Here is a 115,343-nt window from a genome sequence, read left to right as displayed (position 1 = left end):
ACCTTCTCTAAAATAAGAAGGTTTCACATCATAATCTGCATTGAGACTGCCTTTGCCTTATTTCTGAAGATTTTATTACATATCTTCTTTGCCTTGACAGCTTGGACACTCATAAACATGCACAAAATAAAGTCCAATATGGTGGAATCGTTTACCTAAGCAATCTGGACATGTTCCTGCTTCGCGCATTTGTTCCCGTCGTTTGTCTCGCTGATTAGCTAAGAAATTTACAAATTTCATAAAAAAACCTCCCTCATGTTTTTGACTATAGGTTTTCCTGATGGTAGGTCTTTTATTCGACTAGGTGTATTTATAACAGCACCTGCTTGATTGTGCTTTTAAACTATACTCACGTTTTCCAATCATACAAAAAGGATAGATAAAGCAGTCTTATGACGCTCATCTATCCTTCATTTTTACCCTATATAATGTTTAATGCTATACAGGCGTATCACTATTTCCTAACAGATATCTAATTTTTGATACAGCTATCATATACAAATTATTCTTCTACTTTGTGTTTTTCTTTTTTCCGAAGAAACGGCCACCAGTTTCCTTCTCCAAGCGTTACGACAATCGCTGGCATAAGAAGCGGAAGAATGACAAGGCCATAAAGTAAAAGACCAATAATAACAACCGTTGCTACATGAACAAGTGTTAATACACCCGATGGCATCATAGCCCCAAACGTTCCAGCTAAGATAATAGCAGCAGTAATAATAACCGATCCCATCTTACTCATGGACGTAACCATCCCTTCTGCTACGCCGCTTTTTACTTCTTCGTTAAAACGGTCTAACAAGAAAATAGAATAGTCAATTCCAAGGGCAACTAAAATAACAAAACTAAAGAATGGCACAGCCCAGCTGATTCCGTCATTCCCCATTATATCCACGAATAGAAGCTCTGAGATCCCCATTGCTGTATAATACGTAAGCAGCAGTGAAGCAATCATGTATACAGGCATGATCATTGAACGGAATAAAATGGTCAGCACAATAAACAATCCAATCATCATAATAATCATTGTGCGTGAAAGATCCGTTGTAGATAAATCTTTTAAATCCGCATTTGAGCTCGATACCCCTCCGTACACAATTTCTGTATCCTCAAACGGCGTATCAACGACTTCGCTTGCCACCGCTTTTTCAATATTTTTTACGGTTGAAATGGCTTCTTCAGAATATGGATTTTGATCGAGCACTACACTGAGCTTAACTCCTTTTCCATCTGCAAAAGAATAGTTATCGATGGATTGTTTAAACCCTTTATCTTTCATCACTTCTGCTGGAAGGTAAATACCCGTATCTCTAACTGTTGAGCTGTCACTCATGTTATCAAGCATATCTGTTGCTTTTGTTAAGCCATCTGAGATCTTCGTCAGTCCGTCATTCGCACTGTTAACGCCTTTTGCTAACTGGTTGATACTGTCTGATAACGTTCCAACTTGACCTTGCTGAGCTGAAAGATTCTCATTTGCTTGTTGGAGACCGGTTTGAATGGTAGTAAGCTGTTTACTGATTGCAACAAGCTGCGGAACCGCTTGCTGCACATTTCCTGTTGTAGAGAGCTGAGTGCTGATGAGCTGCAGCTGTTGATTAATTTGAGCTAATCCATCTGCAGCAGGTGCAAGCGACCCGCCAGATTTCTCTTTAGAAGCAGAACCCGTTTGGTCAGCTATTTGATTTAGCCCTTTTTCAACATCACTTAATCCTTTTTGTACATCTCCGATTCCTTTAACAGCATCTTTGATTCCGTCTGATACAGAGCCTAGCTGTGAATTAACATATAAATCATCAATCTTTTCTCCGGTAGGCTGTGTGATAGTCATAACAGAATCCACGTGATCCACTTTTTCAATTGCTTTGCTTATATTTCCTAAATAAGGAATAACATCCGCCTTTGTTAACTCTTTATCTCCTTTAATAATAACATTGACAGGAAACGCTTTTCCTTCTCCCAGTGCATCACTGATAGCATTTAGTCCTTTTATAGATTTATAATCACTGCTTATTTCAGCAGTAGAATCAAACGATACTTTTGAGTCGTACGTTACAATAAAAGGCACGGTAATAATCGCTGTAATGACTAAAAACACGAACGGTCGCGCCACTGCCTTTTTTCCTAAAAAGCCCCACAGCTTATTATCACTATGAGAAGCCACTTTTTTAGACGGCCAAAATAATTTTTCTCCAAGCGTAACCATAAAAAGTGGAAGCAGAGTAAATAAAATGACTAGCAGTACACCTACGCCCACTGCTACCCCGACAGCCGACTGGAAAATGGCAAACTTGGCAAATCCAATGGCTGCAAACCCAATAAATACGGCAATTCCGCTGATAAATAGCGTTCTTCCTGCTGTACGATAAGCCGTGATCGTGGCCTCTGCTTTATCATGTCCGTTTGCCAACTCTTCACGGAAACGGTTAAGTAAAAGAATGCAGTAATCCGTACCAATTCCAAACAAAATAGCTACTAAGAACGTTTGCGTGAACGTTGAGATTGGAAAATCGACATTTTTAACTAAAATCCCTAGTAACGATTGACTGATTAAGTATGTGATTCCCACAATTAAAATAGGAATAAACGGCGTCACGACTGAACGGAAAACGAGTAAAAGCAAACCTAAAATCAAAAAGATAGTAATAAACTCGGTTTTCTTTAACCCTTCTTCTGAACTGTGTGCAAAATCCTGATTAATAAGAGATGCACCTGTTACATATGCCGTAGTGTCTTTTGGCACGCTACCATAAATCTCATTCGCTATTTTTTCAACTTTTTCATCCGATCCACTGACAGTAACCGGAACTAAAACGGTTTTTTTGTCTTTAGACATTAATTGATTACGAACATCTTGATCATCTGTTAAAGGCGTTGTGACATCTTTTACACCTTTAATTTTCTCTGTCTTATCAATGATTTTCTGTATTTGTTTCTCACTATCTTTATCTAATACGTTATCTAACTTGATAACCATGCTAATGGTATTACTATCTTCTCCAGCATTTTTTAGAATTTGGCTAGCTCTAGATGAAACGGCATCGTCTGGAAGCTGAGACTGTCCTTTTTCACTTGCGAGCTTTGTTAAATTTGGTGACGTTAGCATCAATATAACCGTTAAAGCTAAAATAAAGGCCGCAATCACCCACTTAAATTTCACAATAAATTTCATTTTTTGCTTTCCCCTTTTATAGTTAACTTTTCTTTTGCCATTGTAAGAATTTCAATAAATGTATCTATTTTTTCTTCTTCTACATCATCAAACAAATTCTCAATGATACTAAAACACGCGGCATTTCCGTCATTTATTACCTTTTCTCCTTCAGCCGTAATCTTAATAAGCTTAGAACGTTTATCGCTCTCTAGTTCGTTAGTGTCCCACTCCACAAGCCCTTTTTCGAGCAGTTTTTTAATTCGATTCGAAATGGCACTTTTATGAACACCTTGCAAGACAGCAAGACTGCCTGGTGAAGATGGACCTTTAATCATTAAACTATTTAACAAATCAAACTGCTGCCTAGAGACATGTTCGAAGAGGTTATGGCTAAGCTCTCTGTGAATTACTTCTGTTCCCACAAACAGCACTTCTTCAAAAAGTTCTACAGCTTGATATAACTTGCTTTTCGTCACTTCTTTCCCTCCTTTGCTCATTTAGTTTATAGGTATAAACTATTCAACTTTAAAAATAGTTTATAGGACTAAACTTTATTCTGTCAATAAATTTATGTCTGACTGTCTTCATATATGATAAAGATAAATAGAAATCCCGAAAGATACCGCTTACATCAGCTTTTTTGGTTGTCAAAGCTCCATCACTTAAGTATTATTAGTAATTGACTTCTTTTCAAGGAGATATAAATTTTATACACAGAAAGGGTGATCACACATGAATACAATGCATGCTAATGAGCAGGTCAGTAAGAAAGATTCCTTTCCAATTGCTCTCATCTCATTGACTCTTGGAGCTTTTGCCATTGGAATGACGGAATTTGTTATTATGGGGATACTGCCTAACGTTGCGGAAGACCTTCATGTTAGCATTTCGACTGCTGGACAGCTAATTACAAGCTATGCTTTAGGAGTAGCAATCGGCGCGCCAATTTTAACTATTTTTACTCATCGACTTCCTCAAAAGCTTCTGCTTTGTTTACTTATGCTTTTGTTTATTCTGGGAAATGCAATTGCTATTGTTGCACCCAGCTATGGAATTTTAATGGGAGCTCGTTTAGTTACGGCATTATGTCACGGTACTTTCTTTGGAGTAGGCGCTGTTATTGCTTCACGGCTCGTACAACCTCATAAACGTGCAAGTGCTGTCGCAACGATGATGGCAGGTTTAACCATTGCAAATATCATCGGCGTTCCTGTGGGAACATTCATTGGGCAACACTTAGGCTGGAGAGCTTCGTTTGGAGCTATTACGATCATGGGGATTATTGCATTTATTGGTATTATTCTGTTTATCCCAAAGCTTGGTCAAGACAAATTAACGGGTCTAAAACAGCAGTTTGCTGCTTTTACTCAACCAAAACTTCTTGTGATGCTTCTTTTAAGCGCAATAGGATGCGGCAGTTTATTTACTGTATTTACGTACATTACACCGCTTCTTGAAGACGTTACAGGAGTAAGTGAACATAGCGTTACGTGGATACTTGTATTATATGGATGCGGCGTTACGCTCGGAAACGTTGTTGGAGGCAAGCTAGCAGACTGGAAGTTAATGCCTTCGGTTGTAGGTATATTTGCTTTTCTTTGTATTGTGCTGACTATTTTTACGTTTACTGCCAAAAGCCCAACAGCAGCTATTATCACGCTGTTTTTCTGGGGAGCAGCAGCATTTGCTGTAATGCCTGGTATTCAAGTGAAAATTATGAACTTAGCACAGGAAGCACCTGCTTTAGCTTCTACTTCGAATCACTCGTTTGCTAACTTAGGAAATGCTTTTGGCGCCTTTTTCGGAGGCGTAATTATTAATCATGTGGGACTTACTTCACTTCCTTGGGTTGGCGCCATTTTTGTAGGAACGGCTTTTATTATCAGCACTTGTCTTTTTATTGTGGAGACACGCAAAAAACATAGTGAACAATCGTTCTAACTGTCTAACAACCGAACAATAAGTAAAAAAGAGCCTTTCTTTGCTGAAAGGCTCTTTTTTTACTTTTAACTCACTTTTTTCATTTCTTTACTTGTTAATCGACTGTGTTTACGAGAATAACCGACATATACAACTATACCAAGCACAATCCATATGCTAAAATACAGCCATGTTGTTTTAGGAAGATTAATCATTAAAAATAAACAAGATAATACAGATAAAATTGGTAAAACAGGTACAAACGGCATTGTAAATCCACGTTTTAAAGTTGGGTGCGTTTTACGTAAGATGATAATGCTGACGCCCACCATGCCGAAAGTTAAAAGAGCTCCGATATTTGCTAAATTCGCAAGTTCTTTTAGATCAATAAATCCTGAAATTAACGCTCCGATAATCCCTACTAGCCAAGTAGAAAGAGTCGGAACTCCCGTTTTCTCATTTGTTTTAGCAAATGCTTTTGGCAGCAAGCCGTCGCGGCTCATTGAGAATAAAATGCGTGTTGCTGCATAAATGTAGGCGAAAATAACAGCCATGATTCCAATGACGGCTCCTGCAGCAATAACTCCTGCCACTGCATTTTGTCCTACTGAATGGAGAACATAGGCCATTGCTTCTGGAACATTCAATTCCTTGTACGAAACAACTCCAGTCATAACAAGGCATACTGCTACATAAATAATCGTGCAGATCACAAGTGAACTAATAATTCCAATGGGCAAATTGCGCTGCGGATTCTTTACTTCTTCTGCTGATGTAGATAAGGCATCAAAACCTAAGAAAGCAAAAAATACGGCCGCGCCCCCTGTCACAACACCTTCAATTCCATAAGGCATAAAAGGTGTCCAATTAGACGGTTTTACATAAAAAGCTCCTACAATAATAAAAAGAAGGATAATAAACAATTTAACAAGCACCATAAAGTTATTCACTTTTTTACTTTCTTTTGTTCCTCTTGAAAGCAGCCATGTAATAAGAAGCGTAATACAAATAGCAGGAAGGTTCACTAGACCTCCATTTGCAGGGATCGTAATCAATTCTTTTGGCAGCGAAAAACCAAAGCCTTCTAAAAAGTTGTTAAAATAAGAAGACCATCCGTTTGCTACTGCTGACATTGTTAACAAATAGACAGAAAGCAACGTCCATCCCATTAAGTGCGCTACCACTTCGCCGATGGTTGCATATGTATAGGTGTAAACGCTCCCAGATACAGGTATAGTTGAAGCAAATTCTGCATAGCACAGCGCTGCAAAACCGCATACAATAGAAGCCAATATAAAAGAAAAAATAACGGCTGGTCCAGCATCGTTAGCAGCTACTAAGCCTGTTAATACTAAAACCCCCGTTCCGATTACGGCTCCAATACCAAGAAGAGTCAAATCGAATGCTCCTAATGTTTTGACTAGAGATTTGTTTTGACTTTGTTCTAATAATTGCTCGATTGACTTCTTTTTAAATAGTTTTCCCATTGCACTCTCTCCTCTCTGTTGCCACTCATCCATTAAAAACTTGAAAATAACGTCTTTTCCCATTTGGCTGCGCGTTTTCACTTCAGATACAGAAGTAATTATATAGAAATAATTACTAACTTGTCTATTAGTATACTAATATCATTATATATATTTCAAGAGTTTTTGTAAGCGATTTCTTAGTATCGCTCTATTTTGGATTTATAAACTAAATAAAGAGGTTATCATTGTGCTTATGTATAATAAATTTGAATAAAAATAATATTCTAAAAAATTACTTTATATGTTTTTAGATAACTTTTTTACTAACTATCTTCAGATATAAATTCCTGACATAGAGATTATTTACAGAACGATGAATGTTTTATCTTACCGGGTGTTATAATGATGAAAACTGAAGTGTATGAAGGGCGGAGAAAGATGATTAACTTACTTATTGGCTGTATCTTACTAGCATTAGGAGTATACTTTATGTTTAAATTTCTTTTTTACTCTCCTTCTAAAAAGAAGCGAGATCAGCAAAACATGAACAAACCATCAGGTGAGGCTTCAGCTTCATCCCGTACAAACGATTCGAATGGAATAAGATAAATTTTTTTTATAAAATACCGGCGTTTGTCTAAGGCAAAAGTTATACTGCTGATATATATTATCTTATACCCTTCTAGTTCAATATTCCCTTCATTTTGGTGTGAGACAAAATGAAGGGAATCACTATCTGACTTAAAAAATCAGATTTTTCTATTTAGTAAGGTAAATAGCTTCAACAAACTCTGTTTGAATTCTTTTCTTTATTCAAGTGTACAGCTGCCTCTTCCACACTTACTGTTCCTATATTTTTCTTCCCGTGCTTTCGCATAGCAAGCGATTCATTTTCCACTTCTTTATCTCCTATCACAGCCATATAAGGAACTTTCAGCATTTCTGCTTCTCGAATTTTCAGCCCTATTTTTTCAATGCGATCGTCTACTTCAACACGATACCCTTTTAACTCCAGCTCGTGTTTCACTTTATATGCATATTCCACGTGTGGCGGTGCAATAGGCAATAGTTTGAGTTGAACAGGAGCTAACCAAAGAGGAAATTGGCCTTCGTAATGTTCAATCAAGATGGCCATAAATCGCTCAACGGAACCGTATATAGCGCGGTGAATCATTACGGGGCGATGAGGTTTATTGTCTTCTCCAATATACATACAGTCAAACTTCTCCGGCATTAAGAAATCAAGCTGAACTGTTCCGCACTGCCAGCTTCGACCTAAGGAATCTAAAATATGAAAATCAATTTTCGGCCCATAAAAAGCTCCATCTCCTTCATTCACCTGATAGTCTAAGCCTTTTTCACTTAACACAGATTGAAGCGACTTTTCTGCTTGGTTCCATGTTTCAATATCTCCCATGAATTTTTCAGGTCGTGTGGATAGCTCTACTTTGTAATCGAAGCCAAAATGTGAGTAAAAGTCATGGATAAACGCTAGAATGCGGCTAATCTCAGCTTCAATCTGACTGAGTTCTACGAATAAATGAGCGTCGTCCTGTGTAAATGAACGGACTCTTAGCAATCCGTTTAAAGACCCAGAAAGCTCGTGACGATGAACTAATCCAAGCTCTGCGTATCGAATCGGAAGTTCTCGGTAGCTTCTTCGCTTGCTGTTAAACAATAAAATGGCTCCCGGACAATTCATCGGTTTAATCGCATAGTTTTGTTTGTCAACATTTGAAAAATACATATTCTCATGATAATGCTCCCAGTGCCCTGATTGTTCCCAGAGCTCCTGTTTCATCATGATGGGTGTTTTTATTTCTTGATAGCCTGCTTTATAATGCTTTTGTTTCCAATAATTTTCTAACTCATTTCGAATAATCATTCCGTTAGGTAAGAAAAATGGCATACCAGGAGCTTCTTCCATCGACATAAACAGCTCCAGTTCTTGACCTAACTTTTGATGATTTCGCTTTTCTGCTTCCACTTGTTTTGACATGTTCATTCCTCCAATATATTTTTATTCAACAAAAAAACCGCACTCATCCCTAGTAAAGGGACGAATGCGGCCGTGGTACCACCCTAATTCCGTAAAATACTCATACGTATTTTACGCTTAAAAAGATAACGGTTTTACCGGTTGCGGTTTCAGTGTATACACATTCCCCGCCGCAGCTCCAAGGTGGTAAATTCATTTTGTTTTCTAAGGGCTCTCAGCCAGTGACCCTATTCTCTGTAAAGAAAATCCAAAAATGATTCATGTCCTTTTCATTGCTTGTATATTCATTTTTTCTACATAAAAAGCCGCACTCATCCCTAGTGAAGGGACGAATGCGGCCGTGGTACCACCCTAATTCCGTAAAATACCTATACGTATTTTACGCTCAAAAAAGATAACGGTTTTACCGATTGCAGTTTCAGTTATGCACGTTCCCTGCAATAGCTCTAAGGTGGTAAATCAGATGATTTCTTAAGGGCTCTCAGCCAGTGACCCTATTCTCTGCGAAGAAAACAGCATCTAATTCATGTCCTTTTCATTGCCAAATACTGTTTATTAGTTGTTAAAAGCGATTATAGTGTATAAATTTAACAAAAGTCAAGAAGTAATTTTTTATTTTTTAATGGTATAGAATTACTTTATGCTTGAATTTTTGAAAAGTTACTTAAGAATATACGGACTTAAAAAGTTTTTATTATACTATTAACGACTACATTTCATTCTTATTTTTATAGCAATAAAGGCGAAAAAGAAAGATGCTATAAGTCCTTATTTGGTTTATCTAAGCGGAATTAACGAAGTGAAACCAATACTATCCCAAACCAGAACAAGTAACATATCACAAGCATCATCAGGTTTTTTTATTTATATATTAAAATATTAAATACACCTTTTTATGCTCACGCAAATGTTTGACTTCAATCCGTAGAAACTATTTTTTATCTATCTGTAGACGGAAGCTCATCATGCATGCTTTCACTTTGGGGAAAAATCCGTTTTTTCCTGACTTGTTCTTTAAGAATAACGTCAAGCTGCCGCTGAATTTTCCTTGTTTCATTTGTCGAAAAATACAGGTGAGCCAGATTTACTGTTTCTAACGGATCCTTGGTCAAATTGTACATTTCAATTTGATCAGGAACACGATTTGTTTTAAGGGTAGCAAAACTCACAGGGTAACCTTCATATTGCTCTCCGTGAATAAATTCATCTTTTTCGTCATCTGCTGACCAAAATTGCAGATTATCATGATAGCGAGCGTATTTCCAAATTTCCTTTCCTGCCGCTGACGAAAACTCGACAATGACCGCTTGAATGTGATTAGGCTGAACAACTGACGGGTAGCTTTCTCCTAAAAAATTTGTTTGGTGAAGTCCTTTTGTCGGGTCATCATCTGTCATGAAGAAAATCGCTGTTTCCTCTTGCTCAGCACACGTTTCTCCTCGAAGTATACCTGACAGGTCTCGCCCAACAAATGGATGTACTTCCGTATGACTTTTTTGTAATTGCTTTTGAATAGCAGAAGCATCTATATTAGCTAAACTAAGCATTGTCGGGATCAAGTCAAGGTGGCTAGTCAGTGTGTCTGTACGTTGATAACTAGGAAACAAACGCTTGTTATGAATGAGAAGCGGAACGTGAATAGATTCTTCATACATGTTGTACCATTTTTGATGTAGTCCCCCGTGAGCTCCAAGCAAATCACCGTGATCAGACGTAAAAATAATAATTGTATTTTCATAGAACGAAGATTGTTCCATGGTCCGAAGAACTTTTAAAATTTGTTTATCAACATTTTTTTGCAGCTGATAATACAAGCGCCGGTAGAAGCTAGAATTTGGGGTTGGCTGCAGCGCTTTTGGATAGATATATTTATAGCTGCTTTGAGCGCTAGGCTTTGTTTGTAAAGGTTCTCTAATGGTAGGTGGCGGATCGATGTTTGGAATCGTCTCATCAATAGAAAACTGAAACATAGGAAGGTGTTTGGTAATCGCTCCGAACAGCGCAATGTCATGCGGGTTCACAAATGAAGCTACCATGAGCCAAGGCTGCGCAGGCGCTTGATGTTCTAATCGTTGAATAAGCTCTATGATTTCCTCTGCATATATTTCGTCTCGTCCGCTCACTCCAATGGCCGCAGATGAACCAGAATTGCGCGGATTTCTCCCTTCCGGTTCCGGACCAATCCACCCTGAAAAACCAAACTTTTCAAGCTTATTAGCCCGTTGATAGAGGCATTCTTTCTCTGGATCCGGTATTCCTGTTTGCATCTGATAGCTAGAAAAAACGTTATGTGTTCCTGGAATTAAGATGTTCTCATCAGAAATATGCCATTTTCCTTTATAAAAGGTTTGATACCCAGCCTTCTTAAAATACTCTCCCATCGTCGGGACGGTATTAGGCTGCAGCCAAAACATATCAGGATCTTGTGACTTCTTTGCGATACCTTGCGTTTGCGTAACTCCATGCAAGGAAGGGTATTGTCCTGTAAACAATGTAGCTCGACTTGGTGAACAAGCTGTAGAACCGACGTAATGACGAGTAAACTCCATTCCATGCTGTTTTAAAAATTTATGTGCTTTTAAATGCTTTTTTCTCCACTTTTTTAGTTCTTTACTTTCATATAAGGGTGGAAATCGCTCCTCGTCCACGATAATCAACAAAAAATTAGGCTGTTTCTGCATGTTTACTCCTCCGCGTGTTTATCAAATTTTCTGTATTGATAAACTATGTAAAAAGCACTTTTTTTAGAAGAACGGAGTACAGTTCATGTCTTTTTATACCCAAACAAAAAAAGACTTGGAGGATTTCTCTAAGTCTTTCATAACTCGTTTCAACACGATATTCCTTATTTTTTGTAAGCTTTTAGCTGCTGATTTCGTTTATAGGTGCCAATGATACTAGGTATACCTACAATTATACTTATCATAAAACTCCACATCATGTAGCGCCAATCCCCTGTAAAAAGCGCTATTCCCATAAAAAAACGAGCTGACCAGCAAGAGCTAACCATGAAGCTATCCAAGCAAACATCATATTCTCTTTCACGTTATCACCTCATATTTTTAATTATGAATGACTTTTTATATTTCACCACGAAATTCTAATTTTGAAGGTTGTTCTACTGTTTATTTTATGTACATAACTGAAAAAGCTAATAGCAGCGCGCAGCTATTAGCTTTTTCATTATTTTGCAAATACATGATTTCCTATTTTAATTGTTTCTTGTTTTTGGCGCAGCCATTGATCTCCCGTTTTATCAGGATTAAAGAAGAATAATGAACCTTTTCCTTGACCTTGGAAGTTAATTGCTTCTTCTACAGCTTTTTTTGAATCTTTGTCTGCAGGTTTATTAATTTGACCGTTGCTGACCGGACTATACTGACCTTTTTGATAAATAACACCTTTTACAGTGTCTGGGAATTTGCTGCTGTCGACTCTATTTAATACAACTGTCGCCACGGCTACTTTGCCTGCATAAGGCTCTCCTTTGGCTTCGGCTGATACGAGACGAGCTAATAATTCTTTATCATTTTTATTTACTTGAACGTGCTGTTCATGAGCGGGCGCTGCAGCAAATGCTGAGTAACCTGCACCAAAACTTGGGATAAGCATTGCTATAGCGATTACTAGTTTCTTTATCATAAAAATAAAAAGCCTCCTTGCTATTTCTTGACGTGGTTCATATGCTAGCAGAAAGATAAGAGTCTTTCATTGCAAAAAATTATCCAGTTCCAAAAGAAATTGTATATTATCGTATTTTTTTTAGCATATAAAAATATAACTTTACTGATTAAATATGAGTTGCCTTTCATTCTTTAGTGGTTTATGATGTAATAATACAAATAATAATGATTACGATTTATAAAAAAGATTTTAAGAAAGGATTGATTATTTGGCTAAAAAATCAAAGATCGCAAAGGAAAAGAAGCGACAGGCACTTGTTGAAAAATACGCTGAGTTAAGAAAACAGTTAAAGGAACAAGGAAATTATGATGAACTACAAAAACTCCCGAGAGATTCTTCGCCTACTCGCCTGCATAACCGCTGTGAGGTAACGGGAAGGCCTCGCGGATATTTGCGTAAGTTTAAACTTTCTCGAATTGCTTTTAGAGAGTTAGCTCACAAGGGACAGCTTCCTGGAGTGAAAAAATCAAGCTGGTAAATTTCTAATTAAATAAAGGCAGCCTTTTTGGCTAAAAAAAGAAGGAACATGCTCTGTAAATCGTAATCATTACTTTTAGTAGGAGGAATTAATATGGCAACATGGAACTTAGATACAACGAAACATCACGTTCTCATTTGCAATGGAAGCAGCTGCAATCGGTTTGGAGCCGAAGAAGTTACACAGGCGATTCGAAGTGAGATAGCCAATCAAGAATTAGATCCATACATACACACTACTCGCACTCGATGTAATGGTAGATGCCACGATAAATGCGTCGTCATTTCCTATCCAGACGGTATTTGGTATAAAGATGTGAAACCTCAGGATTCACAAGAGCTTATTAACTCATTAAAGAAGGATCAGCCTTTTGTGGAAAAAATAAGCCATACTTTTTGCGAAGAAGGCTTTCAGCGAACAGAAGGTACTGTGAAAGGTATCTCAAAAGAAAAAGAAACCGTCATCAAAGTGTCTAAAAAACTTTAATTTACAACAGCGAGAACATAGCCCTTGTAAGATTAACCAACGAACAGAGAAACATCATTAAAAATATCTATTTGTTCTCTCTGATTCACCTGTTACTTAATCTAAACACCAAAAGCCGCTTCTGGTGAACAGGGCGGCTCTTGTCATCTTTAAATATTTAAGAAATTATATTTTCCCTGTTTCAAGTATGGTATTTGAACTGTATATTTTCTTAACTACTGATGAAAGAATGTGGATTCCTTTCTTTAACTCCTCATCTGTAGCAGTAAGACTTATACGAATACACTCCCGGTTGTGAGAAGAAGATTGGCTGCCGTGAAAGAATGAGCCGCCTGGTACTACAATCAAGTTTTCTGCTTTTAATTTATTGTATAGATCGCTATCACTGAAAGGCAAACCTTCTAACCAAAGCCAGCCAAATAACGAACCTTCCGCTTTGTGCAAATACCAAGGAATATCATCCGGCATACATGTAGTTAAAAGGTTTTTTAAATAGTCATGTTTTTGTTTATAATGAGTTCTTATATAGTTAGCTGAAACTTCAGGTAACTTCCCGCTTTTTAAGGTGTTAACCACCATTCTTTGCCCTAGCCTAGAGGAGTGAATCAACATATTTGATTGAAATGCTTCCATTACTTTTATGAAGTCACTTTTTCCTATAGCAATTCCTATTCTCTCTCCAGGCAATCCGGCTTTAGAAAGACTCATACAGTGAATGATATTATCATGTATGATTGGATCCATTTTAATAAAATTAATAGCAGGAAAAGGCGGTGCGTAAGCTGAATCAATTAGCAATGGAATGTGATAGTTCTTGCAAACTTGGGATATAAGCTGTACGGCTTCTTCGGAAAGGATGTTGCCGCTTGGATTATTAGGTCTTGATAATACAACAGCTCCGATGTCTGGGTCCTGAGCTATTTTATCTTTAAATGCTTGTTTGTTAAATTCATAACGAAACGTATGATGATCAAGCTTTGAAAGGATAGGAGGAATTCCTTCTATTACACTTTCCTCGAGTGCGACTCCACTATACCCAGCGTAATCTGGCAGCATAGGTATTAATGCTTTTTTTACTCTTCCTTCTTTACTTGTACCGCAAAACGAATTTAAAGCTAAAAAAAAGAGATTTTGACTTCCCGACGTGATCAAGACTTGTTCTCTGTCCAGTTTAATACGATAATTCGTAAAGAAGTATTCTCTTATGCAATCAATTAATTCATGCGTACCGTAGCTAGAACCATATTGGCTAATCAAATTTTTTAATTGTTTGTCGTTCACAATATCTCTTAAAGCTTCTTCCCACATTTCATAAACTTGAGGGAGGATGGCGGGGTTGCCAGCACTTAAATTCACATATTGATTGAGATCGGAATTGAGCACCTCTTGGATGTCATGCATAATAGCGCGAACGCCTACTTTATTAGTCATTTTGTTTCCTATTTTACTCAAATGCAAAGCAGTCACTAGTGCACCTTCTCCTTAAAGATTATGGTCATCGAATAGTAAGTATGGGACTTCAATCTTTTTATTTTGCTGATTAATAAAGTAATTGTCCGGGATAATAAATTTATCATCGTTCTCACTAGGTAATAAGTATTTTCGAACATAATGTTCAGCTTCTTCTTTATAGTCAAGGTCCCTTTGAATCGTTTCAAGTTCTTCAATTTCTTTTACCAAAAGATCCAGTTCTTTTAAGCATAGGTCTAAATCTAAATAAGCATGGTCTCCTTTTCGGGATATTGAACGCCCATTTGCAACTAGCCAGCTAAAAAGAAAAAAACCTGTTCCAGAATCAAAGTTTCGGGGTGCATTATGCTGACTAGGGTATCTTAAAAGTCGTTCAAAGAGAACAAATTCCGTTATCTCTTCCCAAAAAGGATATTTTCTTTTATGAAGAGTCAGCACCGTCTGGCAATCTACTTTAACTTCTTCTAGTATGCCTGCAAAAAAATTCATTTTCGCCTGTATATGTTGGTCAAAAGGTTTATTTCCGCAGTGATGGTAATAATCATGCAGATATCCCCAGATTACCCTTGCCTGATAAGTGTCTTCTCTATTCATAATATGAGATTTAAAGTTGAAATCAGGAAAGATAGAAGACGCTCTTTTTAATGTATCCTCATTGTATATGCTGTGAAATTTATTAAAGAAAAATATCGCGAAGTTTTGACTTGTTACCTTTTCTTTTGTTTTTACATTCTCAGGGAAAAACACAATACACTTTCCTTCCATAAATCCTTGAGTACCAGCCAACAGCTTTAAAGATTCACATCCATTTTTAGGATGAGGAAGGTCTGCTTCGATGGATTTCATGATTTCAGGTTCATCGCGAACAGCGATAAAGGCTTCTAAATAAAATCCTCTTTTTGTAGGGCCATTAGGCGTTACAATCGGTCCTAAAAAGAACGTCGCTTCCCTGTTTGCAGGCGGGCTATAGGCAATTAACGTTTGATCAAAGTAAGGAGACTGATCGAGTCCTCTTTCAATCCACTCACATACGTCATTTTTTAATGCATTCCACACTTCAGGTAAATTTAAAGAGTTATATATTGTTTCAGTTTCAGCAACTACTTTTAATAAGAGCTCTCTAGCTTTTTCGTAATTTCTTTTGACCTCTCCATTTGGGCCCTGATATTTTCTTATCTCATATAGAGCAGGTACTATTTTATCGTTTAATAACTCCACTAAACTTTGGGTATGATTTTTTGTTAACATGATTAAAACCCTCCTTTTTTAGAACAGCTACTTAGCAGAAATATTTTTAGATGATTTAAGAGTAGAGTTATTTGTGTTTTTCTCTATTTGCTTTTTCAAGTTAATAAATATAACCCCTGCTATTACAAACGCTGTACCTATATAGACCTGTTTGTTTAATGTTTCACCTAAAAAGACAAATCCTACATATAAGGCGATAACCGGTGAAATAAATAAATGCGCCGTTGCTTTTGATATATGCCATTTTTTTAATAAATAAATATTAATAGAAAACCCCACGACCGACCCTATAATGGCCAAGTATAATAATGAGATAAGACTAATCCCAGAGAAAGTGCGGTTTCCATTTTCTACAAATAGACTAACAATCAGTAAACAAACGCCTCCACTTAGCATCGAAAAAGAATTAAAGGTCATAATAGGCAAGGATTTTATGCGAGATTGAACTTGAACAGTTATAAAAGCAGAACCTAGCATAGCCATTAAAATGACGATCATGGCTACTATTTGAATCACATTTCCCTGTATAAACAGCTGATTTCCAAATACAACGCTCATACCAATTAAGCACATGACTACACCTAGCTTTTGTCCTTTTGTAGCTGGTGTTCCTTTAAATAAGCGATTAAATAAAAGAGCAAACACTGAAATGCTGGCAGCTAAAACGGAAACAAGCCCGCTTGGCAAATAGACGGATGCCCAATAAACAGAACCAAACGGTAGAGCAAAGTACAAAATTCCGTTTAATACTGAAATGATTACTACTTCTTTTGAAACGGCCATTTTTTTTGTGAGTAAGAGGTAGAGGGCAATTATTAAACTAGCAATTAAAAACCTCATACCTGCTGACCATAGAGGCAAGCTATCCTTTAATCCAGTCTTTTGAAAAGCCCATGTCGTTCCCCCGATGACCGCTAATAGACAGAACAAAAGATGTACATGAATACGGGTTAATTTAGAAATCACTGTTTCACCTTATTTCTTTTTTAAAGTTAAGCCTATTTTCTTCCGTGGAGCGTAAAACACATCGGCACTTCTCCAAAATCTTTTACAACTGTTAACCCCTGCTCGTTAGCGGCTTTACTCGTTGTAATACATGCGTCTACCTTTCCTTCTAAACAATCAATCGCCGCTTGAGCATTACTATTTACTAACTGAACATTGGGACTGATGGAATGAGCTAAATCAACAGGGGCAGGATGTGAAGCAATTAAAAGGTTATTGGTTGTTATCACCTCTTCTTTTGAGGCAAGCACCATGTTATACGTTGGCATAATAAAGCTATCTACTAGCTCTAAACTAGTTAAATTTTTGAACACAATATCATGTAAGTAAGGATATACTGCGCAGCCTAGAAGAGCAGAACTCTCTGTTTCTTTCACATGAACTAAAGCTTCTTCCAACGTTTGATGCAAAAAGACCTGACCTTGTATGCTTTGGCGTTCGAACCACAGATAGCCTGCTTTTTCACAATTTGTTCCTTCAGGCCCTAAGGTATGGATAATGCTAATTTTTTGAAGCTGCTTATTTTTCTTACTAGACGACTCTGCAACTATCATAGCCTTTGATACCCCCTATGCGTTTACTTTATTTTTATAAACGATTTTTACTTTGTTATCTAAATAGCTGTAATACTGCTCACAGTCGGAATAAGATTCATGAGTGGTTAAAATAAATCCAGGGTACCCTGAAAAGTGCGGATATGGTAAAATGTCTGTCCCTTTAGTTATAAATTGAATAACTCTTTTTACTTCAGTATCTCTACGCACGTCTTCTAAGCCTCGAATTTCTTTAAAAATCCCATGGCCTTGCACAGGGATAATGTAGTTGCCCACCACTTTCTTTCGTTTTCTTTCATTTTTTAATACAGGAGGTTTTAACCCTAATACATAGTAAAAAACTAGCTCCATATAGTTAATACCTGTACTTTCTTTTACAATATAATGAGAAATCCCAGATCCTCCAATGCGCGCTCCTATTTCAATTACATAAGGTTTTCCTGCTGGGTCCAGGCGTAATTCAATATGAGCCGGGCCATTATCAATTCCTAAAGCATTTGCTGCTCTAGCTGCTTCTTGTGCAATAGATTGCCAAACGTTTTCTTCTAGCTGAGCTGGAGCTATATAAACACCTTCTTCAAAGAAAGGTCCTTTGGAATTTCCTTTATAACCTATAGAAAGTACATAAACTTCTCCTTCTACAGAAAACGTCTCAATAGCAAACTCTGGTCCGTCTATAAATTGTTCAATTACCATGCCCGTTTTATTTTTTGTGAATTTACTTAGGTCTTCTTCATTTACGCGTCTCACTTTTTCTATGCTGTCAATCAGTTCCTTTTTATTATTCGCTCGTGATACACCTTGACTGGAAAATCCGTTAGAAGGTTTTACTACGACAGGATAAGGCAGTGAAAGATTCTTTAATTCCTCCGTGTTTTCAACCTCTTTAAAATACGGAGTGTTAAGATCATTATCTTTTAAAACCTCTCTCATCTTCTGTTTGTTGCGACAGTTACTAATCACAAATGGCGATAAACCGGGTAAGTTTAATTCTTCTGTCAGCTGAGATACAACCTCTAATGCAGGCTCGTATAATGTCATAATGCCGTCAAAAGGATTTTTGTGATGCTCTGCTTTAATAATCTCAAGAGCTTTGTCTGGGGTGTGAAATAAATCGATGGGTATGAAATTTTGTACGTTTTTAAGATGCTTAGGTTCTACTTCTTCTTGGTTATAAAAAAACGTCACTTTAATTCCGAGAGCTTCTGCTTCTTCAAAAATAAACGGTAAATATGTATTTTGTAACACAACTGCTAGATGCTTATTTTGTAACGGCATTTACTTCCCCCCTACTTTTAAACAGCTCTTCACTGTTCGATGACTAAATTCTAATGACCACTTCATATATTTGTCAATTTAATTTTATATAACATTAGGAATATATAGAATATTTGATATATTAGTAAAAAGTAAAGAAAAGAATGGTTTATAGGATTAATACTAAAGCAAAATTAAAAGCAGGAATTTTGCTATTTGATTATAAAGATATTTTTAGAAAAATTTAATGAGAATTTTTCTAAAAAAAGGAAAGGTCGACATAGATTCAACCTTTCTTTTTTTATTTTTTATTAAAATAGATATTAACCATTTATAAAGTTACATCTTTTTCAGCCATCTCATTTAGTATTCTTTTTTTGACGTAGCATTTATTTCATAGGCTGCAAATGATTATTAGCTTTTTGTTTGGCATCACGCTGAACGAAAAAAATGATGCAAAGCGCCAGAAGATATAAACATGCAAAAGCTGTTATGTACCAAAGTGCTGAGGTGATTCCGCTTACATCCATAGTAAAGCCAATAAGTGCAGGGAAAACAGCTCCTCCAAGCCCTGAAAAACCAGTAATTAAACTTGTTACAATACGAGCAGATCCAGTAAACGTATGGTTAGCATATACCATCGTTATCGAATAGATACCTGACATTGCAAGTCCTAAAAACCCTAATAAAATATAGCCTGCTACTGCTTCTTTTAACAAGATAAACAGCACTAAACTCACAATTGTTCCTCCAATGCTGCCAAAAAGATAACGTTCGTATGTAACAACTCGAATAATCCATCCAGTAGCCACTCGTCCTATTAGCATGGCCACCCAAAAAACGCTTATGCTCAAAGTAGCCTGTGACGGAATTACATCTAGATACGCGATAAAAATAGACGAAAGAAAATTATTCATACTGCTTTCTACTCCGGCATACATAAAAATCATCACACTAAAAAGAGTAAGTATTTTCCATCTTTGATTTTTAGCAAGCACAGGCGCAGGTTCTGAGTTGGCGTCTGAAGCTTCACTTTCTGAAGTTAAAACAGTCTCTTTTTTAAAAGAAATCATTTTACAGACCACAACCATTAGTAAAGCTAGTACACTCGTTATAAAAAATGAAAACCTCCAGCTGTTCTGTGAAATCAATAAGCTAGCTACTAACGGCATCAACAGCGCACCTAGACCAAATGACACTTCTAAATAACTCATAACAATAGCTCTTCTACCGATAAATACTTCCATCATTAAAGTAGCTACAACTACTTCCAATGCGGCTACACCAATACCGTTTAAGAAATTGAATGCAATAATCCACTCAAATGGAGGCAATAAAAGCATACCTATTTGTGATAGCGCTATCATTAGTGCAGAAACTGTAAGTAAATTCATTTCTCTGAAGCGTCCTAATAGAAAAGAAGATAGCGGAACTCCTATCAAAAATCCTAAAGAACCTAATAATACAAGCTGCCCGCCAACTGTATAGGACACATGATAATGTGTTAACAATTGCGGTAAGACGGACCCTACGGCTGTAATGACTAATCCGCCCAGCAAATAAAGCGCATATGAAGCTAGCGCAAACTTTTTCATCTCCCCACTCCCTTAAATTCTCTAAAACTTTCTTTCTGTACTTAATTATAAAGGTTTTTCTTTGGTTGTTAACTGAAATTTGAGAAAAAACCATTCTTCCTGCTCTACTTAATTTCCAGTCATTTATAAGATAAAACAAAAAGAAGAAGACAGATGTCTCCTTCTTTTTGTTTTTCACTTTACAGTGACGCTTTTAAAATAGCTAAAATATCATCTTTATTTAGTTTTTTAAAGTTACCGAAACCTCCGTACTCCATTTCACGAGCAGCAATTCCAGCAATTTCGTCTAGTCGATCTTCTCCGATATCGTAATCTGCTAAACGAGAAGGTGCACCAAGGCTTGACCAAAAAGCGCTTAGTTTATCGATTCCTTCTAATGCGATTTCTTTGTCGCTTTTACCTGCAGTTTCAATATCGAACATGCTTGTCATTACACGCTTCATACGAGTTACATCTTGATCTACAACGTGTCGCATCCAATTTGGGAATAGGATTGCTAAACCGCCTGCATGAGGAATGTCATATACCGCTGATACCGCGTGTTCAATTGTATGTGAAGCCCAATCGCCAAAGTAGCCCATTTGAAGTGTTCCGTTTAATGCGATTGTTCCGGAATATAAAATCGTTTCGCGATGCTCGTAGCTTTGCAGATCTTCTATTAATTTCGGCGCTGTTTCAATTACTGTTTGTAATACGGAATAGCACATACGATCTTGTAAAGGCGTGTTTTTCACGTTATGGAAATATTGTTCGAACACGTGGCTCATCATGTCTACCATGCCGTAGATAGTTTGATCTCTAGGAACAGACATTGTGTTCACAGGATCTAGTATAGAAAATACAGGGTGCGTAACGGCACTTCCCCAAACGTATTTTTCATTTGTTTCCCAATTCGTAATAACAGAATCAGGATTCATTTCAGAACCTGTTGCTGCCAATGTTAATACCGTTCCAAACGGCAGTGCTTTTGTAGCCGTTACTTTTTTGTTAATAATATCCCAAACGTCTCCTTTATACTCAGCTCCGGCAGCGATTGCTTTTGTGCAGTCAATAACGCTTCCTCCGCCGACTGCTAACATGAAGTCAATGTTTTCATTTCGGCAAATTTCAATTCCTTTTCGTACCGTAGATAGTCGAGGATTTGGCTCTACGCCCGCTAACTCATGTATATTTACGTTTAACTCTTTTAACAGCGTAAGAACTTGATCGTATAAACCATTTTTCTTAATGCTTCCTCCGCCGTATACAAGTAAAATATTTTTTCCATATTTCGGGAGTTCTTCTGATAATGCTTGAAGCTGATCTTTTCCGAAGATTAATTTTGTGGGATTATGATAAATGAAATTTTCCATACTATCTGTATACCTCCTAGTTGAATATAAAATAGATTGTCGCATTACGCGAACAAGAATGTAAGTATAAATGTAAAACAAAAATTTTTCAAGAGTTAAGTTCTCATATCGCGTACTTTATTTTATTAAGTAATTAAAACAAAGAAAATGGCTTCTTAGATATAAAAAAGAGAGCAAGTAAATGCTCTCTTTAAAGTTCTTTATAAGCCATTTTTCTATACGTAACAAATCCTTCTTTTTCGTAAAAGCTTTCGGCAATCGTATTATCATTCCAATAATCTAACTCAATTGTATTGATGTCGTTTGTACGAGCAATGCTATAAATTTCTTTCATCAAACTCGAACCAAACCCTCTGTTTTTATAGGGTTCTGCGATGTTTATTTGATGAAGATAAATTGACTTGTAAGTCTTTTTAAACACTGTCTCTGAATACTGCTTTATTTCCAGCCAAGCGAATCCCACATGCTGACCTTCGTCTTCTCCTAAAAGAAAGATAAATCTATCGTCTTTCATCACTTTCTTAAAAAATTCATGTATCTTCTGAAAATCATATGTTTGAAAGCGCTCGGGGTATAATTCTACATGCAGTTGATGAACAGACTGATTAAGCTTGGCAATTTTACCAGTATCGAAAGTACGGCTAATCTTCAATTTTTTCTCTCCTATATATCTCGTATTTAGCAATGATCGTTATGAATTTATTTCGTTTAATATAGCCGGTGCGTTTGAGGTAAATAACAGATAGTTTTTATTGGTCGTTTTTATAAAGATGCGGTCAGTGGTTCCGTACGGAGGGCCAATTCGAATGGCGTTTGCTTCTTTACCCCCGTACGTGTCATCTTCCGTTACTTCAAGAATGTCTTCTAACGGAATCGTAAAGTGTGAAAGCTGCCATTTTATAATGAGATTATCATTTATTTTTCGGACACTGATAGTTGGTGTAAACATTTTATACATCCCCTTTGGTTTCTATTTTCCCTTCCTTCTTCTAGCAAAAAACAAGTTCATTTCCCCTTAACTTTCTAGCTGTGCAATGTGTTCTTTTATCCTTAAAATTGCTTCTTTCGGACAGCCTTGAAAATAGCCTCCATGATAACAAATAACATGCTCAATGTCGTAGTGTAAGAAGTTTTCTAGTGATTGAACTGCTTGGTCGATATTTAAGGTCGTTTGTTTAACAGGCCCCATTAGTTGTCCATTTGCCAACACTAAAGCATCTCCAGCAACCAGCGTTTTTGATTTTTTTAAATAAAAACTAACATGCCCAGGCGTATGTCCGGGAGTGAAAATAACTTCAATGCCTCCACAGTATGGAAGCAGTTGACTTCCTTTTAATACTCTATCCACGTCAACTTTTGGAGGGTTTTTATACAAATATTTTATGTCGTCAGGTATAGCTGCTAGTTCTTCGTTACTCATTCGACTCGCATTCGTTTTAATAAGCGGAAGTTTCCCTTCAATATACGGCTTATCAAATTCATGAGCATATACGATAATATTTTCATTTGATTTTTTTCGTATATCAGTCGCACATCCTATGTGATCTAGATCTTGATGCGTTAGAAGAATTACTTTTAGCTGTTCAATAGATAGATTCAATTCACTTAAGGCCTCTCTCAGTTGATCGGTTTGCCCAGGCATTCCTGTATCAATTAGAATAGCTTCATCGTTATTCCAAACTAACGTAGGATTTAATATTATATTTTGGTCAAAAGCTCTGGCAGTCAACTGTAGCATTTCAACACCTTCTGAAATTCTCATCACAAACCCCTTTTCCTATTAAAGTTACGAAGGTTTTAACCTCCCATAATTGTGCAGATTCCAACGTTATTCTTGAATTTTATCAATAAATAAAATAAAAACCAGACTGGAAAAAAATCACTTTTTATGCTATGATATCTATATAACAAAGCGTAAAATAATCGATTTTTATAAAGAGAAAAGATGAACCCCACTGTCCGAGGTTCACCTTTTCTCTTTGTCGTTAGCCACTTTGGTTTTTTTATTTCTTATCTTCTCTTTGGATACACTCATGCAAAGGTACAACCTTAGTTTTCTTTGCTATTTTATACCCCCACCACGTCGCTAAAAAGAGAGGCAGACCGATGTATGAGACCGTCAAGCCGTACCAATCAATTTTGTCAGAAAGTACCGCTTGATAATTCTGTCCTAGAATAACGATGAGGCACATTCCAAATGCAAGAACAGGACCTAGAGGAAACCATTTTGCTTTATACGCCAGTTCATCTATCTCTCTTCCTGAAGCAACATATGCTTTTCGAAAACGATAGTGGCTGACGGCAATACCAATCCAGGCAATAAATCCGCTCATGCCTGAAGCGTTTAAAAGCCACATATACATTTGATCGCCAAAAATTGATGTTAAAAAGGCAAGACCGCCAATGATAGTGGTTAAAACAAGCGCGTTTACTGGAATTCCTCGACGATTAATTTTTCGAAGCGCTTTAGGCGCTTGCCCTTCATTTGCCATGGACCACAACATTCGCGTAGAAGCATATAAGCCAGAAGTTCCGGCTGATAAAACCGAGGTAAGAATAACAGCATTCATCACTGAAGCAGCTGCAGCAATTCCTGCTTTTTCAAAAACAAGCGTAAATGGACTAACAGCAATGTTATCCACATCTCCTCCTAGAAGAGATGGACTTGTGTAAGGAATGATGAGCCCAATTACAGCAATGGCTGCAATATAAAATAGAAGAATACGCCAAAAGACTTGGCGAATGGCTTTTGGTATATTTTTTTGAGGGTTTTCACTTTCCCCCGCCGCAATGCCGACTAGCTCTGTACCTTGAAAAGAAAATCCCGCGATAAAGAAAATGCTTAGTACGGACAGAAATCCGCCGTTGACCGGCGCTTCTTCTAATGTAAAGTTTTTAAAGCCGATATATTCACCGCCGAAAATGCCAAAGATCGTCAGAAGGCCCACTCCGATAAACACAATGATGGTTACTACTTTTACGAGAGCAAACCAATATTCAGATTCTCCATAGCTTTTTACAGATAGGAAATTAAGTAAAAAAATTAAGCCTAAAAACAAAGCGCTCCAGATAATACTTGGCACATCAGGGAACCAAAACTTCATAATAATAGCAGAAGCAGCTATTTCTACAGCGAGCGTAACAGCCCAGTTAAACCAGTAGTTCCAGCCGAGCGCAAAGCCGAGAGCTGGGTCTACATAATGACTGGCGTACGTTGAAAAAGAACCTGATACCGGCATAAACGTGGCCATTTCTCCAAGACTAGTCATGAGAAAGTAAACCATAATTCCAATGGCCCCGTAAGCAATCAGCGCTCCTCCAGGTCCGGCAGTTTGGATGGATGATCCGGTAGCTAGAAATAAGCCCGTTCCGATTGATCCTCCAATGGCAATCATGGTCATATGACGTGCTTTTAAATGGCGTTTTATATGCTTATCGTCCTGCTTTTTTTCTTCTTCATTACGATTTATATCGACCGCTTCCATACTTATCCCACCTTTATAAATGAACTATGCGCACATGTTTAACGTAAAGCGTATAAGAATATCCATCTCCCACAAAAAGCAGGAGATGGACCCTTCATTGCTTACTTTGAAAAATCAAAATAGTTTCGTTTTAATAGACGAGGCAGGCTCATAAGCTGTTCGTACGTTACACTTTTTTCTAAGGCAGAAGTGTTGATTAAAAACAGTTGATCTTCAATGTGTCCAACCGTTTCATCTGTTTGATACGTAATTCCGCATTCTGAACATGTAATGGAAGGCGTCTCTTTAATTTCTATAGCTTTTGTGCCGTCAGGAAGCTCCCAATAAACCGTTGCATCCGTCTCTTTCGCTTCATAGGATTCGCACCATTGACATTTCAATATTATTCCTCCTTCGCTCCCGCCGTTTCGTATTTTTTCATTTGCGTTTCAAATTTTTTCTCTTTTAATTGATCGCGCTTTTCACGCTTGTCTTTCAAAGAGCTATGCTCTGGATTTTGGTCATACGTTTTCCGGCGGTCAAGACGGTTTAGACCTTCCGGTGTTAAGTTGAACTTTGTATCATCAATAATTGAAAGAACACCGTTGCTTTCAAATTTTTCAAATACTTCAGGATATACTTTTTTATAAAATTCTTCTGCGCTTCCACTTTGGTAATTTTGCGGCTCCGGATAAGATGTAATAACACCTTCAAAGTTTCGAAGCACCACTTTATTGGAGCTTTGAGAAATAATATAGTTTGGCTGCAGCGGAATTTTACCGCCTCCTCCAGGAGCATCCACGATAAACGTAGGAACTGCATAGCCGGACGTATGGCCGCGAAGTCCTTCCATAATTTCTAGCCCTTTACTGATCGGCGCACGGAAATGGCCGATTCCTTCTGATAAATCACATTGATAAATGTAATAAGGACGCACGCGAATTTTTACTAAATCATGCATAAGCTGCTTCATGATTGGCACGCTGTCATTAATTCCGGCTAAAATAACCGCTTGGTTTCCAACTGGAACTCCTGCGTTCGAAAGCATTTCACAAGCACGCTTTGATTCTTCTGTAATTTCAATTGATGTGTTAAAATGCGTATTTAGCCAAACCGGATGATATTTCTTCAAGATATTGCACAGGTTTTCTGTAATGCGCTGCGGGAACACCACCGGTGCTCTTGTACCGATACGAATAATTTCTACGTGCGGAATATCGCGCAAATTTTTCAAAATATATTCTAAAATATTGTCATTGATTAATAGGCCGTCTCCTCCGGAAATTAATACATCACGGATTTGAGGGTTGGCTGCAATGTAATTAATAGCTGTATCCAGCTGTTTTTTTGGAACCCCCATGCCAATTTGCCCTGAAAAACGTCTTCTGGTACAGTAGCGGCAGTACATAGAGCATTGATTTGTAACTAAAAACAGCACGCGGTCGGGATAACGGTGTGTTAACCCAGGAACCGGTGAATCTTCATCTTCATGAAGCGGATCTTCTAAATCATACCTTGTTTTATGCAGTTCTTCTGAAATAGGAACGGACTGCATTCTGATTGGACATTTCGGATCGTTCTCATCCATTAACCATGCGTAGTAAGGAGTGATATTTAACGGAATCGTTTTGGTTGCAATTTTAACACCTTCTTCTTCTTGAGGTGTTAAATTTATCACTTTCTTTAAATCTTCCAATGTTTTAATCGTGTTTGTCAGCTGCCATACCCAGTCGTTCCACTGCTCGTCCGTTACATCTTTCCAAAGCTCGATTTCTTTCCAATGTCTGCTTGCTTTATATAATGTATTTTTCATTTTATATTCCCTCCAAAGTTCATTTTTTGAATAGATTTTCTACTAAGAAATTGACCGCACCATGTAATAGCGGTCTTCTCCTTCGCCAAACTCTCCTGCTCGCGTTTCTTTAATGGTAAAGCCCATTTTTTTATACAGCTTCACAGCCCCTTCATTTTTTACATTCACAGTCAAACAAACGCTTTCGAAATTATCTTTTTTTAGAATCGAAAATATTTCTTCTAAAAACAGCTGTCCAATTCCGCTTCCTTGTTTATCAGATCGGACGTAGAAACCAAAGATATAAGCTTTTGTGACATCTTTGTAATCTCGAAGCAGCTCGCAAATGGCAATTGGCCTTGCGTCATTTTCCTGGAAATATTGAATAAGCTTGCCGTAGCGCGCTAAAGGTACAAGCGTCTGTTCATCAACGGCTCCCATGCCCGGAAACGCATCTTTTTCAAGTTCAATCATCATCTTTTGCTGCTCCGGATTTAACGATTCCGGCACTTCGATATAGTACTGCTCTTTTAATGCATCCATTTTTCTTTCCTCCTTTTTTCACTTTCATATTTGACATCTTGCAGCGGCCAGATTAACTTTGGAATGTGCTGATAATTAAAGGTCGTTAAGCGATTTGATGCTACGCCTGGAGCATCCACATAGATGATAGATCCTACAAGCGGTTCAAAAGCGGCTCTGAAATGATTTTTAGCTTTTAAACCGATGATTTTTTTCGTCGTTGGCTCAATGCCAATATGGCGAAAAAGTTCAGGATCGTTTGCTGATACCGGCCTTCCAATCAGCAAAATATCCAATTCTCCTACTCGAATATGAGCTGCACCTTTTACATTTACTTTCAAATGCTGATTAAACGGTCCCGAATTGTAAAACTCACCTTCTGATAAACCAATGACCTTTGCTTCAGCTTCAACGGGCTTTCCAAACTCAGGAGAAACTTTTCCTCCTAAGGAAAGAGAGACGTAATTCCCAACTCCTGCTTGCACGCATTGTTTAATAGATTCAGGGTCATAAAGACCTCCAAACAGTGTCCCCGACATATTTAGCTTCAGCATGTATTTCAAAAGTTCTGTTGTATCGCCGCTTCCGCAGCTTAAAGGATTATCTGCTATATCAGCGAGCACTGTCGGCTTTGTGTTGGATAGTTTTAACGCTGTTTGCAGACCTTCTTCAACGGTAGGCAAATCGACTATAAATTCTTCTTTTATATTCCAAAACTGAGAAGCTAGTTTATTTGCTGTTTTTTCTGCTTTTTCAGGATTCAAAGCAGCTACGAGCACGCTTGCTCCGGCGATTGGAATATCGGAATATGGAAAGCCTCCAAAAACGGAAACATTATATACGTCTTCTTCTTGCTCAGCTTGCTTAGCAAGGTCAATCATTTTTTTCATAGGGCCTTCTGCTGTTCGCATATTAATTGAGGGCAACAGCATAGGCAATTTTTTTAAAGACGCATAATAGACAGCGCTTTCTTTTATTTGTGTTAAAAGCGCTCGCGCAGCGTTGACTCCTTGTTCGTACATATCAACATGAGGATATGTTTTAAAACCAAAGTGAAGCGGCGTGTACGTAAGCATGTCTTCACTGACATTTGCATGCATATCGAGCGTAGTAGCAATAGGAACGCTATTTCCTATACAGCTTCTTATTTGACCTAACAAATGAGCTTCAGGATCGAAAAGATGCTCTACTACCATTGCACCGTGCAAAGCGATTAACAAGCCATCTAGCGGGCCGGCGTGAGTAAGCGCATGCAGCATTTGCTTTTCAATTGTGTAATAAGCCGCCGAAGATACAACCCCAGACGGAACTGCAGCTGCACAAACAAGGGGAACGATTTCTACTTGCTTCTCTTGCTTTAATACATCCAAAAATCCCCCTACTTCTGTTTTGGTTCCTGAATATGCTTTATATATTTCCGTTCCAACAAAATATCCTTCTTGTACAAACTGTTCTATTTCTGTTTTTAACGGACTAAAGCTGTGAGATTCATGATAAAAAAAGGCAATGCCAATGCGATATGAAGACATGTGCTCCTCCTTTTCGCTAAGGTGCGAGATTAATAGTTGGTGTAGACAGACTTCCATTCTGTCATTACATCAAATGCATGATGAGAAACTTCTCTGTGGCCGTTGCCAGACATTTTCATTCCTCCGAATGCTACTCCCATTTCAGCATTCGATGTTCCGTTATTGATATAGACTAATCCGCTAACAGCGTCTTTCGCCGCTCGGCTGGCATAATGTAAGCTTCTTGTATAAATAGAAGTGGAAAGTCCGTACATCGTTCCATTATTGACGCTCATTGCTTCTTCATAGCCATTTACTTCAATAAAAGCAAGCACGGGGCCAAAAATCTCTTCTTGAGCAATTGTGTGATTCGAATGGACGTTATCGATGATTGTAGGCATGTAATAACAAGCCCCTAATTCTGATAAAGCACGACCTCCAAGCGCAATATTCCCGCCTTCTTCTAACGCTTTTTGTACGTAATCTTCTACTAAACGACACTGCTGTTCATTAACAAGCGGTCCTATCACAACCCCTTCATCAAGACCATTTCCAATCTTCATTTCTTCTGTAAGAGCTATTACTTTTTTCAACAGCTCTTCTTTTACTGAACGATCCACGATGACTCTGCTAGCTGCGGTACAGCGCTGCCCCGTTGTCGTAAATGCTGATTTAACAATTCCTTCTGCTGCTTTATCCAGATCGGCATCCTTTAATACGATAACCGCGTTTTTTCCTCCTAGCTCTAAAGAAATTCGTTTTAAGGTTTTGCTGCTCATTTCTGCTAACTGCTGACCAACTTCCGTAGAACCTGTAAATGAGATGATTTTCACTTCAGAGTGCGTAGCAAGCTTTTGTCCAACGATTCTGCCCGATCCCGTAAGCAAATTAATTGTTCCTTTTGGAAGCCCCGCAGCGTGCAATACTTCCATAAAAATCTTCGCTGAGAGCGCCACTTCTGAAGCCGGCTTCCAGACAACGGTATTGCCAGCGATTAAAGCGGCAAACACTTTATAAGAAGCGAGAGAAACAGGAAAGTTCCAAGGTGTAATACATGCTACAACTCCAAGCGGTTCGCGAACCATTTTTATATCTCGGTCAGGAAAGCCAGCAGGCACTATTTCGCCAAACAAACGTCTTCCTTCTCCCGCCATATACTGAGCTGTTGCAATGACGACACCAACTTCGCCTATTGATTCTGTCAGCGGTTTTCCCATCTCTTTTGTCATCACTTGAGCTAGCTCTTCTTTTCTGTCTTCAAAAAGCGAAGCTGCTTTTGTTAAAAATGCTGCACGTTCAGGAATAGATGTATTTTTCCAGTAGCTGTAGGCTGTACTAGCCGCGTTTACCGCAGCATCGACTTGACTAGCCGTAGCGGCTGCACACGTTCCGACGAGCTCTTGTGTTGCAGGGTTTATACTTTCAAAATAGGTTTGCTCCTCTTCACTTACCCACTCGCCGTTAATATATAAATTTCCTTGCAGCAGTTCGGTTTTAGTTTCACTCATATTGTTACCCTCCTTTTCATTTAAAAAGCTAGTTAATTGAAACTGCTTCTGTGATGACTTCTTCTAATAAAGACAGCCCTTGATTCAGCACGTCTTTATCAATATTTAGGGGCAGCATTAAGCGAATAGTTTGCCCTTTGACTCCACAGTTCATGATAAGCAGTCTTCTTTCCAGCGCTTTTGATTTAATAACAGGGACATAAGCAGCTGCTGTTTCAACATGAAATTCAATGCCGATCATCATACCAATTCCTCTAACCTCTTTAATAGCCGGTAAATGTCCGATAGAATGCTGAAGACGTTTCACAATATCGGCGCCTACTTTTTCACTGCGCTCTACAAGCTTTTCTTCTTCAATGATTGAAATATTAGCTAAAGCAGCTGCGCACGATACTGGATTTCCTCCAAAAGTAGAACCATGTCCAGCTGTTGGCCATTTCTCATGCAGTTCTCGGCTTGCTACAATCGCTCCTAGTGGCATACCACCGGAAAGAGCTTTTGCTAAAACTAAAATATCTGGTGTGACTCCAGCATGTTCTGCGGCAAACATTTTTCCAGTGCGTCCAAATCCCGTTTGCACTTCATCAAAGATAAGCAGAATGCCATAATCATTCGCTATGTCTCTCAGTGCGCGTAAAAAGCTAGAAGGAGCAGGGTAATAGCCTCCTTCGCCCATGACTGGCTCAATTACAATCGCCGCTACGCGTGAAGGATCGACTCGCAGTTCAAACAGCTTTTGCAGTTGATTTAAGCAATATGCTTCTGCTTCTTCCTCGTCAACATTAGGAAGCTGACTTGGATACGGATAAGGCGCGTGATACACTTCTCCTAAAATCGGCTCGTAGTAGCTTCGGTACTTAGAGCTTGAAGCTGTAATAGCTGTAGCTCCTAATGTACGGCCATGAAAAGAACCTTCGAAAGCAATAATCGCTGGTCTGCCAGTGGCCGCTTTTGCTAACTTAAGTGCTCCATCAATGGCTTCTGCGCCTGAGTTTGAAAAGAAAACCGTATCTAAGTTTCCAGGCGTAATTTGCGCAAGTTTTTCTGCCAAATTCACTGCTGTTTCGTAATAACCGTAGTTTAAGCCTAGGTGAAGCAGCTGATCTGCTTGTTTTTTTATCGCTTCTACCATCTTTTCATGCGTATGACCCACTGCATTGACAGCTACTCCTGATACAAAATCAATATATTCCTTGCCATCAGCTGTCCAAAATTTTGCACCGTGCGCTTTTTCAATAACAAGCTCTGTTACTCTTGTCATCACCGGTGATAAATGTTTTTTTCCTTTGATTTGAAGCTCTTCCGTTTTATTTTGCACTTTCATATGACTCATCCTTTCTTATGTGCTGATAAAAAATAGAAAACGCATGATCTAGCAATCTCACTATTTCATCAACTTCTGATTTCGTTATATTTAAAGGAGGACTGATAATGATATGTTCTCCTTTATGTCCATCTATAGATCCGGATCCTGGATAAAAGACGCCTCCAAGCTCCATACAAATTTCATTGAGCTTTTCGCTGGCTGCTTCACGTGGCTCGAAAAATATCTGTTGATTGGCGTCTTTCATTAGTTCTAATCCAATTAAAAGTCCGCGGCCGCGAATATCTGAAATATAAGGATGCTTGCGCTGGAGCGCTACTAAACATTCCATTAAATACGCGCCTTGAGTTTCAACGTTTTGAAGGATATTCATTTCTTCATACATATCCAAAGCAGCAAGGCCTGCCGCTATTGAAACAGGATGTCCACTGTACGTATAGCCATGAAGAAATTTCCCGCTGCTATTTTCTAACAGCCCTTGAATCAGACTGTCATGGACAATCATTCCTCCTAAAGGAGCGTATCCTGCTGAAACTCCTTTACCAAAAGTTAGAATATCCGGCTCGATTCCGAATTGTTCCACTGCAAAATCAGTTCCTGTTCTCCCAAAGCCTGTCATAACTTCATCAATAATTAAAAGAATGTCATAGCGGCTGCAGAGCTCACGTACTTTTTTGAAATAGTCAAGTGGAGGTACGACAGCTCCTTGCTGACTTCCTACAATGGGCTCTGCGATAAAAGCTGAAATATTTTCTGGACCGAGCTCTAAAATGGTTCGTTCAATATCGGTGACACAGCTCCAGTTTTGATTTGCCACGCAGTCTTCTTGATTGCGATTATACGGACAGCGATGACAATACGGCGAATAAACGTGCGCAAAATGTAAAAGATTAGGTGTATACGGATATCGTCTTTTTACGTCTCCTCCAGCTGATAGTGCGCCTATCGTATTTCCGTGATAAGACTGCCACCTTCCGATTACGATGTGTTTTTGCGTCTTTCCGGCATCTCTGTGATATTGCCTTGCTAATTTTAATGCACTTTCATTTGCTTCTGATCCTCCTGATGTAAAATAGACTTTGTTTAAATGAAGCGGCGCCATTTTACCAATGACCCCTGCAAGTTTATGCAAAACATCCGTTTCAAAACGCAATGTATGAACAAACGCCGCTTTTTTTGCCTGCTCAGCCATCGCCTCGGCTATTTGCGCAATGCCGTGCCCTAAGTTTGCCGCCACGGCGCCGGAGCAGCCGTCTAAATACTTTTTTCCTTGTTCATCTATTAAGTAGCTTCCTTCACCATGCGTAATCATTGGATACTTTTTTGTTAAATCTCTATGAAAAACATAATCTCTTTTTATTTCGTCCATCTTTCCACCACCATCGCCATTCCTAATCCTCCTGCAACGCAAATAGTAGCCAGGCCGTATCGTCTTTTTTGCTTGTGAAGCTCATGACACAGAGTTGTTATAATTCTTGCCCCGGAGCACCCTAAAGGATGTCCAAGCGCAATCGCTCCTCCGTTTACATTCACTTTTTCTGATGTGATGTCCCATTCTCTTAAGCAAGCAATACTTTGAGCGGCAAATGCTTCGTTTAATTCAATCAAGTCCATATCACCTAAGCTTAAACCGGCTTTATTTAAAGCAATTTGCGAAGCAGAAACGGGGCCAATTCCCATTTCCTTTGGAGAGACGCCCGCTGCGGCAAACGACACAACCTTTGCCATAGGCGTTAATCCAAGCTGCTCAGCTTTTTCTTCCGACATCAACAGCATCATTGAAGCGCCATCGTTTCTGCCGGATGAATTGCCAGCTGTCACCGTTCCATTCTTTTGAAAAACAGGCTTAAGCGCACCAAGCTTTTCTTTGCTAGTAAGACGAGGAAATTCGTCTGTTGCAAAATGCCTCATACCTTTTTTCCCTTCTTTTACAGGTACCGGGATAATTTCTTCTTCAAACAAATCAAGTTCTATAGCCCGCCTAGCTTTTTCCTGACTATAAAAAGCAAACTCATCTTGTTCCGTGCGGCTAATACTATATTTTTCAGCGAGCCACTCGGCCGTCTGTCCCATCGTAAACGTTCCGTATAACGTTTCAGGCTGTGATTTTGGCTGACTTTCTGTATTAGAGTCATAGAGTGTTAAATCACCAACGTGAAAACCAAAACGAGTGCCTACCGTATAGTGCGGTGCTTGAGACATGCTTTCCACTCCTCCGGCTAATACCACTTCGGCTTGACCTGATAAAATGGACATAGCTCCATTCATTACAGCCTGCATGCCTGAACCGCACTGGCGGTGCACGGTATAAGCTGGAATACGTTCAGAGAATTGAGCTTTCAGCCCGGCTACTCTCGCTATATTAGGAGCATGAGCGCTTTGTTTCGTTTGTCCGACAATGATTTCATCAACAATCTCTGAAGTATATCCCGCTGAAGACAAATTGTTTTTCATCACAAGAGAGACTAGTTCTTCTGGAAGCGTATCTGCAAGCGAACCGCCAAACTTTCCAATAGGCGTTCGAAATGCATTTACAATCACTGCCATTATGCTGTCACCTCATTGTTTTTATTAAATAATTTAGAGACGCGAAAAGAAGCCTGGGTTTTTTGTTGCACTGTCTCTAAAGAAACACCCGGAGCTGTTTCAAGAAGTTCAAGACCAAGGTCTGTTACCGAAAAGACAGCTAATTCCGTAATAATCATATCGACTCGTCGCTCTGAAGTAAGCGGATAAGTTAACTCCCCAACTAGCTTTGACTCTCCTTGGCTGTTCGTATGAAGAGTCGTAACAATAACTTTTTTTGAACCTTCTAATAAATCCATTGCTCCTCCTACGCCAAGAACACTTTTCCCAGGAACAGCCCAGTTTGCAATTCGGCCTGCTTCATCCACTTGAAGCACTCCAAGAATCGATACATTCACATGGCCTCCCCGTATCATGGCAAAGGAATCAGCGCTGTTAAAAAATGAGGCACCTTCCAAAACCGTGACGGGCAGCTTTCCAGCATTCACAAGTTCTGGATCTATATAATCTTCTTCAGGAGTAGGGCCAACGCCAAGAATCCCGTTTTCTGAATGTAAAAACACGTGAACATCGGGTGAAATATAATTAGCAACTAAAGTAGGAATGCCGATTCCTAAGTTCACTACATCTCCGTGACAAAGCTCTTTTGCAGCACGCGCAGCAATATATTGTTTGACGTTCATCTTATTGTTCTCCTTTCACTACGATATAAGTAACGTATAAATGAGGAGTTACAATTTCTTCAGGAGAAATCTGCCCAACTTCCACCACTTCTTCTACTTCAGCAATCACGATATCAGCTGCCGTTGCCATCATTGGATTAAAGTTTCTCGCTGATTTGCTGTAAATAAGATTTCCGAGTCGATCTGCTTTTTTAGCTTTTATTAGAGCTACATCTGCGTGCAGCGATTCTTGCAAAACATATTTCTTTCCTTTTAATACTCGTTCTTCTTTTCCTTCCGCAAGCTGAGTCCCTACGCTCACAGGCGTATAAAATCCTCCGATGCCTGCTCCTCCAGCCCTAATAGCCTCGGACATTGTTCCTTGCGGGATGAGCTCCACTTGGAGTTCTTGTTGTTGATAAGCATGTACAACTTCAGGGTTGGAAGTAAAATAAGAACCTATGGCTTTTTTGACTTGTTTTCTTTGAACCAATACACCTAATCCTTTTCCAGGTTCACCGAGGTTATTACTAATAATCTCTAAGTCTTTAAGGTTTGATTTGGCAATCGCTTCAATCAGACTAAGCGGGCTTCCAACGAGACCAAATCCACCTACCATAATGCGTGCGCCATCTGTTATTTTTTCTATTGCTTCTTCGCGCGTGATGATTTTGTTCATTTTGTTTCCTCCTTTTCTTTTTATATTTCACAGCGCTTTACGCGAAAAAAACCAAGCAGGACACAATGACTCCCCAAAGAAACAGGGATGTCCCCACTCTTTGTAAAGTGTGTGTGTCTGCTTGGTTTTAATAAGACCATGAAAAGAGGTTGTCTTCTCACTTTATTCTAACCAAACGCTATGTAATTTTTTGATTCACATTATCCCAGTAACGTTGGATTGCAGCCTGAAGCGCTACGATAATCGCCTGTTGAGATGGAGCAAAATAATAATTTTGAATACGTTCAATAAGAGGTTCAATTCCATCTGCAAGGCAGTAACCAATAAGCAGCTTCCGGAAAAAATTTTGCGTCAGCTCCGTAATAAACGTAAACTCAGCATTTACAATTTTATGCTCTGTCAGATCCACTTCTAGTACAATTCCCGCATGCTTATACATTTCATACATGGAAGTTCCCTGTGGAGCTTTTGCATATCCTGTCACAATGACTGTATTCAGTATTTGCATGCCCCTTAATCTCCTTTTAAAAACTATTTAATTACTCCGCACTTTTACACTAATAATTCTGAAAGGTCAAATGAGATTAACTCATATGCTTTTAGTTATGTAAGTGCTTTCATTTTTAAAAAGATATATTCTTACATAACTAATATTTCGCCTTTTCTAGACAAAATCCTTCTTTTCTTTTAAAAAAACTTTCTATTTTTTTATTTATTCCGCTTTATTGAAATTTATTCGAGTCTCCATCAAATTTTTCATCCGCTATACGGATGGACTCTGTTGGACAGCCTTCAAACGCATCTATTAAATCGTCTTCCAGCTCTTGGGGCACTTCAGCCGTGCCTTGATTATCATCAAGTATAACGAACGCAATTCCTTCATCATCATAATCATAAATGTCAGGTGCCGCAGCTCCACATGCACCACACGCAATACACGTTTCTTTATCGACTATCGTATATTTCCCCATGATCATTCTCCTAACTAAGTTTAAAAGTTATTACTCATTACCAGCCGCGTTCTTGCATACGATTTTCTGGTAATAATGATGAAATTTCAATTCCTTTCATTGCACTTCCTAATCCTTTTGATAAGCTTGCAATCAGTTCATAGTCTTGATAATGCGTTGTTGCTTCCACGATTGCTCGCGCAAATTTTTCAGGGTTGTCTGATTTGAAGATTCCTGATCCAACGAACACACCGTCTGCTCCAAGCTGCATCATTAACGCTGCATCCGCGGGTGTTGCTACGCCGCCTGCTGCAAAGTTTACAACCGGTAAACGGCCTTCACGTTTAATTTGCAGTAATAGCTCATAAGGCGCACCTAATAGTTTTGCTTCTGTCATTAACTCGTCTTCATCCATGCCTACAACTTTACGTACTTGAGCGTTTACTTGGCGCATATGACGCACTGCTTCGACAATGTTTCCTGTTCCTGGTTCGCCTTTTGTACGAAGCATCGAAGCACCTTCACCAATTCGTCTTGCTGCTTCCCCTAAATCACGGCATCCGCATACAAATGGAACCGTAAATGTACTTTTGTTAAGGTGATATTCCTCATCAGCTGGAGTGAGTACTTCACTTTCGTCAATATAGTCTACACCCATTGCTTCTAGCACGCGTGCTTCAACAATATGGCCAATACGAGCTTTCGCCATAACTGGAATGGATACAGCGTTCATCACTTCTTCAACAATTGTTGGGTCTGCCATACGAGACACGCCGCCTGCTGCACGAATATCAGCTGGAACACGCTCTAACGCCATAACAGCAACAGCGCCTGCTGCCTCTGCAATTTTTGCCTGTTCTGCATTGATCACGTCCATGATAACGCCGCCTTTTTGCATCTCTGCCATTCCCCGCTTCACGCGGTCCGTTCCATTTCTCACCATATTCAATTCCTCCTTTATATGTTCAAACACTTATTATGCAACTTCCATGCCAGTGTTAAAATATAGAAGAAATTAGTAAAAAACATTGATTTTTATGCCAAATTATTAAGCAGTTTTTAAAAACTTGGCAGGTGAAAGCCAATTTTTTAAACCAAAACAGCTCCCGTCCCTATTAGAGACGGAAGCTGTTTTGTTAAGGAACTAATACTAATTTTCCGGTCGTTTTTCTCCCTTGAAGCAGACGATGTACATCTGCCGCTTCATCAAGTGAAAATGTGCCGCCCAGCATTAATTTTAACTGACCGGCATTTACGTAGTTTAATAGCTCATGCAGGCTTTGCTGATAAAGTGTTGGTTTTGCCATCATTTGAGGTAAGAAAAAGCCTAGAACCGATTGATTTTTTTCCATCAGGCGGGCAGGGTTAAATTTTACAGGTTTTCCGCTAGCCATTCCGTAAAAAACGAGGCGCCCAAATGGTGCAAGACATTGAAGAGATTCATAGAATATATGCCCTCCTACCATTTCTAAAATAATATCGGCCCCTTTTCCTTCCGTTACTTCTAAAATTTGTTTTTCCCAGCCTGTTTCTGTATAGTTAATCGCTTCGTCAGCTCCAAGATTTTTTGCAAGCTCAAGCTTTTCTTTGGAGCTCGCTGTAGCAATAACTTTTCCAGCTCCAAAAATTTTGGCAAGCTGAACAGCTAAGGTTCCAACGCCGCCTGCTGCCGCATGAACGATGACGGTTTCTCCTTTTTCAAGGCGACCCATTGTTTTTAAAATATGATAAGCCGTGAGTCCTTGAAGAGGCAAAGCAACCGCTTGTGTTAAATCCACATTCTCCGGCAAAGGAATAAGACCTCTTGAGTCAGCCAGCGTGTACTCAGCGTATCCTGTTGCTCGATTAGATCCCAGCAGCGTCACGACTTTTGTACCTACTTTTATCCCTTTTACATCCTCGCCTACTTCAACCACTTCGCCCGCAACTTCAGAGCCTGGGATAAAAGGCAGCGGTGTTTCGACTACGTATGCTCCTTCACGCCGTGCAGCGTCGGCGTAATTAACGCCGATTGCCGCAACTTTAATGAGCACATCTTTCTTTTTTGGTACAGGGCGTGCAATATCGATAACTTGAAGAACATCAGGTCCTCCGTACTGCGTAAATTGAATGGCTTTCATCTTATATCCCCCTCTTATTTCCCTTGAAATAGTGGCTTTCTTTTTTCTTTAAACGCAGATATTCCTTCTTGATGATCTCTTGTTTCTACCATAAGAACTTGCGTTAGCCTTTCTTGTTCAAGAACTTGTTCTAATGTTAAATGAAAGGAATCGTTGACAATTTTTTTCATTTTCCCATACGCTTTGGTTGGTCCTTGTGATAAGCGACTTGCAAAGGATGTGACCTCATCTTTCAGCTGATTTAACGGTACTACACGGTTTAAAAAACCAGCTTTGTAAGCCGTATCGGCATCCATAGGCTCTCCTAAAAATAATAGTTCCTTCGCTCTATGGGGACCAACGACCTTTGTAAGAAAGTAAAGGCCTCCTCCGTCTGAAATCAATCCAACTTGAGAAAAGCTTAATACGAACCGACTTTCTTCTGACGCAATGATAAAGTCAGAAGCGAGAGCTAAATTAAAAGCCGCTCCTGCTGCAAATCCATGAACTGCTGAAATAATTGGCTTCTCTAGATTTTGCATCGCTAAAATACATTCATTTAAACGACCGATATGTTCATAAACATCAGATCCGGATGCTTGGCCCATCGTTTTTACATCGCCTCCGGCAGAAAACGAGCGCCCTGCTCCATTTAATATAACCACTTTAATAGACTCATCGCTTTGCGCCTGTTTTATTTCAGCTGTTAACTTTTCAATCATTTCCTCACTGAATGCATTTAAACGATCCGGCCGATTTAACGTTAAAGATAAAATAGTCCCGTGCTTTTCTACTACTAAATCACTCATAATCCAGATTCCCTCCTCTTTACTTTGCATTAAACGATAAGCCACCCACCGTCTACTAATAAATCACTTCCTGTCATATAAGATGCCTCTTTAGACGCTGCAAAAGCAATAACGTTTGCAATTTCATCTGGTTTACCTACACGTTTTAAAGCCGTATTTTTTTCGATTGCCTTAGTGAAGCGCTCATTTTCAAGTCCAGGCTGCGTTAAAGGTGTTTCTACGAATCCAGGAGACACAGAGTTTACTCTGACTCCACGGGGAGCTAACTCAAACGCCATTGCTTTTGTAAAGTTAATTAAAGCAGCTTTAGCAGCGCTGTAGTGAGGGATTTGTGCCCCGGCTTTATGTCCTGAAAGAGAAGCGATGTTAACAATAGATCGATTTCCTCCTATTTCTTCAGTTAAAAAAGGAATCAAATGTTTTGTGACAAGAAATACGCTTGTTAAATTGACGTCCTGCACGTGTTTCCACTGTTCAAGCGTTGTTTCTTTGATTGTTGAATTAACTGATCCGCCTGCGTTATTAATTAATAAATGAATTTGTCCGTACTTTTCTTTTATAAACTCAGCCAGCTCTTTGACGTCTTCTTCTTTCGTTACATCAGCGGGGAAAATATCCGTGCACTTTCGTTCACAACGTGTGTCAATAGCCGATGCAGCCTGTACTAGCTTTTCTTTCGTTCGCCCGACAAGAATGACGTGAGCTCCTTCTTTCGCCATTCTCTGAGCGGTCGCTTCTCCAATGCCGCTTCCAGCTCCTGTAATAACAGCTATTTGCCCTTCAAAACGCATAATATCCCTCCTTATACAACATATCGCCCGCTGTCGATAAATTCACGGGCAATGCCTCGATTGCGCGTGAACTCTCCTTCACTTTGCAAATCATTCATCCATTTTCCAAGAATTGTGCGGTACTGTCGGTGTTTTTCACCCGTTAACATCCCGTTTATTAATTGTCGAGCCTGCTTTTCAATTTCAAAGAGCGTTTCACTAACAACCGTTGCTGACAGCTTACTTTTTAACTTTTCTTTTTCTTCTCCATTTTTGTTCACAGCTTTTTCCGCGCGCAGCACAGATGACTCCATAGCGAATAGTCCAATAGCAATTTCTGCGAGCTTCATCAGCATTTCTTGTTCTTGTGCTAGATTGGCGTTAAACGTTTGGAATGCTGTTCCTAACAAAGCAAGAAATAAATGTCTTGTGGTAATAACCGCCTGCTTTTCTCTTGCTAGAAGTTCATTTGAAGATATTTCCCACTGACCGCTCATCAATTCACTAACAGCATGTTCTACTTGTTTGCTCAGCTCTATTTCTCCTTTGTCTGCTTTTTTTAGAAGCTGAGTTGGAAGCAAAAGGCGATTGATTTCATTTGTGCCTTCAAAAATACGATTGATGCGTGAGTCACGATATACTTGTTCTATTTTATATTCTTGAATAAACCCCGCACCGCCATGAAGCTGCAGCGATTCATCGGCAATTAAATCAAGAGTTTCCGATCCGTACACTTTACAAACTGAACATTCCATTGCAAATTCAGCCAGCTGTTTAGCTACTAACTTATGATTTTCACTTTCATATAAGCCACCAAGCGCCTCTTCTAGTAAACCGGATGTACGGTACTGAATAGATTCAGATGCAAAAATACGAGCCGCCATTTTTGCTATTTTTTCTTTTGAAGCATTAAATTCCGCAATAGCTGTTTTAAACTGCTTGCGTTCTTTTGTATAAGCTAAAGCAAGTTCAAACGCATATTTCGCTGCGCCCATACATGCAGAACCTAAGTTAAAACGTCCGAGGTTTAAGACGTTCAACGCAATCAAGTGACCCTTTCCTACTTGTCCAAGTACGTTTTCTACGGGTACTAAACAATTTTCATAAATAACTGGACGAGTAGACGACCCTTTGATTCCCATTTTCTTTTCTTCTGGCCCGAGAGACAGTCCTTCAAAACCTTTTTCTACAATAAAAGCGGTAAAATGTTCACCGTCTACTTTTGCATACGTGATGAACGTATCTGAAAAGGCAGCATTGGTAATGTACTGCTTCGTTCCATTTAATACATAATGCGTTTTTTCAGGATTTAATACGGCTTTTGTTTGGGCTGCAAGAGCATCAGAACCTGCTTCTGGCTCTGTCAAACAGTAGGCCCCAATATATTCGCCGCTTGCCAATTTAGGCAAGTATTTTTCTTTTTGCTCCTTGGTGCCAAAATACGTAATAGGAAGTGTCGCAATGCATGTATGATTAGAATGAGCGACTCCATATCCGCTTGTCCGGCCAATGATTTCACCGACGAGTCCTTTGCTTACTTTATCAAGACCTAGTCCTCCATATGCTTCTGGAATACTGTGAGCAAGAAGTCCAAGCTCGCCTGCTTTATGCATCAATTCTACTACTTTATTAAAATCCTGCTGCTCAATGTCATTATGGTAAGGGTCTACTTCTTTTTCAATAAACTGCTTTGCTGTCTGAGCAATCATACGGTGCTCATCCGTTAAGTCTTCGGGTGTATAAATGTGATGCGTAGATGTTTTTTTTAGTAAAAATGAGCCGCCTTTTGCTTTTGTTTTCATTTCAGACATATCGTTTCCTCCCCGTTTACTAGCTTTTTTTTCACTACCTTAGGAGCTACGGAATAGACGTTTTTCCGGCTTACAAAGCCAATTTCGTTTAGAAAGCCATACTGAGTGAGCATTTCTCCTATAGCTGAGCGCTTCAATATTTCAACAGGTGAATGCTCATAAGCCTCATACAAAAGCAGTGCGGCTTTTGCAGCATCCGTCAAATGAAATGTTTTTAGTTGCAGCAGACAGCTTATAAAATACCCCGCTCCATACAAATCTTCTAGACAGAAGCGATCGGCTGAACCTGAACAAACCAATAAAACAGTTTCCTCTTGACCTTGCTGACAAACAGCACTGGCAACCGCTTCTCCGTTTAAAAGCGAAGCTGTATATACATGGTTTGCTTTTTCAGCGTTATGAATGGCTACGGTTCCGTTAGTCGTGGACAAAATAACCGTTTTATTTTGAACATGCTCCTTTAACGTGCTGGGATTCGGATCAAAAAAACCTTCAATTGTTTTCCCTCTATATTCGCCTACAAGCGCAATATCATCAGGCTTGTACGTTTTTGCTTTTTCACGCGCTTCTTCTTCGTTTTTTACTGGAATAACTTCTATTGCTCCTTGCTGTAAAGCAGCCGCAATTGTTGACGTAGCCAATAAGACGTCAAATATAACAACCGTTTTTCCTTCTAGCTTTTTGGAAAGAAGCTCTTCTTTTTTGAGTATTACGTGAATTTTCCCTTTCATATATGTCCTCGTTCTGTGTGCAGAGCATGAATAATTAGTGTTTTTACATAATCTCCAAATTGTGAAAACCGTTTATCATTTGTTTGGCCTTTTTTATAACGGTAATAAATTTGCTGACAAATGACAGCAAGCTTGAAGTACGCAAATTTTAGGTAAAAGTCAATGTGTGAAACATCCCGTCCGCTTTTTTTAGCGTATGCTTCTACAAAATCTCGACGGGAATAAAAGCTTTTTTGCACAGTAACAGGTGGATTTCCGAGTCCTCTTTTCAAAAGTTCAGGATCGCTGTCTTCCATCCAGTAGCTCAGCGCCACTCCCAAATCAGCAAGCGGGTCTCCAACGGTTGTCATTTCCCAGTCAAATAATCCTACAATTTTATTTCCATCCGGTGAAAATAACGTATTGTTAAGCTTGTAATCATAGTGAATAATGGTCGAATGCTGTGTAGTCGGGATGTGTGTGGTCAACCATTTTTTTAGGGCTTCTATTTCCGGTATGTCACTTGTTTTTGATTTTTCATAACGATGAATCCAGCCGTGTACCTGACGTTCTAAAAATCCTTCGGGCTTGCTGATTTTTTCAAGAAGCGTGCCTTTATAAGGAACATCATGAAGTTGAGCAAGGACATCCACCATTTGTTCTGAAATACAACGGCAAAGTTCGTCAGTTCCTTTCACGTCTTCTGGAAACGCTGTGTCGATGAGAACACCATGCTTTCTCTCCATTAAAAAAAAGGATTTCCCGACCACCGTCTCATCTTCACAAAACACATACGGTCTAGGAGCGAGAGGGAAAGACTTCGATAAAACAGATAAAATCTTGTATTCTCTTTGCATGTCATGCGCTTTTGGCGCAACTGGCCCAAAGGGGGGGCGTCTCAACACCGCCTCCCACTCTCCGACTGAAAGAGCATAGGTTAAATTGGACGCACCTGATCCAAATTGCTTGATTAAAAGAGGCTCTTTAGGTAAATCAGGAATCGAAACACGGAGAAACTGATGCAGTTTTTCCGTGTTTAATTCCTCTCCTTTTCGTACAGGAATGATTTGTGACATTCTTTTACCACCTGCTTTTTTATAGTTAAACAGCTACTTTATAATTCATCAAAAACTGCTTAATGTCCGCTGGAATAGACACGCTTTTTTGTGCATCAAAATCAAAGTACACGATGACAGCTTCTCCTTTAGCAATCAGCGATCCCGTCTTGCTGTCGGTAATTTCATGACCCATTGTAAAGCTTTTATTGCCGACATTAGATACAAAGGTTTTAATCATTAGCACTTGATTAAAATAACCTTGCGCAACAAAATCACATTTAGTAGACGCTAAAATATACTCCCACTTTTTTGTATGCATGGATGCTCCCATTTCTTCAAAAAAAGCAATACGGGCCTCTTCTAAATAAATGAAATAGCTCGTATTGTTAATGTGACCGAGTGCGTCTGTTTCGCAAAAGCGCACTTTGACCTGTGTTTCATACATGATTTTCTCCTCCTTTACTTATGTGAAAAAACAGCGGGACGCTTTTCAATAAATGCTGATACTCCTTCTTTAATATCTTCTGTTTGAAAGACTTCTTCAAACAGCTCTGCCTCAAGTTCAAGACCTTCAGATAATGTACGATTCATTCCTTCGTTTACCGCTGTCTTAATTCGAGAAAGTGACGGAAGAGAGTGACGGTTAAATTTCTTAGCCAGCTCTTTTGCTTTTTCGAGCCCTTTTCCTTTAGGCGTTATATGATTGGCAAAGCCGGCATGAAGCGCTTCTTCTGCAGAAACAGGACTGCCGCCAAACATCCACTCTTTAGCTTTAGAAACGCCGATTACGCGCGGAAGACGCTGAGTTCCGCCGCCTCCAGGAAACAATCCGAGCTTCACTTCCGGAAGACCTATTTGAGCATGTTCTTCAGCAATGCGTATATCAGCGGTTAGTGAAAGTTCGCATCCTCCTCCAAACGTTAAACCGTTTAACACGACAATTGTTGGTTTTTGAATGTTTTCAAGTTTTTGCAAAACACGATGGGTTTTCATAAACTCTTCTTTAATGCCGCTTTTCCCCATTAACTGAGGAAACTCTTTAATATCAGCTCCGGCCATAAACGCCCGGTCGCCCGCTCCTGTTAAAATGATTGTAATGACATCAGGATCTTTACTAAGCTCTTCATACGTTTCTTCAAGCTGCTGCACAACAGTCTGGCTCATTACATTTAAAGGCGGGTTATCAATGGTTACAATTGCCGTTTTCTCCTCTTTTTCAACACGTACAAATTTTTTCATCATTACTTCACTCCTTGTGTGTGGTATGTGTAAAAACCTTTTCCTGTTTTACGTCCAAGCTCGCCTTTTTGAACTTTTTCTTCAATACACGCAGCTGGCTTGTCCTCTGGATCCCCCGTTTCGCTATAGCGCTGCTGCATCACAAAATATCCGACGTCAATTCCCGAGAGATCCATCAATTCAAAAGGACCGATCGGGTGATTGAGCGCTTTTTTACAAATCGTATCAATGTCTTCAAAATCTGCGTATCCATTTTCATAAAGGAAAACGGCTTCTTTTTGCAACGCTCCTAAAATTCGATTAGCAATAAAACCTGAGATTTCTTTTTTCAGAAGGACTGCTGTGCGATTAATTTGCTTGCAAACGTTCATTGTCGTCTGAGCTGTTTTTTTACTTGTCTTTTCACTCATCACAACTTCTACGCAGTCCATTACAAGGGGAGGGAAAAAGAAATGCATGTTAACGATTTGCTCTGGACGGTTTGTTGCACTTGCAATAAGCGAGTTAACAATTGTTGAACTATTCGATGCTAAAATGGTATGACTTGGTGCGTACTCATCTATTTCTTTAAAGACACTTTGTTTTACATCTAACTTTTCTACCACAGCTTCAATTACAAAATCAGCACTTGAAACCGCTTCCTTTAATGTGTTTGTAAAAGACAATCTTCGAAATGCGGCTTCTTTAGCCTCAAAAGAGATTTTTCCTTTCTGAACCCACTTGCCTATAATTGCTTCCAGCTTGTCTTTTGCATTAATGAGTGATTGTTCATTCATATCTTGAATAATTGTTTCATATCCTCCGAGTGCACAAAGCATACCGATTTGATGTCCCATTTGTCCTGCTCCAATAACAGCAATACGGTGTATATCTTTACTATTCATGTTATAGCCTCCTTTTAATATAAAAGGAGAGAAAGAGCTTATACTTTCCCGCCTTTTACGAGCACTGTCTAGCCTAGCAGCTACTATGACTCAATACCTTTCATCAGCATCTTATAAAAAATAGCCGCAACTTCTCGATCTGATTTTTCTCCATCCGGCTGAAACCAAAAATAGCTCCAATTTGTCATTCCTAATATGCCTAGCGTCACGATATCTGAAGGCAAATCTGAACGGAACTGCCCTGCTTCTATTCCCTTTTCAATGATCTCTTGTACATTTTCTTTAAAACGATCGCGCTTTGGAATGATTTGTTCTAAGTGTTCTTCACTCAAATGACGCATCTCTCGAAAAAACACTTTAGCTCGAAGACCTTCTTTCTCAATATCATGAACAAGTTTAAAAATAATACTGTGCAGCTTTTCTGGATAAGATGTTGTCTTATCTGCAAGAATCGCCTCTTGGTTTTCTATTAATCTTTCAATATATTGAAGGTGAATATCCATTAAAAGCTCTTGTTTGCTTTTAAAATAATAATAAAACGTTCCTTTTGTGACGTTTAATTCATTTACAATATCTTGAATCGACGTTTCTTTGAAACCTTTTTGAGCAAAAAGCTGAATGCTTCGTTCCATCATCAAATCTTTCATCGTCAAACCCTCTCTGTCTTTTCTCATTTTCACAAATTATACCATGGCTTAGAGGGAGCTTTTGAAAAAGTTTGTTTATGTTCAGCTTATTTACATCGTTTCTTTCACCACTTCTTCTCGTAGTGCCCGTCGTAAAATTTTCCCTACATTAGTCTTAGGAAGCTCAGCGCGAAACTCAAAGATTCGCGGAATTTTATAAGCTGCAAGGTGCTGTCGACAATAAGAAGTAAGCTCTTCTTCGGAAAGAGATTTCCCTTCTTTCACTACCAAAATCGCTTTAATGGTTTCTCCTCTGTAAGGATGCGGCACACCAATTACAACGGCTTCTTTAATGTGGCTGTGTTCGTATAAAACTTCTTCAATATCTCGAGGGTACACATTAAAACCACTCGCAATAATCATATCTTTTTTGCGATCAACAATGGATAAATACCCGTCTTCATCTATCTGTCCAATATCTCCCGTGTACAGCCAGCCGTTTCTAAGCGCGTGAGCCGTCTCTTCAGGTTGATTCCAATAGCCCTTCATAACTTGAGGCCCTTTAATTACTATTTCTCCAAGCTCTCCTCTTGGCAGTTCTTTTGTTCCGGTAGCCACGTCTACAATTTTATAAGCAGTTTGTGGAACGCCAAGTCCGACAGTACCCGGCTTTCTCTCACAAAACGGCAGGTTGCAATGCGTCACGGGGGACGCTTCTGATAAGCCGTACCCTTCTAACACTTTAGCACCCGTTTTTCGTTCGAACTCTTTCATCAGCTCAACAGGCATCGGTGCACTGCCGCTGTTGCAGATGCGAATACTTTCAATGTTGTATTCTTCTGCCTGAGGATGATTGGTAATCGCGACATACATAGTTGGCACACCAGGAAAAATACTAGGCTGCTCTTTTTTTATTGTATTTAATACTTCTTTCAAATCAAAACGCGGCAATAGCAATATTTCATTTCCGCAAAGAATCGATAAATGCATACAGGAAGTCATACCAAATACATGAAATAATGGAATAACGGTTAAGCATTTTTCTTTTCCTAATTCAATATCATGCTTAAATATTTCGTATGATTGAACTGCGTTTGTGTAAATGTTTGTATGTGTAAGCATCGCACCTTTAGATGGTCCGGTCGTTCCTCCCGTATACTGAAGAACAGCAATATCGTGTGCTGGGTGGATGACCGGCTGATTAAATTCATGTTTTATGGTTAAAAAATCTAGGAAGGAAAGGTCTGGTGATGCAGGAACAAAAGGTTTTTGCAAGCTTACAGTTATCGCTTCTTCTATATCAACGCGGTTTCTTATCTCTTGAAGTCTCGTATAAAAATCATCGAGCAGAATTATTTTTTTTGCCCCGGAATCGTTTAAAATATGCTCTAGCTCTTGTTCGACAAGCATAGGATTGACCTGAGTAACAATGCCGCCCGCTGCTGCAATGCCGAAATAGCTTATTATATATTGCGGACAGTTTGGCAGCATAATTGCTACACGATCTCCTTTTTTAATCCCTTTTTTCTGTAGTGCTCCTGCAAATACGCGAACTGAATGATACAGCTCCTGGTACGTTAGCGTATGCTGATACATGCGTGTTGCCGTATGAGCAGGATAACGTTCGGCTGTTTCTTTCAGCATATCAAATAGTGAAATGTCTTCGATGTGAATGTCGTGAGTATAGGCTTCTGGATAAGGTGTAAACCATTTTTTAACGTCTTCCATCAAGTTACTCCTTTCTTATTCACATAGCATGAACTCCACCGTCTACTGTCAGAATATCTCCCGTAATATAATTGGACGCCGCAGAAGCAAGAAAAACAGATGCTCCTTTTAAATCAGCTTCGGAGCCAAAGCGTTTTAAAGGGGTTTGACTTAGAAAATAATCTTTGCCTTGTTCCATAATCGCACCTGACATTTTAGTAGGGAAAAATCCCGGCGCAATCGCATTAACTTGAATATTATGCTGTCCCCATTTGACAGCTAAATCTTTCGTAAACGTAATGACCGCTCCTTTACTCGTGTTGTACCCGATTGTATCCATGTACTGAGGATCTGTTCCTCCAAGACCGGCAATTGAAGCAATGTTAATAATCTTGCCAGCTTTTTGTTTAATCATTTGTTTTCCAGCTTCTTGGGACATTAAAAACGTTCCTGTAACATTAATATTCATCACTTTTTGCCATGCTTCAAGAGGCATTTCTTCAACCGGAGCACCCCACGTAGCTCCGCTGTTATTAATTAAAATATCAATACGTCCAAATGTTTCAATCGTTTGATGCACGACATTTTTAATATCTTCAGGCTGACTGATGTCGCATGCTAAAGCGAGGGTTTTTACGCCCATGGTGGCCAATCGATCGGCCACTTGCTGACATGCTTCTTTCTTTCTCGAACATAGAACAATATTTGCCCCTGCTTCTGCAAGCCCTTCTGCCATTTGTTCTCCTAATCCTCTGCCTCCTCCGGTAATAATAGCTGTTTTCCCAGTTAAATCAAACAAATCCTTTATGTGCATAGGTTGCCTCCTTTTCTTGATAGAATTTTAACTCAAGTTTTGCAAGCTGTGCTTTGTGCACTTCGTCTGGACCATCAGCGAGGCGAAGAGTTCGAGCATTTGCCCAAAGTGCCGCAAGCGGCGTGTCTTCTGAAACACCTGCTGCTCCAAATGCTTGAATAGCGCGATCAATGACTTTTAAAGCCATAGCAGGAGCCATTACTTTAATCATAGCAATTTCTTTCCGCGCTTTTTTATTTCCAACTGTGTCCATCATATAAGCAGCTTTTAATGTTAATAAGCGAGCTTGCTCAATTTCAATACGCGATTCTGCCACCCATTCTTGAATAACCCCTTGCTGAGAAAGCAACTTATTAAACGTAGAGCGGTTTTGAATGCGCTTACATAGTTCTTCAAGCGCTCTTTCCGCTGCTCCTATTAAACGCATGCAGTGATGAATACGTCCAGGCCCCAATCTGCCTTGAGCAATAGCAAACCCTTTTCCTTCGCCTAAAAGCATATTAGACGCTGGCACACGCACATTGTCATAATGAATTTCAGCATGTCCATGAGGAGCGTGATCGTATCCAAAGACTGGCAGCATTCGTTCAATTTTAACTCCTGGCGTATTTAAAGGAACTAGAATCATAGATTGCTGTTCATATTTAGATGCGGTAAAATCGCTTTTTCCCATGACAATAGCAATTTTGCAGCGAGGATCTCCCGCACCTGAAGACCACCATTTTCTTCCGTTGATCACATATTCATCGCCTTCTCTTACAATACTGCACTGAATGTTTGTGGCATCAGAAGAACCTACATCCGGTTCTGTCATAGAAAAGCAGGAGCGAATGTCTCCATTTAACAGCGGCTTTAGCCATTTTTCTTTTTGTTCGGACGTTCCGTATCGAACCAGTACTTCCATATTGCCGGTGTCAGGAGCTCCGCAGTTAAAAGCTTCTGGTCCAATAATAGAACGGCCCATAATTTCGCAAAGAGGGGCATATTCGACATTTGTTAGACCCGCTCCGTATTCGCTTTCTGGCAAAAATAAGTTCCATAATCCAGCTTGCTTTGCTTTTTCTTTTAACTCTTCCATGATCGGAGGAACAGCTGACCATCTAGATGGCTGTTCATTCAGCTGTTGTTCGTATAGCCGTTCATTTGGGTAAATATGCTCTTCCATAAAAGAGGTCAATTCTTCTTGCAGCTTCACTACTTTGTCAGAGTAAGAAAAATACACGGTAGCCCCTCGCTTTCATTTACTTACTAACCGGTTGGTATGTTACATATTCATCATAAATGAAGGGAAATAATTCAGCAAGATATTTTTTAAAAAATTCTAAATATTATATTATTTAAAAATAAAAAAAGAGAGGTTTTAACCTCTCTTTTTACGCGGATGTCATTTCCTCAAATACGGCTGATACCTTTTCAAATTCATCGTCATCTTCAATTGAAGACCATTCACCATCATCTTCAATTTTCAAAAAGAAAACATCAATTTCTTCTTCTGTTTCTATTAAAACTTCTTCAACAAACGCAACAGCAATATAATCGTGCCCTTCAATCGTCATTTTTCCAAGCACTTCAATATCTTGCTCTTGATCATTTTCGTCTAAAATTGTAAAAATCTCTCCCGTTTCAATGCGTTCCATCTTATTCCCTCCTATTTTAACCTCATTATTCGTTCACTAACATGTATTCCCCTTTAGAAAAGGTTTCATGCTTATAAAAGTAGAATCTACTTTTTAAAAGGCAAAAGAATGTCTACGGTAGTTCCTTTTCCAAGTTCACTTACAAAGTTAATTTCTCCTCTATGTTCTCGAATGATCTTATAACACACCATCAGTCCAAGCCCCGTTCCTTTCTCTTTGGTACTATAAAAAGGTTTTCCTAAATGCTGCATTCTTTCCTGTGTGATGCCTGGCCCCTCGTCGCTAAACCGGACAACAAGGTTCTCCTGATTAAACCTTTTTAGTTGAATCGTTACGGTTCCTCCACTTGGCATAGATTCGACTGCATTTTTAAATATATTGCTAAACACCTGTTTCAACTGATTTTCTTCGCATAATACGAGAGGAAGATGAAAATCAATTTCTTTTTTTACGTGAATTTTCTCTGTAATCCCCTGCACCTCAGCTAGCTTTAACGTATTCTCTAAAATATCTTGGACATGTTTGTCTTTGTAGGTTTTCGCCTGCGGCTTTGCAAGACTCAAGAACTCATCGGTAATCAATTCAATTCTATCTAACTCATGATTTATCATTTCTACATAGTAAGGCTGACCGCTCGTTTCTTTTAATAACTGCATAAATCCTTTTACCGCCGTCAGAGGGTTTCGAATTTCGTGAGCAATACCAGCCGCTAACTGTCCGACTAAGGAAAGCTGAGCGGATTCACGCAGCAATTTTTCAGTTTTTTTACGCTCTGTGATATCACGAAACAAAACTTGAATGGCCTGCTTTTCCATATAGGGAATAGGAAAGGCAATGGTTTCGGCATCAATCGTATGACCGTCTTTATGAATAAACTTTTCTTCCTGCAAATCTACAGATTTATTTTCTGTTTTCATTCGATAAATTCGCTGTTTTACAACATCATAGTAATCAGGGTGAACAAACTGATAAACACAAGCTCCTAATACGTCCTGAGGATTCTTGCATCCTAGCGCTTTGGCTCCTGCAGGGTTGATGTAATCAATTTTCCCTTCACTATGCACGATAATCGCTTCTGGGGATAACTCAATCAAACTTCGGTAGCGTTCTTCGCTTTCTTTTAAAGCCGTTTCAGCCTGCTTGCGTGATGTTATATCTCGATAGACAAAAGCAATGCATAGCGGCCAATCATTCATGTTTTCAACGCGGAATAGTGTGACGCTTACATTAATTAAATGACCGTCTTTATGCTGTCTGACCGTCTCGAATTCCGTTTTCGATTCACCTGATTGAATAGTCTTATGAAGTTCGCACACTGGCTCTTTTAAAAACGAAGGTATAATCGGAAGAGGCTTTTGATGAATTTCTTCAAACGTCCAGCCAAATGTATTCTCAAACGCAGGGTTCACTTGAAGCGTTTTACCCTCTAAGTCAACGACAGCAACAGCATCTGCGTTATGATAAATAAAAGGCTGAATCTGTTCTTTTTTCTCCTGATAACTAATTATATTCACGCAATGTCCCATAATTTCAGACTTTTCTGTGTAAGATAAAGGGGTTAAGTTTACTACATAGCGTTTATCATTTATTTGAAGCTCGTACATAAGCTTTTTCTTTTTGTTTAGTGCTTCGAAAAAATGCTCATACGAGACCCATTCTTCTAGGGGTATTTTTTGCTCAGAAACGCTTTCTCCTTGATACATACTGTAAACAAGATGGTCGCCTTTTTGTTTGTAAGCAAATATGATTCCTAGATCCTCAGCTGAATGATTTTCTGCATGTAATCGGACTATTTTTTTATTTTCGTTCATCGTTTATATTTACCTACCCCTCACTAGCATCTTTCCTACTCGTTCTCATTCTCTTAATTTTACATGAGGTGTTTAAAATTTACTAGATAAAGAAGCGAATATTTTCCATTCATTCACATAAAAAAGCGCCTTTATAGGCGCTTTTTTATGTGAATAGGAATTACTTTGAATGATGCATTTTATGACAGTGACGCTTTGGCACAAAACCATTTTGCTCCATATGCTGATAGCGATTTTCCATATGTGAAGAAATGTTTTGACTCTCGGTTTTGCTTAGCACGCCGTACTCCACATATTTTGAAAGTATTTCTTTCTTTTTTGCTAGCATTTCTTTGTACAGCACGGACAGTTCCTGCTTTTGCTGAGACGTCAGCTGTACGTCTTTTGTTTTTGGCTGAGGATTGTTTTCCGCTAATACAGGTGTCGCGCTCATAAATAAAAAAGCTGCTGCTGCACTTATCATAATCTTTCGCAAACAATCTACTTCCTTTCATCATATAGTAGTTATAGTTTGCGAACTTCTATTTGTTTTCATTCATTCTGTTTGCTTAAGACTCGATAGCTCCTCTTACATCATAGTCGCTAAGATCAATTTCCATTTCCATTTCAAGTGCTAATTTAGCAAGCTCTGAACCAAGATAAGGGCCCGACGTTAAGCCTGAAGCCCCAAGACCATTTGCTACTAGTATTCCTTCATAAGCCGGAAGAGCTCCAATGACTGGCAAGAAGCCTGGAGTAAATGGTCGAAATCCTACCCTTGTTTCTAAGACTGTGCTTTCTGTTAAGCCGGGAGCAATGGATAAGGCCTTTGAAAAAATTTCATGAAGCCCCCCAGCCGTTACTCTCAAGTCATAACCCGTGTCGTTTTCATGTGTTGCTCCAATGACAATTTGACCTTGTTCAAATGAAAGAATATATTGGTCGCTTGGAGGCATCACAACGGGCCAGTCTTTGGTATCTAAATCTGGAAGATGCAAGTGGACAATTTGCGCTTTTTGAAAGCTTGCTAAAAATTTTACTCCAAGAGGCTCTAGTAATTGATTTGCCCACGCTCCTGCCGTTACGATTGTTGTACTTGCTAGAAGGGTTTGTCCATTTACGGAAACGCCCGTTACTTGATTATTTTCATAAAGTAGTTCTGCGTTTCCTTCTATTATTTTTGCACCGTTTTTCTTCGCTGCATTCACAAGTGCGTTTCGAAGAGCTCTTCCGTTAACGCGAGCGGCTCCGCTAATATGAACTGAACTGTATTCTTCCGAAAGAACCGGAAACAAAGCCTGTGTTTCTTTAGCGGATAAACGTGTAATCACGCCTATTTCAGGAGCTTCTTCCCGACGCATGTATGCTCTTTCTTCCATTTTTTTAAGCTTTTGCTCATCAGTATGTAAGCTAATTGCTCCAACTCGCTTATATCCCGTATCCGTTTCTCCATCTTCTTCTAATTGCTGAATTAATGTTTGATAGTACTTAGCGCCGCCTTTTGCTAAGCGGTACCATGCTTTATTTCGACGCTGCGAAAGCCATGGACAAACAATTCCTGCTGCTGCATCAGTAGCTTGACCAGCATCTTTGCGATCTATCAATGTCACATCTGCTTCTGCTTTTGCTAAATGATATGCTGTAGAAGCTCCAAGTATCCCAGCTCCAACTACGATGTATGTTTTCATACCAAAACACCCTTTTCTTTCTTCTAGTATTCTCATGCTATATGTACGCAACTTTAGCATAGCAAAAAAAGAAGTCACATACTAGGTGAAGCTATTTTGAGCTTATTTTTACGTCCTTCGGCCTTTAACATATAGCTCCTTTCATCTCGTGAACAAAAGTGTTAAAAGTTCCTTTACGGAGATTATAGCAGGGTGAAGAAAGCCATAAATAGTGGTAGTACGTCTTTAACGCTGTTTCTTACGGCTTTTCTATTATAGTTTCTGAATAAAAGCGGAGAGAATAAAATTTCTATAATATGTAAATAAAAAGAAATAACCATTATTTTAAGGAGAGCGCATGCAATCTTCATTTGTATTATTTTTCATCATCCTTGGTTTACTATTTGGCAAGTGGCGAAGGTATCAAGAATACTATCCTACTTTGCTGTTTTGGGTCACGGGGAATTTGCTTTATGAAGTGCTGCTGTTTCATCACCGCGTATGGGTATTTTACCCTGTTGGTATTGATCACCTTTTTCTACCCGATCACCTAATGGTTTCCCTTGGAATAACCTTAATTATTTATCCGTTTGTTATACCGGTTTTTTTAGGAAGGCTGCCGCTGCATGTAAGCGGTAGCCTGTGGTGGATTCTTTTGTGGGCGCTTTTATTTACTGTGATTGAGTTCATTGCTTATGTTAATCACAGTATCACTCATCATTATGGATGGTCGCTGCTGTGCTCTTTTCTCTTCAATATTGTCACGTTCTCACTTTTAATCATTCATCAGAAGACAGCACTGGCTGCTTGGATTCTATCTGGAAGCTTCATAGCTTTCTTATTTATTTTTTTTGATATTCCTATGCCTTAACTTTTCATTGACTAGACGGAGAAAAAGGAAATATAATAGGAATTACATTTAAATATAATTTTCCTCTCTGAGAATAGAGGTGCATGAAATCAAGAGTCACTTATTGGAGACTAATGGAGTCTGTGAAGATAAGTAAAAGGGATTTCGTGCCGAAGTATATAAACATCCATTGTGTTCATATACTGGTTCAGTATTGAATAAATGCTGAGCTGTCACAAACCATTTGGTTTGTGGAGAGCTATTGAAGAGATGTTGATGCCTAGAATGTAATAATACTTTATTATTATGAAACCAAGACGCGTGAACATCACTTCACGGGTCTTTTTTGTGTTTTTCTACTGACCATCAAAGTTCAAAGTTATAGTTAAATGATTTAAATGGAGGGATACGAATTATGTACTTACATGGAACGAGTAAAATTAACAGCAACAATCATTTAGAAATTGGGCAGTGCGATACGGTCGAACTGAAAAAACAATACGGCACTCCTCTATACATCTACGATCAAGAATTAATTGAAACGAAATGCAAGGCCTTCCATTCAGCCTTTCGAAGAAGCGGATTTTCATATCAAATCGCCTATGCAGGGAAAGCATTTCTTTGTATGGAAATGGCTAGCCTTTTAACGAAGCTTGATATGTCACTAGATGTGGTCTCAGGAGGCGAATTATTTACAGCGCTTGAAGCTGGATATCCAGCTGAACGCATTCATTTTCACGGAAATAATAAAACGATTGAAGAAATGGAAATGGCTCTTGATGCAAATATTGGCTGTTTTGTTGTTGATAACTTTACCGAACTTGAAGTTTTGCATGCCTTAGCAGCTGAGCGCAAACAGAAAGCATCTATTCTTCTGCGTGTTACTCCAGGGATTGAAGCCCATACACATGAATATATTATGACCGGACAGGAAGATTCCAAGTTTGGATTTGGTCTTTCCAATGACCAAGCCATGAAAGCGGTAAGTTCTGCGTTAGAAAAGCCTTACTACGATCTTTTAGGCATTCATTGTCATATTGGTTCGCAAATTTTTGAAGTAGATGGTTTTTCTCGCGCCATTGATATTTTAACTGATTTCTTATTCAGCATTCGTGATAAAATGGAATTTGAAGTAAAAGTTTTAAACGTAGGTGGTGGTTTTGGTATTCGTTATACCGAAAGCGACTCTCCTCTTCCAGTTGAGTATTATGTAGATGCACTGACAGAAAAGCTAAGCCGCACGTTAACTGAACAGAATTATACTCTTCCAGAAGTCTGGATTGAGCCTGGAAGAAGCATCGTAGGAGAAGCAGGTACAACGCTTTATACAATTGGATCAACGAAGGAGATTCCAGGTGTACGAAAATACGTAGGAGTTGACGGCGGTATGACCGATAATATCCGTCCTGCTCTTTACGATGCAAAACATGAAGCTGTCTTGGCTAATAGAGTGACGGATAAAAAAGATGAAACAGTATCAATTGCGGGTAAATGCTGTGAATCAGGAGATATGCTTATTTGGGATATTGATTTACCGCGCGTTAATCAAGGAGATTTATTAGCAGTGTCCTCTACAGGTGCCTACAACTATTCAATGGCTAGCAATTACAACCGTATTCCGCGCCCTGCTGTTGTATTTGTAAAAAAGGGAGAAGCTCGTCTTGCTGTAGAGCGAGAAACATACGAAGATTTGGTGCGTAAAGATGTAAAGCCAGTCGTTACTACGTATGCAATGAGCAAATAATAGCTGTTCTTGCGTAGTAAAGAAGCTATTGTTGTTTGGAGGAAATCTAACTATGGTTTTAAGTGTATTTAAAACGTACAGATCATCGCTTATTCTGCTTCTCGCTATTTTAATTGGCGGGATAGCAGGATATGCTATTGGACCCGATGTGGCAGTCGTGAAGCCTTTTGGTGATTTGTTTCTCAATTTGATGTTCATGATTATCGTTCCCCTTGTCTTTTTTAGTGTGGCTTCGGCGATTGCAAACATGAACGAAATGAAACGTCTTGGTAAAATTATGCTAGGAATTGCCGTTGTGTTTGTCGCCACTGCTGCTGTTTCAGCCGTTTTAGGCTTTTTAGGCGCATCACTTTACAATCCGCTACATAATGTAGATACTTCTGCCATTAAAGAATTGATGGGTGACAGTGAAAATACAGCTGAAAAAATGACGCTTTTAAATCAGCTTGTTAGCACATTTACTGTACCTGATTTTGTTCAGTTATTTTCGAAAGAGCATATTTTACAATTAATTGTCTTTGCCGTTATTTTCGGTATTGCTACCACAATGGCCGGTGAAAAAGGACAACCTATGGCAAAATTTCTGACTTCGGGTCAAGAAGTATCGATGAAGGTTGTTAAAGTTGTGATGTACTATGCTCCAATTGGTTTAGGATGCTATTTTGCTACTGTAGTAGGAGAACTTGGACCAAAGATCTTACAAGGGTACGCTAGAGCATTTATTCTTTATTTATTAATTGCAATCGTTTACTATTTCGGTTTCTTTACGCTATACGCATGGATTGCTGGCGGTAAAGCAGGAATTAAGCTGTTTTGGAAAAATGCAGCTGCTCCTTCTATCACCGCTATTGCTACGTGTTCTTCTGCTGCATCTATTCCAGTCAATTTAGATGCAACAAAGAAAATGGGTGTGCCGCTGGATATTGCTGAAACAGTGATTCCACTAGGAGCAAACACGCATAAAGATGGTTCTGTTATCGGTGGTATTCTAAAGATTGTTTTCTTATTCAGTTTGTTTGGCAAAGATATGACGTCTGCTACGAGTATTTTGAGCATTTTAGGCGTAGCCTTTTTAGTTGGAGCCGTAATGGGAGCAATCCCTGGAGGCGGTATGATTGGCGAAATGTTAATCATTACAATTTACGGATTTTCGCCAGAAGTTCTGCCCATTATTGCGGTCATTTCCACAATTATTGACGCCCCTGCTACGCTTTTAAACAGTACGGGAAATACAGTAACAGCGATGCTTGTTACAAGGTTTACAGAAGGAAAAGACTGGATTAACAAAATTATCACCACCGATAAAGTCGCCTAGTAAAAAAGCAAAGGGAACAGTCTTAGTGACTCTCCCTTTGCTTTTTTCGTGTGCAGTAATATCTATAGCGGTGTATAAAGTCTGTAAATACGCACATTCTATAGGTATGTTTCATAACCGGACTGGAGGTGTCGTCTAATGAGTAACGCTGCAGGAGGTTCAAAGAAAAATCAACCGAATGATGCGAATCACGTAAGCGCAGAAACAAAAGCTCATCAAAAACGTCTTACTGAGCAAAACAAACAAGAGCATCAAGCTGAAGAACGAAAATAAAATGACGTTAAAGAGCGCAGCGCCTGCGTTCTTTAACGTCATTTTATTTTTAGAGAGAACTTCATAACCCCGCTCGTTATGGGGCTATCGCACAACCTCCTTTCGAACTTTTACATATTCTATTAATAGGTTTGTAAAAGGAGGAATGATATGATGTTTTCTTGGCTAGAGATTACAGCCGCAGCCTTTGGACTTTCAGTTATTTTAATAAGTTTTGCATTTTTGCCCGAACGCACATACAAAAGTCTTTATATTCCTCATCAGCTAGTAGCAAAATCTATTTTTTTCTATAAAAAGATTATTCGTTTTATAAATCAATTTCGACAGAAACTTTAGTTCATTTCCTTTCCCTATTTTTATTCATTGGATATATCCTCCCCCTTTTTAATCAGCGCATTTACAGTAAATAATTTAGTGGTTAAAATAAAGAGTAAAGAAAAAGGATAAGCAGTTTGCAGAAATGGAGTTTCACATGGAAATCAGAGACTTAGAATACTTTATAGAGGTAGCGAATCATAAAAATTTTACAAAGGCAGCGCTGCAAGTTCATTTGTCACAAACGGCTTTAAGTAAAGCCGTCAAAAAAGTAGAAAATGAACTAGGATTTGAGCTTCTTGATCGTTCAACAAGAGAATTAAAGCTAACCGATGCAGGAGAAGTCGTGTATCATCAGGCAACTAAAGCTCTGTCGGTGTTAAAAGACATGCCTCACTTGTTGGGAGATTTAATGAACTTGCAAACAGGGCAAATCAAGATGGGAGTCCCTCCGCTCATCGGGACCTTGTTTTTCCCGAAGATTGCAAAAGCATTTAATGTACAATACCCTAAAGTATCTCTAGAGCTTATTGAATTTGGAGCAAAAAAAATTGAAGCACTTGTGGAAGAGGCTCTTGTAGATATGGGGATTGTTATGCTTCCTCTTACAAGCGGTCATGCTGAGCATTTTCACGTATACCCGTTCGTTAAGGAGAGATTTCTTTTATACGCGCATAGAAACCATCCTTTAGCAAAACGTTCTTCCGTCTGGATGAAAGAATTAGAGCATGAAAAATTCATTATGTTCAGTGAAGAATTTACGTTGCACGACCGGTTAATTCAAGATGCTTTAAAATCAGGCTTTGTGCCTTCTATAGCGTATAAAAGTTCTCAATGGGATTTAATTATTGAATTAACAGCAGCAGAACTAGGTATTGCTATTTTACCCGAATCGCTTTATGCCAAAGTGAAAGATCCCAATATTACTACCGTGCCTATTGCAGATCCTGAAATGATGTGGGAACTTGGAATTATTCTGTTAAAAGAACGCTACAGTTCATTCGCTGTACGAGAATTGATTAATTTTTTAACCGAAAAACAAATGACAGATAAATTGGGGCCCCTTTAAAAAGAGTCTGGAACAAAAGTATGTTAGTTGAAGGACAATCCGAACGAGTTTGGTCGAGAATCCAGCTCGTTCGGATTTTTTTAGGATGATGATGAACGTAGGTTTCATGTATGTATTTGCTTCTAGCTGTTGATTGGATAGATTTAGTTATGTCTCCGTTTCTTTTTAGGTGTAATACAAGTTTTATCATTCAACAACCCCTACAATGAATCCATCATAGCCTTTGCTTCCAACGGTTTGTATAGCCGTGGCGCTGATTCGTTTTTCTTGAGCCAGAGCATTCATAAATTGGCGAATTCCCTTTACATTTTCATCTTCACTTTCTGAGTTCACCACATGCCCTTGACGAACAACATTATCACAAATGATCAGACTTCCTCTTTTCGATAATTCTAGAGCCCACTTTAAGTAGTTTGGGTTATTCGGCTTGTCAGCATCAATAAAGATAAGATCAAACGGATCTGTTCCCTTATCCTTTAATACAGCTAATGTATCAAGCCCGGGGCCGACAATGACTTCTACTAAGTGGCTTACTCCCGCTCTTTTTAAATTAGCTCTTGCAACTTCTGCATGCTGAGCGATTAATTCGAGCGTAATTAGCTGTCCGTCTTTGGGAAGAGCTCTAGCTAGCCAAATCGTGCTGTACCCTCCAAGAGTACCAATTTCTAAAATGCGTTTAGCTCCTTTTAATGAAGCTAACAAATGCAGAAACTTTCCTTGACTAGGCGATACGTCGATGGCAGGTAATTCAGCCTCTTGATTTGCCTTCAATACCTCATCAAGAATAGGGTCAGGTTGTATAAGCTTATCATTCATATAAAGATCCACTTCATTCCAAATTTCATATATAGACATTTCCATACTCCTCCACATAAGTAATAAAAGCTTTATTATTTCAAAGATAAGATTATGTTCTTCTCATATTCAGCTTGTTGCCGTAATTGTTCGTATTATGAATGTGTTCTAGCTCTCTAATAAACTATCCTGCTCGCTCTTAAAAAGAATCGTTATATGTCCATAAAAAAAGACCTTCAGAGAGGTCTTTTTTGCCTTTAAATAATCGTAACTTTACTAAGATCTATCTTGGCACTTTTTAAAAAGTTATATGTCAATTTATCCATTTTTGCACCTTCAAAATCGGATTTCTTTAAATCTGATCCTCGAAACTGTACATTTAGCAAAGTTGCGTGGCGAAATGAGGCTTTTTTTAATGATGTTCCTTCAAAGATTGTTCCGTTAAATGTTTCTTCGTCAAATACAATGTCTGTTAAATTACATTGCTTAAAGTACGTGTTGTCATAGATACAGCCTTTAAAACTGGCCTGTTTAAAATTTGCCCATTTAAATTGTACACCTGTTAAATTAACGTGATGAAATATTGCTTTCGTTAAATTGCTGCTTTTAAACATGCTGTCTGTAAGATCTGCATAGCTAAAATCAGATTCATTCAAATTACTGGCATTAAATTTCCCTTTATACACCGATACAGAACGAAAATCAGATTTTGTAAGCTCGGTCTTTGAAAAATCCATAGGGACGGTTTGCTTTAATTCCTTTGTTTCTACATTCATTGATTGAATCAGTTCTGTGATATCACCGATAGAATTGATTGTCATATAATAAGCCTGTTCTTCATTATGCCCGTCTTTTTTGTAATCTGTAAATTTTTCCTGCAAGTTCTGTGATAGTTCTTCTTCTAGATCTTGAACATTTTCTACATCCTGATAAGGAGTCAAAATGTTATGCACATGATTTTTTATTTTTTCGTTCATTTATAACATCATCCTTTCTCACAACAATAAATCAATAATTTTTTTCGCTTGCTCCCAATTTTCTTTGTTTTGTTTATATACGCTTTTTCCTTGTTCTGTAATTTTATAATATTTTCTGCGGCCGCCTTGTACAGCATCTCCCCAGTAAGAAAGAATATGGCCGTCTTTTTCCAGGCGCTTCAAGCTTGAATACATTGTGGCTTCTTTTAACTCATACTGCTCTTTAGAGTAGGTGTAAATAAGCTTACTAATTTCATAACCATATTTATCGCCGCTGAGAAGTAATTTCAAAATCATTGTATCTGTATGTCCCCGAAGTAAATCTGAAGACATTTTTGCATATACCAAAGTATCACCTCTTTATGTATAATTTAAATCATATTACTATGACAGTCAAGGTATTATATTTAATAAAATACACTGATATATAATTGAACATATGTAAACAGCTTAACAGTAGAAAATAGCCGTTAGAAACGTACCGGCTATTTTCTAGGAGACATCTTATTCTTCGTTATAACTGAGCTTAAATACTATCGGCGTACTTTCCGCTGATATTTTCCAAACCATGTGATGATACCCCTTGCTCCAGTAATCCTTTACTAAATAATCAGGGATTCCAAATATGTTTTTCCATACTTCTTGAGCATTTTTGTATCCGCTGTCCAAACAAATTTTTTTAATTTCTCTGCTTTGAAGCGTAAGCAGCATAGTATGTAAAAGCAGTGTTCCTACACCTTTTCTTTGGTACTTTGGATGAACAAAAACTGTGCCGATTTCAATCCATCCTTGCAGCTCTCCTTTTGTACACGCCGTAATTAATTCACTAGCAGGACCATATTCAATACAGCCAATAATCTTATTGGTGCACGTATCTATTCCGAGCCAAAAGAATCGATGTTTTCCACCGCTATCAAGGTCACTTTTTAAATATTGTTCTTTACTTTCAATTTCTATTTGTATATCGTTCACCATTTCAGATAGACCCTCTTTATGAAAGGTATCTGTGATTACTTCATTAAAAAGCTCGTGGAGTTCTGCGCGGTCTTCTATTTTTGGTCTTCTTATTTCAATATGATGCAATGTTCATTCCTCCTTGTTATTTCACGGCAGAATATGAAGCTTTACCATTATTATTTATTATTTATCAATCTATGTTGATAATCCTTTTCTCTTTCTACTGTTTTTCCAATAAAAAAGCACGAGAAATTTTGAGTTCTCGTACTTTTTTATAATATGGATTCTGCTTTTCTATTGGGAACTGTTAATACTGATTCACAAAGCTCTGGATTTTACATACGAATTCAGAAAGATTCTCCTTTATCTCTTTATCCTCTGTTTTCTCTACTTGCTCCTGTATGGCATCAATCATTAAACGTGCTCTCTTAGGATCTATAGAGGCCGGTTGGCTGCTATTGTTTGATAGACTTTTCAAAATTTGATTAGTCATTTTGTTTTTATCGTGAATATAAAATAATATTTGAGGAACTTGATTAATTAACAAATTTACGTATCTGCGAAACTCCTCTATCTCATATAATTCTCTTGAATTACCTTTAAAGCCATCAACGGAAAGCATAAGACTCTGGTAGCCTTTATCACTGCGTTGATTAAGTGCTTTAATCACTTTCAAAAACCGATCGAACTTTAGATAACGTATTTCGTCTTTCCTTAATTCTAAAAATTCAATTTCTCCTTTTTCCAAAAAGGGATCTTTGATAAGACTATTATCATTCATATATATTCTCTCCCTACTAATTTATTAGTTGCAGAGCTTGTTTTGAATTCATTTGTCTATCGTTTTAGTAATTGTTTACCTCTTTTAGGCCCGTTTTAAAACCTTTATTTGTAAAACGCTTACATAAGTGTTCTCAATTGCCTGACGTGTTGACGGAATTCTGCTTATTATCTGCTAAATGACGAATGAAAAAGAGCTCCTTTACAGAAGCTCTTTTTTAAAAATTATAGAGATGCTGATAACTTTATATCTTATTTGCTTCTTTTAATACCGCTAATAAGTATTCCCATGTCTTAATAGTAGACGGAATGCTCAGGTGCTCATCAGGCGTATGAACGTCGTACATATCGGGACCGAGCGAAATGGCGTCTAATCCAGAGATTTTTTCCAGGAAAATACCGCATTCAATTCCAGCATGGATGGCGATGATCTCCGCCTCTTCCCCATACTTTTCTTTGTAAACCGTTTTACATAATTCGCGAATTTTTGAATCTGCATTGTACGCCCATTCAGGATAATTGCCTTTTGTTTCAACTCTTCCTCCGACTACTTGAGCAAGTATGTGCACTTGACTTACTATTTTTTCTTTTAAGCTTTTTACTGAGCTGCGGATTTCATTTTGAAAAACAATCTCAGACTCTGTCGTCGTAATCACGCCTAAGTTGGTAGAAGATTCTACTAATCCTTCGATATTCATACTCATGCTTTGAACGCCGTTTGGTGTTAGCATAATAGCTTGTACAATTCGTTCTGTCGTTTCTTTTGTAAAACATTTCTCAAAGGAAGAAGATTTGTTTATTTTTACATATACGCTCGGATCAGCCGCTTGTAATTCATTTTTTACTATTTCGTTCCACTCACGAATCTTATTTTCTAGCTTTCCTACCTCAGAAGGCTCAACTGATAGAATTGCTTCTGATTCACGGGGAATCGCATTTGATTTTAATCCTCCACTAATGCTGCTTAAAGAATAGGGAAGTTCATGTTGTAAGTCATATAAAACTCTCCCTAGCAGTTTATTAGCATTTCCTCTTTCTTTATCAATTTCCATTCCAGAATGTCCGCCGCGCAGTCCACCGATGCTTAAGCTATATGTTTCTGAGTTATCGGAAGACGATTCCCAGTCTACGGGAATACGAAGCACGCTTTTTACCCCGCCTGCGCTGCTGACAAGCAGCTTTCCGTCCTCTTCTGTATCAAGGTTAATAAAGATTTTTCCTTCAAAATGAGCTGGATTTACAGCGATGGCTCCGCCCATAGTTGTTTCTTCCTCAGTAGTAATGACTACTTCAAGAGAGGGGTGAGCTATATCATGAGCATCTAGTAAAGCCAGTGCATATGCAACGGCAATCCCGTTGTCAGCTCCTAGCGTAGTACCATTTGCATAAAGCATATCTTCCACAATTCGCAGTTGAAGCGGATCTTTTTCGAAATCATGCACAGTTCCTTTATTTAACTCGCATACCATGTCCATATGTCCTTGCAAAATGATGGCTGGAGCATCTTCATATCCTTTAGCTGCCGGTTTTTTAATAATTACATTTAAAGCCTCGTCTTGTATAACTTCAAGGCTTCTTTCTTTTCCAAAAGAAACTAAATAGTCACTAATTTTCTTTTCATTTCCAGATTCTCTAGGAATAGCTGAAATTTCGTTAAAAAAATAAAAAACCGGATGTTTAATTAATTCATTTACTGTTTGCACCATATGTATCATCCTTTCTGAACTGTAGGCTTTTTTATCATACTATTTATCTTTACAGGAGAAATAGTATAAGGCTTCTTTTATGTATAGCCTAGTTATATTTTAACGTTGATTAGCTCGATAGAATAGATATAACATAAAAAAGCATAAAGGAGCTCATTAGACTCCTTTATGCTTTTAATGACTTATTCTATTTTTTATTGAGCTGTATATCCGCCGTCCATTACTACCGCTTGACCAGTTACACCTTTTGCTTTATCACTCGCTAAGAAAATAGCGTAGTCAGCAATTTCGCTCACGTCTAGTAATCTTTTTTGAGGGACTAAAGGATAAATAACTTCTTCAAGCACGCTCTCTAATGGTACATTTCTTGTTTTAGCTAAACCAGCTAACTGACCTCTCACTAGTGGTGTATCCACATAGCCAGGACAAAGTGCATTCACCGTAATACCGTGTGCTGCGCCTTCAAGAGCAGCTACTTTTGTTAGCCCAATTACACCGTGTTTAGCACTGTTATAAGCTGCTTTGCCCGCAAAACCGATTAAACCGTTGATAGAAGAAACGTTAATAATACGTCCGAACCCTTGTTTTTTCATAATCGGAAACGCGTGCTTAATCGCCATAAATGGAGCTGTTAGCATAATTTTAATCATTAACTCATATTTTTCAGTGGGAAACTCTTCTATTGGAGAAACATGCTGCAAGCCAGCGTTATTAATGAACGTATGAACCGCTCCAAAATGTGCGTTTGCTGTTTCAATTAAATGTTTGATTTCTTCTTCTTTTGTTACATCGGCTTTGACACCAAGCGCTTCAAATCCAGCTTCACGAAGATTTTGTGCTGCAGCTTCTACAGCAGCTTGATCAATGTCGGATAACACAATTTTTCCGCCGTTTTCTGCGAATCGTTTACCTATTTCAAACCCAATTCCTCTTGCTGCTCCTGTGATTACAATTACTTGATTTTCAACCATGTGTATTCTCCTCCTGTTTTTAAATAATACCGGCTGCCGCTAATGCGACTCCTGCAAATAAAGCGATTGTGGGGATGATAAATGCAACAACAAATACGTCTTTATACGTTTCTTTATGCCGAAGACCAGTTACCGCTAATAGCGTTAACAACGCACCGTTATGCGGTAAAATAGATGCACCTGACGCAACGCTTGCAATACGGTGAAGAGCATCGGCACTTAAATTCGTCGTTTGAGACAAGTGATACCACGTATCTCCTAATGCTTGAAGCGCAATGCCCATACCGCCGGATGCTGAACCTGTGATCATCGCTAGCACTTGAACGCTTAACGCTTCTGAAACGAGCGGGTTGCTCGAAATGTTTAGCAACACATGCGTGACATCTTTAAACTCTGGAACTGCCGTAATAACCGAGCCAAAACCTACTGCTGCACTCGTGTTAATAACAGCCATCACGGATCCTTTTGCTCCTTCATTTATAGAAGAAATAAACGTTTTATAGTGTTTAAAATTAATAAGTAAAATAGAAAAAATACCAATTAATAATGAAACGATAGGCTCCCATTTTAAAACGTTTAACGTCACGACAACGACAATCAGCGGTAAAATAGCTAATATTACATTCATCAAGTCCTGCTCTTCACTCGCTGCGACTGATGATTCATTAGGCTCGGTAAACCCTTGATTTTTAGCTTTTAATTTTTTATCACGATAAGCTAACCATAAATATCCTCCCACCGCCATAATAAGACCTGAGACAATTCCAATAATCGAACCGGACATTGCATTCGTTTTAAATGTAGCAGTCGGAATCAGATTTTGAATTTGAGGCGTACCTGGAATCGCTGTCATTGTAAACGTAAATGCTCCGAGTGCAACTGTTGCTGGCAGTAAATTTCGCGATACGTTAGCTTCTCGAAATAGCGCGATTGCTAAAGGATAAATCGCAAAGACAACAACGAATAGACTCACTCCGCCGTATGTCAAAATGGCTGAAGCAATTAGCACCCCTAAAATCGCTCTTTTACTTCCAAATAATTTAGCAATACGCTGCGCCAACGATTTGGCTGCGCCTGTATCTTCCATTAGCTTTCCAAAGACGGCTCCTAATAAAAAGATGGGGAACCATTTTGCGGCGAAATCTACAAACCCTCCCATATACACATCTGTATAAGTAGGCAGTACTTTTAAACCGCTAAAATAAGCAACGGACGTAGCAACAACAGGTGCCACCCAGATAATAGACCATCCTAGATAAGCAAAAAACATCAACAATAACAATCCTACAATAATAACCACACGGTAACCTCCTTTCCTTTTAATACATATACATAATGGATTATTTCACAACACAACAAGTTTACACCCGTTATTTTTATAAGTAAAATGAATAAAAGGAATCAAAACTATGAATAAAAGTCGTAGTTTATTTAAAAATTCACCCTCAATTATTTTTTTTCTATAATTTTACTCGGAGTAGAAGCTATAAAATACACTTCCTTCCTTTTTCCTTGTACAAGCTAATTTTTTTCTGTCATATCCCGCTTTCTTCCTTTATTTTCTTTTCTTTTATAAGTTTTTCCGAACATATAGATGGGTATTTGAATGTTATGACACAGAAAAAGAGGCGATCTTATGCTACATTTCATAACAGACTTACTGAAACAATTTGGAATTTGGGGACTTTTAAGCGGACTGGCCATTGAGGCTTCCTCCCTGCCGTTTCCTGGTTCTCTTCTCACCCTTACCTACGGATACTTATTAAACATGCACATAGTGAAATTATTATTAATCGCTCTTGCAGGAAGCGCCGTTTATACAGCTTTTAGCTTTATACCATATGGGATAGGCTATAAATTAGAGGATAAGGTAAAGAAAAAATTATCTAAAAAGAAAAAAGCATTTGAGAAATCACAAAAATGGTTTAAAAAATGCGGATTATGGAGTATTGCGATTGCTCGTCCTTTAGGGCTCGGAAACTACATTTCCTATCTTTCAGGGCTATCTAAAGTGAAACCTATGCCGTTTGCTCTGCTCACATTTCTTGGTATCTTTCCTTTGAATATTGCCATGCTTTGGTTAGGGCAAATCGGAAACTTTAAGTCCATTCAATCTTTTATTTCAGATGCACAAACCTATATTTTAATTGCAGCGGTAGTGGCTGTATGCGGATTTTTAATTTATAAGTTTTATTTTAAAAAAAGCAGCTGCAGCGAACAGTCTAGTTCAACTTAAGAGTATAAAAAAAGACCCCGAGGGGTCTTTTTTTATTAAATGGAAATAACGCCTAAAATTAATGCAGCTAGTGTCATTACCGCCGTAGTTCCTAGCGCCCACTTAATTAAAAATCGTTGCAAATCACTAAATTCAATTCCTACCATTCCAATTAATAAGTGAGCTGCTGCTACCAAGGGACTTATCACGTGAACAGGTTGTCCTAAGATAGCAGCTCTTCCAATTTCAGCTGCGCTAATCCCATAACTTTCGGCAGCTTGAGCAATAATCGGCAGTACACCAAAATAAAAAGCATTATTAGACATAAAAAATGTAAAAGGAGCACTTAAAAATGCTACTACAACTGGCAAAAAAGGGCCCATTGCATCTGGGATTATCCCTACAAGCGTATTTGCCATAGCATCAATCATCTTTGTTCCAGACATGATTCCTGTAAAAATACCTGCTGCAATAACAATTGAAACGACGGCTACCGCATTATTTGCATGAGATGAAATTCGCTGCTGTTGATCTTTGATGTTTGGATAATTTATTAGTAATGCAATAGCAAACGCTACCATGAACAAAAGCATCAGCGACATAAAGTCCATAATTAAGCACACCATAAGACTAACGGTAAGGAGAAAATTAAACCATACTAACCTAGGTCGTCGATAGTCTAAATGTTGCGCTGTTCCCTCTAATTCATCTGCATGTGCCATTTCATTTGCAGAATGTTTAATATTGATAACTCCTAACCTTTTTCTTTCCCTTCTTCCAAGGACAACAGAAACAAATAGCACCCATAGAAGCCCAAAACCCATTACAGGTATTAAAGGTAAAAACAACTGAGACGAATCTAAATTTAATGAACTCATAGCCATAGCAGAAGCACCTCCCCACGGAGTCATGTTCATAACTCCCATAGATAGCATCGCAATTCCCGCTAGGATAAGCGGATTCATTTCTAGCCGTTTATATAATGGAAGCAAAGAAGAGACCGTTATCATATAGGTAGTAGTTCCATCGCCATCTAAAGCAACCATCATTGAAAGAACAGCAGTTCCGACGACGATTTTTAGAGGATCTCCTTTTACAACCTTTAAAATGAAGGAAACGAGAGGGTCAAACAATCCTGAATCAATCATTAATCCAAAATATAAAATGGCAAATAAAATCATAATAGCTGTAGGAGCAATATCTTTTACACCCTCTAGCATCATAGGTCCCATTCCGCTAGCAAAACCGCCTATTAAACCAAATATAATTGGAATAGTGATAAGAGCAACCATTGGGGTAAGTCGTTTTGACATAATTAAATACATGAATACTGCAACCATTAAAAATCCTAATAAAGAAAGCATGGATATTTTTCCTCCTTTTTTGGTAACGTTTTCATTTTTTGTTTGCTATACGTTACTAAAAAGGTATCACTTCTTAAAGCAGGTTCATAGATAACCAACATAAGTTTAATATCTTTTATAAAAGTAATTTTTTTCATTTTTTTCATGCATCATTTCTACATAAAAACGAGATAGCGGATAAAAAACCGCTATCTCGTTTTTATGTAAAATTAGTTACTCGATATTTCCGCTCAGGCCTTCCTACACTTCCGTACACTATTTCCACCTGCATTTCCTTACACGATACTAAATACTCTAAATACCTTCTCATTGTTGAATAACTGATACCTACTAGTTGAGCAAACTCATCTACATTCAAGCTCTGCTGAACTTCGCGAACTTTATCTCTTACTAAACGAAGAGTATGTTTATCAATCCCCTTAGGAAGTTCTGTTACTGCAGCTGCTGATTGAGTGCGGCGGTTATGACGTGTTCTAAATAAATGGTCTATTTTATCTTGGTTAATCATTTTATTTTCGGTTAATTCTATTCTCGTAGACTGATAATGTTTTAAAGTAGATAAAAATTTATCAATAATTACAGGTTTCACCAAATAACCAAATGCTCCTCCTCTTATTGCTTCCCCTACTGTTTCAACATCATTGGCTGCCGTTATTAAAATAATATCGATTCCTCGATACTTTTTTCTGATTTCCCATAGCAGCTCCACTCCGTTGATATCTGGTAAAAAGACGTCTAATAAAATTAATTGCGGCGTAAATATTGTTAGCAGTTCTAAAGCCTGTTCTCCAGATCCTGCTGTCGCAACAACAGTGAAATGCTCTAGTTTCTTAGTAAACTGTTCATAAATTTGTGCAGCTGTAGAATCATCTTCTATAATCATGACATTAATTTGATTTTCAGTCATATCGATTCTTCCTTTTCATTATTTAATAGCTTTGGGATAACTAATGTAAATCTTGCTCCTTGTAACATACTTTTGCTTATGTATAGTTCACCTTTAAGCAGCTCTACAGATCTCTTAACAATAGTCAATCCAATCCCGTGATTTTCACCTTTTTTCGTTGTGTAACCATCCATAAAAATCATATTTTCTACTTCTTTTGATATCCCTGGTCCATTATCTTCAACTTCAAAAATCAGGTCATTTCCTACATCTGTAAAAGATACCAGCACGTTCCCTTTATGTTCTCGCACAGCCTCGAGCGCATTATCAATTAAATTCCCCAAGATAGAAACAACGTTTTTTGCGTCTTCGATATTTAAAGTACTTGTTAAGTTACTATCTTGGTCAATTTCTAAAGTAACGTCTAATTCTTTCGAACGATTGATCTTTCCAAGTAAGCATGCCGCAATCAAAGGATCCTTTACAGAAGACATTAAAAAAGAAATAATATCTTGGCGTTCCTTTACCTCTGATGAAATCATTTGTATGACATGCTCATACTTCTTTAACTTTAACAATCCATAAATGACGTTCAGCTTATTTAAAAATTCGTGATTTTGAGCACGTAAATTGTCAGAAAACATTTTAATTTTAGAAATCTCTTCTGTCAACTCTTCAATTTGAGATAAAGTTCTTATAGTAAGGACGATACCCTGCACTTCTTTTTTTCTTATAATAGGAGATAAATCTAAAATATACTGCTGACTATCTAGTACAAGGGACTGGTTAGAATACACTCGCTGCTTTTCTATCACTTGATCAATTAGCTGTCCTAAACGGGCGTTCTTTATCTCTCCTCCTATTTGAAGATGACCAAATAGTTCTCTGGCCCTTCTGTTCATCGACGTTACATATTTTTCGACATTTACAGTAATAGTAGCATCTTGAATAGATTCAAGGGTAGCCTCTTTTTCTTTAAAAAGAAAGGAAATCTCCTCCGGTTCCAGTCCAAATATTAGTCTTTTTACCCGCCTTGCAATGAAAAAAGCTCCAAATGCTCCAATAAGAAAAGGAATACAGGACAATTTAATAATTTTTATTCTATAATCATTAATCTGTTTTTCTATATTGCTTACAAGAAACCCTACTGACGAAACGCCTATTACGTTTCCTCGGCTATCCCATATGGGAGTCTTGGCTTTAATTGCAAATCCTGAAATTCCTTTTCCTTTATAAATAATGGATTGATGCTCCTTTAAAGAAGCTTCGTTGCTTGTTTTGGTATGTTTTCCAATATAGCTACTATTGGGATGAGAATAGCGGATTCCTTTATCATTAGCGATGGTGACGTAATCTGCTCCAGTGGTTTTTCTTATTTTTTCTGCAATAGGTTGGATGTGCTCAGAAGGATTTTTATTCCTAAAAGCTTTTACAATCGCTTTGTCTTCAGAAGCTAATTTTGCTACTGTCATAGCTTGCTTACCTACATATTTTTCAACAATTTCATCTATCATTGCAGAAAATAAAACGCATACAAGGACAGTACTCACAAGAATAACTACCGTAATAAGTAATGTAATTTGGGCAAGTAAGCTAGGTCTTCTACTCACATTAAGAAAACGCATACATTCCTCCTTTTAATGAAATGAAATTTCGGCTGTTGTTTCAAGTGTAGCATAAAAGCAAAAAAGTTTAGCACCCAACTTCAAATGTTTATAAACAGACTTCTAAACGGGAAAATAAACCGAATAAACGCTTGACTTAAAGTATACTTTAACAATTATAATCAATTCGAAAACATCGAAAATGGAGGAATCAACATGAAATATACAGTAATCACTGGCGCAAGTTCAGGAATTGGATATGAAACAGCTTTAGCTTTTGCTGGACGTGGAAAAAATCTTATATTGGCTGCACGTAGAGAGGACAAGCTAGAAGAGTTAAAAAGAAAAGTTGAAGAACTGAATCAAGATGTAAAGGTTATTGTCCAGTCGGTTGATTTATCCGTGGCAGAAAATGCTCATACGTTTTATGAGTCACTCAAAGAGTATGAATTAGAAACTTGGATTAACAATGCTGGATTCGGAAACTTTGCTTCTGTCGGTGAACAAAAATTAACTAAAATTGAAACAATGCTTCATTTAAATATAGAAGCCTTAACCATTCTTTCATCTTTATTTGTAAGAGATTATGAAAACGTTGAAGGTACACAGCTTATTAATGTCTCTTCTGGAGGCGGCTACACCATTGTTGCTGATGCAGTCACTTATTGCGCAACAAAATTCTACGTAAGTGCATTTACAGAAGGTCTTTCTCAAGAATTAAAAGGAAGAGGAGCAAAAATGCAGGCTAAAGTTCTAGCTCCGGCGGCTACTGAAACAGAATTTGCACAGCGTTCGATGGATATGAGTGATTTTGAATACGAAGGACGAGTACCTAAGTTTCATACGTCAAAAGAAATGGCTGCTTTTATGCTGGACCTTTATGATAGCAATAAAACGGTAGGACTTGTAGATGGAGCGACTTACGAATTTCAATTAAAAGATCCTATCTATCCATACGCAGACAGAGCGACAAGCTGAGATTCTTAAACAAAAAACACCCTTCCAAGGGTGTTTTTTTATGTCCGTTTAAATGAGTAACTATCTTGTTTATGTAATGAAGATGCTTAAAGATAATCTTTTCCTATTTATCTTTCTACGCTTTACTTCCTAATTTTTGTTTTGCTTTTTGTACATACTAACCGAACGGAGGTGACGAAAATGGGTACAAAAAAATCTGCTAACCGCGGTCAAGTAGCTCCTGGAGTTAACCCTCAAGGACACGGAAAAGATGTTGAATTTTCAACAGAACCGAAAAGTGAACTTGAAAACAAAGCGAAAAAGTCAAATACAAAAATTTAATTAACAAGGAGAAGATCACTCTTCTCCTCTCTTCCTCTTAATTACTTTTTCGAAAACGAAACTCCTCAGATTGTTGACTCCTTTCTGCTTCTTATGAAACTGCATCAATAGTATAAAAAAGTATACTATATAACAAAAATGTGCGTACTTGTTAGAATGTTTTATATGAATTATGATAAATCTGCAAACGGATTTTATGACAAATTGTATGTTAACTGGCTGTTAATTGTAAGCTATACAGGGTATAGATTACTCTGAACAGTTCATCACTAAATATTTTTACAGAAAGGTTGTTTACACATGAACCATACAGATAAAAAACAAGAAATTTTAGACGCATTTAACTTTCGTCATGCTACAAAAGAGTTTGATCCAGCGAAGAAAATTTCCGATGAAGATTTCCAATTCATTTTAGAAACAGGGCGCTTATCTCCAAGCTCAGTAGGTTATGAGCCATGGAAGTTTTTAGTCGTTGAAAATAAAGATTTAAAAGAAAAATTAAAAGCTGTTTCTTGGGGAGCACAAGGTCAAATTCCTACAGCAAGTCATTTTGTTATTATTCTTTCTCGTACAGACGCAAGATATGACTCTGAATATGTGTTGAATCTTCAAAAAAATGTAAAAGAAATGCCGGATGATGTATTAGAGACATTAATGCCTCGTTATAAAGATTTCCAAGAAAATGATTTTCATTTGTTCGAAAGCAAGCGATCCCTATTTGATTGGGCTAGCAAACAATCTTATATTGCACTAGCTAATATGATGACATCAGCTGCTCAAATTGGTATTGATTCTTGTCCGATTGAAGGATTTAACTATGACCAAGTACATGAGATTCTAAAAGAAGAAGGATTACTAGAAGACGGTAAGTTTGATATTTCCGTTATGGTTGCGTTCGGCTATCGAATTCATGAACCTAAACGCGGAAAAACGAGAAGAAGTATGGATCAAGTTGTACAGTGGGTAAAATAAGAAACGAAAAACGAAGGGGTGACGCAATGTCACCCCTTCGTTTTTATATTTTTATATGCTGTTATAAAGGCAGAAGGATCGGTTTGTATGGTATAAGCGAACATCCCTTGATTTGTATGTAAGTATAAAAAGCCGCTGTCTTTTGAAACGCATTTGTAAGAGATGTCAAATACGTCATTAATGTGAAAGCAATCGTTTTGTGTTTCAATACTATCAGCGTATAAGCACATGTCTTTTGAATGCTGAATTGTCACTTTTTGTGTTCGTTTTATTTTTCTTTCAACGTATGTATAAGGAATCATAGAAATAATGCTCATAGCATCGCTCAACCCCTTCCTCATGAATGTTTTTCTTTTAAAAGCCAAAACACCTTGTTAACAAAACTCTATCACTTACCAAAAAACAATTCCAGAAATACTCTTTCTGGAATTGTTTTCAAGATTGCTGCTCTTTATTTTCTTCACCTTTGCAAAAGTCGATATTACTGTTTGTCATAGAGGCAATAGCAGGAGAGCCGTTTCCAAACGAAAAACAAGCTCCTACCGATTTTGTATTTGCCGTGTGACTATTTTGTACAACACAGCCTACGCTTACGTTCGAGTTGTCTTTTAACCCGTTAGTCACGATATTTTCAATGTTAATAATACAGCCCATTTTAACACCTCTTTCGTTTCTATTAACGTATGTCATCTCTGCATATATGTATAGGATGTTCGCCTATTATTGATAAGTTGTTTGTTACAAAATAGAAAAAAAGAATCTTCGTATACCCTTTAAGCAGAGAAGACACTAAAATGATGTCTTCTCCTTAAGTGAATTTAACTTTTTACAGCTTTTTCCCAGTCTGATGCAAATTTTTCAATTCCTTGCTCTGTTAACGGGTGTTTTACTAATTGTTCAATTACGGCATACGGAATTGTAGCAATATGAGCCCCAGCAAGAGCTACTCGTGTGACGTGATCTGGGTGTCTGACTGACGCTGCTATAATTTGTGAGTCAATGTGTTGAATTCGAAATAGCTCTGCAATTCGAGATACCAGATAAACACCGTCTTCTGAAATATCGTCTAAGCGTCCTAAAAATGGCGATACGTATGTGGCACCGGCACGAGCTGCTAGAAGCGCTTGATTCACTGTAAAAATTAACGTTACGTTTGTTTTTACGCCTTTTTTAGCTAGATAACGGGTTGCTTCCAATCCAGCAATGGTCATAGGAAGTTTAATCGTTATATTTTTGTCTCCTCCATTAATTTTTATCAGCTCTTCTGCTTGAGCAATCATGTCATCGGCGGTTACTGTGTCGGGTGTGACTTCTGCTGAAACGGATTCTACTTCAGGAACGGTTTTTAAAATTTCTTCGATGCGATCTTCAAACTTTACGCCTTCTTTAGCTACTAGCGAAGGGTTTGTGGTAACACCTGATAATACCCCAATTTTATATGCTTTTTTAATATCTTCCAGGTTAGCTGTATCAATAAAAAATTTCATCATGTATTCCTCCACTCGTTATGGTAAAAACAGCTTTTCAGGGGCGTTTTTATGACTTTATGTTCAAATGGAATTGCCCTCTTCATATTGTCTTCATAAAATAAAATTTATTTCCTTTCAAATGCTGTATGTTTTTCTCCAAGTTTTCCCTTCCTTAAATTCATCGGAATAATTTTTATTTGCATGTATCATACTAATGGTGTTGAAAAACCCCTCATATACTCCACTAAAAAACCTTCAGCATTTATGCTGAAGGTTGAGATACATTCTATTCTTAATTTTTTAGTCCTCTATAGCGAGCTGTTTTTAATTCTTGAACGTAGGGTTCAAAATCTGGCATCTCTACAGCTCTCGCCAATTCGATAGCCTTTTCAATATCGTATGGAATACGTACAAATTGAATAGAAAATGCTGAAGGACTTTCGTCTTGATCCTTTCCTTCTAAGATAAGATAGGAAGCTTGTGGTAAATCAAGCGGATTTCCTACACTTCCTACATTGCATAGCGTTTTCCCTTTAATATGTTGAATAAATGCATTATGTACATCTCCGTAACAGATAACATCTGGCTCTCTTGATCCTTTTATATTTTCCGTATATTCCGTATTAGCAAATAGACTAAGGCGCTTTTCAAGTGAATCCCAAGGTTGAATTCGGTCATAAAGACTTCTAGGTGAAGCGTGAAACATTCTAATTAATTTTCCGCTCATCATAAACTCAACGGAAAAAGGAAGTTCCTTTAAGTATGCCTCTTGGGCTGAACTTAACTTCTTCTGATGCCATTTCAACGCTTCGAATTCCGCAGGCTTTGTAATGAAGTCATCCCAGTTTCCCATTACTGTTACTTCGCACTTTTCTTTTATGATATCAATCACTTTACTTGAATCCGGTCCTTTTCCTACTAAATCACCTAGACAAATGATGCGATGGATATCTCGCTGTTGTATGTCAGCTAAAACTGCTTCTAATGCAGGAAGATTTCCGTGGATATCTGAAATAACAGCAATTTTGTCCATTGATTCCTCCACTCCTTTTTCATATGTATGTATTCAATTCTTTTCTTTATTATAACATTTTATAATAAGACCGTTTACTAAAACGTGTTCTCTCCATTTAACAAACAACGGTATAATTCGAATGGACATAAAAGGGAGGAATAAGAAGTGGATTTTTATAAATCAAGCAGAAATCCGTTTTCCTTATTTACTAACATAAAATAAAGGAGTACTGTAATATATTTATACGAGTACTCCTTTATTGGTAGTAAGGTAGTATAGAGAGTCGTAAGATACCTCATTTATCTTGCGACTTTTGGTTTATAACTTATTGAACACCAACTGCGTCAAATGACTTACCTACTGAGATTACTTCTTGAGAGCCTGAACCGTATAGATCAGCAGCAGCTTGTACTAAACCTGCACGCGCTTGGCTAAACGTTGTAGACTGAGTGAAGTATAGCGTATTAGCACGGTAATAAATTTTCCCTAGCTTATCGCCGCCGATGCCTGTTACAGTAACCCCGTAATGCGTTCCTCCGTTAGCTAGCAAGTAGGCAGCTTTGTTGATAATACCGCTGTTTGTATGAACTCCGCCGTTGTCACTAGAACCTGTATAGCGCTTTGAATAATGATCTGGATCTCCATATTTCGCTGGGTTGCTCATTGAACGAAGCGCATCACCGCTTGTACCAGGCGTATAAATATCTTCTCCAATTTCCCAATCTGGATTACGGTTGTCATAGTATTCTACCAATGTTCCGAAAATATCGGAAATTGCCTCGTTTAATGCACCTGATTCATATTGATAGATTAAATTAGAACTTCTTTCTGTGACCGCATGCGTCAATTCATGTCCGATAACATCTAATCCTCCTGATAGCGGAACAAAAGTAGTTCCATCTCCATCTCCGTATACCATTTGAGAGCCATTCCAAAACGCATTATTGTAACCGCTGCTATAATGAACAGTCGATTTTAGCGGAGCTCCTGCATTGTCATAGGAGTTGCGGTTAAATTTGTTTTTGTAATAATCATATGTCACGCCTGCATAATAGTGAGCATCTACTGCAGCTGCATCGCGGGTTGCATTGTACGTATTATCCGTGTCTGCCCATAGTGTACCTGGCAGAGATGTACGATTTTTTGCATCATACGTATAGATTGTCGCTCCTCTTGTATTATCTTGTAAGTAGTAAGTGGAACTAGATAACGTTGTCTTTAAAGATTTAGTATCTCCAAGCACTCCTTTACCTGAGCCAATAGTATTTGTTCCTGTTACAGGTTTCGCTGCCGGCTTTGCCGCTTGCTTCACATCGGCTTTTGGACCAGCTACGGAATCAATCGTATTGTACTTATCTAGCACTTTACCGCTAATAGCATCAACAAAGTAATAATAATTACCTGGTTCAGGGCTTAAGAAATTTAAATTTACTACATAAGCATACGTTGTGTCTGAAGCATTTTGATAAACATACAGTTCAGATGAAGGGGATTTTTCATAAGTCGGTTTAAAGCCTAAGTCTTTTTCAGCTGCTTGAATCGCCTTTTTGCTGTCAACTTGCTTCTGTCCTTTTAGCTTTTCCTTTTTATCTAAATCAGGAGCTACTGTACCTGATACAACTTTTAAGGTTCCATCTTTCGCTACGTGTGCTAATTGAGTAGATCCCCAAACAGGAATATTATTATATACCTGCTGCAAGCGTACAACGGTTGCTTGTTCAACGGGATCTTTCACTACTTCTGTCACTTTAAATGAATTTTGAGCACTTTCGTTTCCTAATTTATATTTGTCTTTATTTGTATTCATATAATGAAATACGACGTCTTGAGCTTTCTGTGATGATGGGCCTGAAAGCTTTCCAGAAATAAACTCAGGAGATTTAATTTCTTTGTTATACTTTTCGGTTGAAAGTACATTATTTGGCGCCGCACTGCTCGTATGTGCAAAAGCAAATGATGAAGAAAGGATACCAACTGATAATAATACCTTTAAAGCCTGTTTTTTCTTTTTCATAGTTTTTTCTCCCTATCCCTAGTAAATTTAATTACCGCAATTTTTCTGTTAATTGAGATAATTAGCAACATTATAGCAACTAAAAATTACTACGTCTATATATTATTTTAATATTCCTATTATTATGAAAATTAAGAATAAATCTTTTGCAATAAGTCTTTTTTACCTATTTAAATTATATGAAAATCATTTATGTTGATTTTCATACAAGTAAAATAATTCTTCAAGTCAGCTGATAAAAACTAGCGATCTATGAAGTATTATTCGGTCTTACTATCAGTCCTGAGAAGCATTTTACAAAAATTACTTATAAGGAAAATTATAAATTTCAGACCGTTTTTGAGGCTTGAATCTACTCTTCCTCTTCATTTTTTTATTTTTTTAATCTATTAATTAAATTTTTTGTATGTTTTTTATGTACATGCATAACATTATTTTATTATAGTACTGCCCTTCTTATGAACATAAAAAAGCACGAATCTACTAAAATCTTTGTAAATCCGTGCTTTTTCTGTTTATTTCAAGCATGTACAACCAACGATAACTAATAAAACAAATAGTACAACGATTAATGAAAAACCGCCACCGTAACTACCGTAGCCGCCGTAGCCATAACCACCGCCGTAACCCCAGTTGTAAAATCCCATTTCACTTCACCTCCGTAGCCTGTTTACTTTATAGCATATGTACAGGCTAGAAAAAATGCTCGCCCATTTATCGCCCTTTTATGACGATAAAAAAGAGACTGAGACATAACGAAATCACTCCAATCAACCGCTAGAAGCAACCAGCTAGATTAAACCCATGTTCACCATAACAATAAAAAAATCCGAACGATTCATCGTTCGGATCTTCCTTCAACTAAAATACTTTTGTCCCAGCCTCTTTTAAGATAACAAATATTAACTTATTTACTTTTAGAAGCTTGTTCTTTAAAGCGAAGTATGTAATACGGAACAATACAGATAACCGCCAAAACAAGAGCCGTTAAACTGACTATGCGGGGATTATCAAGCCCAAAAGAATAGTCTCCAAAAGATGCTCCAATCGCAATAATAGCAAAAATAATATACAGAATACGAAATATGTTAATCCACTTTTTCTGTTTAATCGTAACCACTCCTTTGCTTATTTTACTCCAACATAGAATATTATAACTTTACTAAACAACTTGTTGCAAAATTTCTTCTCCCTTTGACTGATTACCTTTTATTCTAACGGTAAACAAATTTCTACACTCGTCCCTTTGTTTACTTCACTGTCAATACTAAGAGTTCCTTGATGCTGTTGGATAATATTAAAGCAGATCATTAATCCTAACCCGATTCCGTCTTCTTTAATACTGTAAAATGGTTCACCTAAATGTTTGATGCGTTCTTTTGAAATTCCTACACCTTCATCAATAATTTGAATATGAATATGATTGTTGTCCTTTTTTCTCAGCTCAACTTTAATTTCTCCTCCGGAAGGCATTGCTTCAATCGCATTCTTAAGAATGTTTATAAACATCTGTTTCATTTGATTGCTTTCACAATATACAAAAGGCATTTCTCCATATGAGTTAAGTTCAATAAAGATGTTTTTCATGGTTGCTTGAGGCTGCAACAATAAAATCACTTGTTGAATTAACAGCTGCAAATCAATCGACTGAAATGTTACGGCCTGTGGTTTTGCCACAGACATGAATTCATTTGTAATCATTTCAATACGCTCAATTTCAGAGGATATAATGTTCATATAGGTTAACTCTTCTTTACTCGCTTTTTCAGTTAATAACTGCATAAACCCTTTGATGGCTGTTAAAGGATTTCTAATTTCATGAGCAATAGCTGTAGCAAGCTGCCCGACCGCTGCTAATTTCTCAGATTTCTGCAGCAGCTCTTCTGTTTTTAAGTACTCTGTTCTGTCTCTTGAAACAATAAGAAGCACTTTTTTGTTTTCTATATTGAACAACTTTCCACTATATTCTAGTTTTTTTATTTCGCCGGACTTAAACGTAAACTGTGATTGCAGCGTAAAAGAAAGATTTCCGTTGCGAATTTCTTCGACTGTTTTTTGAACAATGTCAGAATCTCTAGGTATAATATCGTGGCAAGGCATGGATAAAAGCTCTTCTCTCGTATATCCAAAGCGCTTACATCCAGCTTCATTTACTTCAACAAAACGAGAAGGAAAATGATCCGATCCTATTTCAAGTAAATAAATTGCGTCGTTTGCGTACTCAAATAACGTGCGATATTTCAACTCACTTTCTTTAAGCCTACGATGCAGCAAGTCAAGCTCTTCCTTTGCTTTTTTAGCTTCAGATATATCCACACATACTCCAGACAAACCTACCAACTCATCTTTCCCATTAAAAATTGGAGAAATGGTGATACGAAGGTCTACTAAACTTCCATCTTTACGAGCTCTTACAACTTCTACTCGATTGATTGCCTCTTTTTCAGCAACAGTCTTTTTTATATTCTCATGTACATCCTCACTAAAAGCTCCTGCTATATCGTAATATTTTTCCCCAATGACTTCATGGGATTTCCAGCCATACACTTTTTCATAAGCTTCATTAACTCGCAAGATTCGCCCTTCTAAATCAGTTATAATAACCGCATCCATGTGATGATTAATAAAAGACTCCAGCTGTTCTTTCGTATATTCTAATTCTTTTTTCATTATTCTGACAAAAAAAGAATCTTCTTCATCCTTACATGAATCTGATCCAGCATAAGCAGCTTCTTCTGCTACAGCGTAAAATTTACGATAAAATTCTATCGTCGCTACGGCTACTCCCAGTCCGAGAATTCCGAACACTAAATATTCTATTTCGCTATAAAACGGCGACTGAATAGGTGTATTCCAGAAGTAATTTGTCAGTAAGACATGAACGATAAAATGAATAAAGAAACAAAGAAGAGATTGTTTTAATAAAGAAAACTGCTTTCTATATCGAATAAGAGGAAGGGAAAACAAAAAGGTGAAAATTAAAATTAAGATAGTCAGTAACCAATGACTTTCTAAATAGATACTGCACACGGCCATAGTGATACCTGCAACTGCACCGGCTCTATAACCAAAGTATAGAACGGTCAAAATAAGAGGAAGAAAACGTAAATCATATGTAATCTGTTGATACGTAACGCTATATACCATAAGAATAGCAGAAACAATACTTGCATAAATACCACTCATCCATTTGTATTTATGGGCTAGACGCTGTAACAAAAATATTCTTATCGCAATCATAATACTGACAAAAAACGAAAAAATACATAAGTTAACAAATAATCCGCTACTAATCACTCCTTCTATTCCTCCTTTACTTGTAAATATGCGTAAAATAATTCCCTTATATAGAGAGTGTACCATGAATAAACGCTGCTATTTATAAAATTAATAAAAAAACTAGTCTCGCCCGAGGCAAGACTAGTTTTTTTATTATCTATGCTGATCTTGATACATAGGTCCTTCTGAAATCATATTGCTTTCAGAAACGTACGTAGGATCTGAATGCACATCTTTATTTAGGCTAGCATTTACCTGCTGTTTTTTAGATAAACTTGAAAGTTTTACTTTGGCACTTCGAACAAGTCCTTTTACTTTCCGTCGTTTCGCAGCATCGCTTAATATATAAGACGTAATGCCGACTCCTACCGTTGATAGCGTAATACCTGATATCAATGCTTTTTGTTTTCTTTTTCTCATAATAGCTCCTTCCTTGTACCTTTTTGAATCTTACAGTAACTTTTCCCCCTCAGGTAATCTCTCAAACCAGATTATTCAGATTATTCACTTCTTTAACAAGAATCGGCAGTGTGTCCGCTCCTGCTATTCCATCTGAAAAAAGGCCATACCGATTCTGGAATTTTTTCATTGCAGCGATTAATTCATCTCCATAGAAACCGTCTGTTCCAAACTTCGGAAGAGAAAAACCTAGCGCAAGTAAGTTTTGCTGAATTTGTTTGACTCCTAACCCTCTATCACCTTTGGAATACACAAAGGGTCCTTTTGTATTATTCGTCATAGAGAGATTTGTTGTGACTTCTTTAAAAAATGAGCAGTCCATTTCATTTATATCCACATTTGTAGAAATTCCTTTTACTCTGCCAGAATCCGTATACTGAAACATTGCCCATCGCTGCCACTGACTTAGCTCACCAGGGTGCTGCATACCGCCTTGTCTGTTGGCCGCACTATATCTTGCTACCCACAAAGGATACTTACTTATTTCTTTTGTGAAAAAAGTTTTAGCAAAATGATAATTCGTATATACGATAGGCTTAATTCCTGTTGTTTTGTGAACTTGCTCGAGCCAGCTTACGGCAAAGTGAGAAACAAATTCTTTAGATTTTTTCTTATCTTCTTCTAGATCCAAACACGGCGGAAGGTCTAGTTTCATTTGTCCAAGCTGAGCAATAAAAAAAGCAGCTTCTTTCTCCGGGCTATTTGTACAGTGAGCATAATGATAAAACCCTACTCTCAAGCCCGCATTTTTGGCACCTATATAATTTTCAAAGGATCTAGGGTCTACAAAAGTTCCGCCTTCTGTTAACTTTATATACACCCCTTTTACTGAGGTGTTTTTTATTTCTTTCCAATTAATGATTCCTTGATGATGAGAAACGTCGAGAATAATAGGATTATTTGCATGTCGCCTTTGCATAGTTTTCACCTCTTTTGCTAGCTTCCTTATGTATACGACGAATCTTTCAAAACCCCTGTTTTTTCCGGATCCTGATATTCTTTTATAACGATGTGTAAAACATTGCTCATTTGAATAGCTAAATAAGCTTCATGTTTTTTGTCATAATAACGATACCATCCTTGCGTATGAATAATAGATTCCTCAAGCTCTTTTACATTTTCTGATTCAACCAATGTACTGATTGATTTTTCATTTCCAAAATAAAACTTCACTTCGTACGTCACTTGAATCCCTCCTTTATAAAAATGTAAATACCCTAATCGTATGTACTTGAATCTAATATAAGGAAGTGTAAAATTTCTTTTAATCCGCAAATTCTTTTTAAATGTTTATTTAGAACAATGTTTATTTTGTTAAGATTTATTAAAAAGAAGCCAAGCAGCTCAGAATGCTTGGCTTCTTTTTTTTATTTTGATGGATGAATCATATTAGCGGGATTTACCCATTGCTTAAATTGTTCTTCTGTCAGAAGGCCTGTTTTGACCGCCGCTTCTTTTAATGTCGTTCCTTCTTGATGAGCCAGCTTGGCGATTTTAGCCGCATTTTCATAACCTATGTGCGGATTTAATGCTGTTACAAGCATAAGAGAATTTTCTAGATTATGCTGAATCTTTTCTTTGTTGGGTTCAATTCCTACTGCGCATTTATCGTTAAAAGCTTGCATGGAATCTGTCAGCAATCTGACTGATTGTAAAAAATTATAAATAATAACTGGCTTAAATACATTTAATTCAAAGTTTCCTTGGCTAGCCGCGATGCCAATCGTCACGTCATTCCCAAGTACTTGTGCAGAAACCATTGTTAGAGCTTCACTTTGAGTTGGATTTACTTTTCCAGGCATAATAGAACTTCCTGGTTCGTTAGCAGGAATCGTAATTTCGCCTAATCCGCTTCGAGGACCGCTTGCCAGCCAGCGTACGTCATTAGCGATTTTCATTAAGTCAGCTGCTAATGCTTTGAGTGCACCGTGGGCATAAACCACTTGATCGTGACTTGTTAATGCATGAAATTTATTAGGTGCTGAGATAAATGTTTTTCCAAGCGTGCTGCTGATTTCTTTCGCTACTTCATCGCCGAAGTCAGGATGTGCATTTATCCCCGTCCCAACAGCTGTACCGCCAATAGCTAGCTCCTTCATATACTCTACGCTTTGTTTAATCATTTCTTCATTCTTTTCGAGCATATGATGCCATCCGCTAATTTCTTGTCCTAGTGTTAGCGGTGTAGCATCTTGTAAATGAGTTCTGCCTATTTTAATAATATCTTTAAACTGCTCTTGCTTCGCAGCGAACGTTTCTTTTAATGTTTTTAGAGCAGGCAATAATTGATCTTCCACTTCTAGTACAGCTGCAATATGAAGAGCTGTAGGAAAAGTATCGTTAGAGCTTTGTGACATATTCACATCATCGTTTGGATGAAGCGTTTCGTCGCCATTTATTAGCTGGTTTCCTCGGTGGGAAATCACTTCATTTACATTCATGTTTGATTGTGTTCCGCTTCCTGTCTGCCATACTACTAAAGGAAAATGTTCATTCCATTTTCCTTCAATAATTTCGTTAGCAGCTTGCACGATGGCTTCCGATTTCTCAGCTGATAGTTTGCCTAGTTTATGATTACTAATAGCCGCACTTTTCTTCAAAACCGCAAAAGCGCGTATTACTTCAATCGGCATTTTTTCAATCCCTATTGGAAAATTTTCTTTACTTCTTTGCGTTTGCGCTCCCCATAGTTTATCTTCTGCCACTTTGATTTCTCCAATTGAATCTCTTTCGATACGATAGCTCATAGTTAGAACTCCTTTTCATTATTTTCTTTACCTATTAGTATTGATTATATGGATGAATTTCATGACATAATAACAATTATTCACTGTTGAAAATTCCCTTTATTTTATTTTTTAAACGGTCTTGAATACTTTGATTATTTAGCTCATAGTTTATTTTGATTTTATAATGCAAAAAAAGATCCGAAGAATACGCTCTTCAGATCTTTTTTCGAATACGTCTAATTTCACTTATGAATCCATACAGCACCAGCTGAATTGTCTTTTGCTTCGCCAATTACGTCTAATTTCAATCCGTTTTGAGGAAGCAAGCGGCCTGCATCTTTAATTCTTTCATCTAAATACGATTTTTTGTCGTTGAAGCTTGTAACTCCATTTGATTCTTTAGATGAAATAGTTCCCCACGTTTTATGAGAATATGACCAAGCAGGTGATTTATCAAATGAGAACGTCGCGTCTGCAATTTGATATCGGCTTGAATTTGCTGTCGTGCTAATCCCATTCACATTAAAGTAAAGAACTTTATGAGCATGTGAATCAACTACACCAAGGAATCCTTCACCCGGATGTTGTCCTACCCAGTTATCAAGGTAGCTTTCATCTGCGTACCAAAGCAGCATGCCTGTATTATATTTTGCACCGCGCGCGAATTGAAGTGCTTTATCGCTGCCTGCATAGTTTCTCCACTCAAGGTAATAATAGTTATCTTTATAGCTGATGCCGTTTGTCTTTTCAAATCCATCTAACGTTACTTTTGGCGCTCCTTCAGCATCGTCCGTAAATACCGTTTTTCCATTTACTACTAAACTTGCATTATCAAGTGCAAATCCTTGAAGAGCAAGTCCTCCGTCCGTTACGTATTCAAATTGAAGCTTGATTTTTTCACCTTTAAACTGCGTTAAGTCATAGCTTTTATCTTCCCAGTTTCCGCCGGAAGTTTCAGCAGAACCGTCTGCATTATTCGCTTTATCACCAATTGTATCTAACAGAACTTTTGAACCGTCAGGAAGAATCGCATTTACATATAAATAATCGTATTCTGCCTCCACTTCATAGAACGCTTTATAATTGAACGTCGCTGTTTTGGCCGCTGTTAAATCAAACTCTGGCGTCGTCATTGTCGTATGCAGATCGTCTCCGCGCTTACTGTAGTAGTAGTTGCTTCCAAACTCAGGCTTAATCCCTTGAACAGCTTTTTTAGGTAAATTAATCTTCACAATACCCGGTCGTTTGGATTTTGTCACGCTTTGATCAACCACACTCACAGAGCCCGATTTTGTAATGTTTTTGCTGTCGATTTGTTGAATATTTGCCCAGTTTCCACCCATATTTGCTTGGAAAAACTCTTTATTTTGCGGGGAGAAACTTGTCGGTTCTGTTCCAGCTACTTCACCAGCCCAGCTCCCTCCGCTCATAATTGACCAAACGCCTACCGGCTCACCTTGACCCGTATACTGTGTATCATACTCATCCGGCAAACCTAAATCATGGCCAAATTCATGAGCAAAAACGCCAACTGCTCCGTCTTCTGGTTCAATTGTATAATCATAAGCAGCCATGTTTGTTCCAGGAACTTTATACACTTGTCCCAAAGTAGAGCGATGAGACCAGATAGCATCGTTTCCTAGTTTACCTCCACCTGCTTCTTGCCCAGTTCCAGCATGAATGACCATTAAGTGGTCCACTATGCCGTCAGGCTCATTGCGGTTGCCATCTCCATCGATATCATATTGGTCGAACTGATCATAATCTGAAAGGTTAATGCCGCTTTTTGCTGCTGCAGCAAGCGCTTCTTTTACAAGATTACGAGGCCCTTTAGATCCAGGCGCATTATCGTTTCCTCCCGCTGGATTGTCTGCTCCGTATTCTTTTGCGTTTCCAGGTACAGTTAACCAGTCAGAAACCGTTCCATCTACTGTGTAACTACCTCCAGACTGTTCTTCATAATATTGCTTAAACGTTTTAATTTTTTTACCGTTAAATAGCGTAAAGTCTTTCTTTCCAAACATTAATTGCTGATAGTGATTTCGGTTAAAATCTTTTGCATACATGTAGCCAGGTTCTTGAACGACATTGTTATGCTTAAAGTCTGCATATTCGACTAAAAGAACAAGAACCTTATCTTTTCTCACTTGTCCTTTATAGTTTGCCTGAGCTGCAGGTTTAACATTTACCCCGTTCCCCGACTTGTTTCCTTGAGACTTAATATTAGCAAATTCGCCTCGTTGAAACTTTTCTTTTTGTTTTGTTTGCATTTCTTTCGCTTTCAAATCAATTTTGCTAGCTTTATGTCCCTTCATGCTCTCTTTATGTGCATCTTTTTTGTTTATGTAAGAAGTAACGGCTTTCTTCACTTCTTGCGGTGTTGCACTTTGAGAAATAACTCCTTGGTTTTTCAGTGCGTTAGCCAATCTTTCTTCCGGTACTGTATTCATATCAATTGGTGAACTTGGAAGTTCCTCCGATTGTGCGGTTTTAGCTGAAGCAGCACTTCCATTCATAAGTACTGGCCCCACTCCGCTTAATGTAACAGTTGTGGCAAGAAAAGATGTCCCCAAAATCTTTTTCCAGCTTTTCAAGTAAACCCCTCCATTTTAGAATTTTCAAACTATTAGCAAGATTTATTTTATATTCTAAAACTAGGAAGGTCAACTACATTTTACTATATTATTAAAATTTTTTAATTCTAGTAGATAATGTAAAATAGTTTTATAGTATGTAACTAGTTTTCTTTGCCTGACAATTAAAATGTCTGATAAACCCTTCTTACATATGCAAATTCTATGCCAAATCGATAACCAAATCTAAAAATATATGAAGCGTATTTTTTTAGGGAATTAGAACCATCTTTTCGGTATTACTATTATATAAAAACAAAAAATTCCCCATTATGGATACAGAAAGATAAAAAAATCACTTCTCAATAGACGAGAAGTGATAATTTCTGTATGCAAGTAAATTTAAGAATGTTCTTTTTGACGCTGCAGCAAGATATGATAGAGCGACATGCTCCAAATAGACATATTGCGCGCTGCGATTTCATAAGGTTTTTCATCAATTTTAAACAAGAAATCCCCTTCATAACTCACGGACTTCCCTTTCTTTTCCAGCTCTTGTTTAACAGCTTCAATCCATTCTACTGCATTCGTATAATGCTTGTCCAAACGAACTTTAATAGTTTGATTCCTGTAATGAATAAAAGATGTAATTCCCCAAAAAATTAAGACAAGAAAAAGTACCATATACAGCAATTGCATGATAACGATCCCCTTCTTTCTTCATTTCATTATTTTCAATGAAGACTTAATTTAGATGAGTAAATATTACTATTCTCCTTTTCAATCGTCATCTCCTTTAAAAAAGTAAATTCCTTTTCCACGCGGACGTATAAAATAAATCCATGTACGTGCTCCCTCATCTTTTTTACTAACATTTTCTGTTAAAAAATGATAAGCTAATAGAATGATAAATAGAAAGGGAGGGCGACGAGTTGTCAACTGAACAAGTGAAACTAGCAGCCGTTTTAGATGTTGAAACAACGGGATTAAGTGCGCAAACATGCGATATTATCGAACTAGCAATCGCTGTTGTTTCTTATGATTCTTCTACCGGAGAAATAATCGACATTGTAGAAGAATATGAAGAATTTAATATGCCTTCAACTCCCATTTTCCCGTACATTACAAACTTAACGGGAATTACAAATGAGATGGTTAAAAATAAAACATTAGACGATAAAAAAGTGGAATCGCTGTTAACTAGCGTTTCGGCTATCATCGCTCATAATGCTTCTTTTGATCGCAGTTTTCTTTTAAAACGGTATCCATCTTTATCTAATCAAAAATGGCACTGCTCTATGCGTGCTGTCAAATGGAAAGAGTACGGCTTTCCTAATAAAAAACTAACAACGCTTCTTGATCATCATAATATTGAGAGAGAGCACGCTCACAGAGCTATGGATGACGTGAAAGGAACCATTGACTTGCTAAGACAGCAAAATCCTAGCGGAGAGCCTTATTTTTCTGAAGTACTAAAAAAAGCAATGAGCAAACCTAAAAAAACAGCGGCTTCCACTCGTTTTTAACGCATCAAAAAAAGCGCAGCTTCTGCGCTTTTTTGTTTTTATTCGCCTATTTCTTAAGTGTTGAGTTATATGTTTGAGGAGTACGCTTGGAAATAGCGAGGCTGTAAACGCACCAGAAGAAAAAGAAAAGTGCCTGCTTTCAAACAAAAAGCCGCGGAGGAACAAACTGAACAGCTGGTATTTACACACATATACGAAATCAGCTGAATTTCTAATAATCTGGAAGATTTTAATTATACTTCTCTTATTTTTTGGTTTTGAAGATCGTGATGCGTTTGTTCTAGTTCACTTAAATTCAATTCGTACAAATGTCTCCCGTCTTCTGCTTTAAAGTAACCCGATTCAATAATTTGATTCATTAAAAGATCTTTCTTTTGCTCAAATGCTTTTTCAGATGTCATGTTATCATCTCCTTTTTTAGGTAAATATCTTTCATAGAAAAGACGTACACCGCTTGTGGCATACGTCTTGTTGCTTTTCACACTTGTTACCTATGTTTAAGTTTAAAAACAACACAATCGTTACATTTTATCGAGAAGGCTGCTTATGTCTTGCAGCCATATTGAACATTTTGATGATGCACTACTTTTATACCCTTCATGATGTTCTTAAAACGCAATTGGAAAAAGATTTTCACAAAATTTGTTTTCCATCTACTGCCCCGCTTTCAAAATGCGGCTGTGCGGCGATTTTTTTCGTTGCTAAACTGACCACCATTAATACAACTAAATTAATAAATAAAGAAATAACGCCGACATTTGTATCTTTAATAATTTGTGGCAACGCAGGAAACAACGTGCCAAGCGTTGTTTCAGTAATCGTTATATACATCACAGACGCAATGCCGGCAACAATACCTGCACATGCCCCGTATTTAGTCACGATATTGTTTTTCATTAAACTAAAAATAAAAGCAGGAAACAGCTGCGTCACAATGCTGTAGCCCATTAGTAAAAGCGTTACAATCGTATTTCCTCCATGAAGTGTAAAATAGACTGAAACAAGCGCAATGACCGGTACGAAACATTTAGCCAGTATCGAAATTTGTTTGCCCGTCGCTGAGGGAACAAGAACGCCATAAACGTTTTTAGATAGTGACGTAGAAGCTGCCATCAAAAGCATTGATCCAGGCACAAGTGCTGTTAATAAACCAGCTGCGCCAATAAAGCCGACAATCCACGGGTCAAATGTTTGAATGGAAAGACGAAGCAGTGACAAGTCCGCTTCTGCGCCTTGTAGTCCAGGTACCTGCATAAGAGCAGTAAACCCTACAAAAAAGACAAAAAGCAGCATTAACGTATAAATAGGACTTATAATAGAATTCTTTCGAAATACATTCTCGTTTTCAGCTGAATACGTTGCATTAAACGTATGCGGCCACATGTAAAATCCTAATACGGTCAGCATGACTGTAGAAATAAACCACGAAATACTTAGACCTGTCTTGGGAAGAGTAAGAAACGTTGGATTTGCTTGATGCACAGCCTCAAACATCGGCTGTAAGCCTCCGTAGTAATGGAACGGCATATATATTCCTAAAAATAAGACGACAATAAAAATCATAATATCTTTAACAATGGCCGTCCACGCGGAACCATGTATGCCTGATATCATTAAGTAAACCGTTAATGATATGGCTCCAATCCAAATGGCTGCGGTTGAAGAGATAGAGCCATAAGAAGCTTCAGATACAATAATACCTAAGCCTTTGAACTGTAAAATAATATAAGGAACAATTGCCAGCACCCCTGCGCATGAAACAACGATGCCTAGAAACGGGCTGTTGTATTTTGAAACAAAAAAATCCGGCTGAGACATGAGCTTATGCTGCTTCGCATATCGCCATATTTGCGGGCCAATCCAATATCCTAACACGTACGCTAAAGAAATATAGGCTAAAATATAAAACGCTGGCCCTCCTTTTCCATATGCCCAAGCGCTTCCTCCTAGAAACGTAAAAGTAGTATAGATTTCACCCGCCATCAAAAAGAAGACAAAAACAGTTCCAAAACCTCTGCCGCCTACGCTCCACTGTTCTAAATCCATTTTTTTGCCCCGCGTAGCTCGAATTCCAAGATAAATAGCTAAAAGTAAAAAACCAAAAATAATAATCAGAGCGGTATTCATTATTTATCTCCTCCTTTAACAGCAGGATCGAGCTTGTACACAATACCCATAATAAAAGACGTAAGAATTACCCACATAACAATCCAAAAGAGAAAAAAAGGCATCCCTAAAATAAACGGCGTTACTTTGTTAACAAAAGGCAATAAACCTAATATTCCTACAAACGGAAGTAAGCAAAGAAGATAAATTATTTTCATAGAACTCCTCCTTAATCACACTGCTTATCAGTACTTATCTAACACTTTAACTATCTCATTATGTACTTCTCTTATTCTTCTCTTTACACCTCCATTCTTGAGCTAAACGAGACGTTTGGCATAGAAAACCGCCGTTTATTTGTTCCTTAGTATCTTCCATTTGTCCCCATATGAAAAGGAGTTTGTAAGGCATGCTTACAAGATTTTGAATGCAGCAGAATATAGACAAACAAAAAGAAACGGAACTGGAGAGCAAAGGTCTCAGTTCCGTTTCGATTTAGCATTTCTATACTTTATTCTTTACACCAAGCGAAGAGAGAGCTTGGTGTAAATGTCCAAACGTTTCAATTTTATTAAAACTAATTCCTACATTAACAGCCGTCTGAGCCATGTCAGGACTCACTCCTGACATAATCGCATGGATGCCTAGCAGCTGCAAAATGTTAATCAAATCAAAAAACTTGTGAGCGACATACGTATCTACATAATTTACACCCGATAAGTCAATGACTAGATGCCTTATATGTTTTTCTGCACACTTTTTTGGAACAACCTCGATAATAGAATCACCTTTGATTTCATCAATAAGCCCTACTAAAGGCAAGACCGCGATGTGATCTACAATTGGAATGACAGGAAAACTCGTTTCGTCGATTAGCTCTTGCTGAAGACTTATTTTTTGCCTTGTGATTTTATAATACTGTTCGGAGAATTCATTAATGAGTTTATCAAATGTTGTATGATAAACTTCGCTCCAAGACAGTATATCTTCTTTTGTAATAGATGAATGTATCAGACTATATGTTTTGACATACGTCCAAATAATTTTTCTTGTTTTGCTTAGCGCTTCTACTACCTCGTAAATCGGCGTATCAAATTTAATTCTACTGTTTACTACTTCCGTCGTCCATTTCACCATACGTTGTTTAAAAATCTTTTGATCGTCAAGAAAGCCGCTCGCAATTGTTTCAATCGTATAAAGATGCTGCTCACGTAGCTTTTTCTCAACTGAAGAATCTGCGTCCTTTGAGTAAATCGATCCTTTAATATTACTTCTTTGGCGCAGCCATTCTTCACTGATAGAGGCTGAATTTTCTAAAATATATTCAAAAAGACGTTGATTTTGTTCACTCACTACTGTTTAACCTCCGTTCACTTTCTCCTTCTGTCCAATTACTTACAAAACGCACCTTATGATAAATTCATGCTTCATATTTTTTCCTCGTCCATCTCTATCATACACGATAACCGCTCTGCATACTTATAGAGAATTAGATATAAACAAGCAGGTATTTAATTATCTACATAGATAAACTGCCGTGTATGATGCAACTATCATTTATTTTCACATGAAAGGATGTTAATTATATTGAAAAAATCAATTATTTTGTTGGGGATTCTCGCTACAAGTATTGGATTATCCGCTTGTTCAAACAATACAACAACTTCTTCTGCCACAAACTCTTCTGCACATTCAGGTCATGAACATCACAAAGCTGCAGTTGCTGATATTCGCGAAGAGACTCCGGGAGCAGATGTTTTGCCACAGTTTTTGAAGAATCAGCCTAAAGATATGAAACTAGTTTATCTATCCGTTGCTAAAAATCGTGAACTACTTGAAAAAATCCCTTGCTACTGCGGATGTGGCATGGAAGCGAATCACAAAAACAGCTATGACTGCTTTATTTTTAAAAATAAAAGAAACGGAGCAGTTGTCTGGGATGATCATGGAACAAAGTGCGGATTGTGTATAGAAATTGCAGCTAAAGCTATGCTCGACTATAACCGAGGCAAATCAATAAAAGATATCCGCAAAGACATCGATGAAAAATATAAAGAAGGCTATGCACAACCCACTCCTACTCCTTCCTTGTAGAGCATTGGCAGTTTTTAAGCAAACATTCGCGACAGGTATATATAAAAGTAGAAAATATCAAAAACACGTTCTTTTTTAGCGTTTTGAAAGCTTGTTCATCTTTGAAACAGCAAAAAACACTCAAATAGCTATTTGAGTGTTTTTTGTGTACTATTCTTTCACAAACTCTTTTGTACTTCTTACTGTATCAATCGGACGCACGAGCTTCTCAATTTCTGCACGTTTTGGCTCTAAAAACGGAGGCAGTGATAATTTTTCTCCAAGCGTTTCGTAAGGTTCATCTCCCATAAATCCTGGTCCATCTGTCGCAAATTCAAATAAAATTTGCGGAGCCACTCTTGCATACAACGATTCAAAGAAGTGACGATTCACATAACCAGACGTATGGAAACCGAAGCTTGGCATTCGATTAATCCACTCTTCAAGAGCTTGTCGATTTTCTACGCGAAAAGCAACGTGATGAACAGTTCCAAAACCTTGCTGAGCCTGCGGAAGTTTTTCATTGTGTTCTACTACTACTTGCGCACCGTTTCCTCCTTCTCCTACTTCGAATAGGTGAAGATCTCCTTCTTGAGCAATCTCTTTAAATAAAAGGACTTTTTCCATCATTTCTTTAAAGTAATTAAACTCGGCAATACGAATAAAGATAGGACCGAGTCCCGTAATAGCGTATTGAAGAGGGACAGGGCCTTTTTGCCAAGGAGTGCCTGATTCAACTCCTTGATTTCCTTCATCGGAAATTAACTGATACTGCTGATCATCAAAATCAACAAACGAAAGCGTCTTTTTCCCAAATAGCTCTTGAATCCCCGTATGATTTACTTCTAAGCGATCAAAGCGCTTTACCCAATAGTCTAAAGCCGCATCATTTGGAACGCGGAAAGATGTTTTTGAAATTTCATTTGTTCCGTGAAAACCTTTTGGAATACCTGGAAAATCAAAAAAAGTCATGTCCGTTCCGGCGCTGCCTTTATCATCTGCAAAAAACAAATGATACGTTTGAATATCATCTTGATTGACCGTTTTTTTAACTAAGCGCATGCCTAACACATATGTGAAAAATTCATAATTCTTTTCTGCACTGCTTGTAATAGCCGTTACGTGGTGTATTCCTTTTAAGTGGTTCATTCTACATTCCTCCGGATAAATCGTCTAGTTTATCATTCGTCATTTATCTTTAATTTGGATATCTTTAATTAAAGATAATATACCATGATTAATTTTCCTTTGTCAATAAAGTATGGATGATCTCGGAAGGAAATATGTATATTTTTACATTTAACCAAAACATTATAAATGAGGACGAGCCAAATCGGCAATAAAACATCGTATAAACAAAGAGCTTTTACAATTCAAAAGCTCTTTGTTTATTCTTTAATTTTCAATATGCTTGATTATAACTGCAGGATTGCCTCCGACTACCACGTTATCAGGAACATTTTTTGTCACAACGGTACCGGAAGCAATTACCGCATTGTTGCCTATTTTCACTCCAGGATTAATAACGGCTCTTCCCCCAATCCAGACGTTATTTCCTATTTCTACGCGTTTTCCAAACTCAGCTCCTGAAATTCTTTCAAGAGCATGCAAAGGATGAGTTGCTGTATAGATATGTACACCTGGTGCAAGAAAACAATTATCTCCTATTCTTATTTCACATACATCTAAAAGTACGCAATCAAAGTTAGCATAAAAATTTTCTCCAACATGAATGTTAGAACCGTAGTCACAGCGGAAAGTAGGCTCTATGCAAAGAGAATTTCCCGTAGACCCAAACAGTTCTTTTAATAAGTTTGTACGTCTTTCTTCTTCCCTTTCTGTTGTTTGGTTATAAAGCCTTGTTAATCTTCGAGCGTTTTCACGTTCTTTTATTAATTGCGGATCAGCGGAAAGGTATAATTCTCCATCCAGCATTTTTTGTTTTTCTGTTTTCATTTTGTATCCCCTTTTTGTAGTTCCTTCTCTAACCGATACTGATTTATTCTCTTACACGATATCATGTTTTTAAACCTTTGTCCGCTATTCGCTGAGATTATCACCCCCCAGGCAAACATTAGTTAATTTAATAACTCCCGGAAGCTAATTTTTTAATCTTTTTATATAAAAGGAATAGTAAGAGAAAACTTCATCACATATACTATATAAATTTATAAAAAAGGCAGGGATATCATGAAAGCACAGCGCTTGGTAGATGACCAAAAAGGAACATACAGCAAGGAAGTTCAGAAGCACTTTAACCTAAAAATAAATGGGAAAATTTATACGCAACCCTCGCCGCAATTACCTCCCTCAACCCCTATGCAGAAGAAAAATCTTAAATACAAACCTCAAAATAAAGTTCTACGCACGTACGATAAAAAAGATAAAACATTAAATGACACACAAGAAAAGCTCATAAAATCTGCAAAAACTAGATTAACTAAATATGAAAAGCTTCTATTAAGCAATCAGCTTTCAGAATCTGCGGCTCTTTACTCACCTTTTGGGTTAGAAGAGCTGGTACGAATGGCTAGTAGAGAGGAGTGAACGATTTGTGTTGGATGAAAAAGTAATCATTGATACAAACATTTGGGCTTCACATGCGCTTAATTATCCAGAAGTTGTGGAATATATTAATGAACTAATTTCAAATAATGCGGAATTTTTAATGCCTACCGTTGTAGAAATGGAACTTCTGTCGCATTGGGAAGTAGAAACAAATCCTCAAGTCAAAGCAGTAAAAAATCATTATATTTACGATATGACAGATAAGATTGTAGACGTTACAAGTGAAATTGCACAGCTAGCAGCTCAAATTCGCCGAAAAGCTAAAATAGAATCCAATAAAAAAATTAAAGGCCCAGATGCGATGATTGCCGCATCTGCTTTTATACATAATGCAAAACTGATTTCCAACAATAATAAAGATTTTGCTTGGATTACATTTAATTTCAGCTACCGAGGTCAACCATTATCTTATGTAAACCCTATTAAAGATACGATTGCTTACGCTTCTTTTATTAAAAGCTTTGAACATCCCACCCTTCCTGATGCTGATAACTTATAAGAAAACGAGAAGGAAAGCTAATTTGTTTTTATTTTCAAAATACTCCTTGTCTCCCGCCTTTTTCAAATTAAAAGTTTGATGAGTACATACTCCAATTCTTTCTGTAATGAATACAGTAAAAAGCATAAAAACTTAGGCGGTGAAAAGAGTGAATTATCAATATTACCCGGAACAACCTTTAGAAGAGTATCAATATGGCTATGATTATTATTCAAATCCTCATGAAACTGACGAAAGATTCCCTTATGGTTATTATCCATATCCTCGCCCTCGGCCATTTTATCCTTACCCTTATCCTCGTCCCATTTATTACCACCCTCCTTACTTTTACCCTCGCCCTCGGCCATTTTACCCACACCCAGTGTATTGGAGATAAAAAAAAGAAGAGCGTTCAGCTCTTCTTTTTTGTTTCTTGATATTTAGACATCTCCTCTTGAATAATGGTCACAAACGCTTCATTTTGTTCAATTTCAAAAACGGTAATAGCTTTTTCTAGGTAGGCTATTCCTTGTTTAAGCTCACCAAGCTGACAGAGTGCTTCTCCAATTTGATAGTGCAGTTCTCCTAATAAATAAAGCGTCTCATGCTGAATACACAGCTCTAGTCCTGCTTGTGCATATTTAATCGACTTTTCATAACGTTCCATTTGCAAAAGCGCACGCGATAATCCATATAAAATTCGAATTTTGACAAGAGGATCTTTTAATTTAGGAAGCAAAGCAATATGCTGCAACCCTTCCATAAACGTACTGAACGCTTTTTTTAAATGACCTTCTTCTTCATAAATAATGGCAATACTATTTAAAATAGCAATCTCTTTTTCTGAATAAAACTGTTCGCTCGTACGCGTAAACGCAATGGCTTTTTCCAATTTACGAAGCGCTTGTTCAAACTTATTTCCAATATAATAATCACATATGGCTTCGTGCCATAGGAAAAATTGTGCGTGAAAAGGATCTTGAAACATAGGATTATCTTTTTCTTTGTTCACCATATGTAACACGGTTTCATAATCGCGTTTTCGTATATAATGCCTAATGGTCGATTTAATTTCTTTTGAATAATCGTTGGGCGTTAGCTCTCCTGCTTCAAAGAAATAATTCATCGGAACCCCTAAGCGTTTCGATAAATGATAGAGAACTTCACTGCTTGCATGAATTTCACCTTGTTCAAATCGATGTAGCTCTTCTTCTGTACAAATTCCTTCTGATAACTCGACAGTTGTCATTTCCGCAATCTTTCGCAGATCCTGAATCAGCTGACCTACTTGTTTTTTATCATTCAAAAAATCACCTTACTTAATGTCGTCAATAAACTCTGTGAAAACAACGTTCCATTATGTTTTTATAAGTCTATTGTACCATTTAGGTGGTTTTTTTATCAATAGAAATAAGAAAATAATTCCAAAGGAAATTCTTGAAATTATAATTAAATTATTTCAAACAACCTCCAGCTTCTTCTTTAGTCATATCCCCTCTTTGTACAGCAGTCATAACTTGATCGCAATAGTATGATGTTTGACTATATCCTTCTTCATCAATTTCTTTTTGAATCTGTTCCTTTGCTTCATCGGAGAAATTAGCATCTTGTTCAGCAATGATTTGAGCTTCATATGCTTCTTGTTCTGCCTGTTCTTTAGCTAATCTTTCTTCTTCTTCCTTATTCAGTTCCTCCTCAATCTCAGCCTCTTCAGCCCATGTTTCAGCTTGATTTGCTTCATAATTATCGATTGTTTCTTGACTAACTGGAGATTCCGCTTCCTTCTTTTTCTCTGCTTGTTGAGCTGATACACGTTGTTCTTCGGCAATCTTTTGTTGTCTTTGTTGTTCGGCTATTTCTACTTGTTGTTTAGCTTCCGCTTCCTCTTTTGCTTTTTGTTCTGCTAATTCCTTAGCCTTCCTTTCTTCTTCAACTTTTGTAGCGTACGCACGTAAATCTTTCTGTTCATCTTGAATTTGTATAGATGCAGATTTCTTATTTAATTCTATTTCATTAGTCTTTTTTTCTGGCTTTACAGCAGTTTCTTTCTTAGAAGTCTCAGCGTTCTTCTCTTCCCCTTGGTCACATGCTCCCATAGTTAAACTCAAAGACAACAAAATGCTACCAACTAACAACTTTTTCACAGCATTCTCCCCTTAACTTTTCTCTGTATGGAGTGTTGCACTAAACAGATAAACTGATTTGACTAACTAATTTTTCTAAGTCCTTGATTAATTCATTAGGGGTAACTATATTGTTCATTACGTCATTACATATCTTTAGAAGCTCAAGTTTAACTTCTATGCTAATTTCCTCAGGTTTTAATTGTTCTTTCACAACACACAGCCCCCTTAATGAGTAAATAATATCATGAAAAAGGTTATTTTTTTTATCTATTCAATTATTTCCCTTCTCAATTTTTCGATAATTTTCTTTTTGAATCATTCCCATTCTCTGCATTTTCTTCCCTATAATTAATGTAATCCATCAATATACTTTCTATAACTTTTAATAATTCTTTTACTTGCTTTTCTGTAAATAAGCATTCTCTAATAGATTCTCTTATCTTCTTAATCTTGGTATACTTCTTACCATCTACACCAAAGTGAACCTTATGGTGCTGTGTTTTACGATCACTCTATAAGTTACCTATAGAGAAACGTTTACTCCAATCCTCTTTCACTTCTATAAGGTGATAGGCTCTTTCAACAGGAGTACACCTGCCTTCTATAAGCTAATTGACAACATTCCTCTGTGTTACATATCTTAAATGGCTTTTTAGGCATGTTGTTTAGCCACCTTTTTTACCCTTTATTATTTAGCGCATATTTTAATTTGCATACTATAGATATAATAAAAAGCCACTCATCAGAGTGACTTAGCATTAGATTTATTCTTTACTTCTTCAGGTACATAATCTAAAAGTGTGGATATTATCATATTAAAATGCCATGGAGTAAGGTTATTTCCAGCACTTTCTTTTAATTCATTTCGTAGCTTTTCACCCCATACAGGATATCTGTCATTACTTTTTGCTTCTTCTAACATATGATCTACTACATTTATTACTTTATAATACTCATTTTCTTTTGCACTGATATAATAATCTTTTTGTTTATAATCCATAACTCCACCTCCTTTTAGTTACTTATTATTTTCCCTTCATTAACCAAATCAAACTTGTTAACTACCTAAAATAAAAAGTCGACCCTATGATCGACTTTCTCGACTGAATTAAATATCATCGCTTTCAGTCGCTTTAAATACTGCTTTAATTTTGTACGTATCTTTTATTTCTTACCTTTTACGGCAGTAACCCTTGTAATCAGTTCAATAATAACTCCTGAAACTGAATGGTATTGCAGGTCCTGAAATAGGCGTCTGCCCCCCACTCAAAAATTTTGGAGCTTTCGCAGGATACCCTAACGGATAATTTCCCCACCAGCTGTCAACTTCACCACTAGAATTCAGTACATATCCAGTAGGACGTCCAAAAGAAGGCATGAAATAAGGGTAGAAAGCATAGTTAAAAGGAGTATAAAAATTAGAATAGAACATTTAATCACCTACTTTGTTTCAACTTGTAAAAAACCTTCATTAAGATATGAAATCTTTTCTTTTATTGTGAAGCATCATTCTCAATAACTTCTATAACATTGTCTTTATTTATAACATTGAAATAACTTTAAAAGAGATAATAGGCTATTTTTTTGAAACTCTTTTTAACCTTTTCTCCCTTCAAATACAGAAAAAACAGCACATCCATGTGCTGCTTCCCCCAAGTTCATATAATTTATAACACTATATATCTTTGCAACTTAAATAGAATCAAATACTTGACGCAGTTGAGCTGCGCTTTTATTGATCGCCTGCTGAGCGAGTGGGACAAATTCATGAAACCCTAAAAATCCGTGAATCATCGTTTCATAATTTTCATAGGTGACGGGAACACCGTGATTTTTTAATGCGTCCGCGTAGTCTTTTCCGCTATCTCTTAGAGGATCATACTGTGCTGTAATAATGGTAGCGCTCGGTAGACTCGATAAATCTTCTAGTAATACCGGAGCGTTATAGGGATGCTGTTCTTCTTCTTTATTGTTTAAGTAGTGAAGACGAAACCAATCCATAAGATCTTTTGAAAGAAAATATCCTTCTCCATTTTCTTTCATAGAGGCAGGGTGCTGATTTTTAAATCCTACAGATGGATAAATAAGCAGCTGATGAACAATAGACGGACCCTGTCTTTCTTTTGCTAAAATGCTTACAACCGCAGCAAGGTTGCCACCGGCACTGTCGCCACCGACGGCAATTTTATTTGAATTGATATTTAATTGAGACGCATGAGCTGAAATCCAATCCAGGGCGTCATAGGCATCGTTTACTGCAGCGGGAAATTTATCTTCGGGAGCAAGACGGTAATCAACAGACACTACAATACAGTTTGCTTCATTTGCATACGACCTGCATATAGAGTCATGAGTATCCAGGCTTCCTAATACCCAGCCTCCTCCGTGGTAGTAAACAAGAGCGGGAAATGGCCCTGTTCCTTCAGGTTCATACACTCGTATAGTGAGCATACGTTCATTTAATTCAATTTCTTCATTATATACTTTTTTAACTACTTCTTTAGAAGGAGTTAAGGACATCTTTTCCATTTCCCTCAGCTGCGGGGGTGTAACGTCCTCTAAAGCAGGACGGGGCATTTCATTATATTGATTTAGAAATATTTGAATATGCGGATCTAACGGCATTCTTCTTCTCTCTCCTTTCAAGGTAACTCTATATGTAATGATGAATGAAATTTCAGAAAAAATCCAATATATTGTCTTCTCGGCAGGCTTTTGTTTGTTTTGATTAAAAATGGGTATAACAATTAAATAAAGAGGATGATATTCGTATATATTTTATTCTCACCTATATAAATACGTACAAAGGAGGCACACCGATGATTATTGTTTATATAAGCTTAGCTGTTGTTTTGGCATCACTTGCGTATCTTATTTACGCAGGCGTATCATTTAATAAAAAAATCAAGCCAACTGTGAACTCTGTAAATGCCACTTCTCAACATCTTCAAAACGAAACTGATCATATCAAAGAAAAAACAAATCATTTAAAAGTAACACAAGCAGCGATTAAAACCGATGTACAGTACAAAAAAGATTCGGTCAAATATACAGCCAACTCATTTAAACAGCTTGTGAATAGCTTTAAACGTTAAAAAAGGAAACCTCTATAAAGGTTTCCTTTTTTATTACATCGCCTGAGACGTATCTTTAGGAGGCGCAGCCGTTTTGTTTCGGTGATAAATAGCGTTAATCTCTCCTCCAATAACGAGAATTAACCCCGTTAAAAATAGCCAAAGCATCAGAACAATCACGCCTCCTAAGCTTCCATAAGTAGCAGAATAATTGCCAAAGTTGCTTACGTAAAATGAGAACCCTAAAGATGTCAGCTGCCATAACAGCGTAGCAGCGAGCGCTCCGGGCCATACATGGGCAAAAGGAAACGTTTTGTTTGGGGCTAATCTGTATAATACGGATAAAACAAGTACCATAATGCCGACACCGATAATCCAGCGCAGAATATTTAAAACCACTGTTGTACCTGAAGGAAGAGAAAACCATTCGCTTATCCAATTTAACAAAACCCCTCCGAACACTGGTAAAAGAAGGGATACAACAATTGTTACGATCAATCCAATTGTTAAAAGAATGGACAAGCCTCTTACTTTAATAAACGAGCGCTGTTCTTTCACGTCGTAGGCTTGGTTCATTGCACGGATAAAGGCGTTCATACCGTTTGAAGCAGACCAAATGGTTCCTAAAATCCCTACAGTCAGTAACCCGCCGTTTGGTTGGCTTATAAATTGAGCTACGTTATCTTTAAAGATTGCAGCCGTTTCTCCAGGCATAACGCTTTGAAGGACATCGATTGCCTCTTCCGGTTTAATAGATAGATACGGAACAATCGATATCAGTAAAATAAGCATAGGGAATAATGATAGCATATAATAATAGGCTTGCTCAGCCGCTAGTCCCGTTGCTTGGTCTTCTTGAATTTCTTTACCAAGACTTTTTCCAAATGATAATAGCTTTTTCATGATAAACCTCTACTTTCTCTTTTTTTTGTTCTTTTCCCATTTTATGCACTTTTCAACCTTGAAAGTGGAGAATTTCAAGCAAAATCTCAAATCAAATGATCAAGAGAAAGTAGAATGATGTTTCCTACACAAAAAAGTTCCAGCTCAAAAGAGCCAGAACTTTTCATCAGAGTGTTTATGTAGAGCAGACTAGCGAATGTGTCCTTGTGCACCACTTAATTGCTGTTGTGCCATTGCAACAAGATGCTTCGTCATTTCTCCACCAACAGAACCATTTGCACGAGCTGTTTGCTCAGCGCCAAGCTGAACGTTAAGTCTTCCCGCGATTTCCGTTTTTAGCTGATCAAGAAGCTGTTCAGCACCTTGAACTAAAATAGGATTACGATTTGCCATGTTTATCACTCCTTTCCTTCAACAGCTTATATAGGTTAATGTTCCTTTCACTTGAAATTTTATACAACCTCTCTCAAAAAAAAGATCCCTGGCTATCGCCGAGATCTTTTTTTCTTTTTAAGCTTTTTTACACTCGTTCAAGAGGCATTGTGCAGCAGCGGAAAGAACCGCCCGACTTAATAATTTCAGATATATCAACTTCAATCACTTTATAGCCTCGTTTCCTTAACTCTTCATTCACTTCTGTATTCATTGGCAGGCTGATCACCCGCTGATTACCGATGGATAATACATTGGTTCCCATCGTAAACTGCTCTTCTTTTGTTACTTCAATTAAGTCATATTTCATGCGAAGTAAATTTAATTCTTTCTCATGTAAAGCGGGTGAAAATACGAGCGCTTCTGTAGGTGATAAAATATTTAACACACAATCAAGATGCAGATAAGACCGATCAATAGGAATCGGAACAACCTCATAGGCTGGAAGCAGCTCTTGGATATGCTCCACACCTTCTTTACTTGTACGGTCGCTGAGCGCAATAAAAATAGCTTGTCCATCAATCAGCACATCTCCTCCTTCAATAGGATGGTCCGATACCTGATGGAAAGGAATATCTTGCTGCTGCAGCCAATCGGCTAGCACTTGTTCTTCTCCACTTCGAATCTCGCTGCCCATTTTCGTGACAATAACGGTGTCTCCGAGCGTATAGCCAATATCCCGCGTAAATACTTGTTCTGGAAATGGCTCTTGTGCAGATAGCCCGATGACTTCCACTCCTTCTTTTTGAAGGCATTCAACAAATTGACGGTGCTGCTTTGAAGCCAAGCTCTCATCAATATTTTCATCCGCATAGTGCTTTTGTGTTTCATTAATAATTTCTTCAATTTTCATATATGTAGGTGGGCAAACGACCACACGTTTTAATGTATCATACTCATTTTTACACCCATAACTATTCGTCATTTTAGCTGGCTGTTTCATTTGCATCTTTTTTAATCCCCCTTCGTGCATTTATGTACAGTGTTCCCTAAATCTCCTGAAACATAAACACGATTTTACTGAGGAAGCACCCCTGCGCATCTATCTAAAAAGCTTTTTCAGGCAAGAAAAACAAAAAAACACAATACTTCTTCTAATTACAATAACTGTTAGTATAAAATAGTCTAGTAACTGTACAAAAAATTGGAGGTTAATATGAATAGAGTAGCGAACGCATTATATGCGAGCAGGAAAATTTTATTAGTACTATGGATAATCCTAATTATCGGATTTGGCTTTTATGCGGCTAAGCTTCCTTCTGTGCTGGGAGGAAACGGATTTGAAATGAAAGGAATGTATAAAGATACCGAGCAGCTTTTAGTTGATAAATTTGACGTTAGCGAAGCTCAGATCATCGTTTTGTTTGAAAAAAAAGACGGAGTTTCTGACTCGAAATTCCAGCAAACGATCGCTCAGTATATGCAAAAAGCAAAGGAAAAATCAGACGCGTCGAAAGTCGACATACCAACGGCTTCTAACAAGATGATAAAAGGAAGCACAGCGTATGGAATTATTCACTTTAATCACGATGATGGCACGATGGATAAACGAGTGGAAAAGATCAGAACTCTTTCAGCTGAAGAAAAAGAGATGAGTGTAAAATTAACCGGTGGTCCTATTATTGAAAAAGATATGAATACAGCAAGCCAAGCTGATTTAGCAAAAGCGGAAGCCATTGGTATTCCTGTTGCTTTAGTTGTGCTTCTTCTAGCTTTTGGCGGCGTGGTAGCCGCTGCAATCCCTCTTATGATAGGAATTGTAACCGTCGTTACCACCATGGGCGTTGTCTATTTCTTCCATCCGTACACAGAGCTGTCCATCTTTATTTTAAATGTGATTCCAATGATTGGATTAGCTCTTAGTATTGACTTTGCCCTTTTATTTATTAATCGCTTTAAAGAAGAAATTGAAACAAAATCGGTAGAACAAGCAATCAAAATTACCATTCAAACAGCGGGACGCTCGGTCATCTTCTCAGGATTATGCGTATTTATTGGATTAGCGGGAATGCTGTTTATTCAAGTGGATATTTTCCGAAACGTCGCTCTTGGAGGAATGGCTGTTGTTTTTATTGCTGTGTTTTCAGCTCTTACGCTTCTTCCTTCCATACTGGCTATATTAGGTACACGTATTAATCGTTTACGCATCTTAAAAGTCAGCGAACAAGGCGGTCAGTCTAGGTGGCGTTCATTCGCTACATTTGTCATGAAAAAGCCTGTAACTATGACGATTGTTTCTCTTATCATTCTATTAGTAGCACTTATTCCCGTTCGAGACATGCATCTAGAAATACCGTCTTCAGAAGCGCTGCCAACAAAATACGAGTCTCGTCAAGCTTTTGACACGTATAACAATACGTTTATAAATAAAAACACCGCAGACGTTTATTTTGTACTAGAAGCTAAGCAAGATATGCTGAATGAAAAGCCTTTAACAAATGCCTTTACTTTTATAAAACAATTAAAAGAAGATTCGTTAGTTAAGCAAGTCGATTCTATTTCTACCGCTTTAAACGTAAAATCAAGTGATCAGCTTCAAGCTATGCTGGAAAACCCGCAGATAAGTGCACAGACAAAGCCAGCTGTAGATTCGTTCATTAACGGACATTATATGCTCATAAAAGCTACGCTAGATACAGACCAAAATTCAGATCAAGCGAAAGATTTTGTTCGAAAATGGAAAGACAAACGTTCACCTTTCACCGTTCATATTGGCGGCTATCCAAAATTTGAACAAGAAATATTCGATGAAATTTATGAGAAAGCTCCATATGGTTTGGCTCTTGTTTTATTTTCAACGTATGTCATTTTAATGATTGCTTTTCGTTCTGTCCTCATTCCTTTAAAGGCTATCATTATGAATATTTTAAGCTTAACAGCTACGTTTGGTTTACTTGTATGGCTGTTTCAAAATGGACAATTAGGTCTTACCGAATCTAATATTGCTTTAGTGCTGCCGGTCTTTGTTTTCGGCCTTGTATTTGGGCTTAGCATGGACTACGAAGTCTTTTTAATTTCGCGCATTCACGAAGTGTATCATCAAACCCGCGATAATAATGTGGCAACGGTAGAAGGCCTAGCTTCCACTAGTAAAATCATTACGAGTGCTGCTTTAATTATGATTGTAATTACAGGGGCCTTTGCTTTTACAGACGTAACGCCTGTTAAACAAATGGGTGTAGGAATTGCTTTAGCTATATTTATCGATGCAACGATTGTCAGAATGCTTCTTGTTCCTTCTCTTATGAAATTGCTTGGAGATGCCAACTGGTGGTTTTTCACTAAAAAACGCGATAAGTCCAGTTCCAACGAACAGTTAAAATCATAATAAAAAAACCCGCTCACTTGAGCGGGTTTTGCATTGAAGACTTCTTTATCGACTTAATTTTGCAAAAGCGATAATGCCTTCTTCATCGTCTAATTCCAGTTCTAGTCCTGCTGCGTATGGGTCTACGTTCATTTCCGTATCCAGCCAAAAGCGCAGGGCTTCAATAATGTTCAAAGTAATATGAACCTGCTTACGATCATGCACGTATGACTCTGCTGAAAAACCATAGTCATCATCATACATTAGCTCAATCTCTACTTCTTGAGGCTGAACTTGTTTCTTTTCTGCAATATATAGGCACATTGCATTAATAATATCTTGTTCAGAAATTTTTATTGTCTCCAAGATTTCACTTCCTCATTTTTACGCTTGTTGCTACGTACGCTTTGGAATAACTTTACTACAAGAAGAATTAAAGCTACAATTACAAGCATGTTTACCATAAAGCCTAAAATTGGGCCTAATGGTCCTAAGCTAGATAGCAAGCTTCCAAATAATAAGCCCGCAATTCCTCCCATTAAAAGACCTTTCATTAAGCCGCCGCGTTTTGAGCCAGCAGCTGTACTTTTAGATGATGAGTTTTTAGACGTATTGTTTTGCTTAACCGAATTACTGTTATTGTTTTTAAATAAGCTTGATTGGTTATTGCTTCCGCTGTCAAAAGAGCGCTTTCCTGATTTATACCCTTTTGCGCTTGCTACGTTTGAACCGTCATGAATAAGTGATCCACCGACTGGTGAAAACACAACCGCTAATGCGATAAATGCGGCCAATAATTTTTTTACCATTGTTTTCCCTCCACTAAATGACTAACGTCACATATGTTTTTCATATATGATTTCCATATATGTTCCTACGTTTCATCATACCAAAAGGTTTCACTTTTTTATATAAAAATGCATCAAGCTCCATCAAATGTTCACAGGATTAAACATTTGCACGTATTTCGTGCTTATATAACATCATTTAGATATAAATCAAAGACATTCATAAAACTAACAAAGGTCCTTCATCTTCATTAAATACGGCTTATTTTACACTTTCCTAAAAATATTATCTAAAGTAACTTTTTTAGAGTTCTTTGGTTTTTTCCCTTCTTTAATAATGTCTTTATAGGCTACCTTCGCCTTTATTACTAATTAAAGGATATACGCGCTTATATGACGAATACCCTACGAGAAACAGCGCCTCAAAGATATAATACAATGCATTAAAAATTGGCTCTGAAATATTCTAGTGCTGTACGTTTGCAGTTAATTAATTGACGGTCAATGCTTAACGTTATCTACTTTCCCTTTCATAAATAAGAGCTTTCTCTTATATGAATATGTATAGATAAACTAAAGTTAAAAAGGAGAGATACGATGTTGAATGAACAGCTCCCATTATCAACAGCAAATTTATCAGATGCAATGGAAGGTACAAACCACTTAGACTTTTCTATTAAGCCATTACAGCGTCATTACAAACTATTTGGACCGGCTCTTACTGTAGATACTCCTGCTGGCAATAATTACTCAGTGCTTGAAGCGATTCGACTAGCGGAGCCCGGAAGCGTGCTCGTCATTGATGGAAAAAGCTACTGTAACCGTGCCTTAGCAGGAGATTTCGTAGTAGCCATGGCGAAGCTTGTTGGAATAAGCGGTATTGTACTAGATGGTGTTATACGAGATCAGGAAGACATTGAAAAACTCAATTTCCCCGTATTTTGTAAGGGCTCTACGATCGCAGCAAGCAGCAAAAAAGAAAAAGGAATCGTAAATGAAACCATTTCCTGCGGGGGCGTAAAAATTCATCCTGGCGATTTTATTGCAGGTGACGACGGTGGAGTCATTGTCATTCCCAAGGAGGAAGCCGAAGAAGTATTAGCAAAAGCACGGGAAAAGTGGCAAAAAGATAAAGACAGAGAAAATGAAGTATTAGTTAGCAAAGAAACGGTATATACGTATTTAGATAACGCCCTAAAATAAAAGACCTCCGCTTGGAGGTCTTTTATTTGTCATATTGTAAAAATTCTAATCGATTTCCGAACGGGTCATGGACAAAAAAACGCTCTCTCCCTGCAATAGGCTCTTCTTCAGAAAGAACGCAGCCCTCGTGTGCCAACTTACGTCTAAGCGTCTTAATATCTTCCACGACAAAAGCTGGATGTGCTTTTTTAGCAGGTATGTAGTCATCTTGAATACTGATATGCACTTCTTGAGTTCCACATTGAAACCATATGCCGCCTCTGTGCCTTAAATTTTCCGGCTTAAGAACAGTTTTCATTCCTAAAAGATTTTCATAAAAATTTCTTGCTTCTTGCTCGCACCCTTCTGGACCAAGAAGCTGAACATGATCAATTCCTAGAAACATCCCCAAACCCCTTTCAAAAAACGTCTTCCTAAAAGTTATTAATCAATGACTCTAGGATTATGAATAACCTGCAGTTCTTTTACAGCTTGCTTCATTTCGCTTTTACAAATTGGACAAGTTGGCTGATCTCCGCTTTTAAAGTTATCTCGAACCCAGCAATTACACGTATCTGATGTACATTCCCAAACTTTTGTTTCTTCAATAACAGCCGGCTCTAAATTTTTACGATTATACATACACATCGTCTCCTTTAAACAGTACTTTTTAAGTGGATAATAAATGAAGATTAACTTAGCGTGTAAATGTGGTAAATGGTGCAAGATAAAGTGATACTATACATCCGTAAATCAATCTTTGAGGAATACATACGGCGTCTTGAAAGACTAAAATAAAAATGAAGTTATAACAAAGCAGATAGCAGTTGCTTTTCTTAAAACAACGGGATAGTCTGAAAAGAACAAAAATGAAGATCACAAAAACTATATATTTTACTATTATAACAGAGTTTATAATTTTTTACAAATCAGCTTCCATTTACTTGTTTTACTTTTCATAAAAAAAAGCGAGCACATGATTAGGCTCGCTTTTCATTTCTTATCGAGTTTGTCCGTTTCCACTCATAATATATTTAATTGTCGTAAGCGCAGGAAGTCCCATTGGACCGCGTGCATGAAGCTTTTGAGTTGAGATCCCAATTTCAGCTCCAAATCCTAGAGCTCCTCCGTCAGTAAAACGCGTAGATGCATTATGATACAGTGCGGCTGCATCCACTAAAGACATGAAGCGTGAAACGGCTTGTTCATCTTCTGAAATGATGGCTTCAGAGTGTTTTGTTCCATATGTTTCGATGTGGTCAATCGCTTCATCCACACTCTCTACTACTTTCATCGCGATCGCTAAGCGCAAATACTCTTCAGCCCAGTCTTTTTCAGCCGCTGGTTTTGCTCCAGGAATTTCACCTACTGTCGCTTTGTCACCATATACTTCAATATTATGATCGTTGAATGCTTGAATCAATTCATCTTTATGAGAATCGAGCCAGTTCTTGTGTACAAGAACCGTTTCTGCTGCGTTACACACCGCTGGTCGATCTGTTTTTGCATTAATCAAAATCGGAATGGCCTTCTTAACGTCAGCTTGTTCATCGATGTAGATATGGCAGTTTCCGACTCCTGTTTCTAACACCGGAACCGTTGCGTTATTGACGACCGCTTGAATCAATGAAGCCCCTCCGCGCGGAATTAGAACGTCAATATGCTCTTTCATTGTAAATAATTCTTGCGTAGCCGCACGATCTGTACTTGAAATAAACTGTACCGCTTCTTTAGGGATTGGCGTTTCATCAAGAGCTTTATGAATAATGTCCACGATAGCTTGGTTAGATGAAATAGCTGAAGAACCGCCTTTTAACACAATGGCATTTCCAGATTTCAACGCTAGCCCTGTTGCATCTACCGTTACGTTTGGACGTGCTTCATAAATCATTCCGATAACACCAAGAGGCACGCGTACTTGCTTTACATCTAGACCATTATCCAATGTCCAGCTTGATAAAATATCTCCTGTTGGATCATCTAACTCAGCAACCTCACGAAGGCCGTTGGCAAATTCTTTTACACGTTCCGCTGAAAGAGCAAGACGGTCCATCAGTGCTTCATCAAAACCTTTTTCTTTCCCGTTTTTTAAGTCTACTTCATTTGCTTTTAAAATATACTCCGTGTTGCTTTCAAGTGTAGAAGCAATCGTTAACAGTGCATCATTTTTTTGTTCTGTTGTTAGTAAACTTAATTGCTTAGCTGCTTTTTTTGCTGAAATAGCTTGTTCTTCTACTGAATACTTTTCATTTGTTTGTAACACCAAATCACTCCTGGATTCGTTTTAGTTTTGTTTGATTTTAAAGTGTGAGGCATAAGAGGTAAATGCAATCATGCAAAGAAAAGGAAGGGCTCCTTTTCTTTACAGCATGTTTGCTTACAAACCGACCGGTACTGGAATTTCTAAGTGACACACTAGACCTTCGCTGTCTACGATCGGTTGATCAATTGGCTCATTCAGTGCAAGTTCATCAGATGAATAATTTGTCACGCCAAGAGCCAGCTCATTTTCGTCTTTATCTAGAATACGTACAACTGCTCGTTCACTAAAGTGGCCTTTAATATATTTAACGTGCTCGCGAAGTAAAGGCTCTTTATCTTCAATAATTGCACATTTCGCGGCATCTTCGACTACTATTTCCCCTTCAGGACCAGAGTTAAACGCAATCCACTGCTTTTTCTGATTAAGGTTCGCAGAATCATCTTCAGATTCAAAATACGTTCCTGTTGCATCTCCGTCAACCGCTTGTGTTAAGATATTTGGCACGCCGGCTCTTCCTAAAAATGCTGGAATTCCTGACGCCATAGCGATTTTGAACGCGTCAATTTTCGAGCGCATACCGCCTGTTCCAACTGAACTTCCTGAATCTCCTGCAGATTCTTCGATGTCTTGCGTGATTTCCCCTACGTGAGGAACTAATTTTGCATTTGGATCCTGGCGAGGGTCCGCACTGTATAAGCCATCGATATCCGATAAAATAATAAGCAGGTCGGAATCCACTAGTCCAGCAACTTTAGCTGAAAGTGTATCATTATCGCCAAATTTTAATCGATTGATGGTTACCGTGTCGTTTTCATTGACAATTGGCACAATGCCGCGTTCTAACAGCACGTTAATTGTATTTCGTGCATTGTTGTAACGATTTTCGTCTGAAAAATCGTCTCTCGTAATTAAGATTTGAGAAGCAACGTATCCATGTGATAGAAACAGTTCTGAATAAGCCTCCATTAACAGTCCTTGACCGATTGAGGCAGCTGCTTGTTTTTCAGGTAAAGAGCTAGGTCGCTCTAAGCAGCCAAGCTTGCGGTACCCTGCAGCTACAGCTCCTGATGAAACTAATAGTACTTCATGACCGCTATCTTTTAAGTCTACGACTTGGTCCACAAGGCGCTCGAGCTTCCGTCTGCTGATTTCACCATGTGAACTTGTTAATGAACTACTTCCAATTTTAATTACAACCCGCTTCTTATTGTCGGGACTCATCAAATCACTCCTAGTGTGTTCTGTATGTTTTCTTGTTTATGATTATTTTTTTGTGGTGAGGAATTCACGAAGAAGATAAGTGACGAATTAATTAGTACTTGCCACTTTTTGTAGTTGAGCACTCATTTCTTTTGAACGCTTTGATGCTCCTTTGACTGCTTGCATCATTGCTTCTCCGCCGCCGTGTTTAGCTAAGGCGTCTAAACCAGCTGCTGTTGTACCGTTTGGAGACGTCACATTTTCACGAAGCTCCGTCGGCGTTTCATCTCTTTCCATCATCATTCTTGCTGCACCGTAAATGGTTTGGGCGCCAATTTCACGTGCTAGCTCAGGATCGAGACCTTCTTCTTTAGCTGCTTTTTCGATATGCTCCATAAGGAAATAAAAATAAGCGGGTCCACTTCCGGCAATTCCAGTAAAAATATCCATTTGTGGTTCATCAATCACGTATACTTTTCCGATTGCAGAAAGCAGCTCTTTTGCTGTTAGCACAGCATCCATTGCAGCATATTGACCTGGAGATATAGCCGTTGCTGATTGCTGAATCATACTTGATGTATTCGGCATCACTCGAATGACCTGCTGTTCATCATGCAACAACTCTTCCATGTAAGAAGACGAAATCCCTGCAAGAACAGATAGGACAAGCTGGTCTTTGTTGATTTGAGGCTTTAATTCATTTAATGCCTCTTCAGCGCCTTTTGGCTTCATCGCTAGAATAAAAACGTCAATGTCATCTGTTTTCAGCTCGCTGCGCTTTACTGCTGTGATACCATATCTATTTTCAAGTTCATGCAGTCGCGCATCATTGCTTCGATTTGTTACGATAATATTTTCAGCAGGTAATTTCTTTGCATTGACCATACCAGAAATCATCGCTTCTGCCATTGATCCAGCACCTAAAAAAGCAACTTTTTGTTTTTGATCCATCAAATCTCCCCTGTCATTTGTTCGTATTTTTGTTCTCGTTTCTTTCAACGGTTCCTATAGTAACATGCTGAAAAAGAGTGTCAAGTTGAATTTAACCGTTTTTTTCCTCCTTGAGCGTATAACCTTATGCGTATGTAAGCGTAAACAAAACTTTTTTAAATATTTTTTTCTGCAAAAAAAAACGATTTTTTTTATAAAAATACGTTTATATAAAGAAAATCGGGGCATATTATATAGTTTGGACTTTAAATTTTTTTACGAAAAATAGAGGAATTTTGAAAACGTTATTTGAACAATATAATAGGTTTGCTAAAATGAACCTATGTACCAGCATCTTGGTTTTTTTTGAAAAATTTACTTTTGATGTAAACCACGCCGTGCTGTCGACATTAAAATAAACAAAACGACATACAATCTAGGAAGTATCGAAACATTATTGGAGGTTCTATTATGAAGAACAACTCGTTTTCTACAGTTCCATCGTCTTCAGAAGGAATAGAGAAACAGGATTTACACGTTGTGGGAATTGGCGCTTCTGCCGGAGGGTTAGAAGCTATTGAGCAGTTTTTCGCTAATATGCCTTCACCAAATGGAATGGCGTTTATTATTGTACAGCACCTTTCCTCTAAATATAAAAGTTTTATGCCAGAACTTTTAGCAAAAAAAACAGGAATGAATATCAAACTGACACAAGACGGGATGACTTTACAAGAAGACACAATTTATTTAAATCCTCCCCATCATTATGTGACCGTTATGGATCATACTCTTCGCCTTCGTCCTTATGAAGAAAACGATCAAGTGAAATATCCGATTGACGCCTTTTTCCATTCTCTGGCTGCTGCAAAAAAACACCGGTGTACAGCCATTATTTTATCAGGAAAAGGAAATGATGGAACAGGAGGAGCAAAAACGATACGAGAGTATGGCGGAACTGTACTTGTACAAGATGAAAGCACAGCAAAGTACAGAGATATGCCTCTAAGCGCTATTGATGCACACCTTGCTGATTATATTCTTTCTCCTGCTGATATGCCTGACCTTGTGCAAACGCATGTCAGCCAAACTGAATTTACATATAATGAAGAAACGCTGCAATACATTTATTCATTAATAAAGAAGAAAACAGGCATCGACTTCTCCATGTACAAAAAAAACACGGTGCTGCGACGACTTGAAAAGAGAATGGCTTTACTCGATCCTCCCTCTCAAACAATGGAAGAGTACCGGGACTATTTATGTAAAGAAGCCGAAGAAATCGTCGAATTGCAGCGAGACCTGCTGATTGGAGTGACGCAATTTCTTAGAGATAAAGAAGCATTCTCTATTATTGAAGAACAAGTCATCCCACAATTAGTTGAAAGAAAGATTCATAGTCAAGAAGATGAAATCCGCATCTGGGTAGCAGGTTGTTCTACTGGTCAAGAAGCATACACGTTAGCTATTTTGCTTCATGACTATTTATCAACAATCAACCGTTATTTCGATGTCCGAATCTTTGCTACGGACATCGATCGTCATGCGATCAAAAGAGCGAGCCAAGGTATTTATGAAGAAGCGGAAGTTCATTCCTTCTCAGCAGCTCAGATTAATGAATATTTTGAGCAAACAAAACACGGCGGTTATCAAGTTAAAAAAACAATCCGCAAAATGATTGTTTTTGCTCCGCATAATATAGGAAAAGACTCGCCTTTTGTAAACGTTGATTTGATTAGCTGTCGAAATATGATGATTTACTTCCAAGCTGAACTGCAGCAGCGCATTCTGTCTCTTTTTCATTTTTCTTTGACAGAAGAAGGCGTACTTTTTTTAGGCCCTAGCGAAACAACGGGAAACTTTTCTGATTTGTTCCGCCCTATCAACAGTAAGTGGAAAATATTTAAGCGTTCCGGACAGCCCAGCCGACAAATTACGGGAGCTTTTAATCTTTCAAAATCCAACTTGCATGAAGGTGATTTTTCTAGCGTGCCGCTGCCAAGTCAACTTTATAAGCCTCTTCCTTCGCTTAAATTAGATGAGATGTATCAGTCAATGATTGATCACTTTATGAGCCCTTGTCTTGTATTAAATGAATACAACGAAGTGATATTTTGTTCAAAAGAAGCGACTCAGCTTATTAACGTTCCTGTAGGGAAAATTAATTATACAATTTTCAAAATGGTTCCAGTTCACGTCTCTTTAGCCATTGGAGCAGCTATTAAACGCGTAAAAGAGCAAGGTATGAGCGTATGCTGTCAGCACATTGAGTTTGTCATAAACAACGTTCAGCGCCGTTTTAACCTCACGATATCTGCTCTTCCAACAAATCACTCTCTTTACTTACTTATGTTTGATGAACAGAAAGATGGTGCCGTTATTGATAAGGAAAAGCCCATGTTTCTTAATCAAACCAGCTCGATTAGTGAGCTTGTAGTAGATTTAGAGCAAGAGCTTCATTACACGCAGCAGCATTTGCAAACGACGATTGAAGAGCTAGAAACAGCAAATGAGGAGCTAAAGTCGACGAATG

At 37.9% G+C, this 115,343-nt stretch carries 116 protein-coding genes, 1 pseudogene, 1 riboswitch and 2 other annotated features (1 of these 120 cut by a window edge); of the genes and pseudogenes, 22 read left to right on the top strand and 95 right to left on the bottom strand.

Annotated features, from left to right (window positions below):
- Positions 1-75: 75 nt before the first annotated feature.
- From OK414_RS12250 to OK414_RS12240, 3 genes are all read right to left on the bottom strand, one after another.
- Positions 76-240: a hypothetical protein gene (locus OK414_RS12250; protein WP_016764155.1), complete on the bottom strand. Its 165-nt coding sequence runs from the start codon at positions 238-240 to the stop codon at positions 76-78.
- 262 nt (positions 241-502) lie between these two features.
- Positions 503-3,172 (bottom strand): MMPL family transporter, encoded by a 2,670-nt coding sequence (locus OK414_RS12245; protein WP_263045642.1) that lies wholly within the window; start codon positions 3,170-3,172, stop codon positions 503-505.
- Positions 3,169-3,630, bottom strand: a complete 462-nt coding sequence (locus tag OK414_RS12240; RefSeq protein WP_013083205.1) for a MarR family winged helix-turn-helix transcriptional regulator — start codon at positions 3,628-3,630, stop codon at positions 3,169-3,171. The genes OK414_RS12245 and OK414_RS12240 overlap by 4 nt, the downstream gene beginning before the upstream one ends.
- 256 nt (positions 3,631-3,886) lie before the next feature.
- Here OK414_RS12240 and OK414_RS12235 point away from each other — a divergent pair, with 256 nt between their 5' ends.
- The gene (locus OK414_RS12235; RefSeq protein ID WP_263045641.1) at positions 3,887-5,095 is read left to right on the top strand and encodes an MFS transporter; all 1,209 of its coding nucleotides are present in this window, start codon (positions 3,887-3,889) and stop codon (positions 5,093-5,095) included.
- Positions 5,096-5,160: 65 nt separating this feature from the next.
- Here the strand turns inward: OK414_RS12235 and OK414_RS12230 are convergent, their stop codons facing one another.
- Entirely contained in the window at positions 5,161-6,561 is a 1,401-nt protein-coding gene (locus OK414_RS12230) for an amino acid permease (RefSeq protein ID WP_013083204.1), read from the bottom strand.
- 384 nt (positions 6,562-6,945) lie between these two features.
- On the opposite strand from OK414_RS12230, the gene OK414_RS12225 reads away from it, so the two are divergent.
- Complete coding sequence (locus tag OK414_RS12225) at positions 6,946-7,152, top strand: hypothetical protein (RefSeq protein ID WP_026106588.1); 207 nt, start codon at positions 6,946-6,948, stop codon at positions 7,150-7,152.
- A 172-nt stretch (positions 7,153-7,324) separates the two neighbouring features.
- On the opposite strand, the gene thrS is transcribed toward OK414_RS12225, so the two are convergent.
- From thrS to OK414_RS12210, 3 genes are all read right to left on the bottom strand, one after another.
- The gene (thrS, locus tag OK414_RS12220) at positions 7,325-8,542 is read right to left on the bottom strand and encodes a threonine--tRNA ligase (RefSeq protein ID WP_016764150.1); all 1,218 of its coding nucleotides are present in this window, start codon (positions 8,540-8,542) and stop codon (positions 7,325-7,327) included.
- Between the two features lie 53 nt (positions 8,543-8,595).
- Positions 8,596-8,824, bottom strand: a binding site (T-box leader).
- 39 nt (positions 8,825-8,863) lie between these two features.
- Positions 8,864-9,090, bottom strand: a binding site (T-box leader).
- A gap of 390 nt (positions 9,091-9,480) precedes the next feature.
- On the bottom strand, positions 9,481-11,223 hold the full coding sequence (locus tag OK414_RS12215; protein ID WP_216875946.1) for a sulfatase-like hydrolase/transferase: 1,743 nt from the start codon (positions 11,221-11,223) through the stop codon (positions 9,481-9,483).
- A 502-nt stretch (positions 11,224-11,725) separates the two neighbouring features.
- Complete coding sequence (locus OK414_RS12210; RefSeq protein ID WP_025751889.1) at positions 11,726-12,184, bottom strand: cell wall hydrolase; 459 nt, start codon at positions 12,182-12,184, stop codon at positions 11,726-11,728.
- Between the two features lie 250 nt (positions 12,185-12,434).
- On the opposite strand from OK414_RS12210, the gene rpsN reads away from it, so the two are divergent.
- Positions 12,435-12,704, top strand: coding sequence for a 30S ribosomal protein S14 (gene rpsN / locus OK414_RS12205; RefSeq protein WP_013083197.1), 270 nt, complete (start codon positions 12,435-12,437; stop codon positions 12,702-12,704).
- A gap of 93 nt (positions 12,705-12,797) precedes the next feature.
- Positions 12,798-13,190: a (2Fe-2S) ferredoxin domain-containing protein gene (locus tag OK414_RS12200; RefSeq protein ID WP_034652012.1), complete on the top strand. Its 393-nt coding sequence runs from the start codon at positions 12,798-12,800 to the stop codon at positions 13,188-13,190.
- Positions 13,191-13,355: 165 nt separating this feature from the next.
- On the opposite strand, the gene OK414_RS12195 is transcribed toward OK414_RS12200, so the two are convergent.
- From OK414_RS12195 to OK414_RS11995, 41 genes are all read right to left on the bottom strand, one after another.
- Positions 13,356-14,657, bottom strand: a complete 1,302-nt coding sequence (locus tag OK414_RS12195; RefSeq protein ID WP_047932290.1) for a valine--pyruvate transaminase — start codon at positions 14,655-14,657, stop codon at positions 13,356-13,358.
- Between the two features lie 15 nt (positions 14,658-14,672).
- The gene (locus OK414_RS12190) at positions 14,673-15,908 is read right to left on the bottom strand and encodes a DUF6421 family protein (RefSeq protein WP_263045640.1); all 1,236 of its coding nucleotides are present in this window, start codon (positions 15,906-15,908) and stop codon (positions 14,673-14,675) included.
- Between the two features lie 27 nt (positions 15,909-15,935).
- On the bottom strand, positions 15,936-16,874 hold the full coding sequence (locus tag OK414_RS12185) for a DMT family transporter (RefSeq protein WP_034652020.1): 939 nt from the start codon (positions 16,872-16,874) through the stop codon (positions 15,936-15,938).
- A 32-nt stretch (positions 16,875-16,906) separates the two neighbouring features.
- Positions 16,907-17,467 (bottom strand): hypothetical protein, encoded by a 561-nt coding sequence (locus OK414_RS12180; protein WP_016764142.1) that lies wholly within the window; start codon positions 17,465-17,467, stop codon positions 16,907-16,909.
- A gap of 15 nt (positions 17,468-17,482) precedes the next feature.
- Entirely contained in the window at positions 17,483-18,745 is a 1,263-nt protein-coding gene (locus OK414_RS12175) for an ATP-grasp domain-containing protein (protein ID WP_034652022.1), read from the bottom strand.
- Between the two features lie 368 nt (positions 18,746-19,113).
- Complete coding sequence (locus tag OK414_RS12170; protein WP_034652024.1) at positions 19,114-20,319, bottom strand: MFS transporter; 1,206 nt, start codon at positions 20,317-20,319, stop codon at positions 19,114-19,116.
- Between the two features lie 179 nt (positions 20,320-20,498).
- Positions 20,499-21,671, bottom strand: a complete 1,173-nt coding sequence (locus OK414_RS12165; RefSeq protein WP_034652027.1) for an iron-containing alcohol dehydrogenase — start codon at positions 21,669-21,671, stop codon at positions 20,499-20,501.
- 190 nt (positions 21,672-21,861) lie between these two features.
- Complete coding sequence (locus tag OK414_RS12160) at positions 21,862-22,323, bottom strand: GNAT family N-acetyltransferase (RefSeq protein ID WP_034652030.1); 462 nt, start codon at positions 22,321-22,323, stop codon at positions 21,862-21,864.
- 39 nt (positions 22,324-22,362) lie between these two features.
- Positions 22,363-22,620 carry a hypothetical protein gene (locus OK414_RS12155; RefSeq protein WP_034652033.1) on the bottom strand — a complete coding sequence of 86 codons (258 nt, stop codon included), beginning with the start codon at positions 22,618-22,620 and terminating at the stop codon, positions 22,363-22,365.
- A 66-nt stretch (positions 22,621-22,686) separates the two neighbouring features.
- A complete protein-coding gene (locus OK414_RS12150) occupies positions 22,687-23,433 on the bottom strand; it encodes an MBL fold metallo-hydrolase (protein ID WP_263045639.1) in 747 nt (248 codons plus the stop codon).
- A 241-nt stretch (positions 23,434-23,674) separates the two neighbouring features.
- Positions 23,675-25,156 (bottom strand): amino acid permease, encoded by a 1,482-nt coding sequence (locus OK414_RS12145; protein WP_013083183.1) that lies wholly within the window; start codon positions 25,154-25,156, stop codon positions 23,675-23,677.
- A 101-nt stretch (positions 25,157-25,257) separates the two neighbouring features.
- A complete protein-coding gene (locus OK414_RS12140; RefSeq protein WP_013057076.1) occupies positions 25,258-25,536 on the bottom strand; it encodes a YokU family protein in 279 nt (92 codons plus the stop codon).
- A 2-nt stretch (positions 25,537-25,538) separates the two neighbouring features.
- Positions 25,539-26,948: a lysine 2,3-aminomutase gene (gene ablA, locus OK414_RS12135; protein ID WP_028408513.1), complete on the bottom strand. Its 1,410-nt coding sequence runs from the start codon at positions 26,946-26,948 to the stop codon at positions 25,539-25,541.
- Positions 26,949-26,990: 42 nt separating this feature from the next.
- Positions 26,991-27,470, bottom strand: coding sequence for a GNAT family N-acetyltransferase (locus tag OK414_RS12130; protein WP_075419896.1), 480 nt, complete (start codon positions 27,468-27,470; stop codon positions 26,991-26,993).
- Positions 27,458-28,978, bottom strand: a complete 1,521-nt coding sequence (locus OK414_RS12125; protein ID WP_034652044.1) for a M81 family metallopeptidase — start codon at positions 28,976-28,978, stop codon at positions 27,458-27,460. The genes OK414_RS12130 and OK414_RS12125 overlap by 13 nt, the downstream gene beginning before the upstream one ends.
- Before the next feature lie 29 nt (positions 28,979-29,007).
- Complete coding sequence (locus OK414_RS12120; protein WP_095379724.1) at positions 29,008-30,465, bottom strand: aldehyde dehydrogenase family protein; 1,458 nt, start codon at positions 30,463-30,465, stop codon at positions 29,008-29,010.
- A 28-nt stretch (positions 30,466-30,493) separates the two neighbouring features.
- Entirely contained in the window at positions 30,494-31,789 is a 1,296-nt protein-coding gene (locus OK414_RS12115; protein WP_013083177.1) for an aminotransferase class III-fold pyridoxal phosphate-dependent enzyme, read from the bottom strand.
- Positions 31,773-33,158: an aspartate aminotransferase family protein gene (locus OK414_RS12110; protein ID WP_034652053.1), complete on the bottom strand. Its 1,386-nt coding sequence runs from the start codon at positions 33,156-33,158 to the stop codon at positions 31,773-31,775. The genes OK414_RS12115 and OK414_RS12110 overlap by 17 nt, the downstream gene beginning before the upstream one ends.
- Entirely contained in the window at positions 33,146-34,336 is a 1,191-nt protein-coding gene (locus OK414_RS12105; protein ID WP_034652056.1) for a thiolase family protein, read from the bottom strand. The genes OK414_RS12110 and OK414_RS12105 overlap by 13 nt, the downstream gene beginning before the upstream one ends.
- A complete protein-coding gene (locus OK414_RS12100) occupies positions 34,336-34,998 on the bottom strand; it encodes a 3-oxoacid CoA-transferase subunit B (RefSeq protein ID WP_013083174.1) in 663 nt (220 codons plus the stop codon). Before OK414_RS12100 ends, OK414_RS12105 begins: the two co-directional genes overlap by 1 nt.
- A gap of 1 nt (position 34,999) precedes the next feature.
- Entirely contained in the window at positions 35,000-35,656 is a 657-nt protein-coding gene (locus tag OK414_RS12095) for a CoA transferase subunit A (RefSeq protein ID WP_013083173.1), read from the bottom strand.
- 178 nt (positions 35,657-35,834) lie between these two features.
- Positions 35,835-36,164 (bottom strand): DUF3870 domain-containing protein, encoded by a 330-nt coding sequence (locus OK414_RS12090; RefSeq protein ID WP_013057066.1) that lies wholly within the window; start codon positions 36,162-36,164, stop codon positions 35,835-35,837.
- Between the two features lie 214 nt (positions 36,165-36,378).
- Complete coding sequence (locus OK414_RS12085; protein ID WP_013083172.1) at positions 36,379-36,627, bottom strand: ferredoxin; 249 nt, start codon at positions 36,625-36,627, stop codon at positions 36,379-36,381.
- A gap of 37 nt (positions 36,628-36,664) precedes the next feature.
- Positions 36,665-37,549, bottom strand: coding sequence for a pyridoxal 5'-phosphate synthase lyase subunit PdxS (gene pdxS / locus OK414_RS12080; protein ID WP_014460089.1), 885 nt, complete (start codon positions 37,547-37,549; stop codon positions 36,665-36,667).
- Between the two features lie 193 nt (positions 37,550-37,742).
- On the bottom strand, positions 37,743-38,726 hold the full coding sequence (locus OK414_RS12075) for a quinone oxidoreductase family protein (RefSeq protein ID WP_013083170.1): 984 nt from the start codon (positions 38,724-38,726) through the stop codon (positions 37,743-37,745).
- Positions 38,727-38,740: 14 nt separating this feature from the next.
- Positions 38,741-39,514 carry an enoyl-CoA hydratase/isomerase family protein gene (locus OK414_RS12070; protein WP_251531029.1) on the bottom strand — a complete coding sequence of 258 codons (774 nt, stop codon included), beginning with the start codon at positions 39,512-39,514 and terminating at the stop codon, positions 38,741-38,743.
- A 29-nt stretch (positions 39,515-39,543) separates the two neighbouring features.
- On the bottom strand, positions 39,544-40,305 hold the full coding sequence (locus tag OK414_RS12065; protein WP_034652064.1) for an SDR family NAD(P)-dependent oxidoreductase: 762 nt from the start codon (positions 40,303-40,305) through the stop codon (positions 39,544-39,546).
- Between the two features lie 11 nt (positions 40,306-40,316).
- Positions 40,317-42,095, bottom strand: a complete 1,779-nt coding sequence (locus tag OK414_RS12060) for an acyl-CoA dehydrogenase family protein (RefSeq protein ID WP_263045638.1) — start codon at positions 42,093-42,095, stop codon at positions 40,317-40,319.
- Positions 42,083-42,826: a 2-phosphosulfolactate phosphatase gene (locus OK414_RS12055; protein ID WP_047932301.1), complete on the bottom strand. Its 744-nt coding sequence runs from the start codon at positions 42,824-42,826 to the stop codon at positions 42,083-42,085. Before OK414_RS12055 ends, OK414_RS12060 begins: the two co-directional genes overlap by 13 nt.
- The gene (locus OK414_RS12050) at positions 42,823-43,881 is read right to left on the bottom strand and encodes a phosphotransferase family protein (RefSeq protein ID WP_263045637.1); all 1,059 of its coding nucleotides are present in this window, start codon (positions 43,879-43,881) and stop codon (positions 42,823-42,825) included. The genes OK414_RS12055 and OK414_RS12050 overlap by 4 nt, the downstream gene beginning before the upstream one ends.
- A gap of 25 nt (positions 43,882-43,906) precedes the next feature.
- Positions 43,907-44,308 (bottom strand): acyl-CoA thioesterase, encoded by a 402-nt coding sequence (locus OK414_RS12045; protein ID WP_016764118.1) that lies wholly within the window; start codon positions 44,306-44,308, stop codon positions 43,907-43,909.
- A gap of 14 nt (positions 44,309-44,322) precedes the next feature.
- Positions 44,323-45,105: an enoyl-CoA hydratase gene (locus OK414_RS12040; protein ID WP_095379720.1), complete on the bottom strand. Its 783-nt coding sequence runs from the start codon at positions 45,103-45,105 to the stop codon at positions 44,323-44,325.
- Complete coding sequence (locus tag OK414_RS12035; protein WP_263045636.1) at positions 45,105-45,986, bottom strand: 3-hydroxyacyl-CoA dehydrogenase family protein; 882 nt, start codon at positions 45,984-45,986, stop codon at positions 45,105-45,107. Before OK414_RS12035 ends, OK414_RS12040 begins: the two co-directional genes overlap by 1 nt.
- Positions 45,987-46,069: 83 nt before the next feature.
- Positions 46,070-46,633, bottom strand: a complete 564-nt coding sequence (locus tag OK414_RS12030) for a TetR/AcrR family transcriptional regulator (protein WP_034652079.1) — start codon at positions 46,631-46,633, stop codon at positions 46,070-46,072.
- Between the two features lie 90 nt (positions 46,634-46,723).
- A complete protein-coding gene (locus tag OK414_RS12025; protein ID WP_013083160.1) occupies positions 46,724-48,340 on the bottom strand; it encodes a long-chain-fatty-acid--CoA ligase in 1,617 nt (538 codons plus the stop codon).
- Between the two features lie 19 nt (positions 48,341-48,359).
- Positions 48,360-49,133 (bottom strand): SDR family oxidoreductase, encoded by a 774-nt coding sequence (locus OK414_RS12020; protein ID WP_016764113.1) that lies wholly within the window; start codon positions 49,131-49,133, stop codon positions 48,360-48,362.
- Complete coding sequence (locus tag OK414_RS12015; RefSeq protein WP_263045635.1) at positions 49,111-50,355, bottom strand: acyl-CoA dehydrogenase; 1,245 nt, start codon at positions 50,353-50,355, stop codon at positions 49,111-49,113. Before OK414_RS12015 ends, OK414_RS12020 begins: the two co-directional genes overlap by 23 nt.
- Positions 50,356-50,506: 151 nt before the next feature.
- A complete protein-coding gene (locus OK414_RS12010; protein WP_013057050.1) occupies positions 50,507-50,770 on the bottom strand; it encodes a DUF1292 domain-containing protein in 264 nt (87 codons plus the stop codon).
- A gap of 86 nt (positions 50,771-50,856) precedes the next feature.
- A complete protein-coding gene (locus OK414_RS12005) occupies positions 50,857-52,581 on the bottom strand; it encodes a PAS domain-containing sensor histidine kinase (RefSeq protein WP_034652086.1) in 1,725 nt (574 codons plus the stop codon).
- A 160-nt stretch (positions 52,582-52,741) separates the two neighbouring features.
- Complete coding sequence (locus OK414_RS12000) at positions 52,742-53,056, bottom strand: YckD family protein (protein ID WP_016764109.1); 315 nt, start codon at positions 53,054-53,056, stop codon at positions 52,742-52,744.
- 73 nt (positions 53,057-53,129) lie between these two features.
- Positions 53,130-54,248 carry an NAD(P)/FAD-dependent oxidoreductase gene (locus OK414_RS11995; RefSeq protein WP_263045634.1) on the bottom strand — a complete coding sequence of 373 codons (1,119 nt, stop codon included), beginning with the start codon at positions 54,246-54,248 and terminating at the stop codon, positions 53,130-53,132.
- 337 nt (positions 54,249-54,585) lie between these two features.
- Between OK414_RS11995 and OK414_RS11990 the strand changes: the two genes are divergently transcribed.
- The 6 genes from OK414_RS11990 (at position 54,586) to OK414_RS11965 (ending at position 59,793) form a co-directional block, all read left to right on the top strand.
- Positions 54,586-55,098, top strand: a complete 513-nt coding sequence (locus OK414_RS11990; protein ID WP_216875967.1) for a CBO0543 family protein — start codon at positions 54,586-54,588, stop codon at positions 55,096-55,098.
- 66 nt (positions 55,099-55,164) lie between these two features.
- Positions 55,165-55,347: riboswitch (Lysine riboswitch) on the top strand.
- A gap of 145 nt (positions 55,348-55,492) precedes the next feature.
- Entirely contained in the window at positions 55,493-56,821 is a 1,329-nt protein-coding gene (gene lysA / locus OK414_RS11985; protein WP_263045633.1) for a diaminopimelate decarboxylase, read from the top strand.
- A 52-nt stretch (positions 56,822-56,873) separates the two neighbouring features.
- Entirely contained in the window at positions 56,874-58,136 is a 1,263-nt protein-coding gene (locus OK414_RS11980) for a dicarboxylate/amino acid:cation symporter (RefSeq protein ID WP_034652096.1), read from the top strand.
- A gap of 138 nt (positions 58,137-58,274) precedes the next feature.
- Positions 58,275-58,409 carry a hypothetical protein gene (locus OK414_RS11975; RefSeq protein ID WP_013057043.1) on the top strand — a complete coding sequence of 45 codons (135 nt, stop codon included), beginning with the start codon at positions 58,275-58,277 and terminating at the stop codon, positions 58,407-58,409.
- Positions 58,410-58,559: 150 nt separating this feature from the next.
- On the top strand, positions 58,560-58,745 hold the full coding sequence (locus tag OK414_RS11970) for a hypothetical protein (RefSeq protein ID WP_034652099.1): 186 nt from the start codon (positions 58,560-58,562) through the stop codon (positions 58,743-58,745).
- A gap of 136 nt (positions 58,746-58,881) precedes the next feature.
- Positions 58,882-59,793, top strand: coding sequence for a LysR family transcriptional regulator (locus tag OK414_RS11965; protein ID WP_034652100.1), 912 nt, complete (start codon positions 58,882-58,884; stop codon positions 59,791-59,793).
- Positions 59,794-59,979: 186 nt separating this feature from the next.
- Here OK414_RS11965 and OK414_RS11960 read toward each other — a convergent pair whose 3' ends face one another.
- From OK414_RS11960 to OK414_RS11925, 8 genes are all read right to left on the bottom strand, one after another.
- Positions 59,980-60,666: an O-methyltransferase gene (locus tag OK414_RS11960; RefSeq protein ID WP_095379714.1), complete on the bottom strand. Its 687-nt coding sequence runs from the start codon at positions 60,664-60,666 to the stop codon at positions 59,980-59,982.
- A 179-nt stretch (positions 60,667-60,845) separates the two neighbouring features.
- On the bottom strand, positions 60,846-61,565 hold the full coding sequence (locus OK414_RS11955) for a pentapeptide repeat-containing protein (RefSeq protein ID WP_016764102.1): 720 nt from the start codon (positions 61,563-61,565) through the stop codon (positions 60,846-60,848).
- Between the two features lie 18 nt (positions 61,566-61,583).
- Entirely contained in the window at positions 61,584-61,913 is a 330-nt protein-coding gene (locus OK414_RS11950) for a PadR family transcriptional regulator (protein WP_013057038.1), read from the bottom strand.
- Positions 61,914-62,069: 156 nt separating this feature from the next.
- Positions 62,070-62,648 carry a GNAT family N-acetyltransferase gene (locus tag OK414_RS11945; protein ID WP_047932319.1) on the bottom strand — a complete coding sequence of 193 codons (579 nt, stop codon included), beginning with the start codon at positions 62,646-62,648 and terminating at the stop codon, positions 62,070-62,072.
- A gap of 181 nt (positions 62,649-62,829) precedes the next feature.
- The gene (locus OK414_RS11940; protein ID WP_013083145.1) at positions 62,830-63,303 is read right to left on the bottom strand and encodes a hypothetical protein; all 474 of its coding nucleotides are present in this window, start codon (positions 63,301-63,303) and stop codon (positions 62,830-62,832) included.
- 244 nt (positions 63,304-63,547) lie between these two features.
- Entirely contained in the window at positions 63,548-65,008 is a 1,461-nt protein-coding gene (locus OK414_RS11935; RefSeq protein WP_095379713.1) for an aminoacyl-histidine dipeptidase, read from the bottom strand.
- Between the two features lie 194 nt (positions 65,009-65,202).
- Positions 65,203-65,979 (bottom strand): 3-hydroxybutyrate dehydrogenase, encoded by a 777-nt coding sequence (locus OK414_RS11930; protein WP_016764098.1) that lies wholly within the window; start codon positions 65,977-65,979, stop codon positions 65,203-65,205.
- 19 nt (positions 65,980-65,998) lie between these two features.
- On the bottom strand, positions 65,999-67,279 hold the full coding sequence (locus OK414_RS11925) for a GntP family permease (protein ID WP_263045632.1): 1,281 nt from the start codon (positions 67,277-67,279) through the stop codon (positions 65,999-66,001).
- Between the two features lie 336 nt (positions 67,280-67,615).
- On the opposite strand from OK414_RS11925, the gene OK414_RS11920 reads away from it, so the two are divergent.
- On the top strand, positions 67,616-68,215 hold the full coding sequence (locus OK414_RS11920) for a DedA family protein (RefSeq protein WP_014460120.1): 600 nt from the start codon (positions 67,616-67,618) through the stop codon (positions 68,213-68,215).
- A 35-nt stretch (positions 68,216-68,250) separates the two neighbouring features.
- Here OK414_RS11920 and OK414_RS11915 read toward each other — a convergent pair whose 3' ends face one another.
- From OK414_RS11915 to OK414_RS11905, 3 genes are all read right to left on the bottom strand, one after another.
- The gene (locus tag OK414_RS11915) at positions 68,251-69,558 is read right to left on the bottom strand and encodes a CitMHS family transporter (protein ID WP_034652119.1); all 1,308 of its coding nucleotides are present in this window, start codon (positions 69,556-69,558) and stop codon (positions 68,251-68,253) included.
- A gap of 199 nt (positions 69,559-69,757) precedes the next feature.
- A complete protein-coding gene (locus tag OK414_RS11910; protein WP_098331693.1) occupies positions 69,758-70,465 on the bottom strand; it encodes a response regulator in 708 nt (235 codons plus the stop codon).
- Positions 70,462-72,069: a sensor histidine kinase gene (locus OK414_RS11905; protein ID WP_034652123.1), complete on the bottom strand. Its 1,608-nt coding sequence runs from the start codon at positions 72,067-72,069 to the stop codon at positions 70,462-70,464. The genes OK414_RS11910 and OK414_RS11905 overlap by 4 nt, the downstream gene beginning before the upstream one ends.
- Before the next feature lie 195 nt (positions 72,070-72,264).
- On the opposite strand from OK414_RS11905, the gene OK414_RS11900 reads away from it, so the two are divergent.
- The 3 genes from OK414_RS11900 (at position 72,265) to OK414_RS11890 (ending at position 74,319) form a co-directional block, all read left to right on the top strand.
- Positions 72,265-73,026, top strand: a complete 762-nt coding sequence (locus tag OK414_RS11900; RefSeq protein WP_098331692.1) for an SDR family NAD(P)-dependent oxidoreductase — start codon at positions 72,265-72,267, stop codon at positions 73,024-73,026.
- 180 nt (positions 73,027-73,206) lie between these two features.
- Complete coding sequence (gene sspL, locus OK414_RS11895) at positions 73,207-73,347, top strand: small, acid-soluble spore protein L (protein WP_013057030.1); 141 nt, start codon at positions 73,207-73,209, stop codon at positions 73,345-73,347.
- Between the two features lie 300 nt (positions 73,348-73,647).
- Positions 73,648-74,319, top strand: a complete 672-nt coding sequence (locus OK414_RS11890) for an NAD(P)H-dependent oxidoreductase (protein WP_047932325.1) — start codon at positions 73,648-73,650, stop codon at positions 74,317-74,319.
- 29 nt (positions 74,320-74,348) lie between these two features.
- Here the strand turns inward: OK414_RS11890 and OK414_RS11885 are convergent, their stop codons facing one another.
- The 14 genes and pseudogenes from OK414_RS11885 to OK414_RS11820 all read right to left on the bottom strand — a co-directional run bounded on the left by OK414_RS11885 (position 74,349) and on the right by OK414_RS11820 (position 88,556).
- Complete coding sequence (locus OK414_RS11885; RefSeq protein ID WP_013083135.1) at positions 74,349-74,636, bottom strand: hypothetical protein; 288 nt, start codon at positions 74,634-74,636, stop codon at positions 74,349-74,351.
- 118 nt (positions 74,637-74,754) lie between these two features.
- Complete coding sequence (locus tag OK414_RS11880) at positions 74,755-74,973, bottom strand: spore germination protein (RefSeq protein ID WP_025752385.1); 219 nt, start codon at positions 74,971-74,973, stop codon at positions 74,755-74,757.
- Positions 74,974-75,137: 164 nt separating this feature from the next.
- Entirely contained in the window at positions 75,138-75,806 is a 669-nt protein-coding gene (fsa, locus tag OK414_RS11875) for a fructose-6-phosphate aldolase (RefSeq protein ID WP_013057026.1), read from the bottom strand.
- Between the two features lie 274 nt (positions 75,807-76,080).
- Positions 76,081-76,821, bottom strand: a complete 741-nt coding sequence (locus OK414_RS11870; protein ID WP_128820686.1) for a metallophosphoesterase family protein — start codon at positions 76,819-76,821, stop codon at positions 76,081-76,083.
- Positions 76,822-77,128: 307 nt separating this feature from the next.
- Positions 77,129-78,727 (bottom strand): annotated as a pseudogene (locus OK414_RS11865) (M4 family metallopeptidase); the annotation flags it as partial.
- A gap of 605 nt (positions 78,728-79,332) precedes the next feature.
- Entirely contained in the window at positions 79,333-79,464 is a 132-nt protein-coding gene (locus OK414_RS11860) for a YjcZ family sporulation protein (RefSeq protein WP_263045631.1), read from the bottom strand.
- Between the two features lie 260 nt (positions 79,465-79,724).
- Entirely contained in the window at positions 79,725-79,937 is a 213-nt protein-coding gene (locus OK414_RS11855) for a hypothetical protein (protein WP_016764086.1), read from the bottom strand.
- An 89-nt stretch (positions 79,938-80,026) separates the two neighbouring features.
- Positions 80,027-82,114 carry a PAS domain S-box protein gene (locus OK414_RS11850; protein WP_216875974.1) on the bottom strand — a complete coding sequence of 696 codons (2,088 nt, stop codon included), beginning with the start codon at positions 82,112-82,114 and terminating at the stop codon, positions 80,027-80,029.
- 135 nt (positions 82,115-82,249) lie between these two features.
- Positions 82,250-82,516, bottom strand: a complete 267-nt coding sequence (locus OK414_RS11845; RefSeq protein WP_013083129.1) for a hypothetical protein — start codon at positions 82,514-82,516, stop codon at positions 82,250-82,252.
- 61 nt (positions 82,517-82,577) lie between these two features.
- Positions 82,578-83,474, bottom strand: a complete 897-nt coding sequence (locus OK414_RS11840) for a GH25 family lysozyme (RefSeq protein WP_263045630.1) — start codon at positions 83,472-83,474, stop codon at positions 82,578-82,580.
- Positions 83,475-83,500: 26 nt separating this feature from the next.
- Positions 83,501-83,740 (bottom strand): hypothetical protein, encoded by a 240-nt coding sequence (locus tag OK414_RS11835; protein ID WP_016764082.1) that lies wholly within the window; start codon positions 83,738-83,740, stop codon positions 83,501-83,503.
- 182 nt (positions 83,741-83,922) lie between these two features.
- Positions 83,923-85,302, bottom strand: a complete 1,380-nt coding sequence (gene fumC / locus OK414_RS11830) for a class II fumarate hydratase (protein ID WP_016764081.1) — start codon at positions 85,300-85,302, stop codon at positions 83,923-83,925.
- Between the two features lie 224 nt (positions 85,303-85,526).
- Entirely contained in the window at positions 85,527-87,878 is a 2,352-nt protein-coding gene (locus tag OK414_RS11825) for an immune inhibitor A domain-containing protein (protein ID WP_317620596.1), read from the bottom strand.
- A gap of 381 nt (positions 87,879-88,259) precedes the next feature.
- On the bottom strand, positions 88,260-88,556 hold the full coding sequence (locus tag OK414_RS11820) for a hypothetical protein (RefSeq protein WP_016764079.1): 297 nt from the start codon (positions 88,554-88,556) through the stop codon (positions 88,260-88,262).
- A 233-nt stretch (positions 88,557-88,789) separates the two neighbouring features.
- Here OK414_RS11820 and OK414_RS11815 point away from each other — a divergent pair, with 233 nt between their 5' ends.
- Entirely contained in the window at positions 88,790-89,383 is a 594-nt protein-coding gene (locus OK414_RS11815) for an exonuclease domain-containing protein (RefSeq protein WP_013083122.1), read from the top strand.
- 233 nt (positions 89,384-89,616) lie between these two features.
- Here OK414_RS11815 and OK414_RS11810 read toward each other — a convergent pair whose 3' ends face one another.
- From OK414_RS11810 to OK414_RS11795, 4 genes are all read right to left on the bottom strand, one after another.
- Entirely contained in the window at positions 89,617-89,784 is a 168-nt protein-coding gene (locus OK414_RS11810; protein WP_013057013.1) for a Fur-regulated basic protein FbpA, read from the bottom strand.
- Positions 89,785-90,016: 232 nt separating this feature from the next.
- The gene (locus tag OK414_RS11805; RefSeq protein ID WP_016764077.1) at positions 90,017-91,510 is read right to left on the bottom strand and encodes a sodium:solute symporter family protein; all 1,494 of its coding nucleotides are present in this window, start codon (positions 91,508-91,510) and stop codon (positions 90,017-90,019) included.
- Positions 91,510-91,707, bottom strand: coding sequence for a DUF3311 domain-containing protein (locus tag OK414_RS11800; protein WP_013083119.1), 198 nt, complete (start codon positions 91,705-91,707; stop codon positions 91,510-91,512). The genes OK414_RS11805 and OK414_RS11800 overlap by 1 nt, the downstream gene beginning before the upstream one ends.
- 286 nt (positions 91,708-91,993) lie before the next feature.
- Positions 91,994-92,842: an STAS domain-containing protein gene (locus tag OK414_RS11795; protein ID WP_034652150.1), complete on the bottom strand. Its 849-nt coding sequence runs from the start codon at positions 92,840-92,842 to the stop codon at positions 91,994-91,996.
- 234 nt (positions 92,843-93,076) lie between these two features.
- On the opposite strand from OK414_RS11795, the gene OK414_RS11790 reads away from it, so the two are divergent.
- Positions 93,077-93,583 (top strand): PCYCGC motif-containing (lipo)protein, encoded by a 507-nt coding sequence (locus OK414_RS11790; RefSeq protein WP_013083117.1) that lies wholly within the window; start codon positions 93,077-93,079, stop codon positions 93,581-93,583.
- Positions 93,584-93,733: 150 nt separating this feature from the next.
- On the opposite strand, the gene OK414_RS11785 is transcribed toward OK414_RS11790, so the two are convergent.
- Positions 93,734-94,711 (bottom strand): ring-cleaving dioxygenase, encoded by a 978-nt coding sequence (locus tag OK414_RS11785; RefSeq protein ID WP_016764075.1) that lies wholly within the window; start codon positions 94,709-94,711, stop codon positions 93,734-93,736.
- A gap of 246 nt (positions 94,712-94,957) precedes the next feature.
- The gene (locus tag OK414_RS11780; RefSeq protein ID WP_034652154.1) at positions 94,958-95,518 is read right to left on the bottom strand and encodes a maltose acetyltransferase domain-containing protein; all 561 of its coding nucleotides are present in this window, start codon (positions 95,516-95,518) and stop codon (positions 94,958-94,960) included.
- Positions 95,519-95,752: 234 nt separating this feature from the next.
- On the opposite strand from OK414_RS11780, the gene OK414_RS11775 reads away from it, so the two are divergent.
- Positions 95,753-96,109, top strand: a complete 357-nt coding sequence (locus tag OK414_RS11775; RefSeq protein WP_047932077.1) for a hypothetical protein — start codon at positions 95,753-95,755, stop codon at positions 96,107-96,109.
- A gap of 7 nt (positions 96,110-96,116) precedes the next feature.
- Positions 96,117-96,629: a PIN domain-containing protein gene (locus OK414_RS11770; protein ID WP_013083113.1), complete on the top strand. Its 513-nt coding sequence runs from the start codon at positions 96,117-96,119 to the stop codon at positions 96,627-96,629.
- A gap of 62 nt (positions 96,630-96,691) precedes the next feature.
- On the opposite strand, the gene OK414_RS11765 is transcribed toward OK414_RS11770, so the two are convergent.
- The 6 genes from OK414_RS11765 to OK414_RS11740 all read right to left on the bottom strand — a co-directional run bounded on the left by OK414_RS11765 (position 96,692) and on the right by OK414_RS11740 (position 101,359).
- A complete protein-coding gene (locus OK414_RS11765; protein ID WP_216875982.1) occupies positions 96,692-96,976 on the bottom strand; it encodes a hypothetical protein in 285 nt (94 codons plus the stop codon).
- A gap of 44 nt (positions 96,977-97,020) precedes the next feature.
- Entirely contained in the window at positions 97,021-97,914 is an 894-nt protein-coding gene (locus tag OK414_RS11760) for a helix-turn-helix domain-containing protein (RefSeq protein WP_034652164.1), read from the bottom strand.
- 148 nt (positions 97,915-98,062) lie between these two features.
- Positions 98,063-98,752 carry a hypothetical protein gene (locus tag OK414_RS11755; protein ID WP_263045629.1) on the bottom strand — a complete coding sequence of 230 codons (690 nt, stop codon included), beginning with the start codon at positions 98,750-98,752 and terminating at the stop codon, positions 98,063-98,065.
- A gap of 40 nt (positions 98,753-98,792) precedes the next feature.
- Positions 98,793-98,945: a hypothetical protein gene (locus OK414_RS11750; protein WP_160309923.1), complete on the bottom strand. Its 153-nt coding sequence runs from the start codon at positions 98,943-98,945 to the stop codon at positions 98,793-98,795.
- Positions 98,946-99,476: 531 nt separating this feature from the next.
- A complete protein-coding gene (locus tag OK414_RS11745) occupies positions 99,477-99,734 on the bottom strand; it encodes a hypothetical protein (protein ID WP_263045628.1) in 258 nt (85 codons plus the stop codon).
- A gap of 692 nt (positions 99,735-100,426) precedes the next feature.
- Positions 100,427-101,359 (bottom strand): alpha/beta hydrolase, encoded by a 933-nt coding sequence (locus OK414_RS11740; protein WP_034652173.1) that lies wholly within the window; start codon positions 101,357-101,359, stop codon positions 100,427-100,429.
- A gap of 194 nt (positions 101,360-101,553) precedes the next feature.
- Between OK414_RS11740 and OK414_RS11735 the strand changes: the two genes are divergently transcribed.
- Positions 101,554-101,829 (top strand): hypothetical protein, encoded by a 276-nt coding sequence (locus OK414_RS11735; RefSeq protein ID WP_025752355.1) that lies wholly within the window; start codon positions 101,554-101,556, stop codon positions 101,827-101,829.
- A 33-nt stretch (positions 101,830-101,862) separates the two neighbouring features.
- On the opposite strand, the gene OK414_RS11730 is transcribed toward OK414_RS11735, so the two are convergent.
- The 3 genes from OK414_RS11730 to OK414_RS11720 all read right to left on the bottom strand — a co-directional run bounded on the left by OK414_RS11730 (position 101,863) and on the right by OK414_RS11720 (position 104,092).
- Positions 101,863-102,711: a YihY/virulence factor BrkB family protein gene (locus tag OK414_RS11730; protein ID WP_016764059.1), complete on the bottom strand. Its 849-nt coding sequence runs from the start codon at positions 102,709-102,711 to the stop codon at positions 101,863-101,865.
- A 189-nt stretch (positions 102,712-102,900) separates the two neighbouring features.
- Positions 102,901-103,104, bottom strand: a complete 204-nt coding sequence (locus OK414_RS11725) for an alpha/beta-type small acid-soluble spore protein (RefSeq protein WP_013056997.1) — start codon at positions 103,102-103,104, stop codon at positions 102,901-102,903.
- A gap of 127 nt (positions 103,105-103,231) precedes the next feature.
- Complete coding sequence (locus OK414_RS11720) at positions 103,232-104,092, bottom strand: dimethylarginine dimethylaminohydrolase family protein (RefSeq protein ID WP_095379702.1); 861 nt, start codon at positions 104,090-104,092, stop codon at positions 103,232-103,234.
- A 207-nt stretch (positions 104,093-104,299) separates the two neighbouring features.
- On the opposite strand from OK414_RS11720, the gene OK414_RS11715 reads away from it, so the two are divergent.
- Positions 104,300-106,471, top strand: coding sequence for an MMPL family transporter (locus OK414_RS11715; protein WP_263045627.1), 2,172 nt, complete (start codon positions 104,300-104,302; stop codon positions 106,469-106,471).
- A gap of 45 nt (positions 106,472-106,516) precedes the next feature.
- Here OK414_RS11715 and OK414_RS11710 read toward each other — a convergent pair whose 3' ends face one another.
- Positions 106,517-106,816 (bottom strand): YxcD family protein, encoded by a 300-nt coding sequence (locus tag OK414_RS11710; RefSeq protein WP_013056994.1) that lies wholly within the window; start codon positions 106,814-106,816, stop codon positions 106,517-106,519.
- Positions 106,804-107,259: a hypothetical protein gene (locus OK414_RS11705; protein WP_033578944.1), complete on the bottom strand. Its 456-nt coding sequence runs from the start codon at positions 107,257-107,259 to the stop codon at positions 106,804-106,806. The genes OK414_RS11710 and OK414_RS11705 overlap by 13 nt, the downstream gene beginning before the upstream one ends.
- A 576-nt stretch (positions 107,260-107,835) precedes the next feature.
- On the opposite strand from OK414_RS11705, the gene OK414_RS11700 reads away from it, so the two are divergent.
- Positions 107,836-108,441 (top strand): RraA family protein, encoded by a 606-nt coding sequence (locus OK414_RS11700; RefSeq protein WP_016764056.1) that lies wholly within the window; start codon positions 107,836-107,838, stop codon positions 108,439-108,441.
- Between the two features lie 22 nt (positions 108,442-108,463).
- Here the strand turns inward: OK414_RS11700 and OK414_RS11695 are convergent, their stop codons facing one another.
- The 5 genes from OK414_RS11695 to proC form a co-directional block, all read right to left on the bottom strand.
- Positions 108,464-108,826, bottom strand: a complete 363-nt coding sequence (locus OK414_RS11695) for a VOC family protein (RefSeq protein WP_016764055.1) — start codon at positions 108,824-108,826, stop codon at positions 108,464-108,466.
- 38 nt (positions 108,827-108,864) lie between these two features.
- Positions 108,865-109,062 carry a cold-shock protein gene (locus tag OK414_RS11690; RefSeq protein WP_013056990.1) on the bottom strand — a complete coding sequence of 66 codons (198 nt, stop codon included), beginning with the start codon at positions 109,060-109,062 and terminating at the stop codon, positions 108,865-108,867.
- Between the two features lie 358 nt (positions 109,063-109,420).
- A complete protein-coding gene (locus OK414_RS11685) occupies positions 109,421-110,683 on the bottom strand; it encodes a glutamate-5-semialdehyde dehydrogenase (RefSeq protein WP_043982391.1) in 1,263 nt (420 codons plus the stop codon).
- Between the two features lie 114 nt (positions 110,684-110,797).
- On the bottom strand, positions 110,798-111,904 hold the full coding sequence (proB, locus tag OK414_RS11680; RefSeq protein ID WP_013083096.1) for a glutamate 5-kinase: 1,107 nt from the start codon (positions 111,902-111,904) through the stop codon (positions 110,798-110,800).
- Positions 111,905-111,991: 87 nt separating this feature from the next.
- Positions 111,992-112,834 (bottom strand): pyrroline-5-carboxylate reductase, encoded by an 843-nt coding sequence (gene proC / locus OK414_RS11675; protein WP_013056987.1) that lies wholly within the window; start codon positions 112,832-112,834, stop codon positions 111,992-111,994.
- Positions 112,835-113,284: 450 nt separating this feature from the next.
- Here proC and OK414_RS11670 point away from each other — a divergent pair, with 450 nt between their 5' ends.
- Positions 113,285-115,343, top strand: partial view of a CheR family methyltransferase gene (locus tag OK414_RS11670; RefSeq protein WP_263045626.1) — the 5' portion only. Its footprint extends 1,502 nt past the window's final position; only the first 2,059 of its 3,561 coding nucleotides appear in the window; the start codon lies at positions 113,285-113,287; the stop codon falls past the right edge of the window.

It is taken from the genome of Priestia sp. JV24 (genome assembly GCF_025910025.1).
Taxonomy (GTDB): domain Bacteria; phylum Bacillota; class Bacilli; order Bacillales; family Bacillaceae_H; genus Priestia; species Priestia megaterium.
The sequence above is the reverse complement of the archived record's forward strand: the minus strand, read 5'-3'. Positions and strand labels throughout refer to the sequence as shown.

Excerpts from the sequence above, each read along its gene's own strand:
- fsa (WP_013057026.1), bottom strand. The coding sequence starts at position 75,806 with ATGAAATTTTTTATTGATACAGCTAACCTGGAAGATATTAAAAAAGCA.
- OK414_RS11890 (WP_047932325.1), top strand. The coding sequence starts at position 73,648 with ATGAACCATACAGATAAAAAACAAGAAATTTTAGACGCATTTAACTTT.
- OK414_RS11705 (WP_033578944.1), bottom strand. The coding sequence starts at position 107,259 with ATGGTAAAAAAATTATTGGCCGCATTTATCGCATTAGCGGTTGTGTTT.
- OK414_RS11820 (WP_016764079.1), bottom strand. The coding sequence starts at position 88,556 with ATGCAATTGCTGTATATGGTACTTTTTCTTGTCTTAATTTTTTGGGGA.
- OK414_RS11920 (WP_014460120.1), top strand. The coding sequence starts at position 67,616 with ATGCTACATTTCATAACAGACTTACTGAAACAATTTGGAATTTGGGGA.
- OK414_RS12020 (WP_016764113.1), bottom strand. The coding sequence starts at position 49,133 with ATGCACATAAAGGATTTGTTTGATTTAACTGGGAAAACAGCTATTATT.
- OK414_RS11900 (WP_098331692.1), top strand. The coding sequence starts at position 72,265 with ATGAAATATACAGTAATCACTGGCGCAAGTTCAGGAATTGGATATGAA.
- OK414_RS12215 (WP_216875946.1), bottom strand. The coding sequence starts at position 11,223 with ATGCAGAAACAGCCTAATTTTTTGTTGATTATCGTGGACGAGGAGCGA.
- OK414_RS12180 (WP_016764142.1), bottom strand. The coding sequence starts at position 17,467 with ATGATAGTTGCAGAGTCGTCTAGTAAGAAAAATAAGCAGCTTCAAAAA.
- OK414_RS12055 (WP_047932301.1), bottom strand. The coding sequence starts at position 42,826 with ATGAAAGGGAAAATTCACGTAATACTCAAAAAAGAAGAGCTTCTTTCC.
- OK414_RS12120 (WP_095379724.1), bottom strand. The coding sequence starts at position 30,465 with ATGAGTGAAACTAAAACCGAACTGCTGCAAGGAAATTTATATATTAAC.
- OK414_RS12210 (WP_025751889.1), bottom strand. The coding sequence starts at position 12,184 with ATGATAAAGAAACTAGTAATCGCTATAGCAATGCTTATCCCAAGTTTT.
- OK414_RS12190 (WP_263045640.1), bottom strand. The coding sequence starts at position 15,908 with ATGTTAACAAAAAATCATACCCAAAGTTTAGTGGAGTTATTAAACGAT.
- OK414_RS12025 (WP_013083160.1), bottom strand. The coding sequence starts at position 48,340 with ATGGAAGACGTTAAAAAATGGTTTACACCTTATCCAGAAGCCTATACT.
- OK414_RS12110 (WP_034652053.1), bottom strand. The coding sequence starts at position 33,158 with ATGGACGAAATAAAAAGAGATTATGTTTTTCATAGAGATTTAACAAAA.
- fumC (WP_016764081.1), bottom strand. The coding sequence starts at position 85,302 with ATGAGCTATCGTATCGAAAGAGATTCAATTGGAGAAATCAAAGTGGCA.
- OK414_RS11975 (WP_013057043.1), top strand. The coding sequence starts at position 58,275 with ATGAGTAACGCTGCAGGAGGTTCAAAGAAAAATCAACCGAATGATGCG.
- OK414_RS12125 (WP_034652044.1), bottom strand. The coding sequence starts at position 28,978 with ATGTCTTCATATCGCATTGGCATTGCCTTTTTTTATCATGAATCTCAC.
- OK414_RS11800 (WP_013083119.1), bottom strand. The coding sequence starts at position 91,707 with ATGAAAATAATTTATCTTCTTTGCTTACTTCCGTTTGTAGGAATATTA.
- OK414_RS12165 (WP_034652027.1), bottom strand. The coding sequence starts at position 21,671 with ATGGAAAATTTCATTTATCATAATCCCACAAAATTAATCTTCGGAAAA.
- OK414_RS11735 (WP_025752355.1), top strand. The coding sequence starts at position 101,554 with ATGATTATTGTTTATATAAGCTTAGCTGTTGTTTTGGCATCACTTGCG.
- OK414_RS11775 (WP_047932077.1), top strand. The coding sequence starts at position 95,753 with ATGAAAGCACAGCGCTTGGTAGATGACCAAAAAGGAACATACAGCAAG.
- OK414_RS12155 (WP_034652033.1), bottom strand. The coding sequence starts at position 22,620 with ATGTTTACACCAACTATCAGTGTCCGAAAAATAAATGATAATCTCATT.
- OK414_RS11805 (WP_016764077.1), bottom strand. The coding sequence starts at position 91,510 with ATGAATACCGCTCTGATTATTATTTTTGGTTTTTTACTTTTAGCTATT.
- proB (WP_013083096.1), bottom strand. The coding sequence starts at position 111,904 with ATGAGTCCCGACAATAAGAAGCGGGTTGTAATTAAAATTGGAAGTAGT.
- sspL (WP_013057030.1), top strand. The coding sequence starts at position 73,207 with ATGGGTACAAAAAAATCTGCTAACCGCGGTCAAGTAGCTCCTGGAGTT.
- OK414_RS11935 (WP_095379713.1), bottom strand. The coding sequence starts at position 65,008 with ATGGTGCAAACAGTAAATGAATTAATTAAACATCCGGTTTTTTATTTT.
- OK414_RS11955 (WP_016764102.1), bottom strand. The coding sequence starts at position 61,565 with ATGAACGAAAAAATAAAAAATCATGTGCATAACATTTTGACTCCTTAT.
- OK414_RS12250 (WP_016764155.1), bottom strand. The coding sequence starts at position 240 with ATGAAATTTGTAAATTTCTTAGCTAATCAGCGAGACAAACGACGGGAA.
- OK414_RS12130 (WP_075419896.1), bottom strand. The coding sequence starts at position 27,470 with ATGGATGCATTAAAAGAGCAGTACTATATCGAAGTGCCGGAATCGTTA.
- OK414_RS11740 (WP_034652173.1), bottom strand. The coding sequence starts at position 101,359 with ATGCCGTTAGATCCGCATATTCAAATATTTCTAAATCAATATAATGAA.
- OK414_RS11905 (WP_034652123.1), bottom strand. The coding sequence starts at position 72,069 with ATGCGTTTTCTTAATGTGAGTAGAAGACCTAGCTTACTTGCCCAAATT.
- OK414_RS11695 (WP_016764055.1), bottom strand. The coding sequence starts at position 108,826 with ATGTTTCTAGGAATTGATCATGTTCAGCTTCTTGGTCCAGAAGGGTGC.
- OK414_RS11840 (WP_263045630.1), bottom strand. The coding sequence starts at position 83,474 with ATGCAAAGGCGACATGCAAATAATCCTATTATTCTCGACGTTTCTCAT.
- OK414_RS11730 (WP_016764059.1), bottom strand. The coding sequence starts at position 102,711 with ATGAAAAAGCTATTATCATTTGGAAAAAGTCTTGGTAAAGAAATTCAA.
- OK414_RS11970 (WP_034652099.1), top strand. The coding sequence starts at position 58,560 with ATGATGTTTTCTTGGCTAGAGATTACAGCCGCAGCCTTTGGACTTTCA.
- OK414_RS11810 (WP_013057013.1), bottom strand. The coding sequence starts at position 89,784 with ATGACATCTGAAAAAGCATTTGAGCAAAAGAAAGATCTTTTAATGAAT.
- OK414_RS12005 (WP_034652086.1), bottom strand. The coding sequence starts at position 52,581 with ATGAACGAAAATAAAAAAATAGTCCGATTACATGCAGAAAATCATTCA.
- OK414_RS11700 (WP_016764056.1), top strand. The coding sequence starts at position 107,836 with ATGTTGAATGAACAGCTCCCATTATCAACAGCAAATTTATCAGATGCA.
- lysA (WP_263045633.1), top strand. The coding sequence starts at position 55,493 with ATGTACTTACATGGAACGAGTAAAATTAACAGCAACAATCATTTAGAA.
- OK414_RS11845 (WP_013083129.1), bottom strand. The coding sequence starts at position 82,516 with ATGAGAAAAAGAAAACAAAAAGCATTGATATCAGGTATTACGCTATCA.
- OK414_RS12145 (WP_013083183.1), bottom strand. The coding sequence starts at position 25,156 with ATGGAAGCGGTCGATATAAATCGTAATGAAGAAGAAAAAAAGCAGGAC.
- OK414_RS12010 (WP_013057050.1), bottom strand. The coding sequence starts at position 50,770 with ATGGAACGCATTGAAACGGGAGAGATTTTTACAATTTTAGACGAAAAT.
- OK414_RS12245 (WP_263045642.1), bottom strand. The coding sequence starts at position 3,172 with ATGAAATTTATTGTGAAATTTAAGTGGGTGATTGCGGCCTTTATTTTA.
- OK414_RS12085 (WP_013083172.1), bottom strand. The coding sequence starts at position 36,627 with ATGGGGAAATATACGATAGTCGATAAAGAAACGTGTATTGCGTGTGGT.
- OK414_RS11960 (WP_095379714.1), bottom strand. The coding sequence starts at position 60,666 with ATGTGGAGGAGTATGGAAATGTCTATATATGAAATTTGGAATGAAGTG.
- pdxS (WP_014460089.1), bottom strand. The coding sequence starts at position 37,549 with ATGGTGAGAAATGGAACGGACCGCGTGAAGCGGGGAATGGCAGAGATG.
- OK414_RS11725 (WP_013056997.1), bottom strand. The coding sequence starts at position 103,104 with ATGGCAAATCGTAATCCTATTTTAGTTCAAGGTGCTGAACAGCTTCTT.
- ablA (WP_028408513.1), bottom strand. The coding sequence starts at position 26,948 with ATGAAAAATACATTATATAAAGCAAGCAGACATTGGAAAGAAATCGAG.
- thrS (WP_016764150.1), bottom strand. The coding sequence starts at position 8,542 with ATGTCAAAACAAGTGGAAGCAGAAAAGCGAAATCATCAAAAGTTAGGT.
- OK414_RS11995 (WP_263045634.1), bottom strand. The coding sequence starts at position 54,248 with ATGAAAACATACATCGTAGTTGGAGCTGGGATACTTGGAGCTTCTACA.
- OK414_RS11870 (WP_128820686.1), bottom strand. The coding sequence starts at position 76,821 with ATGGACAAAATTGCTGTTATTTCAGATATCCACGGAAATCTTCCTGCA.
- OK414_RS12200 (WP_034652012.1), top strand. The coding sequence starts at position 12,798 with ATGGCAACATGGAACTTAGATACAACGAAACATCACGTTCTCATTTGC.
- OK414_RS11765 (WP_216875982.1), bottom strand. The coding sequence starts at position 96,976 with ATGGCCGAGGGCGAGGGTAAAAGTAAGGAGGGTGGTAATAAATGGGAC.
- OK414_RS12065 (WP_034652064.1), bottom strand. The coding sequence starts at position 40,305 with ATGCGTTTTGAAGGGCAAATAGCTGTTATTACAGGAGCTGGAAGCGGC.
- OK414_RS12035 (WP_263045636.1), bottom strand. The coding sequence starts at position 45,986 with ATGAATAGTAAAGATATACACCGTATTGCTGTTATTGGAGCAGGACAA.
- OK414_RS11720 (WP_095379702.1), bottom strand. The coding sequence starts at position 104,092 with ATGCAAATGAAACAGCCAGCTAAAATGACGAATAGTTATGGGTGTAAA.
- OK414_RS12075 (WP_013083170.1), bottom strand. The coding sequence starts at position 38,726 with ATGAAAGCCATTCAATTTACGCAGTACGGAGGACCTGATGTTCTTCAA.
- OK414_RS11745 (WP_263045628.1), bottom strand. The coding sequence starts at position 99,734 with ATGGATTATAAACAAAAAGATTATTATATCAGTGCAAAAGAAAATGAG.
- OK414_RS12150 (WP_263045639.1), bottom strand. The coding sequence starts at position 23,433 with ATGAGAATTTCAGAAGGTGTTGAAATGCTACAGTTGACTGCCAGAGCT.
- OK414_RS12095 (WP_013083173.1), bottom strand. The coding sequence starts at position 35,656 with ATGAACAAAATCATCACGCGCGAAGAAGCAATAGAAAAAATAACAGAT.
- OK414_RS11780 (WP_034652154.1), bottom strand. The coding sequence starts at position 95,518 with ATGAAAACAGAAAAACAAAAAATGCTGGATGGAGAATTATACCTTTCC.
- OK414_RS12225 (WP_026106588.1), top strand. The coding sequence starts at position 6,946 with ATGATGAAAACTGAAGTGTATGAAGGGCGGAGAAAGATGATTAACTTA.
- OK414_RS11940 (WP_013083145.1), bottom strand. The coding sequence starts at position 63,303 with ATGAATGATAATAGTCTTATCAAAGATCCCTTTTTGGAAAAAGGAGAA.
- OK414_RS12235 (WP_263045641.1), top strand. The coding sequence starts at position 3,887 with ATGAATACAATGCATGCTAATGAGCAGGTCAGTAAGAAAGATTCCTTT.
- OK414_RS11915 (WP_034652119.1), bottom strand. The coding sequence starts at position 69,558 with ATGCTTTCTTTATTAGGATTTTTAATGGTTGCAGTATTCATGTATTTA.
- OK414_RS11930 (WP_016764098.1), bottom strand. The coding sequence starts at position 65,979 with ATGGTTGAAAATCAAGTAATTGTAATCACAGGAGCAGCAAGAGGAATT.
- OK414_RS12050 (WP_263045637.1), bottom strand. The coding sequence starts at position 43,881 with ATGTCACAAATCATTCCTGTACGAAAAGGAGAGGAATTAAACACGGAA.
- OK414_RS11715 (WP_263045627.1), top strand. The coding sequence starts at position 104,300 with ATGAATAGAGTAGCGAACGCATTATATGCGAGCAGGAAAATTTTATTA.
- OK414_RS12115 (WP_013083177.1), bottom strand. The coding sequence starts at position 31,789 with ATGAAAGTGCAAAATAAAACGGAAGAGCTTCAAATCAAAGGAAAAAAA.
- OK414_RS12170 (WP_034652024.1), bottom strand. The coding sequence starts at position 20,319 with ATGAAAAAGTTTGCGCTAGCTTCATATGCGCTTTATTTGCTGGGCGGA.
- OK414_RS12175 (WP_034652022.1), bottom strand. The coding sequence starts at position 18,745 with ATGCCGTTACAAAATAAGCATCTAGCAGTTGTGTTACAAAATACATAT.
- OK414_RS12070 (WP_251531029.1), bottom strand. The coding sequence starts at position 39,514 with ATGAGTGATTTAGTAGTAGAAAAGCACGGGACTATTTTATCTTTAACG.
- OK414_RS11980 (WP_034652096.1), top strand. The coding sequence starts at position 56,874 with ATGGTTTTAAGTGTATTTAAAACGTACAGATCATCGCTTATTCTGCTT.
- OK414_RS11785 (WP_016764075.1), bottom strand. The coding sequence starts at position 94,711 with ATGAACCACTTAAAAGGAATACACCACGTAACGGCTATTACAAGCAGT.
- OK414_RS12100 (WP_013083174.1), bottom strand. The coding sequence starts at position 34,998 with ATGAACGTCAAACAATATATTGCTGCGCGTGCTGCAAAAGAGCTTTGT.
- OK414_RS12230 (WP_013083204.1), bottom strand. The coding sequence starts at position 6,561 with ATGGGAAAACTATTTAAAAAGAAGTCAATCGAGCAATTATTAGAACAA.
- OK414_RS12045 (WP_016764118.1), bottom strand. The coding sequence starts at position 44,308 with ATGTATGAAACACAGGTCAAAGTGCGCTTTTGCGAAACAGACGCACTC.
- OK414_RS12040 (WP_095379720.1), bottom strand. The coding sequence starts at position 45,105 with ATGATGAAAAAATTTGTACGTGTTGAAAAAGAGGAGAAAACGGCAATT.
- OK414_RS11880 (WP_025752385.1), bottom strand. The coding sequence starts at position 74,973 with ATGGGCTGTATTATTAACATTGAAAATATCGTGACTAACGGGTTAAAA.
- proC (WP_013056987.1), bottom strand. The coding sequence starts at position 112,834 with ATGGATCAAAAACAAAAAGTTGCTTTTTTAGGTGCTGGATCAATGGCA.
- OK414_RS11990 (WP_216875967.1), top strand. The coding sequence starts at position 54,586 with ATGCAATCTTCATTTGTATTATTTTTCATCATCCTTGGTTTACTATTT.
- OK414_RS12090 (WP_013057066.1), bottom strand. The coding sequence starts at position 36,164 with ATGCAAATACTGAATACAGTCATTGTGACAGGATATGCAAAAGCTCCA.
- OK414_RS11860 (WP_263045631.1), bottom strand. The coding sequence starts at position 79,464 with ATGGGATTTTACAACTGGGGTTACGGCGGTGGTTATGGCTACGGCGGC.
- OK414_RS12030 (WP_034652079.1), bottom strand. The coding sequence starts at position 46,633 with ATGAAAGATTTGATGATGGAACGAAGCATTCAGCTTTTTGCTCAAAAA.
- OK414_RS11965 (WP_034652100.1), top strand. The coding sequence starts at position 58,882 with ATGGAAATCAGAGACTTAGAATACTTTATAGAGGTAGCGAATCATAAA.
- OK414_RS11910 (WP_098331693.1), bottom strand. The coding sequence starts at position 70,465 with ATGACTGAAAATCAAATTAATGTCATGATTATAGAAGATGATTCTACA.
- OK414_RS11885 (WP_013083135.1), bottom strand. The coding sequence starts at position 74,636 with ATGAGCATTATTTCTATGATTCCTTATACATACGTTGAAAGAAAAATA.
- OK414_RS12105 (WP_034652056.1), bottom strand. The coding sequence starts at position 34,336 with ATGGCAGTGATTGTAAATGCATTTCGAACGCCTATTGGAAAGTTTGGC.
- OK414_RS12060 (WP_263045638.1), bottom strand. The coding sequence starts at position 42,095 with ATGTCTGAAATGAAAACAAAAGCAAAAGGCGGCTCATTTTTACTAAAA.
- OK414_RS11690 (WP_013056990.1), bottom strand. The coding sequence starts at position 109,062 with ATGTATAATCGTAAAAATTTAGAGCCGGCTGTTATTGAAGAAACAAAA.